Origin of the sequence: Bacillus sp. FSL W8-1127, from assembly GCF_038006725.1 — a bacterium.
GTDB classification, from domain to species: Bacteria; Bacillota; Bacilli; order Bacillales; family DSM-4216; genus Bacillus_O; species Bacillus_O smithii.
Genome location: NZ_JBBOVU010000001.1, coordinates 1,903,161 through 2,018,503, shown reverse-complemented (window position 1 = coordinate 2,018,503; position 115,343 = coordinate 1,903,161). Strand labels below are relative to the sequence as shown.

General features: G+C 39.6%; 93 protein-coding genes, 4 pseudogenes, 3 CRISPR repeat arrays and 2 riboswitches (2 of these 102 cut by a window edge). Of the genes and pseudogenes, 78 read left to right on the top strand and 19 right to left on the bottom strand.

Annotated elements, in window-relative coordinates:
* A protein-coding gene (locus NST12_RS09495; protein WP_048623513.1) for an NAD(P)/FAD-dependent oxidoreductase crosses the window boundary here: on the top strand, window positions 1-1,009 show its 3' portion. The gene continues 464 nt to the left of window position 1, outside the view; only the last 1,009 of its 1,473 coding nucleotides appear in the window; the start codon falls outside the window, past its left edge; it ends in the stop codon at window positions 1,007-1,009.
* Window positions 1,010-1,295: 286 nt separating this feature from the next.
* Entirely contained in the window at window positions 1,296-2,657 is a 1,362-nt protein-coding gene (locus tag NST12_RS09490; RefSeq protein WP_087960047.1) for an IS4 family transposase, read from the top strand.
* A 4-nt stretch (window positions 2,658-2,661) separates the two neighbouring features.
* Here the strand turns inward: NST12_RS09490 and NST12_RS09485 are convergent, their stop codons facing one another.
* Window positions 2,662-2,892 (bottom strand): YozE family protein, encoded by a 231-nt coding sequence (locus tag NST12_RS09485; protein WP_048623512.1) that lies wholly within the window; start codon window positions 2,890-2,892, stop codon window positions 2,662-2,664.
* A gap of 476 nt (window positions 2,893-3,368) precedes the next feature.
* Here NST12_RS09485 and NST12_RS09480 point away from each other — a divergent pair, with 476 nt between their 5' ends.
* The 4 genes from NST12_RS09480 (at window position 3,369) to NST12_RS09465 (ending at window position 5,799) form a co-directional block, all read left to right on the top strand.
* A complete protein-coding gene (locus NST12_RS09480) occupies window positions 3,369-4,016 on the top strand; it encodes a hypothetical protein (RefSeq protein ID WP_003354951.1) in 648 nt (215 codons plus the stop codon).
* Window positions 4,017-4,143: 127 nt separating this feature from the next.
* Window positions 4,144-4,326 carry a YozD family protein gene (locus NST12_RS09475; protein WP_003354952.1) on the top strand — a complete coding sequence of 61 codons (183 nt, stop codon included), beginning with the start codon at window positions 4,144-4,146 and terminating at the stop codon, window positions 4,324-4,326.
* A 197-nt stretch (window positions 4,327-4,523) separates the two neighbouring features.
* Complete coding sequence (locus NST12_RS09470) at window positions 4,524-5,312, top strand: sporulation protein (RefSeq protein WP_048623511.1); 789 nt, start codon at window positions 4,524-4,526, stop codon at window positions 5,310-5,312.
* Window positions 5,313-5,490: 178 nt separating this feature from the next.
* Window positions 5,491-5,799, top strand: coding sequence for a YodL domain-containing protein (locus NST12_RS09465; RefSeq protein WP_234395490.1), 309 nt, complete (start codon window positions 5,491-5,493; stop codon window positions 5,797-5,799).
* 30 nt (window positions 5,800-5,829) lie between these two features.
* On the opposite strand, the gene NST12_RS09460 is transcribed toward NST12_RS09465, so the two are convergent.
* On the bottom strand, window positions 5,830-5,952 hold the full coding sequence (locus tag NST12_RS09460) for a hypothetical protein (RefSeq protein WP_003354956.1): 123 nt from the start codon (window positions 5,950-5,952) through the stop codon (window positions 5,830-5,832).
* A gap of 167 nt (window positions 5,953-6,119) precedes the next feature.
* Here NST12_RS09460 and deoD point away from each other — a divergent pair, with 167 nt between their 5' ends.
* From deoD to NST12_RS09425, 7 genes are all read left to right on the top strand, one after another.
* On the top strand, window positions 6,120-6,824 hold the full coding sequence (gene deoD, locus NST12_RS09455; RefSeq protein ID WP_048623510.1) for a purine-nucleoside phosphorylase: 705 nt from the start codon (window positions 6,120-6,122) through the stop codon (window positions 6,822-6,824).
* Window positions 6,825-6,955: 131 nt separating this feature from the next.
* Window positions 6,956-7,726, top strand: a complete 771-nt coding sequence (locus tag NST12_RS09450; protein WP_048623509.1) for a M15 family metallopeptidase — start codon at window positions 6,956-6,958, stop codon at window positions 7,724-7,726.
* 456 nt (window positions 7,727-8,182) lie between these two features.
* On the top strand, window positions 8,183-9,664 hold the full coding sequence (locus tag NST12_RS09445; RefSeq protein ID WP_048623508.1) for a lmo1851 family serine protease: 1,482 nt from the start codon (window positions 8,183-8,185) through the stop codon (window positions 9,662-9,664).
* A gap of 225 nt (window positions 9,665-9,889) precedes the next feature.
* Window positions 9,890-10,336, top strand: a complete 447-nt coding sequence (locus NST12_RS09440; RefSeq protein ID WP_341101059.1) for a MarR family winged helix-turn-helix transcriptional regulator — start codon at window positions 9,890-9,892, stop codon at window positions 10,334-10,336.
* 107 nt (window positions 10,337-10,443) lie between these two features.
* Window positions 10,444-10,707 (top strand): hypothetical protein, encoded by a 264-nt coding sequence (locus NST12_RS09435; RefSeq protein ID WP_003354964.1) that lies wholly within the window; start codon window positions 10,444-10,446, stop codon window positions 10,705-10,707.
* 315 nt (window positions 10,708-11,022) lie between these two features.
* Window positions 11,023-11,739: a CAP domain-containing protein gene (locus NST12_RS09430; protein WP_048623507.1), complete on the top strand. Its 717-nt coding sequence runs from the start codon at window positions 11,023-11,025 to the stop codon at window positions 11,737-11,739.
* 202 nt (window positions 11,740-11,941) lie between these two features.
* Complete coding sequence (locus tag NST12_RS09425) at window positions 11,942-12,715, top strand: SDR family oxidoreductase (protein ID WP_048624469.1); 774 nt, start codon at window positions 11,942-11,944, stop codon at window positions 12,713-12,715.
* A 66-nt stretch (window positions 12,716-12,781) separates the two neighbouring features.
* Here the strand turns inward: NST12_RS09425 and NST12_RS09420 are convergent, their stop codons facing one another.
* The 3 genes from NST12_RS09420 to NST12_RS09410 all read right to left on the bottom strand — a co-directional run bounded on the left by NST12_RS09420 (window position 12,782) and on the right by NST12_RS09410 (window position 16,370).
* Window positions 12,782-14,158, bottom strand: a complete 1,377-nt coding sequence (locus NST12_RS09420; protein ID WP_048623506.1) for an MATE family efflux transporter — start codon at window positions 14,156-14,158, stop codon at window positions 12,782-12,784.
* Between the two features lie 291 nt (window positions 14,159-14,449).
* The gene (locus NST12_RS09415) at window positions 14,450-15,007 is read right to left on the bottom strand and encodes a GNAT family N-acetyltransferase (RefSeq protein WP_048623505.1); all 558 of its coding nucleotides are present in this window, start codon (window positions 15,005-15,007) and stop codon (window positions 14,450-14,452) included.
* A 766-nt stretch (window positions 15,008-15,773) separates the two neighbouring features.
* Window positions 15,774-16,370 carry a DedA family protein gene (locus tag NST12_RS09410; RefSeq protein ID WP_048623504.1) on the bottom strand — a complete coding sequence of 199 codons (597 nt, stop codon included), beginning with the start codon at window positions 16,368-16,370 and terminating at the stop codon, window positions 15,774-15,776.
* A 549-nt stretch (window positions 16,371-16,919) separates the two neighbouring features.
* Window positions 16,920-17,065: riboswitch (FMN riboswitch) on the top strand.
* 195 nt (window positions 17,066-17,260) lie between these two features.
* Between NST12_RS09410 and ribD the strand changes: the two genes are divergently transcribed.
* The 5 genes from ribD (at window position 17,261) to dapF (ending at window position 21,912) form a co-directional block, all read left to right on the top strand.
* Window positions 17,261-18,346 (top strand): bifunctional diaminohydroxyphosphoribosylaminopyrimidine deaminase/5-amino-6-(5-phosphoribosylamino)uracil reductase RibD, encoded by a 1,086-nt coding sequence (gene ribD / locus NST12_RS09405; RefSeq protein WP_048623503.1) that lies wholly within the window; start codon window positions 17,261-17,263, stop codon window positions 18,344-18,346.
* Between the two features lie 47 nt (window positions 18,347-18,393).
* A complete protein-coding gene (locus NST12_RS09400) occupies window positions 18,394-19,044 on the top strand; it encodes a riboflavin synthase (protein ID WP_048623502.1) in 651 nt (216 codons plus the stop codon).
* Between the two features lie 17 nt (window positions 19,045-19,061).
* Window positions 19,062-20,255: a bifunctional 3,4-dihydroxy-2-butanone-4-phosphate synthase/GTP cyclohydrolase II gene (locus tag NST12_RS09395; protein WP_048623501.1), complete on the top strand. Its 1,194-nt coding sequence runs from the start codon at window positions 19,062-19,064 to the stop codon at window positions 20,253-20,255.
* A 37-nt stretch (window positions 20,256-20,292) separates the two neighbouring features.
* Window positions 20,293-20,763: a 6,7-dimethyl-8-ribityllumazine synthase gene (ribH, locus tag NST12_RS09390; RefSeq protein WP_003354975.1), complete on the top strand. Its 471-nt coding sequence runs from the start codon at window positions 20,293-20,295 to the stop codon at window positions 20,761-20,763.
* Window positions 20,764-20,916: 153 nt separating this feature from the next.
* Window positions 20,917-21,912 (top strand): diaminopimelate epimerase, encoded by a 996-nt coding sequence (gene dapF, locus NST12_RS09385; protein ID WP_048623500.1) that lies wholly within the window; start codon window positions 20,917-20,919, stop codon window positions 21,910-21,912.
* Window positions 21,913-22,328: 416 nt separating this feature from the next.
* Here dapF and NST12_RS09380 read toward each other — a convergent pair whose 3' ends face one another.
* Entirely contained in the window at window positions 22,329-24,152 is a 1,824-nt protein-coding gene (locus tag NST12_RS09380) for a DNA ligase D (protein ID WP_048623499.1), read from the bottom strand.
* Window positions 24,153-24,278: 126 nt separating this feature from the next.
* Between NST12_RS09380 and ku the strand changes: the two genes are divergently transcribed.
* The 5 genes from ku (at window position 24,279) to thiE (ending at window position 28,401) form a co-directional block, all read left to right on the top strand.
* Complete coding sequence (gene ku, locus NST12_RS09375) at window positions 24,279-25,103, top strand: non-homologous end joining protein Ku (RefSeq protein ID WP_341101055.1); 825 nt, start codon at window positions 24,279-24,281, stop codon at window positions 25,101-25,103.
* A 30-nt stretch (window positions 25,104-25,133) separates the two neighbouring features.
* Window positions 25,134-25,820 carry a phosphatase PAP2 family protein gene (locus tag NST12_RS09370; RefSeq protein WP_341101054.1) on the top strand — a complete coding sequence of 229 codons (687 nt, stop codon included), beginning with the start codon at window positions 25,134-25,136 and terminating at the stop codon, window positions 25,818-25,820.
* A gap of 90 nt (window positions 25,821-25,910) precedes the next feature.
* Window positions 25,911-26,025: riboswitch (TPP riboswitch) on the top strand.
* Window positions 26,026-26,141: 116 nt separating this feature from the next.
* Entirely contained in the window at window positions 26,142-26,942 is an 801-nt protein-coding gene (gene thiD / locus NST12_RS09365; RefSeq protein ID WP_048623496.1) for a bifunctional hydroxymethylpyrimidine kinase/phosphomethylpyrimidine kinase, read from the top strand.
* Between the two features lie 27 nt (window positions 26,943-26,969).
* Entirely contained in the window at window positions 26,970-27,779 is an 810-nt protein-coding gene (thiM, locus tag NST12_RS09360) for a hydroxyethylthiazole kinase (RefSeq protein WP_048623495.1), read from the top strand.
* Window positions 27,766-28,401, top strand: coding sequence for a thiamine phosphate synthase (gene thiE / locus NST12_RS09355; RefSeq protein WP_341029801.1), 636 nt, complete (start codon window positions 27,766-27,768; stop codon window positions 28,399-28,401). The genes thiM and thiE overlap by 14 nt, the downstream gene beginning before the upstream one ends.
* 401 nt (window positions 28,402-28,802) lie before the next feature.
* On the opposite strand, the gene NST12_RS09350 is transcribed toward thiE, so the two are convergent.
* Complete coding sequence (locus tag NST12_RS09350; protein ID WP_341101053.1) at window positions 28,803-29,144, bottom strand: antibiotic biosynthesis monooxygenase family protein; 342 nt, start codon at window positions 29,142-29,144, stop codon at window positions 28,803-28,805.
* A gap of 653 nt (window positions 29,145-29,797) precedes the next feature.
* Here NST12_RS09350 and coxB point away from each other — a divergent pair.
* From coxB to NST12_RS09285, 13 genes are all read left to right on the top strand, one after another.
* The gene (gene coxB, locus NST12_RS09345) at window positions 29,798-30,760 is read left to right on the top strand and encodes a cytochrome c oxidase subunit II (RefSeq protein ID WP_048623493.1); all 963 of its coding nucleotides are present in this window, start codon (window positions 29,798-29,800) and stop codon (window positions 30,758-30,760) included.
* 58 nt (window positions 30,761-30,818) lie between these two features.
* On the top strand, window positions 30,819-32,789 hold the full coding sequence (locus NST12_RS09340; protein WP_341029796.1) for a cbb3-type cytochrome c oxidase subunit I: 1,971 nt from the start codon (window positions 30,819-30,821) through the stop codon (window positions 32,787-32,789).
* A complete protein-coding gene (gene cyoC, locus NST12_RS09335; RefSeq protein ID WP_048623491.1) occupies window positions 32,789-33,385 on the top strand; it encodes a cytochrome o ubiquinol oxidase subunit III in 597 nt (198 codons plus the stop codon). Before NST12_RS09340 ends, cyoC begins: the two co-directional genes overlap by 1 nt.
* Window position 33,386: 1 nt before the next feature.
* The gene (gene cyoD, locus NST12_RS09330; RefSeq protein WP_341101051.1) at window positions 33,387-33,683 is read left to right on the top strand and encodes a cytochrome o ubiquinol oxidase subunit IV; all 297 of its coding nucleotides are present in this window, start codon (window positions 33,387-33,389) and stop codon (window positions 33,681-33,683) included.
* Between the two features lie 246 nt (window positions 33,684-33,929).
* Entirely contained in the window at window positions 33,930-34,685 is a 756-nt protein-coding gene (locus NST12_RS09325) for a threonine/serine exporter family protein (RefSeq protein ID WP_048623490.1), read from the top strand.
* A 73-nt stretch (window positions 34,686-34,758) separates the two neighbouring features.
* Window positions 34,759-35,241, top strand: coding sequence for a threonine/serine exporter family protein (locus NST12_RS09320; RefSeq protein ID WP_004439974.1), 483 nt, complete (start codon window positions 34,759-34,761; stop codon window positions 35,239-35,241).
* Window positions 35,242-35,916: 675 nt separating this feature from the next.
* The gene (locus tag NST12_RS09315) at window positions 35,917-37,422 is read left to right on the top strand and encodes an aldehyde dehydrogenase family protein (RefSeq protein ID WP_341029789.1); all 1,506 of its coding nucleotides are present in this window, start codon (window positions 35,917-35,919) and stop codon (window positions 37,420-37,422) included.
* 296 nt (window positions 37,423-37,718) lie between these two features.
* Window positions 37,719-38,498, top strand: coding sequence for a transporter substrate-binding domain-containing protein (locus NST12_RS09310; protein WP_004439968.1), 780 nt, complete (start codon window positions 37,719-37,721; stop codon window positions 38,496-38,498).
* 113 nt (window positions 38,499-38,611) lie between these two features.
* A complete protein-coding gene (locus NST12_RS09305; protein ID WP_004439960.1) occupies window positions 38,612-39,268 on the top strand; it encodes an amino acid ABC transporter permease in 657 nt (218 codons plus the stop codon).
* A gap of 455 nt (window positions 39,269-39,723) precedes the next feature.
* Window positions 39,724-39,993 (top strand): ACT domain-containing protein, encoded by a 270-nt coding sequence (locus NST12_RS09300; RefSeq protein ID WP_040342136.1) that lies wholly within the window; start codon window positions 39,724-39,726, stop codon window positions 39,991-39,993.
* A gap of 14 nt (window positions 39,994-40,007) precedes the next feature.
* The gene (locus NST12_RS09295) at window positions 40,008-41,363 is read left to right on the top strand and encodes a PFL family protein (RefSeq protein WP_048623486.1); all 1,356 of its coding nucleotides are present in this window, start codon (window positions 40,008-40,010) and stop codon (window positions 41,361-41,363) included.
* A gap of 559 nt (window positions 41,364-41,922) precedes the next feature.
* Window positions 41,923-42,717 (top strand): TIGR00266 family protein, encoded by a 795-nt coding sequence (locus NST12_RS09290; protein WP_048623485.1) that lies wholly within the window; start codon window positions 41,923-41,925, stop codon window positions 42,715-42,717.
* A gap of 242 nt (window positions 42,718-42,959) precedes the next feature.
* Window positions 42,960-44,162, top strand: coding sequence for a transposase (locus tag NST12_RS09285; RefSeq protein WP_048623400.1), 1,203 nt, complete (start codon window positions 42,960-42,962; stop codon window positions 44,160-44,162).
* A 141-nt stretch (window positions 44,163-44,303) separates the two neighbouring features.
* Here the strand turns inward: NST12_RS09285 and hpaB are convergent, their stop codons facing one another.
* Window positions 44,304-45,740, bottom strand: coding sequence for a 4-hydroxyphenylacetate 3-monooxygenase, oxygenase component (gene hpaB / locus NST12_RS09280; protein WP_048623484.1), 1,437 nt, complete (start codon window positions 45,738-45,740; stop codon window positions 44,304-44,306).
* Window positions 45,741-46,914: 1,174 nt separating this feature from the next.
* Here hpaB and NST12_RS09275 point away from each other — a divergent pair.
* The 3 genes from NST12_RS09275 to NST12_RS09265 all read left to right on the top strand — a co-directional run bounded on the left by NST12_RS09275 (window position 46,915) and on the right by NST12_RS09265 (window position 53,193).
* The gene (locus tag NST12_RS09275; RefSeq protein ID WP_341029783.1) at window positions 46,915-47,814 is read left to right on the top strand and encodes an aldo/keto reductase; all 900 of its coding nucleotides are present in this window, start codon (window positions 46,915-46,917) and stop codon (window positions 47,812-47,814) included.
* A 334-nt stretch (window positions 47,815-48,148) separates the two neighbouring features.
* Window positions 48,149-48,439: a CRISPR direct-repeat array (repeat unit 29 nt; unit sequence GTTTTTATCTTAACTTGAGGAATTGAAAC).
* A gap of 702 nt (window positions 48,440-49,141) precedes the next feature.
* Window positions 49,142-49,891: a CRISPR-associated endoribonuclease Cas6 gene (gene cas6, locus NST12_RS09270; protein WP_341029781.1), complete on the top strand. Its 750-nt coding sequence runs from the start codon at window positions 49,142-49,144 to the stop codon at window positions 49,889-49,891.
* A 2,210-nt stretch (window positions 49,892-52,101) separates the two neighbouring features.
* Window positions 52,102-53,193 carry a hypothetical protein gene (locus NST12_RS09265; protein WP_341101044.1) on the top strand — a complete coding sequence of 364 codons (1,092 nt, stop codon included), beginning with the start codon at window positions 52,102-52,104 and terminating at the stop codon, window positions 53,191-53,193.
* A gap of 414 nt (window positions 53,194-53,607) precedes the next feature.
* On the opposite strand, the gene NST12_RS09260 is transcribed toward NST12_RS09265, so the two are convergent.
* Genes NST12_RS09260 through NST12_RS09250 form a run of 3 tightly spaced genes read right to left on the bottom strand, consistent with a single transcriptional unit; the run spans window position 53,608 to window position 57,055 of the window.
* Window positions 53,608-54,912 carry a (Fe-S)-binding protein gene (locus tag NST12_RS09260; protein ID WP_341101039.1) on the bottom strand — a complete coding sequence of 435 codons (1,305 nt, stop codon included), beginning with the start codon at window positions 54,910-54,912 and terminating at the stop codon, window positions 53,608-53,610.
* A 1-nt stretch (window position 54,913) separates the two neighbouring features.
* Entirely contained in the window at window positions 54,914-56,323 is a 1,410-nt protein-coding gene (locus NST12_RS09255; protein WP_341029775.1) for an FAD-binding oxidoreductase, read from the bottom strand.
* A 24-nt stretch (window positions 56,324-56,347) separates the two neighbouring features.
* Entirely contained in the window at window positions 56,348-57,055 is a 708-nt protein-coding gene (locus tag NST12_RS09250) for a FadR/GntR family transcriptional regulator (protein WP_048623477.1), read from the bottom strand.
* Window positions 57,056-57,492: 437 nt separating this feature from the next.
* Between NST12_RS09250 and lhgO the strand changes: the two genes are divergently transcribed.
* The 8 genes from lhgO (at window position 57,493) to NST12_RS09210 (ending at window position 66,604) form a co-directional block, all read left to right on the top strand.
* Window positions 57,493-58,695: an L-2-hydroxyglutarate oxidase gene (lhgO, locus tag NST12_RS09245; RefSeq protein ID WP_341029771.1), complete on the top strand. Its 1,203-nt coding sequence runs from the start codon at window positions 57,493-57,495 to the stop codon at window positions 58,693-58,695.
* A gap of 499 nt (window positions 58,696-59,194) precedes the next feature.
* Window positions 59,195-60,064 (top strand): sugar phosphate isomerase/epimerase family protein, encoded by an 870-nt coding sequence (locus NST12_RS09240; RefSeq protein WP_341029770.1) that lies wholly within the window; start codon window positions 59,195-59,197, stop codon window positions 60,062-60,064.
* A gap of 58 nt (window positions 60,065-60,122) precedes the next feature.
* Entirely contained in the window at window positions 60,123-61,196 is a 1,074-nt protein-coding gene (locus tag NST12_RS09235; protein WP_341029768.1) for an LLM class flavin-dependent oxidoreductase, read from the top strand.
* Window positions 61,197-61,906: 710 nt separating this feature from the next.
* Entirely contained in the window at window positions 61,907-62,695 is a 789-nt protein-coding gene (gene ssuC / locus NST12_RS09230) for an aliphatic sulfonate ABC transporter permease SsuC (RefSeq protein WP_341029766.1), read from the top strand.
* A gap of 37 nt (window positions 62,696-62,732) precedes the next feature.
* The gene (locus NST12_RS09225) at window positions 62,733-63,509 is read left to right on the top strand and encodes an ATP-binding cassette domain-containing protein (protein ID WP_341029765.1); all 777 of its coding nucleotides are present in this window, start codon (window positions 62,733-62,735) and stop codon (window positions 63,507-63,509) included.
* Window positions 63,510-63,571: 62 nt separating this feature from the next.
* Complete coding sequence (locus NST12_RS09220) at window positions 63,572-65,203, top strand: FAD-binding protein (protein ID WP_341029761.1); 1,632 nt, start codon at window positions 63,572-63,574, stop codon at window positions 65,201-65,203.
* Window positions 65,200-65,544 carry a ferredoxin family protein gene (locus NST12_RS09215; protein WP_341029758.1) on the top strand — a complete coding sequence of 115 codons (345 nt, stop codon included), beginning with the start codon at window positions 65,200-65,202 and terminating at the stop codon, window positions 65,542-65,544. Before NST12_RS09220 ends, NST12_RS09215 begins: the two co-directional genes overlap by 4 nt.
* A gap of 31 nt (window positions 65,545-65,575) precedes the next feature.
* Window positions 65,576-66,604: an ABC transporter substrate-binding protein gene (locus NST12_RS09210; protein ID WP_341101032.1), complete on the top strand. Its 1,029-nt coding sequence runs from the start codon at window positions 65,576-65,578 to the stop codon at window positions 66,602-66,604.
* 250 nt (window positions 66,605-66,854) lie between these two features.
* Here NST12_RS09210 and NST12_RS09205 read toward each other — a convergent pair whose 3' ends face one another.
* On the bottom strand, window positions 66,855-67,628 hold the full coding sequence (locus tag NST12_RS09205; protein WP_341101029.1) for a TSUP family transporter: 774 nt from the start codon (window positions 67,626-67,628) through the stop codon (window positions 66,855-66,857).
* Window positions 67,629-68,056: 428 nt separating this feature from the next.
* On the opposite strand from NST12_RS09205, the gene NST12_RS09200 reads away from it, so the two are divergent.
* Window positions 68,057-68,845 (top strand): TrmB family transcriptional regulator, encoded by a 789-nt coding sequence (locus NST12_RS09200; RefSeq protein ID WP_328203922.1) that lies wholly within the window; start codon window positions 68,057-68,059, stop codon window positions 68,843-68,845.
* A 318-nt stretch (window positions 68,846-69,163) separates the two neighbouring features.
* On the opposite strand, the gene NST12_RS09195 is transcribed toward NST12_RS09200, so the two are convergent.
* On the bottom strand, window positions 69,164-69,901 hold the full coding sequence (locus tag NST12_RS09195) for a class I SAM-dependent methyltransferase (RefSeq protein WP_341101026.1): 738 nt from the start codon (window positions 69,899-69,901) through the stop codon (window positions 69,164-69,166).
* A gap of 490 nt (window positions 69,902-70,391) precedes the next feature.
* Here NST12_RS09195 and NST12_RS09190 point away from each other — a divergent pair, with 490 nt between their 5' ends.
* The gene (locus tag NST12_RS09190; protein ID WP_341030485.1) at window positions 70,392-71,069 is read left to right on the top strand and encodes a DNA alkylation repair protein; all 678 of its coding nucleotides are present in this window, start codon (window positions 70,392-70,394) and stop codon (window positions 71,067-71,069) included.
* A 350-nt stretch (window positions 71,070-71,419) separates the two neighbouring features.
* Here NST12_RS09190 and NST12_RS09185 read toward each other — a convergent pair whose 3' ends face one another.
* Both NST12_RS09185 and NST12_RS09180 read right to left on the bottom strand, forming a co-directional pair.
* Entirely contained in the window at window positions 71,420-72,421 is a 1,002-nt protein-coding gene (locus NST12_RS09185; RefSeq protein ID WP_341101024.1) for an aldose 1-epimerase, read from the bottom strand.
* Window positions 72,422-72,439: 18 nt separating this feature from the next.
* A complete protein-coding gene (locus NST12_RS09180) occupies window positions 72,440-73,615 on the bottom strand; it encodes an ROK family protein (RefSeq protein ID WP_048623463.1) in 1,176 nt (391 codons plus the stop codon).
* Between the two features lie 245 nt (window positions 73,616-73,860).
* Here NST12_RS09180 and xylA point away from each other — a divergent pair, with 245 nt between their 5' ends.
* From xylA to NST12_RS09160, 4 genes are all read left to right on the top strand, one after another.
* Complete coding sequence (gene xylA, locus NST12_RS09175; protein ID WP_048623462.1) at window positions 73,861-75,195, top strand: xylose isomerase; 1,335 nt, start codon at window positions 73,861-73,863, stop codon at window positions 75,193-75,195.
* A gap of 148 nt (window positions 75,196-75,343) precedes the next feature.
* On the top strand, window positions 75,344-76,846 hold the full coding sequence (gene xylB / locus NST12_RS09170; protein WP_328203934.1) for a xylulokinase: 1,503 nt from the start codon (window positions 75,344-75,346) through the stop codon (window positions 76,844-76,846).
* 80 nt (window positions 76,847-76,926) lie between these two features.
* The gene (locus NST12_RS09165; RefSeq protein WP_327805106.1) at window positions 76,927-78,309 is read left to right on the top strand and encodes a sugar porter family MFS transporter; all 1,383 of its coding nucleotides are present in this window, start codon (window positions 76,927-76,929) and stop codon (window positions 78,307-78,309) included.
* A 727-nt stretch (window positions 78,310-79,036) separates the two neighbouring features.
* The gene (locus NST12_RS09160; RefSeq protein WP_341101014.1) at window positions 79,037-80,062 is read left to right on the top strand and encodes a DUF3231 family protein; all 1,026 of its coding nucleotides are present in this window, start codon (window positions 79,037-79,039) and stop codon (window positions 80,060-80,062) included.
* A 57-nt stretch (window positions 80,063-80,119) separates the two neighbouring features.
* Here the strand turns inward: NST12_RS09160 and NST12_RS09155 are convergent, their stop codons facing one another.
* Window positions 80,120-80,656: a GNAT family N-acetyltransferase gene (locus NST12_RS09155; RefSeq protein WP_341101011.1), complete on the bottom strand. Its 537-nt coding sequence runs from the start codon at window positions 80,654-80,656 to the stop codon at window positions 80,120-80,122.
* 802 nt (window positions 80,657-81,458) lie between these two features.
* Here NST12_RS09155 and NST12_RS09150 point away from each other — a divergent pair.
* From NST12_RS09150 to NST12_RS09130, 5 genes are all read left to right on the top strand, one after another.
* Complete coding sequence (locus tag NST12_RS09150) at window positions 81,459-82,553, top strand: CotS family spore coat protein (RefSeq protein WP_341101009.1); 1,095 nt, start codon at window positions 81,459-81,461, stop codon at window positions 82,551-82,553.
* Between the two features lies 1 nt (window position 82,554).
* Window positions 82,555-84,039: a glycosyltransferase family 4 protein gene (locus NST12_RS09145; RefSeq protein ID WP_341101005.1), complete on the top strand. Its 1,485-nt coding sequence runs from the start codon at window positions 82,555-82,557 to the stop codon at window positions 84,037-84,039.
* Window positions 84,040-84,249: 210 nt separating this feature from the next.
* A complete protein-coding gene (galU, locus tag NST12_RS09140) occupies window positions 84,250-85,137 on the top strand; it encodes a UTP--glucose-1-phosphate uridylyltransferase GalU (protein WP_327824171.1) in 888 nt (295 codons plus the stop codon).
* A gap of 384 nt (window positions 85,138-85,521) precedes the next feature.
* Window positions 85,522-86,835 carry a UDP-glucose dehydrogenase family protein gene (locus NST12_RS09135; RefSeq protein ID WP_341101000.1) on the top strand — a complete coding sequence of 438 codons (1,314 nt, stop codon included), beginning with the start codon at window positions 85,522-85,524 and terminating at the stop codon, window positions 86,833-86,835.
* Between the two features lie 100 nt (window positions 86,836-86,935).
* On the top strand, window positions 86,936-87,922 hold the full coding sequence (locus tag NST12_RS09130) for an NAD-dependent epimerase (protein ID WP_341100997.1): 987 nt from the start codon (window positions 86,936-86,938) through the stop codon (window positions 87,920-87,922).
* A gap of 125 nt (window positions 87,923-88,047) precedes the next feature.
* Here NST12_RS09130 and NST12_RS09125 read toward each other — a convergent pair whose 3' ends face one another.
* Window positions 88,048-89,427, bottom strand: a complete 1,380-nt coding sequence (locus tag NST12_RS09125; RefSeq protein WP_341100994.1) for a globin-coupled sensor protein — start codon at window positions 89,425-89,427, stop codon at window positions 88,048-88,050.
* Between the two features lie 176 nt (window positions 89,428-89,603).
* On the opposite strand from NST12_RS09125, the pseudogene NST12_RS17125 reads away from it, so the two are divergent.
* The 4 genes and pseudogenes from NST12_RS17125 to NST12_RS09105 all read left to right on the top strand — a co-directional run.
* A pseudogene (locus NST12_RS17125) lies at window positions 89,604-90,016 on the top strand (protoglobin domain-containing protein); the annotation flags it as partial.
* 27 nt (window positions 90,017-90,043) lie between these two features.
* Window positions 90,044-91,504, top strand: a complete 1,461-nt coding sequence (locus tag NST12_RS09115) for an HD-GYP domain-containing protein (protein ID WP_445662345.1) — start codon at window positions 90,044-90,046, stop codon at window positions 91,502-91,504.
* A gap of 183 nt (window positions 91,505-91,687) precedes the next feature.
* Window positions 91,688-92,094, top strand: a pseudogene (tnpA, locus tag NST12_RS09110) (IS200/IS605 family transposase).
* A gap of 11 nt (window positions 92,095-92,105) precedes the next feature.
* Window positions 92,106-93,227 carry a transposase gene (locus NST12_RS09105; RefSeq protein ID WP_341100989.1) on the top strand — a complete coding sequence of 374 codons (1,122 nt, stop codon included), beginning with the start codon at window positions 92,106-92,108 and terminating at the stop codon, window positions 93,225-93,227.
* A gap of 478 nt (window positions 93,228-93,705) precedes the next feature.
* Here the strand turns inward: NST12_RS09105 and NST12_RS09100 are convergent, their stop codons facing one another.
* Entirely contained in the window at window positions 93,706-94,050 is a 345-nt protein-coding gene (locus NST12_RS09100; RefSeq protein ID WP_270584060.1) for a hypothetical protein, read from the bottom strand.
* Between the two features lie 11 nt (window positions 94,051-94,061).
* Window positions 94,062-94,589, bottom strand: a complete 528-nt coding sequence (locus NST12_RS09095; protein ID WP_341029718.1) for a hypothetical protein — start codon at window positions 94,587-94,589, stop codon at window positions 94,062-94,064.
* Between the two features lie 219 nt (window positions 94,590-94,808).
* On the opposite strand from NST12_RS09095, the gene NST12_RS09090 reads away from it, so the two are divergent.
* The 16 genes and pseudogenes from NST12_RS09090 to NST12_RS09020 form a co-directional block, all read left to right on the top strand.
* Window positions 94,809-96,182 carry an IS1380 family transposase gene (locus tag NST12_RS09090; RefSeq protein ID WP_341102183.1) on the top strand — a complete coding sequence of 458 codons (1,374 nt, stop codon included), beginning with the start codon at window positions 94,809-94,811 and terminating at the stop codon, window positions 96,180-96,182.
* Between the two features lie 1,246 nt (window positions 96,183-97,428).
* Entirely contained in the window at window positions 97,429-97,665 is a 237-nt protein-coding gene (locus tag NST12_RS09085) for a hypothetical protein (protein ID WP_340397635.1), read from the top strand.
* A gap of 393 nt (window positions 97,666-98,058) precedes the next feature.
* Window positions 98,059-98,589: pseudogene (locus NST12_RS17120) on the top strand (protoglobin domain-containing protein); the annotation flags it as partial.
* Between the two features lie 219 nt (window positions 98,590-98,808).
* The gene (locus tag NST12_RS17115) at window positions 98,809-99,351 is read left to right on the top strand and encodes a methyl-accepting chemotaxis protein (RefSeq protein ID WP_412677269.1); all 543 of its coding nucleotides are present in this window, start codon (window positions 98,809-98,811) and stop codon (window positions 99,349-99,351) included.
* 571 nt (window positions 99,352-99,922) lie between these two features.
* Window positions 99,923-100,549: direct repeats of the CRISPR family, unit length 30 nt; unit sequence GTTTTTATCTTAACTATGAGGAATTGAAAC.
* A 17-nt stretch (window positions 100,550-100,566) separates the two neighbouring features.
* Complete coding sequence (gene cas6 / locus NST12_RS09075; protein ID WP_327824166.1) at window positions 100,567-101,316, top strand: CRISPR-associated endoribonuclease Cas6; 750 nt, start codon at window positions 100,567-100,569, stop codon at window positions 101,314-101,316.
* 860 nt (window positions 101,317-102,176) lie between these two features.
* Window positions 102,177-103,490, top strand: coding sequence for a TIGR02221 family CRISPR-associated protein (gene csx2 / locus NST12_RS09070; RefSeq protein ID WP_327824165.1), 1,314 nt, complete (start codon window positions 102,177-102,179; stop codon window positions 103,488-103,490).
* A gap of 25 nt (window positions 103,491-103,515) precedes the next feature.
* Complete coding sequence (cmr1, locus tag NST12_RS09065) at window positions 103,516-104,421, top strand: type III-B CRISPR module RAMP protein Cmr1 (RefSeq protein WP_327824164.1); 906 nt, start codon at window positions 103,516-103,518, stop codon at window positions 104,419-104,421.
* Window positions 104,418-106,064 (top strand): type III-B CRISPR-associated protein Cas10/Cmr2, encoded by a 1,647-nt coding sequence (cas10, locus tag NST12_RS09060; protein ID WP_327824163.1) that lies wholly within the window; start codon window positions 104,418-104,420, stop codon window positions 106,062-106,064. Before cmr1 ends, cas10 begins: the two co-directional genes overlap by 4 nt.
* The gene (gene cmr3, locus NST12_RS09055) at window positions 106,061-107,188 is read left to right on the top strand and encodes a type III-B CRISPR module-associated protein Cmr3 (RefSeq protein ID WP_341029708.1); all 1,128 of its coding nucleotides are present in this window, start codon (window positions 106,061-106,063) and stop codon (window positions 107,186-107,188) included. The genes cas10 and cmr3 overlap by 4 nt, the downstream gene beginning before the upstream one ends.
* Window positions 107,188-108,069 (top strand): type III-B CRISPR module RAMP protein Cmr4, encoded by an 882-nt coding sequence (gene cmr4, locus NST12_RS09050; protein WP_327824161.1) that lies wholly within the window; start codon window positions 107,188-107,190, stop codon window positions 108,067-108,069. Before cmr3 ends, cmr4 begins: the two co-directional genes overlap by 1 nt.
* 14 nt (window positions 108,070-108,083) lie before the next feature.
* Window positions 108,084-108,494 carry a type III-B CRISPR module-associated protein Cmr5 gene (gene cmr5 / locus NST12_RS09045; RefSeq protein ID WP_327824160.1) on the top strand — a complete coding sequence of 137 codons (411 nt, stop codon included), beginning with the start codon at window positions 108,084-108,086 and terminating at the stop codon, window positions 108,492-108,494.
* Window positions 108,495-108,508: 14 nt separating this feature from the next.
* The gene (gene cmr6 / locus NST12_RS09040) at window positions 108,509-109,660 is read left to right on the top strand and encodes a type III-B CRISPR module RAMP protein Cmr6 (protein WP_327824159.1); all 1,152 of its coding nucleotides are present in this window, start codon (window positions 108,509-108,511) and stop codon (window positions 109,658-109,660) included.
* A gap of 172 nt (window positions 109,661-109,832) precedes the next feature.
* A CRISPR array of direct repeats spans window positions 109,833-110,126; the repeat unit is 30 nt; unit sequence GTTTTTATCTTAACTATGAGGAATTGAAAC.
* Window positions 110,127-110,239: 113 nt separating this feature from the next.
* Entirely contained in the window at window positions 110,240-110,494 is a 255-nt protein-coding gene (locus NST12_RS09035) for a hypothetical protein (protein WP_040342076.1), read from the top strand.
* Between the two features lie 350 nt (window positions 110,495-110,844).
* On the top strand, window positions 110,845-112,881 hold the full coding sequence (locus NST12_RS09030; protein WP_341100981.1) for a thioredoxin domain-containing protein: 2,037 nt from the start codon (window positions 110,845-110,847) through the stop codon (window positions 112,879-112,881).
* Between the two features lie 477 nt (window positions 112,882-113,358).
* Window positions 113,359-114,310, top strand: a pseudogene (locus tag NST12_RS09025) (acyl-CoA dehydrogenase family protein); the annotation flags it as partial.
* Between the two features lie 308 nt (window positions 114,311-114,618).
* Window positions 114,619-115,343 carry the 5' portion of a homoserine dehydrogenase gene (locus tag NST12_RS09020; RefSeq protein WP_327797260.1) on the top strand. It continues 577 nt past the right edge of the window, so 725 of the gene's 1,302 nt are visible here — the first part of the coding sequence; its start codon is at window positions 114,619-114,621; its stop codon lies off the right edge, out of view.

The following is a 115,343-nucleotide window of genomic DNA, read 5'->3' as shown; positions in this document are numbered from 1 at the left end:
TCGCCATTTAGGCACCGAAGAAAACTTAGCCATTTTAAAAAGCATATATGAATACTTGCGAGACAAAATTGAGATGGTTTTCAAAAAAGAAGTAGAAGATCTGGCTACGGAAAAACAAGGAGATCGTCATGTAGTAAAAGGGATCGTTTTAAAAGACGGAACGACGATTGCGGCTGAAAAAGTGGTGGTGGCGCCAGGAAGAGATGGATCGACTTGGCTTGCGAAATTATTGAAAAAGCGTCGTCTGAAAATGATCAATAACCAAGTGGATATTGGCGTACGAGTGGAAACTTCGAACATTGTCATGGAAGAAATCAATACCCATCTGTATGAAGGAAAATTTGTATTTAATACTTCTGTTGGCACAAAGGTTCGAACGTTTTGCAGTAATCCGTCCGGACATGTAGTAGTGGAAAATCATACGGGAACGATGTTGGCTAATGGTCATGCCTACAAAGATCCTAAACTGGGAAGCAACAACACCAATTTTGCTTTGCTGGTGTCTCATACATTCTCAGATCCGTTCGATCAGCCGAATGAATACGCCCACGAAGTATCCAGCCTCGCCAACAAGTTGTCAAACGGCGGAATTATTGTACAAAAATACGGCGATTTACGAAAAGGTCGACGTTCCACACTGAAAAGAATCAAAGAAGGTTTTATTACTCCGACTTTAAAAGAAGCTGTCCCGGGTGATTTAGGTTTAGTGCTTCCATACAACACGATGAAAAGCTTGATCGAAATGATCGAGGCGCTCGACCATGTTACACCGGGCATCGCGTCAGAACATACTCTTTTTTATGGAGTAGAAGCGAAATTTTATTCGGCTCGTCCTAAACTGAATGATCGTTTTGAGACGGAAATTTCTGGATTATATGCGGCTGGCGACGGGGCAGGTATTACGCGTGGTTTAGCTCAAGCCAGTGCTTGTGGAGTATGGATCGCGAGAGATATTGTGGAGAAACTTGGTTCAACCAAGCAAAATGAGAAAGTTCCTCAAAATGTATAACTTTGCATCATGTACAATATATCTTTTCTGCTGTCATTCAGAACCATCCATTATCCAAAAGCCGTTGAAAAAAACGGCTTTTGGATAGGTACTCGGTTTCCTTAGACAATTAACTAATTATTAACTCAGCTTTCGCAGTCCAAAATCTTGTTTAAATGCTTGATGTAAATGGTTTTGGGAAGTACAAAATTATCATTTGACATTTTTTAAAACATAAAGAAAGACACCTATTCTTTTGGTAAAATATTGGTGACGAAACCAAATCCAAAAGAAAGGTGTCACCACTATGATAACGAATAAAGACTACTTTGCGCAATTACCAAAAGAAATTAAACAAGGATTTTCCGAATTAAATATTGGATATCATTTAAGAAAAGCGAATATTACGAAACTTTCCGGGTATTCTTGTCTTACTGTTTTCAAACTGATTTTTCTTTTAGTCTTCCAATATAAGAACTGGTTTCGTGCTTTTATGAGTAAACGATCTCAGGATCTGCCCGGAAAGGATACAGTCTATCGCTTTTTAAATACACCAACCTATCATTGGAGAAAGTTTCTGCTTTCATTAAGCAGTGAAATGATCCGTCTGCTTCAACCATTAACTTCAAAAGATCGTGTCACAGCTTTTGTGATTGATGATTCTGTCTTTTCAAGAAACCGTAGTAAGTCGGTTGAACTGTTGGCTAAGGTTTTTGATCACTCTACCCATCAGTACTTGAAAGGGTTTCAAATGCTTACCCTTGGCTGGACCGATAGTTTTACTTTTATTCCCGTTGATTTTGCTCTTCTAAGTTCACCGAAAAAGGAAAATCGCCTGCAAGAAATCAATACCAATATTGATAAACGAACATCTGGCTATAAGCGTCGCCAGGAAGCTCTGAAATCAAAACCGGACGTGGCTTCAGCTTTACTTGATCATGCGCTTGAAAAAGGGATTATAGCTGACTATGTTCTCATGGATTCCTGGTTTACACAAGCGCCTTTAATTGAGAAGATTACGAACAAAGGGTTATTTGTCATTGGCTTGGTGAAGCAATTAAAGCAGCGATACGTTTACAATGGTGAACGTTTCACACTGAATCAACTTTACAAATTGGCAAAACCTCACATGGGTAAAAAAGACATTCGCGGATCCGTTTATGCTACTTTAGACAATGGAATTCCAGTAAAAATTCTATTTGTACGAAACCGTAATAAACGGAGCGAATGGCTTGCCATTCTCAGCACAGATACAACATTAGAAAATGAAGAGATCATTCGTATTTACGGCATGCGTTGGGACATTGAAGTCTTCTTCAAATGCAATAAATCCCTTTTAAATTTAGAGAAAGAATTCCAGGGACGTTCCTACGACATGTTAATTAGCCATACAACCATTGTTTTTACACGATATATTCTCATTGCTTGGCAAATGCGAAAAGAGGAGGATCCTAAGACGATTGGCAACCTTTTTTACATCCTTTGCGAAGATGTAAAAGACATAGATTTTATTACTGCCCTTCAATCACTTATTGACCTTTTCCAAACTTTGGCGGAAGCCGAGGTTTCTTTGAACATGGACATCTTTAAAAATCAAATGAATAAATGGTTGGCCACTATACCTAATTATATCAAGCAATGCTTAAATATTTCTGTGTGCGAAAGTTGAGTTATTAACTAATTATTCTTTCATCCTGTTTATAAAGCTCCCAGGCTTCATCAAATATGGACATGCTTTTCAAATAATCGCCATTCATCTCTAAGTAATTGGAAATCTCATGATAATCTTCCGATTTTTTCGGAAAGCTATGGTCTAAGAAAAGATGATTGGCAAAACGGGAAATATCGTCCCTCGGCGGTTCTTCCCTATATTTCATCATGTAGTGATAGAATGATTTTCCCATCAAATCCCCCCTTTTTTGAAACCGTATAAGCACGGGATTGATTTTACGCATGGATCAAAAACTTCTTATCGAAACTCGACTTCCTAATATTTACTTCGTCCTGTAAATAGCCAACCTTTTCTGAAAAAGTAAGACTCTATTAGTACTGTTATTTGTTTGAACGAAGACAAGTTCGATTTTTTGATTCATTTTACTCCTCAATAGGATAAGTGGTCAATATGAAAACAAAAATGTGTGATGGCCCGTCGTAAAATATGAAAAGAAATTTTCATTTGGAGAAAAATTCCATAAGAATGACCTTTGAAAATGGGAAGATGATATGCTCTATGAACGATTTTTAGCGTGGGAAAAACTTAGGGAAAGGTTAAGCGTGAATGGACGAAAAGAACGGATGAAAAGTGAGAGGAAAGAAGTGAGCATGCCAAGTTCTTTCAGCATATAGTGTAAAAAAGGTATCTATAAGGAGATGGGAGGCCGTGAAAAAAAGAAAACGACCTAAATTTCAAATCGGTGATACGGTAGTGATTACCATATATGGAACGGTCGGCGTCGTAACCAATATGAAGCAATTGGATGGGGAAATTGTGTACGAAATTAATAAAAGCGAAGGACTGTTTAAAGAAAACACCCTTGCTTTTTTAACGGAGTATAAAGGAGGAGAAAATCATTTAGAACGGCTCTTCATCGAGTATAAATACTCTTTTGGAGATCTTGTCAGAGTAAAGGGATGCGAAAACGATTTGTTTAAAATTATAGGATGTCGAACGGAAATATGGCGATATAAAGAAGATGCATGGGAAGATATCATATATGAATTGACTCGTATACCTGACGGAGAATGGCTGGAAGCGCAAGAAGAGGAATTAAAGCTGGTAGCGGATCATGAGGAAGCAGAAAGAATTTTGAAAAAAACGGAATTATTGCTGATTTCATCGCAAGCGAAACGAAAAGGATTGCCTGCTCCTGAGTCCCCGGAAATATTAATTGATCGCCTGCTTGATGAATTGAATGATTATCAGCAGCTGTATCACTATTTTCAAGATGAATTTTATCGGGTGAAAGTCAAGGAAATAAAAGAAAAATTAAAACATGCCCAGTTACTTAGAAGCCAAAAATCCGAATGAGCAGAAAATGAGGAATCATAGATTGGATGAGCGTGAATAATATGTAATAAAAGGGGGCAAGCAGGAAATTTCTAGTATAAGAGAGAAACATAACAGAAGAAAAAACAACGGGCAGGGGGGCAAATGGATGAGAGAAACAGAAGTGTATATTGATACGGAAGAGATTGCTGAATTTTTTTACGGTGAACTAGTAAAAAGAGGGTTTATTCCTAACAAGTCCGAGGTAGATGAATTAGCAGATATTACATTTGAATATCTGTTAGCGAAAAGCATCATAGAAGAAGATGAAGACGAAGATGAAAGTGAATAGCCAGAATGTAAACAGATTATGTTGAAAAAAGCGAGTTGGAATTTTGCCTTCCACTTGCTTTTTTATTTTTTAAAAAAGGAGCGTTCCAAACAGGATTCGAAAAAGTACATCCTAAGAAAGAAAATGGAAAATAAAAAAATGAAACGAATCGACTCTTGAACCGTAAGATTAATGAAAAAGGAATAGGGGGAAAAGGAATGGCCATTTTCACAAAAGTGTTGACAAGCATTGGAATAGGAAGCGCAAGAGTGGATACGAAATTAGAATATACAAGTTACAAAGCTGGAGATCCGATACGTGGTGTTGTAGAAGTATATGGAGGGGTTACTGAGCAAACAATAGATTCTATTTATCTTACCGTCAATGCAATGTATACTTTCCAAAAGGATGGTCATCCGTATACAGACACGGCGACTATTGAACAACATCAAATTACCGATCCGTTTTTAATGAAGGCCAATGAAACGAAAGTATTTCCTTTTTCCTTTACTCTGCCAATAGATGCTCCTTTAACATATGGTAGTACGCGTGTTTGGGTTCAAACCGGATTGGATATTAAGAATGCAGTGAATCCTCAAGACGAAGATTACATTGCCGTGCGTCCTAACCAAATGACATCCGCGGTGCTTGAGGAAATGGAGAAACTAGGTTTTCGGCTTCGAAAAGTAGAGTGTGAACAAACATTTTTCCGTACCAGCTGCAACTATCCGTTTATTCAGGTATTCGAATTTATTCCAGGGAGCGGAATGTTTTTAGGGAAATTGGATGAATTGGAAATCGTGTTTCTGGCACAAACGGAAGATCGGATTGAGATATTCATGGAGGTGGACCGTCGGGCTCGAGGATTGGCTGGATATTTAAGCGAGGTAATAGCGATAGATGAAAATCAAATCCGGTTTTCTGTCACAAATCAAGAATTGTCCGTTTTGAGGAAACTGTTGGAACAAAAGATCATGTGTGGTTTATCCCTTAAAAGGGGTAAGTAAGACAGCAAGGATTGAATATACGCTGGTGAATCATTTTTCATGGAAAGCCCGTATCAATAGCATCCATCCATACTTTTTGACAAAATTAGTGGAATTTTGATGAAGGTATCGACAAGGTGAATGTCAAAACCTTGTGTAAATGGATGGATAAATATTAATAAGATAGGGGCGAGGAAAATTGAGTAAATGGAAAATGTTGTTGCCAAGTGTCAAAGAGTACCAAGTGACCTTATTTCAGACCCCCCATTACGGAGATACACAAGGATACGAAGCTGTTTATCATCTCCCGATAAGAGCCAAAAACCATCGGGCGGCCTTGGAAACGGTTTTTCGTATTTTTAATGTATTTGATTTATTGCCGCCCGATTTTTCTGCCCGCTTTGTAGCTACAGGTGATATCGTACAAATTTCCAAAGGTTCAAATAAGAGTTTTTATCGACTGGAATCGGGCGGCTGGCGAAAGATTGAACGGAGTTTGGTTCACTAATAGGATGGAGTGCCTTTTTGGCATTCTCTCCTATTTTCGATCTTTGCCGGAATATTCTTTTCCATGCGCATCCTGTTCGGCTAAAACAGCTTCCGGTGGAACATGATTATTTTTTTTGGTCGCTTTTATTCTGCTGCGATGTTTTTTTGCCATGGTCCATATCCCTCCTGCGGCCTTTATTTGAATTCTTCCTTTTAAATGAAAGCAGCTTTGTCAATAGGATGCCCGTTCATAGGAATTTTTCTCATGGAATCATTTGCAGACACATCCAAAAAAGCTTAAAATAGGGATGATTGAAAGCGATAAAAGGAGGAATTCATATGAGTATACATATCGGAGCAAAAGAAAATGAAATTGCGGACACAGTATTGCTTCCAGGCGATCCTCTCCGTGCTAAATATATTGCGGAAAACTTTTTAGAAAATGCGGTTTGCTACAATGAAGTTCGGAACATGTTCGGTTATACAGGTACATACAAAGGCAAAAGGATTTCTGTTCAAGGCACCGGAATGGGAGTTCCTTCGATTTCCATTTATGTGACAGAATTAATTGAAAGCTACAATGTGCAAAACTTAATTCGCGTTGGAACGTGCGGTGCCATTCAAAAAGACGTAAAACTTCGTGACGTCATATTGGCGATGTCTGCTTCCACTGATTCTCAAATAAACCGTTTAACATTTAATGGAATTGATTATGCCCCTACCGCGAATTGGGAGCTGTTGAAAAAAGCCTATGATGTTGGAGTCGAAAAAGGTTTAGATCTAAAAGTCGGCAGTGTGTTTACAGAAGATTTATTTTATAATGACCACGCTGAACATGAAAAGTGGGCTCAATATGGAGTATTAGCTCTTGAAATGGAAACAGCGGCTCTTTATACCATTGCGGCAAAGTATGGAAGAAAGGCGCTTACTATTCTGACAGTCAGCGACCATGTGTTAACCGGTGAAGCAACGACAGCGGAGGAAAGACAAACAACATTTAATGAGATGATTGAAGTGGCATTGGAATCCGTGGTAAAAGAATAAACAAAAAGAATCGGTTATTTGGAAAAGAGAAGCCATAAAAGCTTTTCTTTTCGTTTTCCTATTCAACAATAAGAATGAAACATGATAGATAATCAGCGAATGGCAGAAAAACAGAAAAATCAGGTGGAACTATGAAAAAATGGATATTGACGATGGCCGCTGCCGTGTTGCTGGTCAGTGGATGCCAAGCGGGCGGCGAGGAAGCAAAAGGCACCAATCATCAAGAAAAAAATCACCAAGCGAGAGAATCTACAACTCCGAAAGCTGAGAAATTTACTTTCAACCAAATAAAAGAAGTCAGCGGGAAAAAGGTGATTACCAATCCGGAAAATGTGCTCGTTTTGGTCAATAAAGAGTACAATTTGCCTGAAGGTTACGCGCCGAAAGATCTCGTTAGACCGGCTGTAAAGTTTTCATTTGGAGACGAAAAAATTGAAAAAAGCTTGATGCGTAAAGAAGCAGCCGAAGCGTTGGAAAAGATGTTTGCAGCTGCAGCCAAAGACGGCGTTTATTTATATGCCGTTTCTGGCTACCGTTCTTACAACCGGCAAGTAGCGGTATTCAACAATGAAATGGCCAATTCTGGGAAAGCGAAAGCGAATCAGGCTGTCGCAACACCCGGACAAAGCGAGCATCAGACCGGATTGGCAATCGATATTTCCGGGAAAAGCGTCGGTTTTCTCTTGACGGATTCATTTGAAAACACAAAAGAGGGTCAATGGCTAGCGAAACATGCACACGAATACGGTTTTATTCTCCGTTATCCAAAGGGAAAAGAAGCGATTACCGGCTATCAATTTGAGCCATGGCATTATCGTTACGTGGGAGTAGAAGCAGCGAAGAAGATATATGAAAACGGCTGGACATTGGAAGAATTTTATCGGAATTACGGAAAAATGTAAAAAGGGGGGCCATCCCCCTTTTTTGGACGTCGAAATACGCCCAGGAGGACAGTACGCAAAAAATCATTTTCATGTAAAAGAATATACCGGCAGGCGGATGATCCTTTCATACAGGAGAATTTTTCTTTATTTAATGAAAGAAAAGTATTTCCCCAACGCCCTAAAACCTCTCCAAGTGGATGGAGGGGTTTTTTGAAGGCATTTCCGCCAATCAATCAGTCGTGTATCCCGCGGCTTCGCTTCCGATTTAAGCAGCTATGCACAAAGATAGGGATCATTCCCATCGCAGCTTTGAATTGGAGAGAGGATGCTGAAATTCCGATTCATTCGATCAATCATTCGAAAATGGTTCCCTACTAAGGTCAGCTTCTAAATAGGTTTTATCTTTCCCTAAATTTAAAAAGCTGTTAAAATAAAGTAGTTACAGAAAAATCATAAATCCGAAGAATGAGAGCAATGAAAGTGGTGACAAATGTGGAAGATGAAAAGCAAGAAAAGGAGCAGCAAAAGCAATCTTCGTCAAATTATGTGAAAATGAAGAGATTTCATTTTGTTATGCTCCTCTTTTTCATTGTTTTTATAACAGCGGGAATTACAACATTTGCTTTGGCATTTGGGGATGAAAAAGCGGTCGATGTCGGTGGTGCAAACCGTCCGGAATTTAATAAGCTTTACGATGTGTATGATAAATTAAAAAGTAATTATTACGAAAAAGTTGATGATGAAAAACTGATTAACGGGGCCATTAATGGTATGGTTCAATCTTTGGGTGATCCGTATTCTGACTATATGTCTAAAAGCGAAGCAAAACAGTTTCACGAAAGCATCGAGTCCTCTTTTGAAGGAATCGGAGCAGAAATCCAAGAAAAAGATGGAAACATCGTAATTGTTTCGCCTATTAAAGGATCCCCTGCCGAGAAAGCTGGATTGCGTCCGAACGACCGCATACTTTCCGTCAATGGTAAAAGTTTGCAGGGGATGAGTTCGACAAAAGCTGTCATGATGATACGCGGCAAGAAAGGCACCAAGGTTAAGCTGAAGATTCAGCGTCCGGGTGAGCAAGATCCGATCGAAGTGAGCATTGTAAGAGATACGATCCCTATTAAAACTGTTTATCCAGAAATGCTCGATCATGGTGTTGCCAAAATTCAAATCACAAGTTTTTCAGAAAATACGTATAAAGAGTTGAAACAAGCGATCGCCGAAATGAAGAAAAAAGGCATGACATCGCTGGTGCTTGATTTGCGGCAAAACCCGGGAGGACTTCTTGACCAAGCTATAAAAATGTCGAATATGTTCGTGCCAAAGGGGAAAATCCTGCTGCAAGTGGAAGACCGCAATGGACAGCGCGAGAAATTTATTGCTGACGGAAAGGACAAAGTAAATGTCCCAGTGGCTGTATTAATTGATGGAGGAAGCGCAAGTGCTTCGGAAATTTTTGCGTCAGCGTTGAAAGAGTCTGCCGGCGTTCCGCTGATCGGGGAAAAATCATTTGGCAAAGGAACGGTACAAACGACGGAAGATTTTAAAGACGGTTCTAATCTAAAATTCACTACCGCGAAATGGCTGACGCCAAAAGGAGAGTGGATTCATAAAAAGGGTATTAAACCGGATTATGAAGTCAAACTCCCAAGTTATGCTAATTTACCAATTGTAGATCCGGATAAAGAACTGAAAGAATCCGACCTTTCCAAGGAAGTGAAAGCAGTGGAGCAAATGCTCAGCGCTCTTGGGTATAACCCGGGAAAAGTAGACGGCTATTTTGACGGTGAAACAAAAGACGCTGTTGTGCGGTTCCAAAGAGATCAGAAGCTGCAAGTGACAGGAAAGGTGTCGGGAGAAACGACTATTAAATTGATGGATCAAATCAGAAAAGAAATTCAAGATCATGATACCCAGGTGAAAAAAGCAGTGGAAATTGTCACTAAAAATAAGTAATTTTCAATGGAAGAGCGGGAATTTCCCGCTCTTTTTCGTTCGAGTTGATCGTCTCATTATGTGAATGTATGAAATCCGATTGCTCCTGCCCATGTCCATCAATTTAACGGTGCCATGCAATAGGAATCATTCATGATGAGAATATTGACAGATGAAACGTATTTCATTTATCATTAAATAGTTCATAATATAAATTATTGGATGATAAATGGAAGGTCGATCATATTGAGACAAGAAATGCTAGTAGAATTGGAACAATTACTGCGTAAGAACTATCGAATGATAAAAAACGAATTAAGAAATTACACCGGAAAATATTTGAACAGCACAGAATTTATCGTCTTAAAAGTCATTCACGAGAATGGTCCTTTGAAAGCGTCGGATATTTCCAAGACCATTGAAGTGTCGGCAAGCCATATTACAGCTATTACAGATTCTTTAGTTGAAAAAGGCTTTATAACTAGAAAGCGTTCAGAAGTCGATCGGAGAAGAGTTGAACTGGAGATTACGGAAAAAGGAAAAGAAATGCTGAAATTTGCTGCTGAATTAAAATCTGAATATTTCCAAAAGAAATTCAGCCATTTTACGAATGAAGAACTGCATACATTTATCCAGTTATTAAAAAAATTAAACACTCCATACGATCACTCCGATGATTCTGAAAATAAATGATACATCATTCATGTGTTTAAATATTCGTACAAACATTTTTGCAAAGAAAAAAGGACGATATTTGTTGCGACTACCATTCGATAAACAAGCATAAAGGAGGAAAGAACGTGGAGGATTCATACTTATTGGATATATTTTTATCCTTGTGGAACAAGCGAGAAGTGAAAGATGGCTCGAATTCTCCAACCGCCACTGTGAAAGAAATGATGAAGAGTGAACTATTAGACGAATTCAGTCACCCTCGCGTTAGGAAAACAAAAGAAGAAAAATATTTTTTAGCTGTGAAAAGGGTGATCGATTCGGATTTAAAAACTGAAGATCAAATTCGGCTGATCCGGCTTTACACGGATGTAATGGAGTCGTTCAAATAATCTTTACAATCGCAATACGTTTGCAAAAGAAGTTAATAAAGGGCTTAAATAGAAAGGTTGTCAACCCTTTATTTATGGAAATAAATAAAACGGATCCTAATTAAAAGAAAGAATGGCCAATTTCAGAATGAAAGGGATTATTTAACAAACTTTAATCTTCAAGGTTTACAGCCCCTTTTTGGATGAAAATAAATGGCTTTTTTTCTTTGGCCTGTCTATCTATGAATCTGTCATTTTCTTCCTCAAATATTACAAAAATCGCATGTTATGATGTAACCAGATCAGAGATTGAAAGAATCAAAGGAGGAAGATTAGATGAACAAAAAATCATTGATGGCAGTAGCAGTATCCTTTGGGTTATTGACTGCACCGCTTGCATCAAAGGCAAATGCGGCATCATTTCCGATAAATAGTGATAAAAATAATAACGTAGAATGTCAATTTGAAGTGAAACAATTTCCGATTTCAAAAAGCTGGTTAGATAATTGGATGAATCAGCAATATCAATATGCACTGTCGATTGCGAAACAAGCTGCCAAAGCTCAGCCGAATACAACGGTAACGGAAAAAACATCTCCATCCACTCCATCGGCGAAAACAACTACCGAAAAGAACAATACAACGGCTCCTGCTACTTCCAAAACAGGATCTTCATTAAAAGCGTACGAACAACAAGTAGTGGATTTAACGAATAAAGAAAGAGCAAAATATGGTTTACCACCATTAAAAGTAGATCCGACTTTAAGCAAAATGGCTCGCGACAAAGCCAATGACATGGCTGTTAACCACTACTTCTCTCATACGAGTCCAACATATGGATCTCCATTTGATATGATGAAACAATATGGAATCCAGTTTACAGCCGCAGGTGAAAACATTGCAGAAGGTCAACGCACTCCGGAAGAAGTGGTCAATGGTTGGATGAACAGTGAAGGTCATCGTGCGAATATCTTAAATAAAGACTACACTCATATCGGAGTTGGGTATGTAGAAAACGGAAATATTTGGACGCAAGAATTTATTAAAAAATAAATTCTTGAAGAGAGGTTTGGAAGAATCGTCAAAAAGTGAAAGAGAGGGTCCGGAAATCATTCATTTAAATGATTTCCGGACCTTCCTTTTTTGTTCTTATCAACACCGGTTTTAAGAAATAGGATTAAATTTGCATAATTTTTTTTCTCCGCTTACTATAATGATGAGAGAAGAAAATGATATATTGGGGCGAGGGGAAGGAATGAACAAAAAAACTGCATTGATTACGGGAGCGGCTAAAGGAATTGGAAAACGTACGGCCTACGCTTTAGCGCAGGCAGGCTTTAATATGACCATCAATTATTGTTCCAGCCGGCATGAAGCTGAACAATTGGCTAATGAATTACAGGAGAAGTTTGGCGTATCAACGATTGTTGTCAGCGGTGATATTACAAAGCCGGAAGATTGCCGTCAGATTGTGGCACGAACGGAAGAGCAGTTTGGCAGTGTGGATGTTTTGATCCATAACGCCGGTCCTTTTATCAAAAAGCGAAAAAAGATGGAAGAATATGATGATAGTGAATGGCAATACATAGTGAATGGAAATTTGAACAGCGCGTTTTACTTATCTAAGCTGACTCTTCCTGGAATGAGAAAGAAACATTGGGGGAGGATCATCACATTTGGCTTCGATAGGGTCGAGACCGCGCCCGGTTGGATTTATCGCTCGGCGTTTGCCGCTTCGAAAACAGGGCTTGCTTCTCTGACACGAACGATTGCTCTGGAAGAAGCGGAAAACGGCATAACGGCCAATATGATTTGTCCGGGAGATATTACGGGCGATTGGAAAGAAAAAGAGATTCATGAGGCAATGGGCGTAAAGGATGATACAGTTCCTGTTGGTCGTCCAGGCACGGGGGAGGATATAGCGAGGATGGTCGCTTTTTTATGTTCAGAGCAGTCTGATTTTATAACAGGTGCGATCATTCCTGTAACGGGAGGAAAAGACGTATTGGGAAAAGTATTTTATGAGTAGAAAACCAAGAAAGGAACGTACAACGGGAATATCGTTTCAAAGAAAATGGCAAAGACGCAGACCGAGTCAGGATCTGCTTCTTTGCCATTTTGCTTGTGGAGAATAGATTTTCTTTTGCACATAAACAAGACGTGTGAACAAGGTGACAGCGCCAAATGCAAGCCCTGTAATTAACCCGATCCAGTAGCCAAAAGCTTGAAGGTCCGTTGTCTTTGCCAGCAGGAACCCTAATGGGAGGCCAATAATCCAGTAAGAAACGAGTGCCATAATAAAACTAAGATTGACATCTTTATATCCGCGCAATGCGCCTTGCACCGGAGCTTGAATGGCGTCTGAAAGCTGAAAGAATGCTGCAAAAGCTAGAAACTGAGTAGTTTGTTGAATGACCGCTGGCTCATGTGAATACAGCAATGCAATTTTATCCCGAAAGATAAACAACGTCACACCGGATATAATCGATAGAGTTACAGCAGTAAAAATTCCAAGACGGCTGTACTGCTCCGCATCATGGAAGCGATTGGCTCCAACTTCAAATCCTACTACGATTGTAAGCGTCATAGAGATGCTCAGTGGGATCATATACAACAACGATGCAAAATTATTGGCAGCCTGGTGAGCTGCAATGGTGACAGAACTGTATTCACTCATCATCAGCGTGACGGCAGAAAAAATACTGGTTTCGAAAAAAATGGATAACCCAATAGGCAACCCAATTTTACAAAACTCTTTCCATTTTGGAAATGAAATGCTTGGGAGTCGACGAAAAACATTGTACGTGGAAAAAGGCGGCCGTTTATGGATGATGACCGCGGCAATGATCGTGATCAACCAATAAGTAACGGCCGTTGCGTACCCGGAGCCCACTCCCCCCAAGGCGGGAAAGCCTCCTTTTCCGTAGATAAAGAGATAGTTAAAAAACACATTAATGGGCAGCGCAAGCAGCGTAATCACCATGGAAACCTTTGTTTTCCCTAGAGAATCGATAAAACTGCGGAGTACATTGTAAACAAAGAGCGGAATGATTCCGAAAGAAAGGGCGATCAAATATTTTTCTGCTACCATCCGTACCCGGCTCTCTAAATTCATTCCATTTAGTATAGGATCAAGGGCAAAACTGCCGACGATGATGATGGATATGCCTAAGGCGATGGCTATGTAAACTCCTTGAATGATGGTAAAAGTAACTTCTTTCGCGTTTTTGGCCCCCAAAAATTGGGCGGTAATCGGGGTAATAGATAATAAAATTCCACCTAGTCCAGTGTATATTGGAACCCATATCGAGGACCCTATTGCGACTCCTGCAAGATCGCTGGAAGAATAGCGGCCCGACATCATCGTATCAAAAAAGTTCATCGAATAAATGCCGATTTGCGTCACAAAAATAGGGATTAAGATCATCAAAAATTGTTTATATTTTTCTTTGAGGCTGTTCGTCTCTTTCATTGCTGCATTCCTCCAACTCCAACGATTTTCCCGATTTTGATGCAAGGACCGTACAATACGATTATATGAAATAAAGCGCTGATGACAACTTAGAAAATGCACTAGTCCGAACATTTTTAAAGAGAAAATCTATGAATCATTCATTCTATAGGTACTCTAACCGTCTATTTTTTCTCAAAATAGACTGTTTTTTGACGTGTTGGCGTCCATGATAGTCATATTAAATATGATGAAAAAACTCATCTTTTTTGAGACAAAGAATGCGGCCGGGAATATCCCCGCCCGCATTCTTTAGGCGTTCATCGCTTCCTCATTATCATCATGGGATTGTTGCCGCAACAAATGCAAAGTGTAAAGGTCTTTTGTAATTTCAAATAAATCATAGACGGGTGCTTCTTTATTAATGGATTGATACAGATGAGGACGAGTTTCATTTGCTTTCAGCGCATACGGCAATTTTTCGGCGGCTTTCAGGGAACGGATATTTTGCTTGCGAATTCTCATATAAATGGTTTCAATTCCTAGCTGATAAAACAATTCTTGAAAGAAAGCATCTTTTGCTAAACGATTATATCCTTTTCCGTGATATGGCTTTCCGAGCCATGTGCCTAAAAACCCGGAGTGGTTTTCAATATCATATAAATTGATCGTACCAATGGGGTTTCCCCATTCGTCAAGAATTGTTCTGGATATGAGTTCGCCGCGCTCCTCTGCTTCCATCATTTGTTTGGTTAAAAATAAAAACTCTTCTTGTGAATAAGCTTTATGGCGAACAAACGGGAAGACATCTGGATGCTTCATCAATTCAAAAAGTAATGGGGCTTCCTGCAGGTCTCTTTTCTTTAACAAGTAAAATCCCTCCTCAAGAGGGCAGAAGTCAGGAAAATCGATTCTTCCACCCTCGAAATTTTTCATAAACTTCATAAAAAATTTCGGGGTGGGAATCGAACCCACTAGAACCAGTCAAGACTGGTGGCGCACCATTTGCCTTCCCTAAAACTTGCTTTTTGAAATGAGAAATCATCTCTCATGATATGGCCTATTCGTTGAAACTGGCTTTATCTTCCGTTCACAAAAGCATAAACGGCATGTGTCCGGAATGACATCAGCAAGCTGATTGTATATTACAAAAATAAATTGTATTTGAAAATAGTCATTTTGTTAAGTTTTTATGTCCATTTTATAAATTTTTATTGTTTTCAGTCTTTCGTTCGTTCTTTTTATGGTTTTGATCATACAAGAACATAGGGGTGCAAGGCAAGAAATGAACACTTGGAAATCATGAATTTTTATCTAAAGAGCAAGCTATAATGGGGGCAGCGAAAGAATATCGACATGACGGTTTTAAATAGTGTTTCTCTACTCCTGTATTAGCCTGTCACCTAAAACTGGCCGGTCGTTCCATAACCGGAACGAATTCGTATTGATACGGGTGAATAAATTTTATTAAAAAACCTTCCATAAAAAGCGCCCCCGGGTATTTCAGCGGAGAACAACGAATGATTCCGGGGGCACAGCAACGCGAAGCTAATTGATTTTCGTACTTGCAAAAGTATGAAAAGATGAATCTCACTTTCGCTTTTTTTCGTTGCGACTGCCGTATGAAAAAAGGCTTCTATGAACGTTTTTTCTGTTTGAAAGTTTTCCATCCTAAATAGAGGACCAAACTGATTACGGCCAAAATCGCAATCGGGGTCACATATTTTCCGGCAACGGATTTCACTGCTTCCCAGTGGGTGCCAAGCTGCATTCCTAAAAGCATGAACAATATAGTCCACGGTATCATGGCAGCTAATGTGTAAAGCAAAAATAATCGCAATGACATTTTGGAAAATCCGGCCGGCAAAGAGATGGCATGACGCACTACAGGTATAAATCGAGCTGTGAAAATCACGAAAGGCCCGTATTTGTTAAACCATCGTTCCGAAGCATCTATATGAGATTCTTTGATGAATAAATATTTTCCGTATTTTTGAAAAAATGGTCTTCCTGCATATTTACCTAACCAGTATAGAAAAATTTGGGCAATCGTCCCGCCGATTACACCTGCTATGAAGGCACCAACAAACGACAATTTTCCTTGGGAGACTAAAAATCCTCCATAGCTTAAAACGATTTCGCTTGGAATAATTTCGATCATCAATGCTAGAGCGATTCCAAAGTAGCCAAGATTACCTAAAAAAGTAATGACCTGATGAGTAAACTGTTCCATTCTTTCTCTCCTCTGTAAAACTTTCATATACTGCCACAATAAATTATAATACTTACCATTCAATCATAATAGTAAAAAATAAAAAAGGCGAAAAAAGACGGAAACAGTTTGATTATGATTACAATATTCCAACCGCTAACCGTTGGAATGGTTTTAATCAATAGTAGTTTTTCCTCATTTTTCTGCACTCTTAAAAAAGCTTGTTAACGAACAAAGCCCCATTCGAACGGGGCAACTTGCATACATAAAGGAAACGATGGAGGGAACGCTAAAAAAGATTCCAGTTCGTCATTTGTCCATCCGAACGATGAGCAATGGAGCTATCAATCGGAATGAAGCAATCGAGGCAGACGGACGGATAAAGAAAAAACGGACTTGATCGTTGGATAAAGCTGTGATAGCCATCAACGTTCATTCAAGTTGCTTGCAATTATACTTGGAGAATGATAAAATTTTTATCAAAATCAAAAGTACATGGAATGTTTATACATTATCATGGCCGAAACGCCTTTTGATTAAGTAGGATATGAGCAAGGAGAAAAATTTCATATGTTCCTTCGGGGCAGGGTGAAATTCCCGACCGGCGGTGATGAACATGATGTTCAAAGCCCGTGACCCGTGCGCCTTTTCGGTGTACGGTGGATTTGGTGAAATTCCAAAGCCGACAGTGAAAGTCTGGATGGGAGAAGGAGGAAGCGTTAAAAAAGGAGTATTTTAACGCTTATTTCGCAATGAATTTAAAAGGCCCCGCAATTTTTGCGGGGTTTTTCAATTGGAAATTCCTTACTTCACAAAATTCATGTTGGACAAGGTAGGATCATTATTCTGCTCGCTTCTTTTTGACAAGCAAATAGACGGCTATTCTGAAATATGAGGAGGGTTGCTCCCCAATGCTGAAAGAAGACTATATGAAATTCGCGTTGAAATTGGCGGAGAGTGTAAACGGCCAGACATCCCCCAATCCTCCTGTAGGCAGCGTGGTTGTGAAAGAAGGTCGAATCATCGGGATGGGCGCTCATTTAAAAGCCGGCGAACGCCATGCTGAACGGATCGCCTTGGATATGGCAGGATCCGAAGCGGAAGGCGCCGATGTGTACGTAACTTTGGAGCCTTGCTCCCACTACGGCAAAACGCCCCCATGCGCAGATTATTTAATTGAAAAGCGTGTAAAAAGGGTTTTTGTCGCTACTCTGGATCCAAACCCGCTCGTTGCAGGAAAAGGGATTCAAAAGCTAAAAGATGCCGGAATTGAAGTAGAAACAGGCATTTGCGGTCAAGAAGCCAAACAGTTATATAGACCATTTTTCCATTTCATTCAAACCAAAACCCCGTTTGTCACTATTAAAACAGCCGTCACGGCAGATGGGAAGATTGCAACTGCTGCTCACGACAGCAAATGGATCACAAGCGAGCAATCCCGCCAGGATGTTCATCTTCTTAGAAAAAATCATGATGCTATCCTTGTCGGCATCCATACCGTTCTTCATGACAATCCCCTCCTTACCGTTCGATTGCCCCAAGGTGAAAAGAATCCTATACGCGTCATTTTAGACACCCACTTGCGTATTCCAAATTATGCAAATGTTATAACCAATAAAGACAGCGAAACGATAGTGGTTTGTGGCTGTAATGCTTCCGAGAAAAAAGAACTTGATCTAATCCGTTTAGGTGTTACGGTCATAAGGCAAAAAAGCCAAGATGTTTCTATTGCCGAATTGCTTCAGGAGCTGGGCAGACGCGGAATCATGACGCTTCTGGTTGAAGGCGGTTCAGAGGTCAATGGATCTTTTCTTCAAGAAAAGGCTTTTCAGCGATTGATTTTATACATGGCCCCAAAATTGATTGGCGGTAGAGAAGCTCTTACATCGTTTTCTGGAAAAGGAGTAGAAAAGATAGCGGATTCCCTTCCGTTAACTTTTGAGAAAGTAGAAATGGTAGGCCCGGATGTGAAAATAACCGCATCGGTCAAAGAATAGAAAAGGTTTGAACGAAATTCCATTGTGGTTCAAAAGGAGGGACGTAAGTGTTTACAGGGATCGTAGAGGAAATAGGCGTTGTTGAACAAGTGTTAAAAGGCAGTCAGTCTTTGGAGCTATTGATTCGAGCAGAGAAGATTGTAGAGGACGTACATCTTGGCGACAGCATTTCGGTGAATGGAGTTTGTTTAACCGTAACATCATTCAGCGATACAACGTTTTCGGCTGATGTGATGCCGGAGACATTCCGCGATACTTCGCTTCGACAGCTTGTTCCCGGCAGCAAGGTGAATCTGGAGAGAGCCATGCCGGCAAACGGCAGATTTGGCGGACATTTTGTCAGCGGACATGTGGACGGTGTGGGAACGATTGTTTCAATACAGCCGGTCGATAATGCCCTGTATATGACCATTTCAGCGCCGCCGGAGCTTTCGCGCTATTTTATGAAGAAAGGATCGGTTGCGATAGACGGCACCTCACTCACCATTTTTCGCACAGGGAATGGATTATTGACCATCTCTCTCATTCCCCATACACAAGAAGAGACGATTTTAGCGTCCAAAAAAGTAGGGGATCTCGTGAATATAGAATGCGATATGTTAGCCAAGTATGTGGATCATTTGATGAGCATGGGATCGCGTTCATCAGAATCTAGAATTTCTCTGGATTTTTTGAAAGAAAACGGCTTCGCCGATTAAAGAAAGGGTGATTGAGTATGTTCGCTTCCATTGAAGAAGCTGTGGAGGATTTAAAGGCAGGAAAGGTAATCATTGTCGTGGACGATGAAGATCGAGAAAACGAAGGCGATTTTATTGGATTAGGGGAAAAAGCAACGCCGGAAATGATTAATTTTATGGCAAAAGAAGGCCGGGGCCTGATTTGCGTTCCGATTTCGGAAGAAAAAGCTCGCCAGCTTGAGCTGAAAATGATGACCAATCAAAACACGGATTCGCTCGGAACGGCGTTTACCGTCAGCATCGATCATATCAGCACCCGAACAGGAATCAGCGCATTTGAACGTGCCAAAACCGTTCAGGAGATTGTGAACGATGACACGACACAATATGATTTTAAAAAACCCGGCCACATCTTTCCGTTGATTGCAAAAGAAGGCGGTGTCTTAAAACGGGCTGGCCATACGGAAGCCGCTGTAGATTTGGCAAAATTGGCAGGAGCGAAACCCGTTGGAGTCATCTGCGAGATAATGAATGAAGATGGCACGATGGCAAGAGTGCCGCAGTTAAAAGAAATCGCTGAACGATTTTCTTTAAAGATGATTACGATACAAGATTTGATTGAATATCGGCGCAAACAAGAAAAACTGATTAAAAGAGAAGTGGAAATCGAGCTCCCAACGCATTTTGGCCATTTCCGAGCCGTCGGCTATTCGGAAGTGCTCACAGGGAAAGAACATGTGGCGCTCGTAAAAGGAGATATCGACAACGGAGAGCCCGTACTTGTGAGAGTTCATTCTGAATGTTTAACGGGCGATGTATTCGGTTCTTATCGCTGCGATTGCGGTCCCCAGCTTGCCGCTGCCCTTGAACAAATTGAAAAAGAAGGTCGAGGCGTCCTTTTGTATATGAGACAGGAAGGAAGAGGAATTGGCCTTCTCAATAAATTGAAAGCCTACAAGCTTCAAGAACAAGGTTTTGACACAGTAGAGGCAAACCATAAATTGGGATTTCCGGCTGATTTGCGCGATTACGGGATCGGAGCGCAAATTTTACGAGATTTAGGTGTGACGAAAATGCGTCTAATGACGAATAATCCGAAGAAAATTGCGGGATTAAAAGGCTATGGATTGGAAATAGTCGAGCGGGTGCCGATTGAAATGCCGCCGAAGAAAGAAAACGAAGCGTATTTGCGGACAAAAATGGAAAAAATGGGCCACCTGCTTCATATATAATCGTTGTGATACAGATAAATAAAGAGGAGGAACTGTTATGGCAAAAGTATTAGAAGGAAATTTAGTAGGAACTGGATTAAAAATCGGAATCGTCGTATCTCGTTTTAATGAATTTATAACAAGTAAGTTAGTAAGCGGAGCTGAAGATGCTCTTGTACGCCATGGTGTAAATCGAGATGATATTGAGGTTGCGTGGGTGCCTGGAGCATTTGAAATCCCATTAATCGCCAAAAAAATGGCGGAATCCGGTCGTTATGACGCCGTTATTGCTTTAGGTACCGTCATTCGCGGGGCTACTGCTCACTTTGATTATGTAAGCAGTGAAGCGACGAAAGGAGTAGCACAGGCAAGTTTGCAAACAGAAGTTCCGGTTATTTTTGGCATCTTAACCACTGAAACCATCGAACAAGCCATTGAAAGAGCAGGAACGAAAGCAGGAAACAAAGGTGCAGAAGCAGCTGTGAGCGCCATTGAAATGGCTAATCTGTTGAAACAATTAAATCAATAACTGATCAAGCGTATGCAAGCGGCGAAGAAGCCATTTCTTTTTCACATGAAAAAGCCAGCTCCAAACAAGTTTCTTCGCCGAAATTCTCAATTGCCCTTCTTGATTGTTTGTAATATGATAACTTTATTAACCTAGAAGACGGAGGGGTTCGGAGTGAAGTTGAAATTTACGAAATGCCATGGATCCGGCAATGATTTTCTGTTGATAGACGAAGAGGAGCTGGACTATTCCTTTACAGATAAAGATCGTCAAAATTTGGCTATCGCTTTATGCGACCGTTCAAGCGGCATCGGTGCGGACGGCATCTTATTTGTCCTCCCAAGCGAGAAAGCAGATGCAAAAATGCGCATTTTTAATGCCGATGGTTCGGAAGCTTCTATGTGCGGAAACGGTTTGCGTTGTGTAGGGCGTTATGTATGTGAACGGCTAGGAAAAGATCACATTGTCGTTGAGACGATGAAAGCGGATCTTCATGTTCAAAAGAGCAAACCGATTTTTGGCGACATTCCCACTTATACAGTGGAAATTTCACCCGTCTTGTTTCAATTGGACGCATTGCCAATGAACATCGATAAGGAACAATTGATGAATGAAAAAATCCCTCAATTGTCCGATCAATTGATGTTTTCCGCCGTGGCAGTGCCGAATCCGCACTTAATCAGCGTGGTGGATACGGAACACCTTTTCACAAATGAACAAAAGCAAATTGCTGAATATGTGAACGGACCAAATGATCTCTTCCCGGATGGGGTGAATGTCAGTTTCGTAAAACCGTTGGAAAAAGGTACGATCTATGTTCGTACATATGAACGGGGTGTCGGCTTTACGAATGCTTGCGGCACGGCCATGTCAGCTTCCACTTTGATCACATGTCTGCTTGGCTACAATGAGAAGGAATCGGAAATTCAGGTCTATAACCCCGGTGGAAAAGTCCGTTGTGCCGTTCATCAAAAAAGCAACGGCGATTACTATATGGATTTAATCGGAAATGCCACTTATTTATATCATGCCGAGATCGACTTGGATGTCAAGAAACCGGAAACTTTTACATGGATCCATAAAACCGAATTTGAGGAACAACAGCAGTACGAAGAGCTGGAACAGCACGCCAAAGACTATCTCTCTCAGTTTTTGAAAGTGGAAATATAAAAAAGAGTAAAGGGGCCGCCCCATTAGTCAGTAAAATGACTCGGGGGGCACCCTTTTTTCATGTAAGCTTTCTATCGAACGTTGTGGGATATATGCGAAATTCACTCGCTTTCCGCAGGCAATCCATGAGCCTTCTCGCTTACCCCCGCAAAAAGGTCTCACCTGACTCAGCTTTTACTAGCAGGAGGCTCGCTTAATTCCCAATTATCACAGTGTAAAAGCATCGTCTTTTCCATAATGATGTAAGCGCACCTTAATACTGTGTTTGTTTCCGAAAGAAGGAATCCGACGAGAAAATAATTTTTTTATTTGGTCGGTTTTTCTTGATTAAAAGGTCTTTTTTTGTATGAAAATCAATCGTTTCCTAATCAGCAATTGGAATTTCTGGCTTGTCCTTTTTGTATAAGCCAGTCTTTTTAATCCAGTTGAGGCAATGCGTTGATAATTTCGGCAAAGGGTTGATCGACTTTGGCTTCGAAAAAGGAGGCAAATGGACATAAAGTTGTTTCCATTCGTTTCAATACCCAATCGATCGTGCATTGGCTTGGTGTGAATTGATCGAGTTCTTCCCAGTATAAAGGACAAGCGACAAGACCTTTCTCGTTTCCTCTGGCTGAATAAGGTGCAATGATTGTTTTTCCTTGTCGATATTGAACGTAATCGATGTACAAGCGTCTGCCTCTTTTTTTCTTTAAACGTTCGATTGTGAACATTTCCGGTTTTTTCGATACGAGGTAGCGGGCAATTAGTTCCGTAAACGATCCCGTTTCGGCAAATGTAAATGTCTCCGGAAGCGGTATATATACTTGCAGACCTTTATTTCCTGAAAATTTGACAAACGTTTTCAAGTTTAGTTGATCAAAAATTTCTTTCATATCTTTTGCAGCCTGAACGGCCAATGAAAACTCTTTTGGACTAGGAGGGTCCAGATCAAAAACAATTTCGCTGACATAGGAGGAATGGATGGAATGAAAGGGGACATGAAATTCAATGGCCAATTGATTGCCGAGCCAAATCAGTGTTTCCAGGGAATTGCAAACAATATAATTGATTCCGTCCATTTTCTTCGTTTCGACAAAATCCGGTGCATAGTCCGGGCAGTTTTTTTGAAAAAAAGCTTCGTCCTCTACTCCATGTGGATATCGGATCACCGTTAATGCTCTATCCTTTAAGAAAGGGAGCATTCTTGGAGCCGTTTTCCGCAAGTAGGAAAGGTAATCGAGTTTTGTATAACCGCAAGCAGGCCATATGGGTTTTAATGGGTGGGTGATCTCCACTTGCTCAGGAATATGGAGGCTATCAAGGCGAAATTGTTCCCATGTACATTCCTCAGGTGTGGTGGAAAATAAAAATTGATGAAAATAAGGTTCTCTCAAGCCCTCTTTTTGCCACTCTAAATAAAATAACTCTACACAAATCCCTGGCTTTATATAATATACGTCTTCTTTTTTTTCAAAAGCATTTTGACGAATAATTTGATTTAAGGCTTCTTTTTCTTTTTTCGGAATTCCCGCTTGAAAAAGGCCGATAGGAAAAATGTTTTTATCCTTGTAAACAGCTATATTATAGTAGCCGTTCGCTTCATGAAAAGCCGTCACGAAGCAACGGGCTTTCTTCCAGTTTTTGATTTTGATCCAGTTTCCGGACCTTTTTCCTTCCCATATAGAATCCTGTTTTTTTGCTACAATTCCTTCTCCAAAATGGAGAGATACAAAATCTTTTAAGGTCGACAATTCACGGAATGATGGTATCATTTGAATTCTCGATTCGGCAGAAGGTTTCGGAGACAAGCTCCAACCGAAAGATTCGAATACTCGATAAAGTTGTTCTTTCCGTTTTTCAAAAGGTTGGCTTTTTATGGATTGTCCTTTTATTTCCAATAGATCAAAAACGAGATATGTACAAGGGAAAAAGGATGCTTTTTCCGCTATTTTAGAAGGGGACCGCATTCGACCTCTTATTTGCACGACAGAAAAATTGGATTTACCCTCCGATTGTAATGCGGCCAATTCCCCATCGAACACGAGTGGCAAAAATGAAGAAGCCTTTTTTTGAAACGGCTTCAAAAAATTTTTGATTTCAGGAAATAAGGGCAAAATATTTTGGCCGTTACGACTGAGAAGCTGAACGGTTTCTTTCGTCCATATTAATTGGGCGCGAAAGCCATCATATTTTGTTTCAAAAAGCCAGTTGCCTTTTTCGGGAAAAGTCATTTTTAGTTCAGGCATCATGAATTGCATGTGGTTTGCCCCTTTCTTGTCTATTTGTATCTTTTGAACGGCCGTTGTTTTTATACATAGCAAAAGTTAAAATGAATAACGTTTAAACGGCGGCGAAAAATAATAAAAAACGAAAAGAGGGTTTGTATGCATACAATTTGGAAAGGGAGCATCAGCTTCGGACTCGTGAATATCCCGATTAAATTGCACGCCGCGACTGAAGATAAAGATATTTCGTTAAGATCTTTGCATAAGGTGTGTCATACTCCAATCAAATATGAAAAAGTTTGTCCAGTCTGTGAAACGGAATTGAAACCAGAGGATATTGTCAAAGGATATGAATTGGCAAAAGGAAAATTTGTCGTGTTAGAAGATCATGAACTGGAAGAATTAAAAAAGCAAACGGAGGAAAAAGCCGTTGAAATTATTGATTTCATCCAACTAAGTGACATAGATCCCATTTATTTTAATAAAAGTTATTATATGTCTCCCAATGAAGGGGGAGCAAAAGCGTATACGCTGCTTCGAAAAGCCCTTTTGGAATCGGAAAAAGCGGGGCTGGCTAAAATTGTGATGCGTTCTAAAGAACAATTGGCCGTCATTAGAGTTTATAATCATACATTGCTCATGGAGACGATCCACTATCCAGATGAAGTTCGAAATGCGGAGGAAGTTCCGAACGTTCCGGTCAAAGACAACATTACAAAAAAAGAGCTTGATACCGCTCTTTTACTGATTGATCAGTTGACAACTCCATTTGAGCCGGAAAAGTATGAAGACGAGTATCGCAACCGTTTGATGGAATTGATCGAATCGAAGCGGACAGGAGAAGACTTGGTTACACCAACTACAAAAGAACCAAGAGGGAATGTCACCGACTTGATGGCCGCGCTTCAAGCGTCGATCGACCGAACGAAACCGAAGACAGCTACGCCAAAACGGAAAAGAGCGGCGGCGAAAAAGAAAGCGTAGCTAGTCGTATAAATATGGGGGAACGTAAAGATGAATCAAAGAGAGAGAAACCGATCAGCGGCTTATTTTATTACCATAACCGTTTTGTTTCTCTTTTCCGTTTGGACATTTATTGAAATTGTGGACGAACTGAAAAGACATAAAATCGAACATTTTGATACGGCTATTATCACCTTTGTGCAATCGTGGATTTCTCCAGATTTAACGGCTTTTATGAAAGGTATCACTTTTTTTGGATCGGCCAAATGGATTACAACATGCGTTATCGTGGTCAGCTTGTTGTTATGGCTGAAAAAAGAAAGGCTTTACGCTTTGTTTTTCGCTCTAACCGTTTCATTAGGGACTGCATTTAACCATTTATTAAAACAAATATTTGAAAGAAAACGACCAGATATTCAGCCGTTGATTCATGAAAGTGGATTTAGCTTCCCAAGCGGCCATTCCATGGCTTCTTTTGTGATGTACGGGGCGCTTGCTTTTTTGCTGTTTGAACTTTTGGAGCATAGACCTGCGAAATGGTTTGGAGCGGTTATGGCCTTCTTGTTTATTCTGCTGGTCGGACTAAGCAGAATTTATTTAGGCGTCCATTATCCTAGCGATGTAATTGGAGGATATGCAGCCGCTGCCATTTGGCTGATCTTTTCTTTGTTTATTTTTCATTTAGTAGAATTTATCGTAAAGAAAAAATTTCATAAAAGGCCTTCGGATCGTGAGTAATGGAAAGGTGGAGCATGATTGGAAAGTGAAAGCTAATTTTACATTTTGCTAGATAATATGATATAGTGATGATAGAATTGAATATATTTTCATTTACACTGGGGGAGCCAAAAATTGGTTTGGCTGAGAGTAAGGCCCGTAAAGCCTTTAACCCTTTAAACCTGATCTGGGTGATGCCAGCGTAGGGAAGTGCTTCTTTTGACGAAAACTTATTGATGTTGTTTTCGTTATTTGAAAAATAAAACCCGGACCCCAGTGTTTTGCGCTGGGGTTTTTTGCTGGCTTGTAAAAACGATTGTGAATGTACTGGAGGCGTTCAAATTGAAAACTGCATTAACCATTGCCGGCTCTGATTCAGGTGGAGGAGCAGGAATTCAAGCCGATCTTAAAACGTTTTCCGCACTTGGAGTATACGGCATGTCGGTCATTACGGCTGTGACGGCACAAAATACGAAGGAAGTTCGATCGGTTCAAAATATAGATGTAGAAGTGATTCAAGATCAAATAGAAGCGGTTTTGGATGATTTGCCGGTAGATGGGATCAAAATTGGGATGTTGTCTACAGAGGAGATTATCAAAACCGTCTCTAAATGCCTGAAAGAGGTTCGCAATATACCGATTGTATTAGATCCGGTGATGATATCCAAAAGCGGACATCCTTTATTAAGAGACGATGCTGTCTCCGCGTTAATTCAATATTTGCTCCCGCTCAGCTATATCATCACACCCAATCTTCCAGAAGCAGAAGTATTGGCGAATATGAAAATTACGGATCAAGACGACATGGTGAAAGCGGCCGAAATCATTCTGGAGAAAGGTCCAAAGTATGTTTTGGTGAAAGGCGGGCACTTGGAAGGAGAAGCAGCTGACCTTTTCTATGATGGTGAACAATATCGATGGATAAAAGGAGAACGGATTCAAACGAAAAACACCCATGGGACAGGCTGTACATTGTCATCTGCGATATGCGCTTTCTTGGCTCGAGGTGAACAGCCTTTTACGGCAGTTGAAAAGGCCAAAGATTATATTACGACCGCCATTCGCCACAGCCTGGAAATAGGCGGGGGGCACGGACCAACCCACCATTTTTATGATTTATATCAAAAAGCTGGATTATTATAGAACTCTGCAGAGGAGAAGTGATGGACGATGAAAGAAGAAATCGCAGCATTAATGGAGCAAGTTCGATCGAAAAATCCGCTTGTTCACCATATTACGAATACCGTCACGATCAATGATTGTGCGAATGTGACGCTGGCCATTGGCGGATCACCTGTTATGGCCGATTCCCCAGAGGAAGCGGCTTCTATGGTTAAGCTTGCTCAGGCGTTGGTGATCAATATGGGAACGTTGACAGAATCTACTTTTACCGCCATGGTGCGTGCATCACAAGAAGCCAATCGTCGGCAAATTCCCGTTGTATTAGATCCGGTTGGAGTCGGAGCGACGTCGTTTCGCAATGAAAAAGCAAAAGAATTTTTGCAAACAGTCGATCCGCAAATTGTCCGCGGGAATGCGAGCGAAATTTCCTCATTGATAGGCGAAGAAGCGCAGACAAGGGGAGTCGATGCCGGGAACGTTAACGAAGATCTTGCTCTCTTAGCTTCGCGGGCGGCAAAGCTGTTAAAGGCAGTAGTTGTCGTCAGCGGTCCAGTGGATTACATCTCAGACGGAAATCGGACAATTGGGATTCAAAATGGTCATCCGATTTTAACAAAGGTGACGGGAACGGGCTGTATGGCTACTTCTTTAATCGGAAATTTTGCCGGAGCAACGAACGACTACTTTTACGCGGCGATTGCCGGGATTTCAGTGATGGGAATCGCAGGAGAGTTGGCATACCGCTCTTTTGGCGAATCACCGGTGGGTACTGGAAGCTTTCATATTCGCTTAATCGATGAAGTTTCTTTTATGAACAGTCGTACTTGGCAGAAAGAAGTGAACTTTGTTGAAGTTTAATGTCAAACAGGCGCTTTCTTTATATCTGGTGACCAGTGAATCAATGGAATTGGAGGAATTATTGAATAAAGTTGAAGCGGCCATTCAAGGCGGTGTGACGATGGTGCAGCTGCGAGAAAAACAATCGTCAGGCAAGCTTTTTTTGAAAAAGGCGCTTGCCTTGAAGTCGCTGACAGAAAAATATGAGATTTCGCTTGTTATCAATGACAGGGTCGATATTGCGCTGGCTGCGGGAGCGGATGGTGTTCATGTCGGACAAAGCGATCTGCCGGCAGCCTATGTGAAAAAAATCGTTCCGCCTTCCATGTTCGTAGGGGTTTCTTGCAGCACCGTAGAGGAAGCAAAAGAAGCCGAAAAACAAGGAGCCGATTATTTAGGAGTAGGTGCTGTTTTTCCGACGAATAGCAAAAAAGACGCGGAACGGTTGGAAAAGGGAATGCTGGAATCCATAGTGGAGAGTGTGAACATCCCCGTTGTTGCCATTGGCGGAATAAACCTGGAGAATGTTCAGCAGTTAAGCCATACAGGTATCGACGGTATCGCTGTTGTTTCAGCTATTCTATCCAGCAACAATCCAAAATTGGCAGCAGAAATGCTAAAAAGTGCACGCCTAAAAGGATAAACTGGCAGTTGAATAGGTGAAAAACCCGTGCAGAAAACGAATGGCACGGGTTTTTCTATGTGCATTTGGCCTAATGCAGTCCGTTAACAAGAATAGAGAAACGACTCTTGAATTCTTTTAAATTTTTGTTAACAAAATTGATTGTATCCGCCCCTTTGATTTCATTAGTCAATGGACCGATTTTTAAGGGGTGGATTTTTTCATGACTTAACATAGGTCATTATCTGAAGTTTTTAACAATAGATAGGAAGGTTATGCAAAATTTCGTTCACTCAATGCTTGCCAACTGCTGTCACTATATATAAATGTTACATGTATAGGTTGAAACTCCTATTTTTTTATAGAGTAGTAATATAAATTTAAGTCTTGTTTGAAACAGTAGATGGACAGTATGCTTTCAATTATTTATATTTTGCATCGGGATCAAAAATCGTTTCTCTTTCCACTTTGCATATTCTAGTAGTGAAACGTTTATACCATTCTGTTTTCCCTTTTTCTTGAGCTATTTGATGGCGAACGTTTTCTTTCCAGTTTTGGATAGAATCCAACGAATCCCAATAGGAAACAGTAATGCCTAATCCGTCCTCGCCTCTTACACTCTCTGCTCCTAAAAACCCTTTTTGTTTCGAAACTAATTCCAACATTTCATCAGCCATTTCGTCATATCCTCTGTCGACCTCAGTTCTTTCCGAAGTGAAAATGACAGCGTAGTAGGGGGTTTTTGATGTTTTAAAAAGATTCATTTTGTTTCCTCCTAGTATTCTGCTATTCTTTTTATCATTTTATCTGAAATGACGGAACATTGTGAGATAAAAATAAAAAACAATGAACACTCATCAAAAAACATGGAAAAGGGTGACATTGCAATTTTCCTAAGAATGATTATCATTATAAAAAGGTGGAGTCAGGCATAATCTCTTTTCGATGAAAAGATTGATGGGAAAAAGTCATGTCTTTGCAGTTTCCCAATCTATTTAATAGAAAGTGGTGTGGTGTTGAAGAGAATTTTATTAAAGAGAGCATTCTTTCATTTGAAAAGAATTTTCAATTTGTAAATTAATGGGTGTTCAGACGGGTTTGTTCAGATTTTAATATGGGACTTTTGAATCGTTCGTTATTCTGAGCTGTTTAAATTTTTTTCAAGAACACGGAAAGATGATGAAAGCGTTTAATATATCTATTTTACGCCTTAAATCGAGTTTTTAAATGAGAAAAATTTTCTTTTTTTGAAGCTTGTCAAGAAGTGTTACAAAATAGTGAACTTGAAAAATAAATGAACAATTTTGGCGTACTTTATATTATATTGATATTGTAAATAATATTTATTGTCGTCTCTTGGGATGTTCTTCAGACGTAAAATTGACAATTTCATAATTTGGGAGGAGTTGAGACACACATGATTCAAAAATGGCTGAAATGGCTGAAAGTCCTTCCAGCGGCGATTTTTGCTGTGATGACGCTGGCCGGTTGTGAAAACTATGTAGTTCTCCAGCCGAAAGGACCTGTAGCCAAAACAGAGTATGACTTGATTGTATTTACTTCTTTAGTCTGCTTAGGAATTATCCTTGTTGTCTTTGCGTTGCTTTTCTACATTATATGGCGTTACCGCGACAAACCGGATAACAAAGCACCTTATCAACCGGAATGGGACGACAACAAAACGCTAGAAATAGTTTGGTGGTCTATTCCAATTGTGATCTGTTTGATTTTAGGTTACAGCACCTACAAAACAACATTTGCACTGGCAAAGGGTACTGATTTACACGATTCTAATAAGCAGCCAGTGACGATTCAAGCTACGTCATTGGATTGGAAATGGCTGTTTACTTATCCAGACGACAAAGTGGCCTCTGTCAATGAAGTCGTGATTCCTGCCGGAGTCCCTGTCAAATTTGAACTGACAAGCGATGCACCGATGAATTCTTTCTGGGTCCCGTCGCTTGGAGGACAGATCTACACGATGCCGGGAATGTCAATGGGACTATATTTAAAGGCAGACAAACCGGGCGTTTATTATGGTTCCGGAGCGAACTTTTCCGGTGAAGGATTTGCTCATATGAAGTTTAAAGTAATTGCAAAACCGGAAAATGAATATAAACAATGGGTAGCTCAAGTGAAAAAATCATCCCCGGCTTTAACGGAAAAAGGTTATGAAACACTTTCAAAACCGGGATTGACGGATAAAGCTTTTTATTCTTCTTACCCGAACGGTTTATTCGAAAAAATTGTGAAGAAAAATGGCGGAGATTTCTACAAAATGCACCATATGGATACTTATAAAACACACCCGGATTTTGGAAAAGATTCCGAGAAGGATGAAAATGGTGGCTCCGACATGAATATGGATATGTCTCATTAACCATTGATGACTTTTCGATGATTCTGATCGCCTTTTAGAAGGAAAAGGAGGAAACGATATGTGGGAGAAAATCAAAGATTTCTCTTCCGGGTTCTTCGTAACGGGAGAACCGATGATATACGGGGCAGACGTTGCGATCGTATTAGTGTCATTGGCCATCGTTTATGTGCTGACCCGTTATAAAAAATGGGGTTGGCTTTGGCGTGAATGGCTGACAACTGTAGATCATAAAAAAATTGGGATCATGTATATTATCGCTTCCCTCTTAATGCTTTTCCGAGGAGGAGTCGATGCTTTATTAATGCGTACGCAGTTGGCGATGCCAGGTCTGCATTTTCTTGATTCAAACCACTATAATGAAATTTTCACGACGCACGGAACGATTATGATTTTATTTATGGCGATGCCGTTGATGTTCGGATTGTTTAACATCGCCGTTCCGTTACAAATCGGTGCTCGTGATGTTGCGTATCCGTTTTTAAATGCAGTAAGCTTTTGGATGTTTTTCTTTGGAGCACTGCTGTTCAACTTATCGTTTGTTATCGGAGGTTCGCCGAACGCCGGTTGGCTAAGTTATCCTCCACTTTCTGAAATTCCTTACAGCAGCGGTCCAGGTCAAAACTTCTATGTTTGGGGTATCAATATTTCAGGTATCGGAAGTACAGCAACTGGAATTAACTTCTTAGTCACTATTTTGAAAATGAGAGCAAAAGGCATGAAGCTTATGAAAATGCCGCTCTTTACTTGGTCGGTGCTTGCTTCTTGTATTTTAATTATTTTCTCGTTCCCGGTATTTACGGCTACGCTGGCCATGTTGTATATTGACCGCTTCCTTGGCGGACATTTCTTTACGATGACCGGTGCTGGAAACCCGATGATGTATATCAACCTCATTTGGATGTGGGGACACCCTGAAGTTTATATCGTTGTGTTGCCGGCATTTGGTATTTTCTCAGAAGTGGTTGCAACTTTCACCAAAAAGAAAATTTTTGGATATAAATCAATGGTCTTTTCATTAATTCTGATCAGCGTCATTTCTTATTTCACATGGGCTCACCACTTCTTTACAATGGGTGCAGGGGCCGATGTAAATACGTTCTTTGCTATTGCGACGATGGCGATTGCCATACCGACAGGGGTTAAAATATTTAACTGGCTGTTTACGATGTATAAAGGTCGCATCGAGTTTAGCCAACCAATGTTGTGGACAATCGGCTTTATCGTGTGCTTCGTTATTGGTGGAGCCACTGGGGTTATGCTATCCATTGCTCCAGCTGATTACCAATACCATAACAGCTACTTCTTAATTGCCCACTTCCACAACACGTTGATCGGTGGAGTTGTGTTCGGTTATTTAGCTGGACTGATTTATTGGTGGCCGAAGATGTTCGGTTTTAAATTGAATGACCGCTTAGGCAAATGGGCCTTCTGGTTCTGGAATATCGGATTCTATGTATGTTTCTTGCCGCAATATGCACTTGGATTTATGGGAATGACCCGTCGTCTTTACACATACGGCTGGGACCGCGGCTGGGCATCTTTAAACTTCGTTTCGACCATCGGTGCATTCTTGATGGGTATCGGATTTATTTTCCAAGCCGTGCAAATTATTTACAGCATCAAACATGGCGAAAAAGATACAACTGGAGATCCATGGAACGGACGTACGTTGGAATGGTCAATTCCTTCACCGGCTCCGCATTATAATTTCGCAGTCGTTCCATATGCACCTGAACAAGATGCATGGTGGGAAATGAAGAAAAAAATGCAGGATCCGGATTACAAAAAAGAAAAAGTAGAATTAGAACCGATTCACATGCCAAAAAATACTGGAATTCCGTTTATAATGTCTTTCTTCTGGTTTATAGCCGGCTTTGGATTTACCTTTGAATGGGTTTGGATGATCGTTGTCGGCTTAATTGGAGTAGCCGCTACGATGTTCGCACGTTCCTTCCAATACGATGATGATTACTATATACCGGTCGAAGAAATTAAAGAAACGGAATCCGCCATGGGGAGGGTGGTATGATGTCCGCGATTACATCCCAACATGATCATCATGTGGAAGAGCTGGAATCCATGAAAGTAATGGGATTCTGGATCTTCCTCGTGACGGACTGTTTAATTTTCGGTACGTTGTTTGCAACGTATGCCGTATTAGTTAACCATATAGCCAATGGTCCAAGCGGAAAAGAAATATTTGAACTTTCCGGAGTAACATGGGAAACGTTCATTCTATTAACAAGCAGTTTTACAAGCGGTTTGGCCATGCTTGCCATGCATAAAGGAAATAAGAAACAAATCATTAACTGGCTGATTGTCACTATTTTGTTAGGAATGTCTTTCGTCGGATTGGAAGTGCGGGAATTTGCTCATATGGTAGATGAAGGGGCAAGCATTTCTACGAGTGCATTTTTAACTGCCTTTTTCACATTAGTCGGTACACATGGATTGCACGTATCCTTAGGGATCTTGTGGATGATAGGATTGATCATTCAACTTTTCCAACGCGGTTTGAATGTGAAAACGAAACGGAAACTGACGGTGATCGGTCTTTATTGGCACTTTCTTGATGTCGTTTGGATCTTCATTTTCACGATTGTGTATTTAATGGGGGTGATGTAACATGGAAAATCACGGCTCACTCAAATCTTATGTGACAGGGTTTATTTTATCGATTATCTTAACCATCATCCCGTTGTTATTAGTGACGAATCATGCATTCAGCAAAGGGGCGCTTGTCGCCGCTATCATTACGATGGCTGTTCTGCAATTTGTCATCCAGTTAGTTTTCTTTATGCATATCCGCGATTCTGAGAAACCGCGATATAATGTTTTTGCACTTGCGCTGGGCATTGTTTTTGTCATTACCATTGTAATAGGTTCTATATGGATTATGACATTTAACAGTGTCGTACAATAAAAATAGAACGTAAAAAAAGGGTCTAGTCCTCCAACAACCTGCCATTATTTCAAGTGGATAATGATGGTTTGGAGGGCTGGACCCTATTTTGTTGGCGATGGACAGCTTATCTACTAGTCATGAATAGCTGTAACACTTTTCTTTAAAGATTCTCATCATCTGTTTTATTTTCAATTTTTTTGTGATAAACTTCAACTGGATTGTTACTTTAGCAGGATCGAATTTGATGGATATGAGGAGAGAGATATGAAAGAGAATGGCCATTCCACATTGGAAATTATTGAAGTATGTTTACTGGCGGGAAAAATTATGCTAAGAAGCGGAGCTGAAACGTATCGTGTAGAAGATACGATGTCTCGCATCGCTGCTTCATGTGGAATTCAAAACGCCCATTGTTTTGTTGCGCCAACAGCCATTATTTTTTCCATGGATGGAATGGAACCGACCAAACTTGTCCGTATTTCGGAGCGTTCAACGGATCTCCATAAAATAGCTTTAGTGAACAATGTATCAAGAAACATAAGTGCCGGGAAATTAACGATTCGAGAAGCTTATGCACTATTAAAAGAAATGGATCAAAACGACTTTACATTTCCTCTATGGGAACAAATTCTGGCGGCTGCGATTTCAAGTGGCTGCTTTTTAATCATGTTTCAAGGAAAATGGAACGATTTTCTAGCTGCTTGCATTGCCGGTGCCGTCGGGTTTTTGTTTCTTGTGTACGTTCATCGATTTATTCAAATCAAGTTTTTTGCCGAATTTTTAGCGTCTCTCATGATTGGTCTCAGTTCTGCTTTTTTTGTCAAAATAGGAATTGGACACCAATTGGATAAGATCATTATTGGTTCGGTGATGCCGCTTGTTCCCGGATTAGCCATTACCAATGCATTGAGAGATTTAATGGCAGGACACCTTGTTTCAGGATTATCAAGGGGAGCGGAAGCCTTTTTAACAGCGTTTGCGATCGGAACCGGAATAGCGGTTGTGTTTACGTTTTTATAAAAATACATACCAAAGACAAAGGCTCGAAGATTTTAACGAGAAGAAGTGGCTTCATAAATAAGGGGGAAAAGAGATGCTGGAGCAAATGGTTACGAGTTTTATTGCCTCCGCCGGTTTTGGAATTATATTCAATGCGCCTAAAAGCTCCTTGTTTCAGTGCGGCTTGGTAGGGATGATCGGCTGGATTATTTACTTTTGGTTAGTAGAAATGCAGTATGATAGCGTGTTTGCTTCTTGTGTCGCATCCATATTTGTCGGGGTGATCAGCTACATTTGTGCCAAAATGTATAAAACACCGGTCATTATTTTCACTGTCGGAGGAATCATCCCTTTAGTACCGGGAGGGCTGGCCTATGATGCGATGAGGCATTTCGTGCAGAATGACTATAATATCGCTCTCCAATTGGCGGCAAAAGTCTTTTTGATTTCAGGTGCCATCGCCATGGGTCTCGTATTTGCGGAAGTTGTCAACCTGATTATTCGGAAATTCCTTAGTGTTAAGCAAAAAGCAAGATGGCGTGTTTTATACAATAAGGACACGAATATCGAAAGCTGAAAGCTATAGAATGAAAAATTTCCGTAAAAAGAAAACCGTGAATGTAAGATTTTGCTATTTTATTGTTCCATCTGGAGCGTTGGACAAATGTCCCTCCTTTTTTTACTTGATCTAATGAATGGCGGATTTATAATGAAAATTCTTTTTTTACTTTTTTCAATGAGGTCCATCATTTCCGGATCATCATATATCGACCCATAAAGTCTTGATTTCATTTATTCACGTCTTTTACGAGACGTGATTTTTTTATATCCTTTAAGTCAATTTGAATATTCGAACCATTTTCCTCTTTAAAAGACTTACAAAGTAATCCTCCATCGGTCAATCCATACAAATGCTTTCAATGTCTTATACAATTTGTTGCTGACAAATTGAATTTTCCGTCCAAATCTAACTAAAATGGCAAAGCGTATGACTGATAAAACCAAAATTTTTGCATGAGTTGATAAAGCGAAGATTCCATTCATATAAATGAATGACAGGCATAAACCATGCAAAATAGAAAAGAGCCCTTAAGATCAGCGGAGATGGATGAGTAGGTCTTTAAAAAACAGCAATAGCCGTTTTACTTTCATTATCTTTGATGAATTTCAAGCAAATACGTCCGTTTGTATACTACGTGCCATTCCGTGAAGAAGGGCATATGCAGAGTTTCAATAAGAAAGGGGCGGGAAGATGGCAAACATACAGCTTTCAGGCGAAAAAGTCATCAACTATATTAACGGAGAATGGACTTCTTCAAAGAAAGCGAAATTTGTAACTATCGTCAATCCGGCTGACGGTCAACCGATCGGTGAAGTATTGCAGTCTTCAAAAGAAGATGTGGATTTGGCTGTCCAAGCGGCGAAACAAGCCCAAAAAAAATGGTCACGTGTACCGGCTCCGCAACGAGCGCAATATTTGTATCGGGTTGGCGAGTTGTTGAAAGAACGAAAAGAAAAGCTGGCTAGCATCCTCACCCAAGAAATGGGAAAAGTCATTGAGGAAGCTCGCGGTGAGGTCCAAGAAGGAATCGATATGGCCTTTTATATGGCAGGAGAAGGAAGAAGATTGTTTGGGCAAACCACGCCATCCGAATTAAATGATAAGTTTGCCATGAGCATCCGTGTTCCGATTGGTGTCGTTGGAATTATCACTCCTTGGAATTTCCCCATTGCCATTGCTACGTGGAAATCGTTCCCTGCCATTGTTGCCGGAAATACGGTCATTTGGAAGCCGGCTACGGAAACGCCGATAATGGCAAGAGAATTGGTGAAAATCTTGGATGAAGCAGGTTTGCCAAAAGGAGTGATGAATCTTGTTTGCGGTTCTGGTTCCGAAGTCGGAACTGCCCTCGTGGAACATCCTGATATCGATGTCATTTCATTTACAGGTTCCAATGAAGTAGGACGGACGATAGCGGAAAAAGGCGGAAAACTTTTAAAACGAGTTTCGCTTGAAATGGGCGGAAAAAATGCGGTGATTGTCATGGAAGATGCCGATTTATCGCTGGCAGTGGAAGGAATCATATGGAGCGCCTTCGGTACGAGCGGACAAAGGTGTACAGCGTGCAGCCGGGTGATCGTACATGAAAACGTAAAAGCCGAACTGGAAAAACGTCTGCTTCAAGAAATGAAAAAACTGACGATCGGAAATGGATTAAACGAAGACGTCAAAATAGGGCCTGTTATTAACAAAAGTGCATTAAAGAAAATACATGAGTTTGTAGAAATGGGTCAAAAGGAAGGGGCCGACTTGCTTGCGGGAGGTTATATCGTTAAAGAAAAAAATCTCGACGGCGGAAATTATTATGCCCCTACTTTATTTACGAATGTTCGGCCTGATATGAGAATTGCTCAAGAGGAAATTTTTGGACCGGTGCTTTCCATCATTCCTGTTCGAAGTTTTGAAGAAGCGGTGGAAGTGAATAATAGCGTTGCTTATGGATTATCCAGTTCCATTTATACACGAAATGTCAACCGAGTGTTTGCCGCTCAGCGAGACTTAGATACGGGCATTGTGTACATTAATGCCGGAACGACCGGTGCGGAAATTCATCTGCCATTCGGCGGCACAAAAGGCACCGGCAATGGTCATCGCGATTCCGGTGTGGCAGCATTGGATGTGTTTACGGAATGGAAAAGTGTGTATGTCGATTTTAGCGGAAAATTACAGCGAGCTCAAATCGATGTGGAATCATGATATCGCTTGAAGTGAATTAGGGTGGGAAAAGAACGTTTGTCGTTTCCATTTTTATAAACTGTTCTACCAGTTTTTGAATTATACAAAATGTGAAAAACCTCATTGCAAACCTTTTGGGCCAAGAACTCTACAATTTACGTACCGTAAAACTTTGTAGCAGCTGCAGAGGCAAATTCCATGCTGACAGTTTTTGCACACTTTAAGATAAATACCATTCGCAAGTAATCGGGTGAAATCCGGGTCGAATTTTCAAAAGATCGAAAATGGCAATAAGCATAAAAGAGAGGCGGGAAATGATGAAAAAAGTTGGATCGATTATATTCGTTTTCCTTCTGGCGATTGGATTAACGGCATGTGGCCAAACCTCGGAAAAGTCGGGAAATGGCGGAACCAAAGAAAGGACGGTTATGTTTGCGACAGAACCTGCTATTGCTCCATTCTCATTTAAAGAAAATGGCCAGTTAAAAGGTTTTGATATTGAGATTGTTCAAGAAATTGCGAAAGAGAAGCATTACAAAGTGAAATGGAGAGAAATGAAATTTGACGGTTTGATCACGTCACTGCAGTCCAAGCAAGTGGATGGCGGAGTGGCAGCCATTACAATACGCGACGACCGAAAGAAAGTAATCGATTTTACCGAACCATATTACCAATCTGGACTGGTCTTAGTGACGAAAAAAGAAAGCGCCATCAAATCATTGAAAGATTTAAAAGGAAAAATGATCGTTGCGAAACAAGGTTCTTCCGGTTTGGAAAAAGCCAATGAGCTGAAAGCGAAGTATGGAGCCAATGTCAAAATATTAGAAGATGAACCAACTCTTTATATGGATGTAGAAAAAGGTCGTGCAGATGCGTTAGTGAACGATTTGCCGTTTGTTATGTCTAAAATTCATTCAGGAACGGCTTCCCAACTCAAGATCGTAGGCAAAAAACTAACGACAGAGGATTACGGCATTGCGATTGCTAAAGATGAACCACAACTTTTAAAAGACTTTAACGACGGGTTGGCGGAATTGAAGAAAAACGGAAAATACGATCAATTATATGAAAAATACTTTGGAACCAAGCCGAAATAAAGCAAGGGTGCACTCGCAGCACCCTTTTTCAAATCAATGATGAAAATCTGTATCTTTTAATTTAGAGTTCAAAGATGGAGAAGAGCGTGGCGATAGCTGAAGGAGGGAATAAGATGAATGGATTTTTACTTGTCATGGATCAGATGCCGCTTTTATTGAAAGGAGCATGGAAAACCATTGAACTAGCGATATTTTCGCTTTTCTTTGCGGCCATTATCGGTCTCGTGTTCGGATTGTTCCGAGTCTCTCGGTCAAAACTATTGCGGGCCATTACCAAATTTTATGTCAGCTTAATCAGGGGAACTCCCCTTTACGTCCAGCTCATTTTCTTTTATTTTGGCGTTTTTCCATTGATTATAAAAGGATCGATTGAACCTACAACGGCCGGTATTTTTGTTTTGAGCATAAATGCGGGGGCGTATTTGGTGGAAATTTTCCGCGGCGGGATAGAATCTATTGACCGTGGACAAATGGAAGCAGGGAGAGCTTCGGGATTGAGTTATTGGCAGACGATGAGGCATGTAATTCTTCCGCAAGCAGTGAAACGGATGATCCCCGCCTTCTTGAATCAATTTATCATCAGCTTAAAAGATACTTCTTTGTTTGCGACTATAGGAGTGGCGGAATTAACGTATACAGCTCAAACGATTTATTCGATTAATTTTAAAGCGTTCCAGTTTTTGACGGCGATCGCAGTTATGTATTGGATCATCATCACCCTTTTAACGTGGATGGCCACTTTTTTGGAAAAAAGATGGGTGTCAGAATAATCTTAGAACTTTTTTATCATAAAACTTAGTGTGCTGTTAGGATTGTTTTTCCATTCAATTTGAATGAATGTGTAAATTTTTTTCACTCAATGCCTTACAGAAACAGGCTCCTGGCAATCTCACAAGTTGAAAAATCTGAATTTAGATTTGATACGGTTTTTTGAAAATACGGCCATTGTTCCCTAAAAGAAAGGAAAACAATGGCGCTCTTTATATTTTCCACGAAAGTCCGCCGTTATACTTTATTCCTTATCTATTAAAAGTTTTTCCTTCCCCAGGCGGCCCCCCATTTGTTCCATAACCCAATTACAAGCATTGAAATTTCCTGATGAATAAATGATGCAAAATCTTTCAATCTGCGTTATTCTTGGAGTGGGACATTAAGATAATCAGATAGTAGAGATAATAGTTTGTCGTGGCAGAGAAGAATAGTGAAAGAGAAGGAGAGAAAAATGGTGAAAGCGATATTAACCGTAATCGGAAAAGATAACATTGGTATTATTGCGGGGGTTAGCCAGCAATTAGCCGATTTGAAAATTAATATATTAGATGTCAGTCAAACGATTATGAACGGTTATTTTACAATGATGATGATGCTTGATCTATCCAAAGCATCGGAAAGTTTTGAAACGATCAAGAAAGCGCTGGCTGAAAAAGGCGTAGAATTGAATGTACAAATCAAAATCCAGCATGAAGATATTTTTAACTCAATGCATAGTTTATAAGTTGGGGGTTTACGATGGAAACAAATAAAATATTAGAAACCATCCGCATGATTGAAGAAGAAAAGCTTGATATTCGCACCATTACAATGGGAATTTCTTTACTGGATTGTATTGATGCGGATGGGAAGAAAGCACGTGAAAAAATTTATGATAAAATTACGCGGAAAGCGGAACATTTAGTCAAGGTAGGTCAGGAAATCGAGACCGAATACGGGATTCCGATCATCCATAAACGAATAGCGGTGACACCGATTTCTTTAATTGCCGGAGCAACAGATGAAAAAGATTATGTGGCTTTTGCGAAAACACTCGATGAAGCGTCAAAGGCTGTAGGTGTTAATTTTGTTGGTGGTTTTTCGGCGCTGGTTCAAAAAGGTTACCATAAAGGGGATCACATTTTGATTCAATCCATCCCCGAGGCTTTAGCCACCACGGAAAGAGTATGTTCTTCTGTAAACGTTGGTTCAACACGGACAGGCATTAATATGGACGCTGTTAAAGAAATGGGAGAAGTCATAAAGAAAACGGCGGAATTAACAGCCGATGAACATGGCTTAGGCTGTGCGAAATTGGTTGTGTTTGCGAATGCTGTAGAAGATAATCCGTTTATGGCAGGAGCGTTCCACGGTGTCGGCGAAGCGGACTGTGTCATCAATGTCGGCGTCAGCGGACCCGGAGTGGTAAAACGGGCATTGGAAAAGGTAAAAGGAGAAAGCTTTGATGTTGTCGCGGAAACTGTGAAAAAGACGGCGTTTAAAATCACACGCATGGGCCAGCTCGTCGGCCAAGAAGCGTCCAAACGTTTAGGCGTGCCGTTCGGAATTGTTGATCTGTCTTTGGCTCCTACTCCGGCGATAGGAGATTCGGTTGCCCACATCTTGGAAGAAATGGGTCTGGAATCAGTGGGAACGCATGGTACGACTGCGGCACTTGCCCTTTTAAATGATGCCGTCAAAAAAGGTGGGGTCATGGCTTGCGGTCATGTAGGGGGACTAAGCGGAGCGTTTATTCCGGTGTCAGAAGATGCTGGTATGATCGACGCCGTGAACAGAGGTTCTTTGAACTTGGAAAAATTAGAAGCAATGACCGCTATTTGCTCGGTTGGTCTTGATATGATTGCCGTCCCTGGAGATACTCCTGCTGAAACGATCTCTGCCATGATCGCCGATGAAGCAGCGATTGGGGTAATTAACAACAAAACGACGGCGGTAAGGGTGATACCGGCACCAGGTAAAGCGGTTGGCGAAATGGTCGAGTTCGGAGGTCTGCTCGGGCGCGCACCGGTTATGGCCGTCAATTCTTATTCCTCCGCTGATTTCATCGCCCGCGGCGGTCACATTCCGGCACCGATCCATTCATTTAAAAATTAAATGAATCAATACAAACTATATTCTTTTTGAAGAAATCGTTTGTTTCTTTCTGGTCTCATGATTGGATAACTAGTGAGTAAAACATTCCGGTCAATGGGACCGTTTTTCCGCTTCCATGATCTACTATAAATGATGGAAGCGGATTTTTTTAACTAAATTAGGGGATCTTAACATGGATGAAAGTCAACCCGCTGTCTTGATACAATGTACACAAAAAATAAACGAATTTCTGATCTTGAAATTCAAAGGTGCAAGCCATTAATAAAAAACCCCGTATCCACTAGAGTGACTTACAGCTAATCGTGTATAGATGAATTTTAAAACAGCCAAGCAGCTTAGATGTTTCATTAAATCGGGCTTAAGTTCAACATAAAAACATTATGTTAACTCGGAATAAGGGATCTACAACCGATTCGATATTGAACTACCGCTTAACTCTTTTCTTTTTCTTACTGTCGAAAAAAGCTCTCCTAATGGAGGACGAACGATTTGGATCATGATATAATTAGGCTACAATCTGGCATTTGCACTGCCTTACAATGATGAATGAGGTGAAAAGATGAATTCTCACGAGATTGATTATGAATTGCATGGCGATGATATGCAATGTGTTGAAATTGAGCTGGATCCGCAAGAAAGTGTGGTCGCGGAAGCAGGCGGTATGATGATGATGGAAGACGGCATCGAGATGGAAACGGTATTTGGAGACGGCACCGAACAAAAAAGCGGATTATTCGGCAAATTAGTGGGTGCCGGCAGACGTTTGCTTACGGGTGAGAGCCTGTTTATGACCGTTTTTACCAACCAATCATCCGATAAAAGGAGAGTTTCTTTCGCTGCTCCCTATCCTGGAAAAATTATTCCTCTTGATTTAACTCAATTCAACGGCAAAGTCATTTGTCAAAAGGATGCTTTTTTATGCGCGGCTAAAGGTGTATCCATTGGCATTGAATTTCAAAGAAAACTTGGTACCGGCTTTTTCGGTGGAGAAGGATTTATCATGCAGAAACTGGAAGGCGATGGGCTTGCCTTTCTCCATGCCGGAGGAACGATTATCAAAAAAGATCTTTCTCCCGGAGAATTGTTGCGCGTGGATACAGGCTGTTTAGTCGCTTTAACTCAAGATGTCGACTATAATATCGAATATGTCGGAAAAGTGAAAACCGCTTTCTTTGGCGGTGAAGGTCTCTTCTTTGCCACCCTTCGTGGACCGGGAACGGTTTGGGTGCAAACATTGCCATTTAGCCGATTGGCAGACCGAGTTCTAGCCAATGCTCCTAGCCATGGCGGAGATTCGACCGGTGAGGGAAGCATACTTGGCGGACTTGGACGACTGCTGGATGGAGACGATTAATCACCTCTTTTTGAAAGAATTCTAATCACTCGTTTACCCACCCGTAATGGGTGGGCTTTTATTTTATGAGGATCAACTTGTTTTCGTTTATAAAAAAATCTTTTTTGTTTAAATTGAGCATTTTGCATATTTTTTGACCCAAGAGCCATAAGGATTTCAAAGACACAAAAAAGGACTTCACCCCTAAAATGTAGAATTTTTGAAGTGACGAAACCACAAAAATTCAAAAGGAGGAAGTCACTTTGTATATTCTACAAGAAAGCCTATTTTCCTTTGAAGAACTGCAAAAATTAGAGTCAAAAGAGAAATTACCTATCTTTTTTAGCTCGCTTGATTTACGCCCTTATGCTAAACAGTTGAGAAGTTCTTCACCCCGAGGGGCTGACGGTCATTCCAGAGAAGGGATTCTAAGGGCTCTCATCGCTGCCCCACTCGAAGGCATCGACACCTTTACCGCCCTTCATCATCGATTGGATAAAGACCTTCGTTTCCGTTATCAATGCGGTTTATCGATTGATCGCCCCGCACCGTCTATCTCCACTCTCAGCCGGGTTTTTGCGGCACTTATCAAAAAAAAGCTGGCTGAAAAGATCTTCCTTGACTTGGTACAGTTAGCTCAGGAGGAAGGAATAATTGACGGCAGCCACCAGGCCATCGACAGTGCCGCCATTGATGCCTATGAAAAGAAACAGCCCAAAAAGCGTAGTGAACAAACGGGTAATGCCAATTGGGGCGCAAAATATGATTCCTTCGGCAATAAAATTACCTGGTTTGGCTATAAGATGCATCTTTCAGTCGATACCGCAAGCGAACTGCCAATGGCCATAAAAGTAACCCCTGCCCATGTGAACGATGGAGAAGTCGCACCAGAATTAATAGAGCAAGTGGCAGAGCGTACCAAATCCAAAATTGAATTTCTGATCATGGATGGCGGATATGACCAACTAAAAAACTATGAATCAGCCAAAAACATTGGAGCGCAAGCCATTATCCCGCTCAATTTGCGCAACGAAAAAGAGCCTCCTGAAGGGATTTCTTCCAATGGAACTCCGCGTTGTTCCATGGGTTATGAAATGACTTATTGGGGAGCTGATAAGGACCAGCTCAAGTTCAGATGTCCTCACGCAACCGGCAAAGTGGATTGCCCATTAGGAATGGCAGCCTGTTCATCTTCCAACTATGGAATGGTGGTAAAAGTCGACATCAAAAAGGATGTGCGCCGATATTCCAATCCGCACCGTGATACAAAACGTTGGAAAGAGCTTTACAACGAGAGGACAAGTGTAGAACGCTGTAATTCAAGAATGAAAAGCTACCTTACGGCGAACTCCCTACATGTATGGGGAATTGAAAAAGTAAAGACCCATATTTACCTGAACGCTATTGTATTACTTGTTTCAGCGCTAGCGATGGCAAAGGAAAATAAAGGGAAGAAAGCCGCTTAAAAAAATTCAATGTGAAAAATTCTGTAGGTATGCCCGAAAACAAGATTATTGTAATATTTTGTAAAATAACATGCTGGTAGCTATTTGTCGAGTGCTTTATTTTTTATACTTTTATCCAAAAAATCTAATTTTGCAAAATACTCAAATTAAAAAACTTTCTGCGAATTTGATATATGGTTCTTTCGGATAAGAATTATATAATCCGATGGAGAGGCGTACGGGATCTCCGAAAAAGAATCGTTCAAACTGAGTTTGCCGTGAGCCGAATGCACTCATGCATAAATCCCAAGCTAATCGGAATACCTTCACTCGATCTTCCGCTGAGGAATTGGCTCCTTGGAGATATTGGTCTAAAAATTTCCGGATAGACGACTCGAAATCTTTTTCGGTCGGAAGTGCGATCAATCCACTGCCGCTCAATAATTGAAGAATTTCCACCAGTCTAGGATAAACGCGTGGATAATAATGAATAGCGGCTTGCAGCGGCTTTACATCCGGTACCAATGTTCCCCATTGATTCAACTTCGCATTTTCCCGTGAGGATATTTGGAGTCCTTTCATAATTTCAAGAGCCGTGATGATTTCGCTCACTTTCTCTTTCACATGCTGAAACTCCCCTATTTGAATGGATTCGATAATCAGTTCGGCAAGACCAAGAATAAATTCCGTTTTAACAATCATTCGAGTGACTGCTTGATAAAGAAGGAGAGTGTGAAAATTCGTATCTTCAAGCATTTGAAAAGCGATTTGCAAATCTTTATATAAAAATACCCTTTCCCAAGGAACCAAGACATCATCGAACACCACAAGAGAGTCCATTTCTTCAAATCGGGAACTTAATGGACAATCGAACCGAGAATCGCCGCCTGTGAATGATTGGCGGCAAATAAATCTTAATCCAGGTGTATTGGAGGGAATGGAAAAGGCATAAATAAAAGATTCATCGACGAAATTGCCCCCTGATGGAAGAACAAGAATTTCGTCCGTTATACCGCCTTGAGTAGCCAGTAATCGCGCTCCCTTGATGATCAGACCATCGCTTGTTTCTTTTACCACTTTCGCCGCAATGATGTTCTCATCTGAGTCTTCAAAGTAAGCAACAGAACGATTGACTTGTGGATTGATGAATGTATGCGTAAAAGACAAATCATTCTTGCATGCGGTTTGATAAAGATTTTTTATGTTCTTCCCAAACATAGACTCGTTTTTGCCGAATAAGTCGCTGGCCGATGCCAAAGCCATAATGCCGGTATTGACGTAATCGGGCATTCTCCCCATAAGGCCGGCATTCGTTTTTGACCAAATTCTTGTAGCCGCCTCTCTTTTTTTTAAATCTTCAATGGTCTTTGGCTGATGAAAGGAAAACCCGATTTTATCCGTGGAGTCTTGCGGCTGGACCGTCAATAAATTGGTCAAGTCAGGATCATGTTGAAGATCGTAAAGAGCTGCTTTACTTTGCAGCACTCCTTTAAAAGCGGGATGCTCGGTGATTTTCCCTTTTACCCGTTCCCCATGAATCCATACTTCATTATTTAATGCATCAATTCGTTTGAGATATTCATCACCTGTAATCACCATTTTCCTACACACCTTTGTCGTAAACTATATTCATATCTTATGCAGACAGCTTTATGACTTGTGAAAAACGAAGGGAGGATTATTTCTGAAGGATCGAGGAATAGGACAAGCGGAGTCTATCATCGACATTTGACGACGGGGCTTATAACGTCGTCTAATTCCATTCAAAAGGAAAAGAACGAGGAATAAAAAAGCAAAAGTGGAGTTTATTTTATGAAGGAAAGTCGTATCCCCATTTCTTTTACAGAACCTTTTCATTTGTCGTCGACCTTATAAAGCGCAGAAACCCCGGGGATCGACGACATTTTTCAAATGTAAGAAAAAGAGAGCAAATGAACGAAACAGAAAGTAAATCAGAGAAATTTTGATCTCTTTTCCAATGGAAAAAAGTTGTTTCCCAAAAAGCCAGTTTGTTAAAATTTCTTTAAATTTAATCATTTTTGGGGTTTAGATCTTACCTATAAGGAATTGAAACAAGAAGAGATTAGCAAAAATGAAACAGCCAAGACAGAGTTTAGATCTTACCTATAAGGAATTGAAACCAAGGCGAGATATTTCCTTGGCGCAAATGATGCTGGTTTAGATCTTACCTATAAGGAATTGAAACCTAAAAACAACAAAAATGTTCCCATTTTTGCTTTCTGTGTTTAGATCTTACCTGTAAGGAATTGAAACCGGATTTCTCCCTTGTTACGCAATATGCCATGATCGGTTTAGATCTTACCTATTAGGAATAGAAACTTTCCATAAGCATCTTCGCCTGTAATTAAGATTGGCAGTTTAGAAATTACCTATGAGGAATCGAAATCGCTTCCACCATCTCTTCTCCCAGTCATAAATATTTGTTTAGATCTTACCTATAAGGATTGAGATAGACGCAAAGAATTCGATAGGATGGTTTATCTATGGTATTGAATTTTTCAGACGTTTTCTGTGAACGTTTTTATTAAATTGGATAGGGAGGATGTTGTCGATATGGAGCGAGTAATGTTGAACGGTTCACAATCGAAACATTCTATTAATCATTTATAAACGTTCGCCGCAAATTGAAAATTTTTATTTCTAATCCTTGATTTTGGGAATTTCGCTGCTATATGGGTATAATGTGGACAGTAGAATTTTTACGGTACATTCTGCGGTGCCATTATATCCAAACAGAAAGGGCAGATTGTCGATGAGTTTACTGGATGAGAAAAAATTCACAGAAATTAGAAGCCGATTGGAAAAAAAGGTAGTGACATTGCCGGACGGTACAACGATTCCTTGCTTAGGGCAAGGAACATGGTATATGGGGGAAAAGCCGAAGAGAAAAGCTGAAGAAATAAAGGCTTTGCAGCTCGGAATTGAATTAGGCATGAAACTGATTGACACAGCTGAAATGTACGGAAATGGCGATTCTGAACGTTTAGTCGGTGAAGCCATTAAAGGACGCAGAGACGATGTTTTTTTAGTTTCGAAAGTATATCCTCACAATTCGGGGATGGACAAAATTAAAATAGCTTGCGAAAACAGTTTAAAGCGTCTGGGGACAGATCATTTAGACTTATATCTTTTACACTGGCGCGGACGTGTTCCTTTAGAAGAAACGATTGAAGGAATGGAAAGATTGCGGAAAGAGGGGAAAATTTTAAGGTGGGGAGTTTCCAATTTTGATACGGATGATATGGAAGAGTTATGGAATACCCCTAATGGATCGAATTGTTCGACCAACCAAGTGTTATACCATTTAGGTTCCAGAGGAATCGATTTTGATCTCTTGCCGTGGCAGCGAGTACATCACATGCCGATCATGGCATACAGCCCCCTGGCTCAAGGAGGTTCTTTAAGAAAACAATTGTTAACGGATCCTACTATTCGTGAAATTGCAAATAAATATAAAGTGAAACCGCTGCAAATTGCACTGGCTTGGACGATTCGTACAAATGACGTGATTGCCATTCCGAAGGCTGTGCAGGAACAGCATGTGATCGAAAATGCAGAAGCGGCAACGATTGAATTAACCAAGGAAGACCTAGATAAATTGGATAAGGTGTTTCCGAAACCAACTAAAAAAATGCCTTTGGATATTATTTAAAAGAACTCATTGTGGAGTTCTTTTTTGTGGAAAAATTCGCTTTCGCATCTTATGTTGCATGATGAAAATCCGCGAATTCTGAAAAAGAAAATATTAGTCGTATATCGGCCCATCGAATGTTGAAAGAAAATAAAATTTAAAAAGTTCTCGATCTCATTGTATTTTTTGTCGTCGACCTCCAATAGCGTTTACTTCCCGGGAGATCGACGACAATTTGATTCGAGAAGAAAATCGAAGAAAAGAAAAAGATTGATAAACTTTTACTGTAACTTTAAAATGGAATTAACAAAAAATTCACGATTATGAAAATGTTGCTGCATCAACGTTTTTTGGGGTTTTTATCTTAACTTGAGGAATTGAAACGACGCGCACACAACCACGAAAGACCTTTTGCACCGGTTTTTATCTTAACTTGAGGAATTGAAACTCGATCGGACTGGAATTAAATGTTGATCCGACAGAAAGTTTTTATCTTAACTTGAGGAATTGAAACAATTGAACAGAGTATTCGCTAATTGTATCTAATAACTTGTTTTTATCTTAACTTGAGGAATTGAAACTGACAAATTGGAAGATGCCATAAAAGCAAGAAAACAGTTTTTATCTTAACTTGAGGAATTGAAACTATGAAATACTTGTCAGCGCGCGCAGATAACCCATCATGTTTTTATCTTAACTATGAGGAATTGAAACCTCAGATACTTTATGAAATATACAAACGACACAGACGTTTTTATCTTAACTATGAGGAATTGATTTAAGAGAGACGAGTTTCTTAAACACTTTGATAGATAAGTTTGTGACATGTTTGCTTTGTTCAATGGAGCTATATAGTTTTTGTGTGTTCTCTGATTCATTATTCATATTCAGTAAAAAAGTGCAAATACATAAATTGTATAAAGCTAATAACAATTCAGATGTTACTATTTGAATCAGAAATTCCTTTTAAAGGAGTTTTTTAGAATACACGAATGCAAAAGATTCAAATAAATGTGACAGTTTTGCGTTGTTACACTATCCTTGACACCTCGTGCGGTGTTGTCAATAGCCGTTTTTGTAACTAATTACAGATGGCTTGATCGAACGTTTGCTTCAGTTATTATCGATTAATTGACCGGCTTTTTCAAAGCCTAATAATTTTATTCCATTGACGACCAGGTATGGCCTTTTCGGGGATGGCATCTTACCTGTCAGGAATAAGGAAAGGATCGTTCGTCATACAAGCAATAGGGATGGTAGTAAAAAAGGGATTATTTTGAAATAAAAGTTATATCTGTTTTGGTTTATAAAGGCAGAGACGAATTTATTTTTCGAAAGAAGGGTTACTATGCGATTAACGGTGGCGATGAAACCAAAGTATCATGATATCCTGTTGCCATTACATTATCAGTATTTGCTTCAAGGGCTGCTGTATCAATCTTTAAAAGATAAAACGTTCGCAACGTTTTTACACGAAATCGGATTTCAAAAAGGAAAACGATCATATAAATTATTTACTTTTAGCCGACTTTTTGGCCAGCATAAAATTCAATTGAATTCAAAAACGATATTGTTCGATGATGAAATATCGTGGCATATTTCGACTATATTGCCTGAATTGACGCAACAGTTGGGAGAATACTTTTTATTGCAGAATGAAGTACATTTAGGCGATCAATGTCTGGAGATACAAAGTATACAATTAACGGATGATGAAGTAGCAAGTTCGGAAGTAGAAATAGAGATGCTTTCCCCTTTAACAGTCTACAGCACCTATGAAACGGTGGATGGCAAGCGGAAAACTCAGTTCTTTGATCCATATGACGAAGTGTTTTCTCATTTAGTTGAGGTGAATTTTCGCAACAAGTATGAAGCTTATTACGGAGAACCGCCAAGAGAGCGGTTGTTGATCGAACCATTGCATGTCACTCAAAAACATAAAGTCGTTACGACTTTTAAAAACTACTATATTACTGCCTGGCTGGGGAAATTTCGCTTACAGTCATCTCCAAAAAATTTAACCTTCTTATTACAAACGGGGATAGGCGGAAAAAATTCTCAAGGGTTTGGGATGTTTCGAGTCGTGCAAGAATTGTAAAGATGAATTTGTCGTCGACCCACAATCGTGCAAAAACCCCTAGGGATCGACGACAAAATGTGTTTATAGTACAACTATGTAAAAATGCAGAAAATATCAGTGGTAAGAGAAAATGGATAAAATTATTCTTTTACGATAAAATGAAAAACAACAAACTCTATATTTATGTTATCCCTTGATTTATCAACTATTTTTGGGGTTTGTATCTTAACTATGAGGAATTGAAACTATCGCCGGAACTTTGCGTCGATTTGCTTTTGCGAAGTTTGTATCTTAACTATGAGGAATTGAAACTCGTATGTCCTTGCGACACCGACAACGGAAGAGGTGTTTGTATCTTAACTTTGAGGAATTGAAACAAGTACAGCTCTCCAATTTCACCAGGAGCAACCGGCGTTTGTATCTTAACTATAAGGAATTGAAACTACAGACATCGGTCCGATGGAATTATGAGAACATTGGGAATGTGGTAGCCATTAACAACAAAACTTTAATTGTGCACGGGGCTGTTTTCTCAACGATTGATGTTTTTATCTGGATTTATAAAATGATGATATATTTGCGGACGATAATATGAATAGCATTAATATCAGGAATGTGGTCTTTCAACTTATTTGTTTTGGATTATTGGTGTTATTCGTTCTGTTCATCGTGTGGCTTTTCCGTTCAGATAAAAAACGCATCCGACAACTCAATCGAATTGAAAAGAAAATCGAAGAGATGGATGTACAAATTAAGAAAGGTTATAACGGACGGCAACAGTGACCGTTTTACTAAATATTGCTTTTGAACTTGAAAACGATGTACGAGAAATTAGTAACAAATCGGATGCAGAAAATGCCTTTGTATTTTCAATATTAAATACAACTCGCTTGGTAAGATTGAATTTATATGGGGGCGTTTGTGAGTAGCTAATTGTAGTATTTAACATCAGAAACTTTGCATTAGAAGTTTTGTAAACACAGCGCTTTATATTGAATTTGGGCCCAGTTTTGTGGCTTTTTTAAAAGATGTAACAAACCAAATGCTGAAAACAACAAAGAAATGACTAGATAAAGCGAAAGTAAAATTTCATACCTTTTTTGAACTTTTCATTTCTCACTTCTCCTTTTCCCCTTGTAATAAAGCTTTGAAAATGATAACAAAAACTAGAAAAACACCAAATAAAACAGTTAAAGTAGTATTTTCTAAATCATAAATATAATTCAAAAATAATACAATTGCTAAATATATCATACAAAAAATGTAAAATATCTTTTTAGTCATAGAAGATGGCCTCCATTTTTAGTTATTTTATTAACCTTTCTGTTGGTTCTCAGCTGGTTATAGAAGGTATTCATAGATTTATCCATGTTTGCAAGTATGTATTTTATTACTTCATTTTTTATTGCCCTAGAGAATCAATAAGCTGAATGATTACACTTAAAGTATGTAATCATAAAGCCGTTTTCTAGGTGTTTTTTATGACAGCATCTTCTCCTGCATCAAGGTCTTGAATCTGTCTTTTACCACTATAAATGACGTCATTTCCTACTCTTTGTTTTGACATATCCCCACTCATTTTCAAATCTGTTATAATTATAACAAATATTTAAAAAATCAGAACTTTTGTTATAAAAATTAGCTTATATTGTAATCGCTTTACCTTTTATCAACTATAAGATACCTCAATCATCTCGAAGAAAAAGGGAAAATGTATGTTTTTCTTATGTGCCATATTAAAAAACTTATAAAAACATTAACCATTTCCTGAGTCTATCGATATTACAGTCAGTCCATGTAAAACTCTTTACTCCAAAAATTGTGTATTTGGCAATTAAAAAAGGCATCAAATGGCAAATAAGGTTATTCACTTCTCTGTATAAAATTCCAATATTATGTCGCTTGACATGGAGCCTCTGCGGGTATAATTTTCGCAAAGGGGGTAAGCCATAGGACTTTGCAAGGCACACAAGCCTATCCTTCCCGCCACTCCATGTAAAGCGGTGAATATGCAATAAATAATGCATACTCTTAATTGCCAAACACTACATTTCTTAATTGCCATCAACAAAAAATTTGCTTGTTTTAACCACTTAGGAAAGCTGTATGTGGCGTCTATCAGCGGTAAGATGACTGAACGGAAAGGTAGTGAATTAAGGGAGAATTAAGTAATAGAGGTGTCAAACAAAAGAAAATTTATTATTAAAATCGATAAAGGAGCGCATGGCATGAATTTAAAAAGGCTCATTCAATTCCTATTATTATTGGTCATCCCTTCAACTTCTTACATTTATGTTCAAAGTGTTGGCAGTTTAACGGACGAAGCTAATTTAGTGATTACTCTTTCCTTGACGATATTATTTCCTGTTTTGTTTTGGCTTTTTTCTAAAAGGAAAATCCTTTCTATTTTTTCAGGATTTTTTATTGGTTTCCTATTGGCCTTCCTTATTATCCCATCTACTGAAAGACAATATTTTCATTACATATTAAAAGTAGCAGCGCTGGTAGAAATTTTATTTTTGCTATTTGTCGTGAATAGTATTCGATTGACCATCAAAAAAATGAAATCTTTAAAAAATGACACGCACTTAGATTTTTGGGAGAGACTAGATGATTCTATTAGTGGTTGGATCGGAAATTCATTCGTTCGCGGTGCGGTCATCATGGAATTTAAAACATTCTATTATTCTTTGATTGTATGGTTTAAAAAGCCAAAACCCCCAAATGGTCATTTATTCAAATATCATGAAAAAACGATGTTTAAGACGTTTATTATCGTGATCTTACTTATACTCCCTTTAGATGCGGTTGTATTTCATCTGTTATTTATGCAATGGAATAAATTGGCTGCATGGATTTCCACCATCATCAATATTTACGCTTTCTTTTATGCAATCGCTCTCTATAATTCAGCCAAGTACCTGCCAATCGTTGTCACGTCTAATAAACTCATCATTCATAGCGGGTATACGGGAAAAATGATGATCGACATCGACAATATTCAATCTTTAGAAACTTTTAGCATGAAAGATGATGTTATGTTTACTAAAACCAAAAAAGGCGTATTTAAAGCAACAGTAGGGATTGATGAGCCGGAATTGGAATTAAAATTAATAAATCCTGTTAAGTATTTTGGACCTTTTGGCATACAAAAACACGCACATACAGTTTTGTTTAGAGTAGACGAACCACAACAGTTTAATAAAATCATTCAAGAATCAATGGATAAACATGAATGTATTGAAGAATATAGAAAATATTGGGACGAAAACCATGATAAAGACAATAGAAAACTAAAATCGAACGAAAGAATATTCTGAAATTATAAGTGGGTTGGAAAAATACTTAAAAAGTTTTTCTGGCGTGAGAAAGGCAAACATAGAAGACTTATTCGAAAACATTAAGTTTGATATTTCAATCTTGGAAATTGCCATAAGTATGAAAAAGAAAATCCTTTCCGAATTTCTTCATCCATGATCTGCTCTCATAAAACGATCATCACACAAAAAAGGTCGGCGATTTCCAATGGGGTCAAAACATTGGCAGCCGACGGCAATTCTTTAACACTATATTTTGTAAGATGTCCGATAAGATCCATCATAGCGTTGAAATAGAGGGGTAGGCTCTAAGGATATATACAGCCGATACAGGATATTTAGGCAGAAGTCCGCCAGCAGCAGAATCATGGTTGGTCATCTTGTTATTTTGATTCAAAGGCTTATCATTGCAGTAAGTTAGGAAATTCCCGCTGCTTCAGCCAAATACTCGACTAGATGCAGCACACGGACAGACGAAGATAATTTCTCACGTTCAATTCCAAGCTTCATTTGCAGCAAACATCCAGGGTTGGTTGTTATAATCACTGATGCATCGGATGCTTTCATATTCTTCATCTTTTCATCAAGAATACTCATGGATGCATCAAAATGTATGATATTGTAAATTCCCGCAGAACCGCAGCACATGTCAGCTTGGTTCATTTCAATAAAATGAACTCCTGACACGCTTTTTAAAAGATCCATTGGTTCTTGAATCACTTTTTGAACATTTGTCATATGGCAAGAGGGTTGATACGTTACACGTTCTTCTTTACGTGCTTTTAGGTTTGGAAGTCCTCCGCAAGCGATCAATACCTGGCTGATATCTCTTATTTTAGCAGAGAACGTAGAGGCTTTATCAGCCCATTCTTTTTCATCCGCAAGCAAATGGTCATATTCATAAAGCATAGCTCCGCATCCTCCCGCATTGTGGACGATGAAATCCACCTCTTCTTGTTCAAATGCAGCGATATTTTGTTTGGCAAGGCGTTTAGCTTCTTCTAATTCTCCGGAATGTGCATGAAGGGCGCCGCAGCAAGTCTGATTCGGTACGACGATCACATCGCAGCCTGCTTCGGCAAGCAGTTGTACAGATAAGCGGTTAATGCGGTGAAACATGGAGTCCATGATGCAGCCTGTAAAAAAAGCCACTGTTGCTTTTTTTTCACCTTTGGATTTTATTTTGACGAAATCTTGATTGCGTTCTGAAGGTGAAACGGTTTGCGGGATGATTTTTTCGAATTCATCCAGATGATAGGGCAATTTTTTTAAAACGCCTGACTTGCGCACGACTTTTCGCATTCCGCTTTTTTCATAAAACCAAAATGCATTTCCTGACCATTTCATCATGTGACGATTTGGAATGGCTTTTTTCAGCAATGCTTTCCGCAGCAAACGGGCCGGAACGGAAAGTTTCTTGCGTTTGGCCATTGCTGCTCGAGCGGCTTCTAGAATTGATCCATATTCCACCCCGGTTGGACAAGCCGTTTCGCACGCACGACAACCAAGGCATAAATCGAGAGGTTGTTCCAGCGCAGATAAATCAGTCATTTTTCCTTCTCCGACCATTTTGATGAGATGGATTCGCCCGCGTGGCGAATGTGTTTCTTTTCTCATGGTTACATATGTTGGACAGACTGGCAGACAATAGCCGCATTGTACACACCTGTTTGTTTTTTCATATAGAAATTCTTCTTTCAATTGTTCCAAAGATGATTTCATTTTAAGTCAACTCCCATTTCTGACCCTCTTCAGGGAAAATTTTTCCTGGATTCAAAATGTTGTTTGGATCCCATGCCTTTTTGATACGCTTCATCATGTCCAGACCGATGGGACCTAACTCCATTTCCATGAAAGAAGATTTCATTGTCCCGATGCCGTGTTCACCGGAAAGCGTCCCGCCAAGTTCGACGGCTGCGGTAAAAATCTCGGCGACGGCCTGTTCTACACGGCGCATTTCTTCTTGATCATTTTTATCGCAAATGATGTTGGGATGCAGGTTTCCATCCCCTGCATGACCAAACACGACAAGGTGAACCTTATATTTATCGCGAATTTCTTGCAATTTTGCGCACATTTGAGGAATTTTGCTTCGTGGTACAGTGGCATCTTCTGAAATTTTTGTCGGTTTAATCCGTGCGATTGCCGGTGAAACTAGCTTTCTGGCTTTCCAGATTTCCATTTTCTCCGCTTCATTTTGGGGAATGTGGACCGACCGTGCTCCCACCGCATGGCATAGTTCAGCGACTTTTTTGATTTCATCTTTTAATGCTAAAGGATGGCCGTCCAGCTCAATCAGAATGATGGCTTCAGCATCTGTTGGTAATCCTAATGGTTCATATTGTTCGACGGCTATGATGGAGGCTTGATCCATCAGCTCCATTTTGGCAGGCAAAATTCCGGATGATAAAGTTTTGGAAATGGCGCTGCCGGCATCAACAAGGCTATCGAATACTGCCATAATCGTTTCAGAAGCAGGTGGTTTGGGAAGAAGACGCAACACGGCTTTCGTAATAATCCCAAGAGTGCCTTCTGAACCAACAATAAGTTTCGTCAAATCGTAGCCCGTTACGTTTTTTACTGTGCGTCCTCCGGTTTTTATGATGTTTCCCTCGGGGGTAATGACTTCCAAACCAATCACATAATCTTTTGTCACTCCATACTTTAAGCCTCTTGGTCCGCCTGAATTCTCGGCTAGATTGCCGCCGATTGTCGATACGTGCGCACTGCTCGGATCCGGAGGAAAAATGAATCCTTTTTGTTCAGCTGCCTTATGAATCTGGGCGGTTAATACTCCCGGAGAAACGACAGCGACCAAATCTTCTTCATGAATTTCAAGCAAATCGTCTAATACCGATAAATCGAATACCATGCCTCCTTTAACCGGCAGGGGACCGCCGCTTAAAGATGTGGCTTGACCGCGAGGATAGACGGGGATTTTTTCGCGGTTGGCAAGTTTCACAAGTTCAGCCAATTCTGCCACGCTCTTTGTTTGAATCACCACATCGGGTAAAAAGGTTCCGAAAGAAGCATCGAATGAGTAGCTAAAACGATCGCTTTCGTCTGTCCATACTTTTCCGGTTTTTACGATTTTTTTGATTTCTTCAATATGACGCGAAGTGACTACCTTCATTTGAATCTCTCACTTTCTGTACGGTTATATGTTGTAATCCTTTAAGAGCAGACTTAGTTTTCTTTCTGCATTTTTTAAATGGATAAGGCATTGGATTTTAGCAAGTTCTGGTTCTTCCGCTTCGATGGCTAATAAAATATTGCGATGTTCTTCGTGGACAGCTTTGCGTTTTTGTTTTAATTCTACGTTCGGGCGAAGTGTGATCTTTAAAGTTTTTTCATAAAGGGAGGATAAATTTTCCAGAGTTTGAATCAATACGGGATTGTGAGTAGCCAAAATAATGGAACGATGAAATTGAAGATCCGCTTCGGTTGAACTCGTTCCCTGTTCGTTCGATTCGTTTTCCATTCTTTCTAAAATTTGCTTCATTTGCTCAAGTTGCTCAGGTGTTCGTCTAAGTGAGGCTAAATAGGCTGCTTCAGGCTCTAAAATTTTTCTCATTTCAAAAAGATATTTAATACTTTCTACATCATCGCTTTCGATTCGAATTCTCTTTAATAAGGATGAAGTGGTCGATTCTTCTACATAACTTCCTCCTCCTTGACGTGAAGAGATGACACCGGCAGCACGAAGCATGCTTAAAGCCTCGCGAATCGGTACTCTGCTTACACCATATTGAGCGGCTAATTCCATTTCAGTCGGCAGCTTTGAACCAGGAGGAAACCTTCCTATTTCAATTTGGTTGAGTAATTCACGCGATATGATTTGCGAAACTTTTTCTTTTTTGGACATCATCTTGCTCCTTTCCATCATTGAAATCATAATTTGTCTAACAAGTTAAAAATTTGTATAACAATTTTCATAATATAAATATTTTAATTTTTAGAAAATAAACAATTTACAATTAATTTATTGAAGATTATAATAAACAAAAAAGACGAAAAAAACAATATAACAACATCAATTTGTTATATAAATTTGTATTACAAAAACAGAATAGCAAAACCTGTCATTTAGATTGTTTTTTCACATCTAGAGTTTCAGAACCAATAGAACATGATGCCGTTCCTGCATTGCTCAAGCGCTGTTTGAAGGCTTGATAATGTGCGATGGGACGACGATAGGCTGTCAGGAAAAGACGAATATTTAGAAGTTAAGGCTATTTTCACGGATGAAAAAAAGTGAATTACCCTTTTTGCTAAGGAATTTACTATAAAAGAGGGATATACATGTATGATTTTTCGATCATTGGCGGTGGAATTATTGGATTATCTACAGGTATGGCACTCGCAAAACGTTTTCCAAACTCAAAAATGGTGGTAATAGAAAAAGAAAACGAATTGGCTCATCATCAAACAGGTCATAATAGCGGCGTTATCCATTCGGGCATTTATTACAAACCGGGCAGCCTCAAGGCACAATTCGCCCGTAAAGGCAACAAAGCGATGGTTCATTTTTGTGAAGAACACGGTATTCCATACGAAATATGCGGCAAGGTGATCGTGGCCGCAGAAGAGAAAGAACTTCCAATTATGGAGGAGCTTTATGAACGTGGTTTGCAGAATGGGTTGGATGTGAAAAAGATCGGTTCTGAAGAATTGAAAGAGATCGAGCCGCATGTAAAAGGTATAGGTGCAATTCGGGTACCGAGCTGTGGAATTGTAGACTATCAAAGTGTATCTGCTGCATTTGCACGCCTCATTCAGGAAAGAGGAGGGGATATTCGTCTTGGTGTGAGAGTGGAAAACATCGTAGAAAATATGGATCATGTGACGATTGAAACAAACCGGGGGACCATACAAACACGTTTTCTCATTAATTGTGCCGGTTTGCACAGCGATCGTATGGCTAAAATGGCTGGCATGAAAACGGGGATGAAAATTGTGCCGTTTCGAGGCGAGTATTATGAGCTAGTGCCGGAAAAACGGTATCTTGTCAATCATTTGATTTACCCGGTACCAAATCCCGATTTCCCGTTTCTTGGGGTTCACTTTACCCGGATGATGAACGGAGAGGTTCATGCAGGGCCAAATGCGGTTTTGGCCTTTAAACGTGAAGGATATACGAAAAAAGATATAAACCTTAAAGATCTTTTGGAGATTTTAGCATATTCGGGTTTTTGGAAGATGGCGATGCCGAATATGAGAGAAGGCATGAAAGAAATGGTTCGTTCCTTTAGCAAACAAGCGTTTTTGCGGAGCTTGCAGCGACTCATACCGGAGTTGACGGAGAAAGATATCGTTCCTGCCCAGGCGGGGGTGCGAGCGCAGGCTATTATGCAGGATGGAAGCATGGTAGACGATTTTGCTATTTTCTCAGGGAAAAGGTCGTTGCATGTATGCAATGCGCCATCTCCTGCAGCCACGGCCTCCATTCCAATAGGCGAAGCCATCGCCCAACAGATTGTTGAACGGTTTCAACATATTGTATAAGAAGAGTCTGTACAAATTTAGTTAAGTTATTTTTATAAATGTAGAACGCCATATTTGATGATAAAATCTTATTGAACCTTTTCCAAGCTTAAGAATGGATGAATTGTTCATTTCTTAGAATGTTGTTAACAGGTCTTTCGAGTAGTTCTTTAAATCATATAAAGAGTCTGGCTATTTATTGATCAGCCAAATTTCAATTCCAACTTGACATATATGTTTTGTTTGGTTTATAATTTTGAAAAATCACATATTAATTTAAAGATGGAGGTCTGAAACCGGTTAATCTGAAATTTATTAGATTTGAAATGAAGGACAAAAAATTCTTGGGGTTTATCAATGTAAAAAGAAATGAAAAGTTTCTTGTCTATTTATAATCAAGCTGACAAGAAGCTGAAAAGTTGTCGACTGGTCTACCAGAGCAACAATTCCTAATGGAGGAATTTGTTGCTCTTTCTTTTTGCAGCAAAATATCGAAAAGACATTCTATTAAGGAAAGGCGATGACGATGAGACTGGGCGGACCTATTTTTAGTGGAATTCACGAACCAGAACAGTGGGTTAAGGAGCTGAAGCGATTGGGTTATTCCACGGCACACTGGCCGGCTGAAGCGGTTGTTCCGGAAGGTGTCATCAAAGATTTTAAAAAGGCCGTACAAGACGCAGATCTGACTATTGGAGAGGTCCATATTTTTAATAATACAATCGTTCCCGATGATAAGAGACGTAAGCTGGCTATTGAAGTTGCAAAAGAAAAATTGGATCTGGCTGAACAATTTGGAGCGAACTGTGCAGTAAATCTTGCTGGTTCTAGAGCCAAAAGCAAAGTCAACGATCATACACCGGGAAGCTTTGATATTCATCCCAATAATCTGAATAATGAAACGTTCGACTTGATTGTGGATACTGTCAAGGAAATCATTGATGCGGTAAAACCAAAACGGACGTTTTATACCCTTGAACTGTTTCCGTGGCTGCTTCCAAATTCACCAGACAGTTATTTGCGATTAATGAAAGCGATTGAAAGAAAACAATTTGCTGTTCATCTTGACTTAGTCAATATTATTGACTCGCCGGAAAAATACTTTAAAAATTCTTTATTTATTCAAGAGGTATTTTCTAAGCTGGCTCCTTTCATCAAGAGCGGCCATATTAAAGATATCGTGTTGCAAAATAAGCTTGCCGTTCACCTGGATGTTGTTCAACCAGGATTTGGAGCTTTAGATTTGAAGACTTTTTTATATGAATATAACAAATTGGATAAGGATACGCCTTTATATATTAATAATTTTCTTGGTGAAGAAGATGATTATGTTCGGGGAGTCCAACATATTCGTAATGTTGCACAAGAAATGAACATTCACATTCCATAAAAAGTTCATTTGTGATACGAACTAATTCAATATCAATCCGTTGTTAGGAGGAAAAAATATGGTTAAACAAGAAGGACCACGTTTTGGAGTTTGGGCATTGAACCCGGGAACTTGGGCTTCCATCCATCACCCCGATGATCCTTTCAATGCATCTTGGGAACGAGTAAAAAATCAAATCATTACTGCTGAAAAACTAGGATATGACGCTACATTAGTTGCCCAGCATACGTTAAACCCCAGCGGAGACAACTTTCCGTACCTTGAAGCATGGACATCGGCTGCAGCGCTTGCGGCGTTAACTTCTAAGATTGAAATTATTACCGCGATTAAGCCTTATTTATATCATCCGGTTGTTCTTGCCAAACAGGCGCTTGGTATCGAAGAAATCAGTAGAGGAAGATTTTCCATCAATGTGGTCAATGCTTGGTACAGACCGGAACTTGAGCGGACCGGCATTGGGTTTGCCGATCATGATGAGCGATATGCGTATGGGACGGAGTGGTTAACCGTTGTCCGGTCCCTGATATCAGGACAAAAAACAAACTTCAAAGGAAAATATTTTAATATACAAGACGTCGTTTTGAATCCCGCCTCTCCAGTAAGAGAGCGTCCAACCATTTATGTTGGAGGAGAATCAGAGCCAGCAAAGGATTTAGCTTCAAGCCATGCTGATGTTTGGTTTATTAACGGCCAGCCGCTTAACGTTGTAGCGAGATTAATTGTTTCCGTACAAAAGCGGCCACGTAATGGCGCACCAATAAAATTCGGACTCTCAGCCTTTGTCATTGCACGCCCAACTGAAGAAGAAGCGAAGGCTGAGCTTGCAAAAGCGTGGGAGTATGCCGAAGGGGACAAAGAAGCACTTGCTCATCTTAGTGGAAACGCTGATCCTAAAGCGGTTATGTTCCAGACTTTCGCCAAATACCCCCATATTGGCACAAACGGAGGAACAGCAGCGGGTCTAGTCGGTTCCTACGAACAAGTGGCTGAACGAATTGTGGACTTTTATCAAATTGGTATCGATCTTTTTATGCTGCAGTTCCAACCTTTCGAAATTGAAATGGCCCGTTTTGCAAAGGAAATTATTCCACGGGTAAGAAGTCTAAAGCTAAAAGCAGAGAAGGTGATATAAATGGCTTCTAGGATCAATCAAGTTTGGGATACGAACACATCACTGTGTTTCCCCGTTCATCTAAACATCCTTGTTTAGCGGCATACGAATTCTTATTTTTTGTTCATTTTCAAATGAGCTAAAGAAAACCGTCAAGTCACCAAATTTGTGAATTGGTCGAACTTTTTTTACAAGAGAAATAATATCGTCAGTTTGCTTTTTCTCTCACGAAAAACTGCGGCATTTAGCATACTGGGAAGGAAGCTATAGGGTTAAACAGAAGAAAGTATTATTGTATGGGTAACCTTGTTGCGACATGGTTCCTTGTCTCGTACTTGATGGATGGGCAGAGCTGCCGTTGCATACAAAGGAGTTGAAACTATGAAATGAAGAACGTGATAAAGAATCCGTGCTCATTGCCTTAGAGAACTTTTTTGCTGGAAAACGTACATTATTGGGTGTATAAGATCACGAATAAAAACGCGTAATATGACCCTTTTTGAAAGAATAAATACACCTTATTTGAAATATTAACTACTCAGAATGGGCGATTAAATTGGCTCTTTAATGGCGAATTTTCCTCATCCTGCAATTTAGTTATTAAAATAAGCTATTGTTAGAAATCACAAATATTTCATATATTAGTCGACCATGCAAATGGAGATTTCTCACTTTTAATGGGATTTAGATGAGATGTCTCCATTTTTATTTTTATTAGGGGGGATGACGGATTGAAATTTATACGCAACTTAATCTCTCATCAGTGGTCAGCATGGATAGTTCCGATTATCGTAATATTTTTATGGCAATTATTAGGGCAAAACGGTTTGATCTCCCAAAATATTTTGCCTACACCGCTTGAGGTCGTACAAGCATTTATAAGATTAAGCGAGGATGGAACGTTATTGGATAATGTTGGAATAAGTGCGAAAAGAGCCTTTATTGGTTTTGTAATTGGCGGTAGTATTGGATTTTCACTCGGAATGATCAATGGACTTTCCAAAACTTTAGAAAGACTGTTCGATAGTTCAATCCAAATGGTAAGAACCATTCCTCATCTAGCCTTGATTCCACTCGTTATTTTGTGGTTCGGGATTGGAGAATCGTCCAAGCTTTTTCTTGTGGCGCTGGGTGTTTCTTTTCCAATATATTTGAATACCTTTCATGGCATCCGCTCCGTTGATAAAGGACTTATCGAAATGGGAAAAATATACGGTCTTCATTCATTTCATCTATTTACAACGGTCATTCTTCCCGGTGCGTTACCTTCCATTTTGGTAGGTCTCAGATATGCGCTTGGCATTATGTGGTTGTCTCTTATTGTAGCAGAAACCATATCGGCGGATTCAGGTATTGGTTATATGGCTATGAATGCAAGAGAATTTATGCATATGGACATAGTTGTCCTTAGCATCTTACTTTATGCATTACTTGGAAAGCTATCCGATTTAGTGGCTAAATTTTTTGAAAAGAAATGGTTGCAATGGCACCCCAATTATAACCCTTCGCATAATGGTTGATATGTTCTTTACTTTATTCAGAAAGCGAGTGAATTTCGTGAATAGTAGACCAAGAGGAATAAATCTGGAATTAGAACGAGTTGAAAAATCTTTTAGAGAAAATAAGGTGTTGAAAGGGATTAATCTTTCCATCAAGTCAGGTGAGTTTATCGCCATAGTGGGACGAAGTGGTTGCGGAAAAAGTACGCTGCTAAGGCTTATCGCCGGACTTGAACCGGCAAGCAATGGGCGAGTCATTGCGGATGGAGAGGCTGTGGAAAGTATTCATGCAGATGCTCGATTTATGTTTCAGGATTCCAGACTGCTCCCGTGGAAGAAGGTACTTACGAATGTCCAGATCGGAACAAAAACGCATTCTAAAATCGAAGCTCAAGCCGCTTTATCCCTGGTGGGACTCAAAGATCGCGGCGATGAATGGCCAATTGTGCTCTCAGGCGGACAGCGTCAACGGGTTGCTTTAGCCCGTGCACTTGCAGGAGAACCTCGTCTGTTACTTCTCGATGAACCGCTGGGAGCGCTGGATGCACTTACTAGAATTGAAATGCAGCAATTGATTGAAAAATTATGGCTTCAACAAGGATTTACAGCGATTCTTGTCACCCACGACGTTAGTGAAGCTGTTGCATTGGCAGATCGTGTTGTTTTGATTGAAGACGGTAATGTCGCCTTGGATATTGCAATTACATTAGATCGTCCGCGAAGAAAGGACCCGCGTTTCTCGTACTTCGAAGAGTTGATTTTAGATCGTGTTATGGGAGTGCAAGAAACTAATTTGATAGAATTTTCAAAATCTAAAATTTCACGTTCCATGTAAAGCTTATTTTGTGGTTGCGTGATAAGGAATTGATCAATCTAACAATCAAGGAGGTTTTATTGATGGGAAAAACGTTTTTAAGAGGAACTTTTCAAAATAGCGAGAGTAGAGAAATGGATACCGATGTATTGGTTATCGGTGGAGGCCCTGCAGGCGCTTGGGCTGCCCTTAATGCAGCTTCAAAAGGAGCAAGGGTTATTCTTGTAGATAAGGGATATTGCGGAACAAGCGGTGCTACTGCGCCATCCGGAACAGGAGTTTGGTATGTAAATCCTGATCCGGAAGACCGGGAGGCAGCAATGAAAAGTAGGGAAGCTTTAGGTGGGTACTTGGCTGACCGAAAATGGATGACATCTGTGCTAAACAAAACGTATGAAAATATTCATCAGTTAGAAGCATGGCAGTATCCTTTTCCGTTAGATGAGGAAGGAAAGCCTCATCGCAATAGTTTACAAGGCCCCGAATATATGCGTTTGATGCGAAAACAGGTAAAAAAAGCTGGAGTGAAAATTTGGGATCATAGTCCAGCTTTGGAACTTCTAGCAGATGAATATGGAGTAGGGGGTGCATCTGGCGTTTTTACTACGACAGGTGAGCGCTGGACAGTAAAAGCGGGGGCTGTTGTTATGGCGACAGGTGGATGTTCTTTTCTTAGCAAAGCGTTGGGATGCAACGTTTTAACTGGCGATGGCTATTTGCTTGCTGCAGAAGCAGGGGCGAACTTTTCTGGAATGGAATTTTCAAATGCCTATGCTATTGCCCCGGCATTTGCTTCTGTTACGAAAACAGCGTTTTATACGTGGGCTACCTTTTACTATGAGGATGGCTCGATCATTGAAGGAGCAGGATCTCAAAAGGGACGGTCTGTGATTGCGAAAACATTACAAACACAGCCGGTTTATGCAAGGCTCGATAAAGCGGATGATGAGATGCAAAAATGGATGCGCAAAGCACAACCTAATTTCTTCCTTCCGTTTGATCGTGCAGGCATTAATCCATTTACACAGCGTTTTCCCGTTACATTGAGATTAGAAGGGACTGTCCGTGGAACGGGAGGCATTCATCTTGTGAATGAGAATTGTGCTACTAACGTGCCGGGTCTATATGCAGCAGGAGATGCCGCAACACGTGAGTTTATCTGCGGTGGATTTACCGGCGGAGGCAGTCACAATGCTGCTTGGGCGATGTCATCAGGTTCTTGGGCCGGCGAAGCAGCAGCTGTATATGCCTTAAAGCTGGGTGTGAATTCAAGTAAACGGAATGTAGTAGGAGTTTCTACCACACCGATTGTTTCTGCTTTCAACAGAGGTGCGCAAAAAAGAACCGTTTCTCATGAAATTACAAAGGCTGTTCAAGCGGAAGTGAACCCATACGATATTAACCTATTTAGAACTGAAAATAAGCTGCTTCCTTCTTTACGGCGGCTTGACCAGATTTGGAAAGAAATAAGAGGTGGTATTTTAATAGATGAAGCTGATGTAGTAAAAGCCAGGGAATCTGCTGCTATGACAGCTACTGCTCGTTGGATGTATTCCTCGGCTTTGGAACGTAAAGAGACAAGAGGGATGCATAAACGACTTGACTATCAAAAACAAGATCCGAATCAACATTATCGAATTCTTACAGGGGGACTGGACAAAATCTGGGTAAAACCAGAGTCATTGCCCCAAAATAGGGAGGTTATTCAAGGATGATTGAATTAATTAGTGAATCAAGGTGCACCAGTTGTGGGTTATGCGTTATGGTGTGCCCAACCGGCGTGTTTGATCAGGAAAAAGGAAATATTCCAGTCATTGCCCGTAAAAATGACTGTCAAACTTGCTATATGTGTGAAGCATATTGTCCAGTGGATGCAATGTATGTATCCCCTTTTGCTGAAGAAGATGTCAAGGTAAAAGAAGAGGAACTGATTCAGAGTGGAATATTGGGAAGCTATCGAAAAGAGATTGGATGGGGTAAAGGCCGGACTTCTGGCGCAGCCTTTGACACTTCCTATAAAATGTTTCGATTGATGAGCAAAATGCCGGGACATTAAGTGATTTCGAGAATTTTAGGAGGAACAATTTATGACATTAACAGACCATAACAAAAAGAAAAGATTCTTAAAGGGTCTAACGCAAATATTCATTCTGTCATTTTTAGTTGTAGGAATAGTAGGATGTTCGAATGATGCGCAATCGACTATTGCGAGTAAATATTCGATAAAAAGCAGTTTGGATCCATCGGTTTTGCGTATAGGATTCGTGGGCTCAAGCAAAGATAATATCCCTACTGGGGTAGAGGGGTGGGCGATACATAAGAAATTACTGCAACAAGAGTTAAAAAAGAAAGGAATTGAGAAGTTGGAATTTCATGCTTTTCCTAATGGTCCGCCTCTAAATGAAGCAATGGCTGCAGGAGATTTGAATATCGGTATATTAGGCGACACACCCGCTATTGTTGGTAAATCGAACGGACTGAAAACAAAATTGATTGGTCAGACCTCAATAAACAGCAATGTATGGCTGATTACTCCCAAAAATGGAGTTAAATCTGTCGAAGAATTGAAAGGAAAGACAGTAGCTACACAGCTAGGCTCGTATATGTATCGTTACCTAACGGGGCTGCTTAAAGCAAAGAGGTTGGACAAGGAAGTTAAAATTGTAAATATGGCCGCCAGCGACGCAGAAGCGGCTTTAGAACGAAAGGACATTGCTGCCTATGCTTTCCCGACAAACTCTGGTCCTTTGATGAAGTCAAAAGGTTTTCCGGTTATCGATGAAGCGAAAGATCACCCAGAGCTTCTTGGCAGCAGCGTTGCTGTCATTACTGAAAATTATCTATCTAAGCATCCTGAACTCCCTAAAATATGGAACAATGTTCGTAAGCGTGCTTTAGAGGATGTATTAAAAAATCCAGAGGATTTTTATCAATTTCAATCCGAACAAGTGGGTTATCCAGTAAAAGTCATGAAAGATTCATTGCCTCTCAATAATTTAAAATCAGAGAGCGTCTCCAAGGAAGGTGAAAAACTTCTAGCAAATACAAAAAAATTTTTGGTGGAAGAAAAATTCGCAAAAAAAGATTTTAATTTGAAGGATTGGATAGTCAAATAAACTTTTATAATATTTGTAGCTTTAGTCATTTTCAGCATTCTTATCTCATGCGGCACATGGAGTTTAAAAATCAAAAAATGAAGTACTTCTCCAAGTCTTGTTTAGCGATAAACCTTCACTATCATTATCTTAAAAATACTGTAGGGAGTCTCAAAAGTAACTTAGGACTCCCTACATTCTTGATGAGAAGGAAAGATCATTTCGAACGGACGAATGACGCATATTGTACGGCAAAAAGGGACTTCACATACTAACTAAAAAGGTGCAAATAATCTAGAATATTTTTTCCAATAAGAAAAACAGTAACAATGATAAATAAAATTCTTACATACGATGCCCCTTTTTTAATGGCAAAGTTTGAGCCTACTAAAGCTCCGAGGATCATAGCAATCCCCATGGGAATGCCATATGCAAAATGGACAGCATCCAAGTACAGAAACATGGTGAGCGCAGCGATGTTGCTGCCAAAGTTAAGGACTTTGGCGTTTCCGGCCGATTGGATAAAATCAAATCCGATGATTAGAAAAGAAAATAACAAAAAAGAACCTGTACCGGCACCTACAAATCCATTATAAAAGCCAATCAAGAAAACGACTAATGCAAAAAGGATGCTTTTTTTCAAATTCATCCCTTGATATCGAGAGTCTTTGCCCCAATCTTTTTTTAAGATCGTGTAGATGGCAACGGCAATAAGCAACACTAGAACCAACGGTTTTAATATTTCTGATGATATATGTTTTACAACAAATGCACCTAAAAAAGAACCTATAAGAGTTAAAGGGAAAAGCTTAGATACAAGCGAAAAATTTACTTTTCCTGATTTAACAAACGAGATTGTGCTCGTTAAAGCCCCCATTGTACTGGCTAATTTATTGGTCGCAATGGCTGCGGAAGGGGGCAATCCTGTAAACATTAAAGCCGGGATTGAAATTAATCCCCCTCCTCCAACTACTGAATCTACGAAAGAAGCTATAAAACCGGCGAGTACTAAGAAGCCCAATATGTAAAAGTTGATATCGTCCATATGCATTCCTCCTAGAATAATGAAAAGCTATTGATCTATCTATTGAAAGATCAATAGCTGATTTATTTTCAATAGATGTTATCGGCGTTCTTTATCTAAGAAAATCGTTCGTAACGAAAAAAACAGATACTTCTCCAATTGAGGTTAGCCACATATCATTATGGAGACTGTTCCAAATCCCTTAACCGGATCCGTATAATATCCATGAACATTAGTAATTACTATAGTGGTAACTAAAATGATCATAACAAATGAATGTACTTTTGTGAATAAAAAATACAGACAAATATCAGGAAATAATTACACTAATAATTAGAAAAGAACTTTTATAAAGGATTGGCCGTCATACAGGGGAATCATTTACTAAATCGTCCGTTAACGATACTATAAAAGTAAATTTTGAATGGTTTGAAGAGGATGGTTTCAATATGGATAAAATTTCACAAGAACTCCAGCTGCTTGGTTTTAATCAATACCAGGCGAAAGCCTATGTATCTTTGGTTCATTTAGGGACGTCCAGCGCTTACCAGATTAGCAAACATTCAGGTATACCTCGATCGCGCATTTATGAAGTATTAGAAGGATTAGAGAAAAAAGGGATAGTGGTGAAAGAGGATGTAAACGGAGCTGCACAATTTTCCCCATTACCGGTTGATGTGTTTTTAGAATCGATTAAAAAGCAGTGGGATGTCACCTTTTCATCGATAAAAAATGAATTAAAACGGTTTGAGAAACAAGAGATCAAAGCTGATAAACGTGTGATAACGATAAAAGGAGAAGAAAACATCCTGTCATTTTGTCGTATTCTGATTCGGCGGGCCAAGCACCGAATTATATTGTCCATTTGGGATTTTATGTATGAACAACTAGTAGACGACTTGCGGGAGAAACAGCAAACTTGCAGTCTTAAGGGCATTGTCTTTCAAGTTGAAAATCCTTTAAAAGACTTGGTGGTACATCGGAAGACAGATTATGTAGAACAGATTGGAAATAAGAAATGGTTTATCATTTCTGTCGACGGAAAAGAAATGATTTATGGCCATCCGGTAGAACAAAACGGCAATGCCTTCTATACGGATGATGATGTGCATGTATCGTTATTGGAGAATTACATCTGGCATGATGTACTGGTCAATCGATTGGTTCAGGAGAGCAAAGAAAATTTACAACCTTGGATATCTGCAGAAAGAGAGAATTTTTTTAAGATGCCAAGATAATTTTTTATTTCTAAAATAAGAACAGCTAGTTGTTCTCGAATGAAATCAGAAAACGAATATACAAAAACACCGTTCGAATAATCGAACGATGTGAAATAGTGGTTTCATTTTAGGATTTAAAGAGCATCAAAACGCTGTGCAATAACCGTCGAAAATTTGACAATCGCACTGATTCATATGATGAGGTCAACCAGATATTTTTGGTTGACCGGATATGCGCTAGAATGATCTTTATTTCAAAGCATAATGAAGGATGGAGTTGTTAGTCATTGCCCGACATTGGTTTTGGTCGCTGCCCACTTTCAATCGTTTTTAAAATCATTTTGATTTTTTAGCCACTATAATATTCGTTGGCATCCAAGGACCTGTCCACCAGCCTTTCCAACCGGCAAGCGTATGACTGACATTGGCGGCAGAAAGGTCCTTTAATACATTTAGATATTCCTTCGTTCTAACAATATCCACTATTACCAATGTTCCTCCTGGTTTCAAAACTCGAAAAGCCTCCCGTACGGCTTTCTCTCTGCCTTGCTTATTCTTAATATTATGAATCGCCAGGCTGCTAAACACATAATCGTATATGTTGTCTTGAAAGGGAAGGGCCATCATGTCGGCTGTATGAAGGACAATTTTGTCAGCAACGTTTTCAATTTCGGCATTTTTTTCTGTCGCCTTTCTGTCATTGCCTGATTGATCCACTTTGCGCCATAGGTCAATACCTACCGCTTGTCCTTCTTTCCCAAGCTGTTTGGCCGCCATAATTAATACCGTTCCATGTCCACATCCCATATCGAGTATTTTGGAGTTTTCCGGAATATTGAGATTGGAGAAAATATTTTCCCATATTTCGAATTTTCCTTTCATCGATGTGTGCAAAAAGAAGAAAGCGCAGGTCAGCAAAAAGAGACTATAAACCAAAAGCCAGAAAGCCCAAATATGGGATCGGTAAATCAATACAATACTGGAAATCAACAAAACAAGACCAATCAAAGCATAAGAAAGTGGGATAAAGGGTGCATCAATGCCATAATTTCCTTTCCTCTTTAAAGAATTCATTCTGATTGCTCTCCTTATGAAACTTATTGGATAGGTGAATTCCTCGGTATTTTATGCTAATCCAGAAGAGACTGTGTAAGATTGAAATACAAAATTCATCAAACGCGGTATCTGTTTTTTTATAAAGATGATCCCGCAGACAATCACACAGTCAAACGAAAAAGGGGGCATCGAAATAAAACTTTCCCTCGTTTAGATCTGTTGTAACCTATCTAAGGTTTAGTAAAAGGTAATCGCTTCCCCGGTTAATGTTCCATCCTCTGTCAAAATACTTGAGTGATTTCAAAACCATCATGGCACGACTTAGCTGTTCGTATGATCAAATATTCGACTAGCGGAAAAAAGTTCCTTCTGGCGATCAGAAAAAGGTTCAAAAATCAATTTGCGGTTTTTGGTAGGAATCGAAAATATTGAATTGCTGCTTACTGATAAGTATTGTATTGTTGAAAGATAAATAGTCATGTGGGGGAAAAGAAGGATGAATGAACAATTGAATTCCTATATACAAAATCTTGTTTCATTATATACCAGCCATGCAAACGCTGAATTCGCTGAGTGGTCAAAAAAATACATGAAAAACCAATTTCCGTTTTTGGGCATTCGAACTCCTATTCGAAGGAAAGTGACGAAACAATTTGTGAAAGAACATGGTGTACCGTCAAATGAGAATCTTGAGAAAGTGATTCAGATACTTTGGGACATGCCCGAGCGCGAATACCAAAGAGCCGCTCTTGACTTGATAGAAATGAAAAAGAAAAGCTTACGCCCATCGGATATGACGTGGTTGGAAAAATTACTCGTCACTAAGTCATGGTGGGATACAATCGATGTACTTTCCCCACATATCATGGGATATTTATTTCAAACATATCCTGAACTGATTTCACGATATCCTGACCGTTGGATTGAAAGTGAAAATATTTGGCTCCAGAGGTCTGCGATATTATATCAACTTTTTTACCGAGGGAAAATGGATGATGAGCGTCTCTTTCGTTATATCTTAAGAAGAGCGGGCAGCAACGAATTTTTTGTTCAAAAGGCGATAGGATGGGTGCTGCGTGAGTATGCCAAAACCCGATCTGATAGCGTAAAAAATTTTGTGGCTCGTCGTCATGAACTCAAACCGTTGAGCAGAAGGGAAGCATTGAAACATTTTAAAAAAGAATAAGGCGATGAACATATGCTGAACTTTTATAAAAGGAGTTGCGTTTGTATCTAGCGATAGAAAAAAGGAATCGATCCAAACAGACCAGTATGAAACGAAAAAAGCAAAAAAAGAAGAACCTTGACAGAAAAGTTGCAAATTCTATAGTGATGGATTCAAGGTATAGAACTTCATTGTCCTATACCTTGTTTTGTTGCTGAATGGTTCCATACATTGGAAGTACTTAAACTAACCATTCGAAATCCAATGGGATGAATTATTGTAAACAACTTCGAACAGACCAACAATCTGAATTTTACCCAGTAGATGGCATGTATAGATACATTTTGTCTATACGAGCGTGATATGAGATATTAAAACGGTTCCGTATAAAGGCGAGATTGAGCGGACCACTCCGAACCTCCTGATAATTCAATCATTCCGGTTTGTTCAAAGGGGAGTGGGATATTAGGCGCATTTACCATATTCGTTTGTGGTTCCGGGCAAAAAAATCCACTTTTTGCATCTTGATTAAACAGCATCCAAAAGCGAAATTCTGAACTTGTCTCATATATAAGAGAGATTTTTTCGCGTTGATCCGTTAACACCATTCGATTTTTTCCATCTTGGGCCACATAATGATGATCGAGTGGTTGATAGTACGGAGAAAAACCTTCTGTTGCGATTTTTTTCTCTTCTTCATTCAAAGGCAATAGATTTCCGGTTGGTAATGACCGTTCATTCAATTCTACTCGATCTTGTATGGTCAATTGCAACGTATAATCTTCTGCCGTGCTGTTTTTTGAAAAAGGCGCCTTAATGGATGTGTGGAAACCAATCATTAAAGGCATGGATTCTGAACCTTTATTAATGATTTTTACTTGTTGATTTAGTCCTTCTTTCGACAGAGTATATCGCAGATGCACTTTAAAGCGATGCGGGAAATAACGAAAAACTTCGGATTGCTCGTCTATACTTTGTACTAATTCTATAAAACATTCTCGATCTGTAGATCCATATTTAAATACTTCCCAGACAGCACTGTGAAAAAAACCGTGTAAATGATTATTCTTTGACTTTTCATTAATAGGAAAATGATACACTTTACCCGAAAAGGTAAAAGTACCGTCTTCTAAACGATTAGGTGGAAACAATACTGGAATGCCATATAAAAAAGGCTTTTGTTGAAAATCTTCCATTTCATGAATGGACGGTTCGCGAATAAAGTCATAATCCTTTTCTACATTTCGAAACGCAATCAGGTTTGCTCCAAACTTCGGAAGAATAACCGCTTGATATGGATAACAATTTAATTCATAAGCGTACATTCCATTAAAACTGGTTTGTTTGACATCGTTTTTAGATACACTGTTCATATCCCGATTCTCCCCTATTCATTCATTGGTATGAAAAGTCTCTGAATCCATAAGAAATTGATGAATCATAAAAGAGGCTGCTCCCAAAGCGGTAGCATTTCGATTTAACTGGGAAATATAAATCTGATGACTTTGATGAACATATCTAGAAATTCTGGAGGAAATCGTACTTTGTATAGAATTTAACACAATAGGATTCGCTTCGATTAAATTGCTTCTTAAAACAACCGCTTCCGGATTAAAGGCATTGATAATATTGGTTAAACCGATTCCTAGATAATGTCCGAATGTTTCCAGCGCTTTTAACGCTTCCCCGTCATTTTCTTGAATCATTTTGCTCGCCTGTTCTAAAGTTACTTTTTCCATATTCTTTAATTGGGAAAGATTGTCGTAAAACGCTTTTTCTGATGCATACAGTTCCCAACATCCATAGTTTCCGCAGCCGCATTTTTTTCCATTGAAATCAATCGTCATATGCCCCATTTCACCGGAAAATCCGTCCGTTCCCCGATAAAGTTCATTGTTGACAATGATGCCGAGGCCAATTCCGGTTCCGATACTCACATAGATGCTGTTTGTGCAATGCTTGATGGAACCAAACAATTTCTCGCCGTAAGCCCCGGCGTTTGCTTCGTTATCAATCAGGACTGGACAATGAAAATGGTTTTCCAATACAGTTTTCAAATCAACATCTTTCCACTTAGAGTTCGGAGTAAATAACACCAATTGATCTTTATTCACGAATCCATGAACGCCAACCCCAATCCCGATTATGCCATACGGCGATTTTGGGGCTTTGCTGGCCACCAATTGGATTCTTTCTAATAGAATGGGTTTGACTGCTTCGATCGAATTGTCAGAGATCTCATAGTAATCGCAATAAATGACGTTTCCTTCCAAATCCGTTAATAAAGTTAAAATATAAGTGACTCCTAAATCGACTCCGATGGCATAACCTGCCTCTTTATTAAAAACAAGCAATACAGGTTTTCTCCCTCCGCTTGATGAGCCTGTACCTATCTCAGATACAAGATTTTTTTCAATTAACAATGCGGTTTGAGAAGAAATGGTCGCTTTGTTCAGATTGGTTATTTTGGATAATTTCGCTCTTGAAACTGGATAATGGTTGATGATGTTTTTTAATATAATTTTTTGATTGTGGACCTTTACAAAAGTTTGATCCGCTGTTTTCATGAACATCCTCTTTCTTAGTTTGTATAGTCAATAAACGAACTAAATTTTCATTTTTATCTTTTTCTAGACATTTTTATTGTATCGTATTTTTTATTCAAAAAAAATATTGAATTTTAAAAATGATGGTGCTAGTATGAAGGTGTACTTAGTTTATTGGTTAAACAAAGTACGCATCAATATATTTTTTTGATGTAATATGAATTCGCTTTCATTAACTAAAACATTCAATCGAGGAGGTAATTTAAATGACTTACTTTCCTAATGTCGGCAAAATCAGTTATTCCGGAAATTCATTAAAAAGTGATCTCTCATTTCGTTATTACAATCCCGACGAAGTCATTGCGGGGAAAACGATGAAAGATCATTTACGTTTCTCGGTTGCTTATTGGCACACTTTTACCCAAGATGGATCTGATCCATTTGGTTCGGGAACGATGATTCGTCCTTGGAATCATTTAAAAGGCATGGATTTAGCAAAAGCAAGAGTAGAAGCAGCTTTTGAATTTTTTGAAAAATTAGGCAACCCATATTTCTGCTTCCATGATCGCGACATCGCTCCTGAAGGGGATACGTTAAGAGAAACGAATAAAAATCTTGATGTGATCGTTTCCATGATAAAAGATTACATGAAAACTAGTAATGTAAAACTTCTATGGAACACTGCGAATATGTTTACAAATCCTAGATTTGTACATGGGGCTGCCTCTTCTTGTAACGCCGATGTTTTTGCTTATGCCGCTGCACAAGTGAAAAAAGCGCTTGAAATCGCCAAAGAATTAGGAGCGGAAAACTATGTGTTCTGGGGCGGTCGAGAAGGCTATGAATCATTGCTGAATACCGACATGAAATTTGAACAAGAGAATATGGCCAGATTCTTCCATATGGCGATTGATTATGCGAAAGAAATTGGTTTTGAAGGTCAATTTTTAATTGAACCTAAACCAAAAGAACCTACGAAACACCAATATGATTTTGATGCGGCCACTACGATCGCGTTCTTGAAAACGTATGATTTAGACAAAGACTTTAAATTGAATCTGGAAGCGAACCACGCCACATTAGCGGGACATACATTTGAACATGAAATTCGCGTAGCCAGAATCCACGGACTTCTTGGTTCATTGGATGCCAACCAAGGGGACCCGCTTCTTGGATGGGATACAGACGAATTTCCAACGGACTTGTATGCAACGACTCTTACGATGTATGAAGTTCTTAAAAATGGCGGTCTCGGAAAAGGCGGATTAAACTTCGATGCCAAGCCGCGTAGATCTTCCTTTATGCCTGATGATTTATTCTACTCTCATATCGCCGGAATGGACAGCTATGCTCTAGGTTTAAAAGTAGCGAATCGACTCATTGAAGATCGTGTTTTTGATGATTTCATCGAAGAACGCTACAGCAGTTATAAAGAAGGCATCGGCGCCGAAATTGTTTCCGGTAAAGCTGATTTTAAATCACTAGAAAACTATATTATTGATAAAAAAGAAATTGTCAATGAGTCTGGTAGAATAGAAAAATTAAAAACTACCTTGAATCAGTACATTGTTCAAGAAGCATATGCCGAAAATTTCGCTTAATGACTTTTGATGCTTCATCAATATGAATAAACAAAACAGGTATGAAGAGCGGCTGTCCCTTTTTCGAACAAGGTCATACCCTCTTGTGGACGCTTTTAAGAGACAGCCGTTCGTTTCACCTTTCTAATGAACAGCGAGGAGATTAAAGATGAAATATGTCATTGGTATTGATCTTGGAACAAGTTCTGTAAAAGTGCTGCTGGTCGACCAAAATGGGAAAGTGAAGCATTCGGTGTCAAAAGATTATCCGCTTATTCAACGACAACCTGGTTATAGTGAACAAGATCCTGAAGAATGGGTTCAAAAAACGATATTGGCGTTGAAACAACTGGTTGAGGAATCGAACGTGCATCCGGATGATATTGAAGGAATCAGTTATTCTGGACAAATGCACGGTCTCGTGCTGCTTGATGAACATGGCAATGTGATTCGAAATGCGATTTTATGGAACGATACAAGAACGACGTCGCAATGTAAGAAGATTGATCAGCAATTAGGCGGCAAATTGCTTGAAATCACCAAAAACCCTGCATTAGAAGGATTCACTTTGCCAAAATTGCTTTGGGTAAAAGAACAAGAACCTGAAAATTTAAGCAAAGCGAGCGTCTTTTTACTGCCAAAAGATTATCTGCGTTTTCGTATGACCGGACAATTAAACATGGATTATTCGGATGCTGCCGGCACTCTTATTTTGGATATTCTCAATAAGTCTTGGAGTACGGATATACTCCGCACGTTAGAAATTCCAATCAGCATTTGTCCGCCTTTAGTTGAAACAGAAGATTATGTAGGGAACCTGCTGTCTGAAGTGGCTGAAAAAACAGGCTTATCCCCCTCTACCAAAGTTTTTGCCGGTGGAGCTGACAACGCTTGTGGAGCCATCGGCGCTGGTATTTTGTCAGAGGGAAAAGCACTGTGCAGTATCGGAACATCCGGTGTTTTTCTATCCTATGAGAACGACAAAAATCGAAATTTTGGAGGAAAAGTACATTTTTTTAATCATGGGAAAAAAGATGCCTACTATACGATGGGCGTAACGCTTGCTGCAGGCTACAGTCTAAATTGGTTTAAGGAGACCTTTGCCGCAAATGAATCTTTTTCTCATTTATTGGAAGAAGCGTCTTTATCACCAATCGGTGCGAATGGTTTGATATTCACTCCTTATTTAGTGGGGGAACGGACCCCGTATGCAGATGCCAAAATAAGAGGAACATTTACAGGAATTGATGGTTCTCATCAAAAACGGGATTTTGTCCGAGCTGTTATAGAAGGGATCGTTTTCTCTATCAACGAAAGCGTTGAAGTATTCCGTAATTATGGCAAGACGATCGATACGGTTGTCTCGATTGGCGGCGGCGCTAAAAGCGATTTGTGGCTGCAAATCCAAGCCGATGTATTTAATGCAAAAGTGGTGAAATTGCAAAACGAGCAAGGACCAGGCATGGGGGCTGCCATGATTGCCGCAGTCGGATTAGGTTGGTTTTCATCGCTTGAGGAATGTGCAGAGGCGTTTATTTCAACAGCTGAAATATATGAACCCAATCCTGAAAATGTTAAACGATATAAAGCGTTTTATCAAGTTTATAAAGATGTGTATCCACAAACCGTTGCGATCAATCATCAATTATTTGATCTTAGAGCCATGAAATAGCGTCCATTTCCTTTGCTTTGACTATGTGAATGCACGAATGAATGAAAAAACAAACTGATCAATGATGGGAGGGTCAATCGATGAAATTGAAAGTGAGCAATGGACTTATTTATTTCTTTGGTGCATTGGGCGGTCTATTATTTGGTTATGATACCGGGGTTATTTCAGGAGCTATTTTGTTTATCAAAAAAGATTTGAATCTCACCTCTTGGACTGAAGGGATCGTCGTCAGCTCCATTTTATTGGGCTGTATGATAGGAGCGGCTATCAGTGGCGGCTTGTCCGATCGATTGGGACGTCGTAAAGTGGTGCTCATGGCTGCAACGATTTTTTGTATAGGAGCGTTAGGTACGGCTTTAGCGCCCAATACATCGGTATTGATCTTTTTCAGAATAGTGCTTGGTTTAGCTGTCGGAAGTGCTTCGACCCTTGTACCTATGTATCTTTCCGAAATGGCGCCTACCTCCATTCGCGGAGCCTTGTCTAGTTTGAACCAATTGATGATTATGACAGGTATTTTGCTCGCCTATATCGTAAACTATCTTTTCAGTTCCATAGAAGGATGGAGATGGATGCTCGGAGTCGCCTTCATCCCGGGGTTGCTGCTCTTAATCGGAATGTTCTTTTTACCGGAAAGTCCAAGATGGCTATTAAAACAAGGTCGTGAAAATGAAGCCCGCTCCATTTTAAATCACATGCGCAAAGGAAGAGGAGTCGAAGAAGAAATAGATGAAATTAAATTGGCCAACCAACTTGAACAGGAACAAGGCGGTTGGAAAGAAGTGAAAGAAAGATGGGTAAGACCTGCATTAATCGTCGGAATTGGTCTGGCTGTCTTCCAACAAATTATAGGATGTAATACGGTGCTATACTATGCTCCCACTACATTTACAAATGTTGGGCTTGGAGCGTCTGCCGCGATTCTAGGAACTGTCGGTATCGGGATTGTCAATGTCATCATTACGGCTATTGCTGTGATGATCATTGATAAAGTTGGGAGAAAACCTTTGCTCTTAATTGGAAATGCCGGTATGTCGATTTCATTGTTTGTGCTCGGTATTGTAAACGCTTTATCAGGGTCGACAGCTGCAGCAAGTTGGACCACTGTCATCTGTTTAGCAGTATATATCGCATTCTTCTCTCTTAGTTGGGGACCTGTTGTATGGGTCATGCTTTCAGAAATTTTTCCTTTGAGTATTCGAGGAATTGGTATGGGAATAGGAAGTGTTGCTAACTGGCTGTCCAACTTAATTGTTTCTTTAACGTTTCCTAAACTCATTGAACAATTTGGCATCAGCACCATGTTTATTGTCTATGGTATTATGGGTGTTCTTGCTTTCCTATTTGTGAGCACAAAAGTTTCAGAAACGAAAGGAAAAAGTCTTGAACAAATTGAGCTGGAACTTAGACAAAAAACTAATAAGGAAAAACATGCAGATTGGTCACAAACCGTAAATAAATAACAGACTTTGATAGAGTTCGCACTAGAATTCAATCAAAACACTATTAAATAAGAATTTATGATGAAGGAACTTTAGATGAAAGACGTGTTCATTTTTGCAAGACTGACAATTCATCGAAAAATCAAGATACAAAAAAGCTGGAATTTTGATCTTGTTTTTTGACTAGTGCATTGACAATTTCGGTTGTAAACGATTCACAGGGAAGGCCTCTTTTTGGGTGTGGCAGCTTCATTCTACAAGAAAAGGTCTTCCTTTTTTATGGATCTATTTACACAAAATATACTCGTTCATCCATGCAAGATTTTTTGTTTATGCTGTCATATCGTTGTTAAGCGTCCTTTTGCTGCCGATATCTTACATTGCTTCGGGATATTTAGCCAAATTTATAGGGATCTGAAAAGTGATTGTATTAGTCGGTTTAATTGAACTTTTGGATGGCGTCTACGCCTTGCTGTTCAGTGATTTAGCGAAAAGGAAAAATACTGCCGATCATAAAATGAATATGTCGATTGGATGATATTATTCATTTTTGCATTACATTCATTTAGAAAAAATTTTTAAACAGTGACTAGCTGGCTATTTAAGATAGGATGCATGGTGATCATTTAACGACAAATCAACTATGGCAAGAAAAAATAAACTATGGGGGAAATCCTATTTTTTTAAGTTACATTACATATAAAAGGCAACGATTGGAGAAAATGATGAATAAGTACGAAGGGAGGATATGATTTTGGAGCAGGGAAAACAGGGCAGGCTAACTTCCGGAGAAATATCGCATCTATGGAGTCAATATTTGAACGATAGTGCAAGTATTTGCATGCTAACTTATTTTTTAGAAAAGGTCGAGGACGCGGATATAAAACCAATTATCGAGCATGCGTTGCAATTATCCAAAGATCATATTCAAAAGATTGCTACTATTTTTATAAATGAAAAGAATGTGATTCCTCATGGCTTTAAACTAGAAGAGGATGTTGATTTAAATGCTCCTAGATTGTATTCAGATATCTTTATATTACAATTTATACATCAGATGGCTAAGATAGGACTTATTTCTTATTCCATCAGTTTGTCTGTAGCTGTAAGGCCTGACGTTACAAACTTCTATAGCGATTGCCTCACTGAGTCGCAAAATTTATATAAAACGGCAAAGGATTTACTGCTTTCAAAAGGGCTATACATAAAGGCTCCTTATCTGCCTGAATTGGATCATGTTGAATTTGTGAAAAAGCAAGGCTTTATTTTAGATTTCTTTGGTGAAAAAAGGCCATTAACTGCATTGGAAATAGCAAATCTATATGCAAACTTTCAAAGAAATGCATTGGGAAAAGCGACGCTTGATGGATTCAGTCAAGTGGCCAAGTCTAAAGTTGCCACACAATTTTTTCAAAGAGGTGTAGAAATTTCAAAAAAGCATATTCAATTATTTAGGGAAAAATTAGAAGAAAGCGATCTTTCCGTACCGATCACTTGGGATTCAGAAATTACAGAAAGTACAGCTCACACTTTTTCGGAAAAACTCATGATGTTTTATACAACTTCTTTGATTTCTTTGAGTGTCGTGTACTATGGTTTTAGTGTTGCTTTCAGTCCTAGAATCGACATTGGAATTCTTTATAACAGAGTCATATTGGAAATACAGAAATATGCTGAAGACGGGGCCAATATCATGATAAAAAATAGATGGATGGAACAGCCTCCTATGGCGCCTGACCGAAAAGAACTGGCCAAGAAAAATGCCCAATCATAGGGGAGCGGAAAGCTCCTCTTTTTTGATTTTATCAGAGGGTAAGACAGGAGCGGTTTTTTATTTGAATGACCTGCCAATGTACACCTTTATTGATGTTTCAGGAGGTCTTCGAATTTTTAAGACCATTCTGACTGTTTTTAGAATATGTCCATCAAAGTCATCGTCAAATTCAGAAACTATTTCAAATCCTTTTGTTTTATAGAAGTTTGTTCCGATTTGGTTGTCTTTTTCTACGTCAACGAAAACCGCTTTTGCTCCCGCTAAATTTTTGATTCCCTCTTTTAACAATGCAGTTCCAATTCCTTTGCCTTGATATTCCGGAAGTAGATAAATTGCTAGCAGTTCAGTCGTTCCATTTTCTTTTACCGGGGAAAAGTTTGCGAAACCTACAACTTTGCCGTTAGCTTCTGAAACGAATATAAAAGACTGCTCTAAACGTCTAAGCATCATTTCGTCATGATAGGCGGAACGTAAGAAACTTTCCTGAATTTTATGGGGGATGATGCCTTCATAGGTATCATTCCAGCTTCTTTTGACAACTTGTTGGACTTGTTGTATGTCTTCTTTTTCCATTTTGCGAATGATCCATTTCATTTCTATCACCTTTCATTTATTATTTCATTACATTATTTTTAGAAGAGATGGAACAACTAGATTGAAATCATTTTATGAAGCTTTCCGATCGTTCCTCTTATCATATCTCGATCAACCGCTGTTTCTGGTTGTAAACACCGTATTTCATCCGTGAATACGCAGAAAAAGCCACCCCTCAATCACCCTTTTCAAACTACTTTCCAATCGGTTTGCTTCTGTTCACCAAAAAACACCGTGAAGTGTGTATTTCTTTTTTCGGTCTACCAGAAAGATTGGATAGAATCCTTTCCGATCGTTCTTCCTTCTGTTTAGCCCTGTTAGAAAAACAACTTTTCGCTATTAAACCTATTAAATACTCCATTCGCTAACGTTTGTTTTTAAGATACCATATACCTGCACGAAGAGGAGCACTTTTCTTGAAATTTCTTACAAAGTGATAGGCAGGTTAAAAGCCGTCAAGGAGAGAACTTGACGGCTTTATTTTTCAAATACTGTTTAGTCATTTGAAGACGGCCATTTTACTTTATTCGGTTAATGTTTTTTGGGGAAAGTGTTGATCACAACAATGAGCTGAATGGATACAATTCCTTAACAATCTCTTAATAAACGGGTCAAGTGTATTAGACAAATCTTTTTATAAATCATAATTTATAGAAAGCGTAATGGCTGATGAATTCCCATGGATGACTTAAAACGCCCAACTTCAGAAAGACAAAATCGAAGATGTCTTGACAAACTTTACACAAGATGGACGATATAGCAATCCCATGAAGATTCATTTTGATTTTATAGGAGGGATATAGTGGAGAAGACTTTCATTGAACCATGGGAAGTGAATGAAACCACTCATGAGTTTTTTGTACCTGACTATATTAACAAGTTGGCAGATAAAGTTTTAAAGCATTATGATTTTTCGGTAAAAAGCATGCAGGTCGTGACAACGAAACCTGATAAAGGGGGATGTATTTGGAAGATTGAAACGAGCAAGGGACCGAAAAGCTTAAAGCTGTTGCACAGAAGACCAACCAGGAGTTTATTTAGCCTGGGAGCTCAAGAATATTTAGTTGATGTTCGGCATGCCAGAGTACCGCCCATTGTCAAGACGAAAGATGGAGCCAATTATGTCGAGGCGGGAGGGAAGCTATGGTTCGTCGCAGAGTGGATTGAGTCGTTAACACCTGTTACAAAAGATTTAGAGGGAGCCAAATTGCTTTGTTCCGCACTAGGTGAATTTCATCGATTAAGCAAAGGCTATGTCCCCCCGCACCAAGCAGAAACAGCTTCAAGATTGCACAAATGGCGAAGCAATTATGAAAACGTCATTATGAAAATGGATTGGTTTCGAAACATTGCTAAAGCTTATAAAGAGCTTCCCGCAAGTTCGTATTTATTAGACGTGGTAGATGAATTTGAAAAGCAAGCTCGAAGAAGTCTGGAAAGACTGGATCAATCTAAGTATTATGAATTAATCAAACATGGCAATTCCCATTGGGGCTTAGTTCATCAGGATTATGGCTGGTCTAATGGCCAAATGGGCAAGAACGGGATGTGGATTATCGACCTTGATGGTGTTGCCTATGATCTCCCGATTCGTGATTTAAGAAAGCTGATTTCGGGAACCATGGCGGACTTATATAAATGGGATGCAAAGTGGATAAGAGAGATGATTAAAGCTTATCATGAATCAAATCCCATCTCTCCTGAATTATATGAGATTCTTATGATTGATTTATCACTTCCGAATGAATTCTATAAAAATATAAAAGAAGTTGTGTATGAACCTGAATTGTTTCTAAATGAACAAACTGTACAATTAATGAAAACCATTATCGAAACGGATAAGACTAAATGGCCGGTCTTGGAGGAAATTCAAAATGATTGGAAGAGAGTGAAATGACATGAAAATTTTGATGATCTGTACGGAAAAGCTCCCTGTGCCTCCCGTACGAGGAGGAGCGATTCAAACTTATATTTCCGGTGTTCTTCCACATTTAAGCAAGCATCATGATATTACCGTTTTAGGGACTGATGATCCTTCTCTTCCTGATCAAGAAACTGTAGACGGCATTCATTATGTACGTGTACCGGGAAAAATCTTCGAAATATATCGAGAAGGTGTGATTCGATATATTGAATCAAACTCATTCGACCTTATTCACATTTTTAACCGTCCACGCCTTGTCATTCCTGTCCGTAAGGCCGCTCCTCATTCTAAGATAACCTTAAGCATGCACAATGATATGTTCAATGCGGAAAAAATCGATTCAGAAGAAGCAACCGCAGCTTTGGAAGAAGTTTCTGGTATTGTAACGGTCAGTGATTATGTTGGGAATGTCATACGTCAACTTTATCCACAAGCATCGTCAAAGATTCGCACGATTTATTCCGGAGTAGATATCGAGAGATTTTTACCCGGAAGTCATCCAAAGATGCAAAAAAAACGCAAGGAAATTCGAAAAGCGAATGGTTTAGAGGGCAAAACGGTGCTTTTATTCGCCGGAAGGCTTTCGCGCAATAAAGGGGTCGATAAATTAGTTAGAGCCTTGCCTGAACTTTCAAGAAAATTCAAAGATTTAGCTCTCGTTATTGTAGGCAGCAATTGGTTTAGCCAAAATAACATAACCGATTATGTGGCTTACGTACGAGCATTAGCCAAAAAGCTGCCAGTGCCAGTTATAACAACAGGCTTTGTGGCACCGGATGAAATACAGAATTGGTTTGCTGCAGCTGATTTATTTGTATGTACTTCGCAATGGCAAGAACCGCTAGCTCGGGTGCATTATGAAGCAATGGCAGCAGGACTTCCGATCGTCACAACCGCACGGGGCGGCAACCCGGAAGTCATTCATTCAGGAGAAAATGGTCTTGTTGTAGAGAACCCTGAAGATCCCAAAGATTTCGTAGCAAAAATCTCCCAAATTTTATCTGACAAATCTTTAATGAAAAAGATGGGAGAAAGGGGAAGAGAACTGGCTGTTTCCCAGTATCAATGGGATCGGGTAGCATCCGAGATACTGGAAGTTTGGAGTCAAGCCATTCAGGTGATCCCAACTTCAGACACTGAACAAGAAAATACAGAAAAAACGAGTGCAAATAAAGTGGAACATAAAAAGAATAAAGAATCGGAATATGAAGCGAAACATAAAAAGGATAAAAAATCGGAACCTGAAGATAAGATTAAATACACCATATTGGATGTGGATGGAGAAACCGTTAGAAAAAGCATATGGTATTCCAAGCACTATAAACGCAGCCATGATAATAGGCATACACGCAGACGCCATAAAAGAAGCTCCCACAGTTATAGTAATAGGCGTACACACAGGCGCAAAAAAAGACGCGGACGAGGAGACAGTACGAGCCGAAGACGCAGAGACAGTTAAAATGGCATATGGTTTCCCAAAACTTATGATGGCTGGAAAGAAGCATTATTAGTTTCTATAACTGGATAGTTGACTTACCAAAAGGCAATAAGCAGCTATAAATAATTGAGACACTGAGCAAATCTTTAAATACGTTTTGATATTTAAAATATATAAATCAATAAGTTAGGACTATCAAAAATAAAGATTTGTTTTAGAGAAGAGGTCAGGTTGATGATTCGGAAAGCGATAATACCAGCAGCAGGGCTGGGGACAAGGTTTCTTCCTGCAACAAAGGCATTGCCAAAAGAAATGCTTCCGATTGTGGATAAACCAACCATTCAATATATTGTCGAAGAAGCAATAGCTTCTGGAATAGAGGATATTATTGTCATAAGCGGACGCAGCAAACGTTCGATTGAAGATCACTTTGATAAATCATATGAGCTAGAAGAAACTCTTTTTAAGAAAAACAAACAAATGTTGCTGGAAGAAGTACAAAAGATTTCAAACATGGCTAATATTCATTATATTCGCCAAAAGGAACCAAAAGGACTTGGCCATGCCATTTACTGTGCGAAAAGTTTTGTTGGAAATGAGCCTTTTGCTGTATTGCTAGGCGATGACATCGTCGACTCTTCGAAGCCTTGTTTAAAACAATTGATGGAAGTTTATGATCGTTATCATTCCTCCATCGTAGGCGTTCAGCCAGTAGACGAAGAGGATGTTTCAAAATACGGAATTATAAAACCGAAAGGAAATGAGATCGAAGAAAATATCTTCAATATTGAAACGCTAGTAGAAAAACCAAAAAAAGATGAAGCTCCTTCCCGATTTGCCATTATGGGTCGGTATATTTTAAGACCGGAGATTTTTGATATTTTGAAAGAGTTGCCGCCGGATTCCAATGGTGAAATTCAATTAACAGATGCCATTAAAATCATGAATCAATCGCAGACAGTATTAGCCTATCAATTTCAAGGTAAGCGCTATGATATCGGGAGCAAGGTCGGGTTTATCCGCGCGACGATTGATTTTGCTTTACAGCGACCAGACTTGCAGGAAGACATATTAAAGTATCTGAAAGAAGTGATTGCCCCCAAAAATTTAAACAGTTAGAACAAAGGTCGGTATGAAGGACATGGGGCGATCTTAAAAAGTTTGAACACTTCGATTGACAAGCAGCTAATGAGTAGAGTGGAACAGTTTTCACTTAGTCAGAGTGGACACTTTGATCATTGATTTGGAATGAGTATCATCTCTATCATTAGACATAAAACTGTCGAGTGCAAGATCTTTCGCTAAAAATGGGAGTCAGCCGTATAAAATAAATGATCGAGTTCGTTGCTTTGTGTAAGAGTACGCTTATCTTTTGTCATAACGATTCACTTACATTCCATTCTGTCCAGTTTGATTTCGTGGGTACATGAATATATACCCATTAGCTATATAAACACAGAGTGCCTTGTTTAGAAGAAAAATAAAAGAATCGAGGTGAATCTTTTGAATATAGCCGTTATTGGGGCAGGATATGTCGGAACTACAACCAGTGTAGCGTTTGCCAATTATGGACACAAGGTATATGTCGTAGAGAATGACCAAGAAAAATTAAAAAAGTTGAAAAAGTCCATTCTCCCTTTTTATGAAGAGGGAATGGAGGAACTGTTAAAAAAACTTATTGCCGGCGGAAATCTTTTGTTTTTCCAAAATATAGAGGAAGTTATCGATCAAGTTGAAATTTTATTTATTACCGTCGGCACACCTTCCTTACCGAACGGAGAAGCGGATTTATCTTATGTAGAGGAAGCGGCACGACAGATTGGAAAGTTGATGAATGAATATAAATCCATCGTCATTAAGAGTACCGTTCCAATCGGGACCAGTGATAAAGTTCATAAAATCATAAAAGCTGAACTGAAAAAAAGAAACAAAGAAATTTCTTTCGATCTCATTTCGAACCCGGAATTTTTACGAGAAGGAAAAGCATTGCAAGATGCTCTGTATCCTGAGCGAATTGTGATTGGCTGTGAAACGGAGAAAGCCAAAAAGGTCATGAAAGATTTGTATAAAGAGATCAACTCACCCGTTGTGTTTACAACGATCAAAGATGCTGAAATGATCAAGTATGCCTCAAACGCGTTTTTAGCGACTAAAATTTCGTTCATCAATGAGTTGGCGCGACTTTGCGATAAAATTGGGACCAATGTGATTCAAGTGGCAAAAGGAATGGGGTTAGACAGCAGGATTGGTCCTCATTTTCTCCAGGCAGGAATCGGGTATGGCGGATCTTGTTTTCCGAAAGACATAAAAGCATTGCTAGCATTGGCTTCTGCAAAGAAAACTCCTTTACAAATACTTCAGGCCGTATCAGATGTGAACCAAACCCAAGCACTATGGTTTATGGAAAAAGTAGAAAAAGCGCTGGGCTCGCTGTCAGGAAAGCGCATTGCGGTTTTAGGCCTTACGTTTAAACCTCAAACGGACGATATAAGAGAAGCATCCTCACTAAAAATTATACAATACCTCATCGAAAATCATTCCTACATTTCGGCATTTGATCCACAAGGAACAGAACATGTAAAAAAGATATATCCTAACGTTCATTATACTCAAACCCCATTTGAAGCTTTAAAAGGAGCAGACGCGGTATTAATTGTAACGGAGTGGAAAGAAATCGTAGAAATAGACTGGAAAAAAGCAAAAAACGTTTTATCCCAACCATACGTATTCGACGGAAGAAATTGCCTGAACTCATCTGCATTGAAGAAATTAGGCTACCATTATGAAGGAGTAGGTACGCCTAGTTTTGATGTTTGAAAATGGCTCCGTTGAAAGATGAAAAATCTGGGCTTTATGGCGAAAAGCGCTTAGCTATATACCTTTCATCATATCCGCATCGGGGAAGGAGGTCCAAGAGGTGCAGAAGAATTCGAAATCTATTCTGGTTACTGGCTGTGCGGGCTTCATCGGGTTCCACTTGACGAAACGTTTGTTAGATGAAGGTTTTTATGTAATCGGGATAGACAATATGAATGATTATTACGATACAAGCTTAAAATATGACAGATTAAAAATGATCATGAAGCATCCTCGTTTTCAATTCGTCAAAGGCTCAATTGAGAACACGGAATTACTGGAAAATCTTTTCTATCAGCACGATTTTGATACTGTGGTCAATTTAGCCGCACAACCTGGTGTACGATACAGCTTGAAAAATCCACATAAGTATATCCAATCGAATATTGTTGGCTTTGCCAATATATTAGAATGCTGCAAAAAACATAAAATCCCTTATCTCATATATGCATCATCGAGTTCCGTCTATGGAAATAACAAGAAGATACCGTTCTCTGTAACCGATCGTGTCGACAACCCGATTAGTTTATATGCAGCAACTAAAAAAGCGAATGAGTTAATGGCTTATACGTATAGCCATTTGTATCATCTCCCTACAACAGGGTTGCGCTTTTTTACTGTCTACGGCCCTTGGGGGAGACCCGATATGGCTTTATTTAAATTTGCAAATGCCATTGTAAAACAGCAGCCAATCGAAATTTATAACTACGGAAATATGAAAAGAGACTTTACCTATATTGAAGATATTACGGAATCCATTTTACGTTTAATCAATAAAGGGCCTTCTCCGGAATCTCCTTATAAAATTTATAACATAGGAAATAACCAACCCGTACAACTAAATGATTTTATTCAAGTACTGGAAAAACATTTAGGAAAGAAGGCAATCAAAAAGCTTTTGCCTATACAGCCCGGCGATGTCCCAGAAACATTTGCGGATATTGATGAATTAGTAAAGGATATCGACTATAAACCCCAAGTATCTATTGAGGAAGGAATCGAAAAGTTTGTCGAGTGGTTTAAAGATTATTATAAAATTAGCGAGTAGGTTAATAAAAGTAGAATTTAAGAGCTAAAAACTGCAGAAAAGAATCATTCTGCAGTTTTTCTTTGACCATCTTATTTTCAATTATCCAGAAAGGTTGAATAGCAAACAGCGAAAAAAACGGTTTACTATTTTTTAAACTTTTCGGTTAATTCGTTATTTAAATAACTCAGATCCTCCGCCATTTGAGCGATCTGATGGGACGCTTTTGCAATCTCCCCGAAAGTTTGTTGAAAGTCTTCGATAAATGAAGCTAATCGATCGATTTTTTCCCCGCTGGATTTTACACTTGCAGCTTCGTCTTCAAACACTTGGATGATGCTTTCGTTCGCTTGACGGAATGCACTCGTTTCCTCGACGATACGCTGAAAAGCCGCTTCAAATTTTTGAATCGTTTGTTGAACGATATCGATATGATTCTGAATATAATCGAGAGACTGTTCCGTTTGCATGGCTAGCTTGCGCACTTCATTGGCGACGACTGAAAACCCTTTTCCATGTTCGCCGGCGCGTGCGGCTTCAATATTTGCGTTTAGGGATAAAATATTCGTCTGGTTGGAGATGTCTCTAATCGTGGTAACAATTCCATCGATTTTTTTTGAGCTGTCGGCTAGTTCAGCGGTGAGAGCTTTTGTTCCTTCAATTAATTGTGCAATGTTATCAAGTTTCGTTAATGTTTGGGCTACGTCTAATTTTCCGCTTTCTATTTTTGCGATCATTTCGCTTGACTGCGTTTGAATGGCGTTTATTTCATCGAACATTTCTTTGACGTATTTTTCCCGATCCGCGATAGAAGCAGTGGTTTCTTCAGCGTTGGAGGCAAGCATTGTAGACGACTCCGTTAGGCGATATTGGACTTTTTCGATTTCACTAAACTTCATCATGGAAGAGGTGTACGCTTCAATATATGTCATTATGGCTATTTGTATATCGAACCAACACAGTTTCATGAAAGAGAGGTATACGTCTGTTGCTTTATGCGGCGGCAGTTCTTGCATCAGCATTCGCAGCACTTCGTTTTGAATGAAGGCATAAGCCCCGAGATACCATTCAGGGAATAGGTTGATACGATTATGAACCTGCCCGATTACTTTCCGTCGCAATACGTATTGTTCGCCAACTTCCCCCGACACCATGTCCAATAAATAGGCACGAAACGTTTGCTTTAAACGGTCAATCGTCGAATAGCTTTGGATAATTTGTACTAAGTTAGGCATGCTGCCGATGCGGTCGTAAAAAGCATCGACAATTTTGGATATGTGTTTCTCTAAAAGAGGACGGATATTAACTAAACGTTGCAAATCTTCAACGGTGAGTCCGACGAAAGACACTAGATTTTTATAATTTCCTTCAATAAGTTGTCGATAGTGCTCTTCGACGGCAGGGGATGACGGTGAAATGGACGAAGAAACGGATGAAACGCTCGGGGTATGTTTCTCTTTTTTCCAAAATAGCTGAAAAGTCCCTGTTTCATTTTGTATAAGCCGACATAAGAGATATTTTGACATATAGTTTCCTCCAAAATTATCATTTTCCAAACAAATTATACATTGCCGGATGCGTGTACAGAATAAATGGATAGATGATTCACAAAAATTTAGAAATTTTAAGAAAGCATAGTAAAAAAGTATTATATAATGAGGATGATTAAGGAGGATTTTGTATAAAATGGAGGATTTTTGGAATGGAAAGAATACAAGTAACAAGCAAGGAACGATTGCAACAATTGCGCTATACAGGGGTGACGGAAGAAAGGTTGCAATACGTCTATGTATATAGAAATATATTACTCACGCTTGTTGATCCGATCGTCGACGAATTATATGAAGAAATATCAAGGATCGATTCCTTGCGAGAGTTATTCAACGCCATTCAACGTTAGAAAGACTAAAAACTACACAAAAACGGTATTTGCAGCAATGTTTCGAAGCGACCATTGACGATCGTTATATTCAATCGCGATATAACATAGGCCGGGCTCACTCTGAAATTGGACTTCATTTGGAGTGGTATTTAGCCACGTACACAAAATATATAGATATTATTTATAAATATGTTTCACAAGTGCTTCCGGAGCAAACCATCCATATTTTGCTCGTCATTCAGTCGATTTTTTCATTTGATATGCAGTTGACGCTGGAAGCATATAAAGCTGCGGAAATCGAAAAAGCGGTGCACCCGTTGCGGTATGAGTTGGACAAATTGCTGCAAATGAACGGCATTACAAATCAAGACTTGGAAAACCTCGATCAATTTAGCGGATATATTTCATTTCGTATTGATAGTATTATGGAAAATTTTCATCATTCGCTTATTAGCCGATTAGGGGAGGAAAGTCACTACAGCATTCGCTTATTACAAAAAGAAAAGTATTTGGATTATGTGAGAAATTTTTTATTACAATTTTTTCAACAAAAAGTATACGATGATTTAGAAGCCTATTTTCTCATTATTCGCGATTGGAGCCGGTTGGTTATTGAGCAGCGATGTCATGAGAACTTTTTTCATATAGTAGCCGAGTCGATTTGTGAGGCGCTTAAGAAAGTGTTTTTAACAAAAGAGTATTTACATGATTTTCATTTCGTTCAATATATTGATTCATTTGAACGATTTTCAAAGTTTACGTTGGCGATCATGAACGAAATCCTCCGTCCATACTTATTTTTACGTGATTTTGATTTTCTTGATATTTATGCATACGAAATTAGTACGATTGATTTTGGGCGGATAACGTGGATTGATGATAAAATGAAACGTCTTTTAAAAAAGCTTGGTATGAACGATAAGCGTCCTATTGGGCGGCGTTGTTATGAATTGTTGCATAACCGTCCTGTTCCTTGTTCAGAGTGTCCAATCCTAAAAGAAAGTGAACCGATGCTCACGACGCTTGGGAATGACAGAGGATTGAATTATTATAAAATTCGTCTGCTTCCGCAAACGAAAATTTTTGAACTTTCGCGTGCACTGATGGTGATTCAAGATGTGACGAAAGAGTCAAAGGTTATGTTCGACGTGTTGGAACGATTGTTGCAGTTAGCGGACTATCGCGATGATGATACGAAAAATCATGTCCATCGCATTGGAATGCTTTCCGGAATGTTGGCCCGCTTGGCAGGGTGTAACGAACAATTTGTTTCCAATATTGAAATCGCTGCCAAATATCATGATATCGGAAAAGTCGGCATTCCTGATTACATATTGAAAAAACCCGGAAAACTGACAAAAGAAGAATGGGAGTCGATGAAAACATATGTGGTCATCGGCCATCAAATTCTCGTCAATTTAGATTTACCTGTTATTCAAATGGCGGCGAATATCGCTCGTACACATCATGAATGGTGGAACGGCGGAGGCTATCCGAACGGTTTAAAGGGCGAAGAAATTCCGTTGGAAGGGCGGATTGTCGCGATCGTCGATGTGTTTGATGCTTTATTATCGAAAAGAATTTATAAAGACGCCTTTCCGCTCGAAAAAGTAAAAGAAATTTTATCGGATGGCCGTGGGAAACAATTTGATCCGAAGTTAACAGATTTATTTTTAGCCATGTGGGATGATTTTTTAGCAGCACGAGAAAGTTTAAAATAAGGCGAACAGTGCTTTTTGTTACTCCCTTTTTTAACTTCCCTCCGAAAGAAGTCTTCTACTTCAAAACGTGAAGGTGCGGAAGCACCAGTGAAAGTGGGAGATGAATTTCGGTTAGGCGTAGCCTAAAGTTGTCTCTTTTTTGTACTACGATATAATCAGTATTTATATAAATGAAAGACTGTTATATCAACGGAATTAGATAATAATAATCATTCGGGGTATTCCTTTTGTATTATCATCTTGTTCTGGTCGTAAAATATCGCAGACAAGTGATTGATGACCCCATATCTGACTATGCAAAAGATATGTTTATTCGACTTGGTGAACATTACAATATTTCCTTGGTCGAATGGAATCACGATCTTGACCATGTGCATATTTTGTTCAAGGCACATCCGAATAGTGAACTATCAAAGTTCATCAATGCCTATAAAAGTGCAAGTTCTCGACTTATCAAAAAGCATTATCCACAAGTGAAAAGAAAACTTTGGAAAGAGTATTTTTGGTCAAGAAGCTTTTGCTTACTTACAACAGGTGGTGCGCCCATTGAAGTGATAAAGCAGTATATAGAAAATCAAGGGAGGAAGTGAGGTGATTTGATATGGCAAACAAAGCATATAAATTTCGTCTGTACCCAACACAAGAACAAGAGCAACTTCTTACAAAAACCTTCGGCTGCGTTCGTTTCGTCTACAACAAAATGTTGGCTGAACAAATGGAAACATATGAACCATTCAAGGACGACAAAGAAGCCTTGAAAAAGCAAAAAAAATTCCCGACTCCTGCAAAGTACAAAAAGGAATTTCCATGGCTCAAAGAAGTAGACAGCCTTGCGTTGGCAAACGCTCAACTGAATTTGCAGAAGGCATACCAAAACTTCTTCTCTGGTCGTGCTGAATTTCCGAAGTTCAAAAGCCGAAAGGCGAGACAGTCCTACACAACCAACGTGGTCAACGGAAACATTATGCTTTTGGATGGTTATATCAAATTACCGAAACTGAAACTTGTAAAAATCAAACAACATCAAGAAATTCCGTCACATCATATCATCAAGTCTTGTACGGTTTCTCGAACAAAAACAGGAAAATACTATGTTTCTATTCTCACTGAATACGAACATCAACCTGTACAAAAAGAAGTACAAGCTATTGTTGGCTTAGATTTTTCCATGAACGGTTTATTTGTCGATAGTGAAGAAGGTAAGACAGCCAATTACCCTCGTTTCTATCGCCAAGCCTTGGGAAAATTAGCGAAAGAACAGCACGTTCTATCACGCAGAAAGAAAGATTCTAATCGTTGGCACAAGCAACGACTAAAAGTGGCGAAGCTACATGAAAGAATTGCGAACCAACGAAAAGACTTTCTACATAAGGAATCGCACAAATTAGCGAAACTATATGATTGCGTGGTTATCGAAGACCTCAACATGAAGGAAATGTCCCAAGCACTCAATTTCGGCAAAAGCGTTGCTGATAATGCATGGGGCATGTTCACGAAATTTCTCCAATACAAGTTAGAAGAGCAGGGGAAAAAGCTTATCAAAATAGATAAGTGGTTTCCATCATCCAAAACTTGTTCATGTTGCGGTCAAGTAAAGGAGTCTCTATCTCTTTCTGAGCGCATATTCCATTGTGATTGTGGTTTTGTAGCAGATAGAGATTGGAATGCTTCTATCAATATCAAGCGTGAAGGATTGCGACTGTTGGCATTAGCATCATCATAAATAGAGCATGGAACAGGCTCGATAGCTAAGTAAATTTCGTACCGTTAGGTGCGATTACCTTAGAAGCCCCCACCTCTAAGCGAAGAGTAGGTGGCGGGTAGTTCACAATATGCAACCAGGTTGTTAACGCAGCACTGGCTTCGGATGACATGATCCAACAAATAGAGCAAATGAAAAGGCCTTTCTTCCTGGAATTAAATTGGATGAATCATTATTAAGAGTTGCCCTATGCTTCACCCCAGAATTGTCATAGAAAAATGATAAATCTGCCTATACTTAATGCTATAATGACACAAATGCAGATTTACAACGTTAAGCAAATTCGATATGAAAAGCCTAATTCTCTCATTGTTATGATGAGAAATTAGGCTTTTCCTTAATTAGACAGTATGAATTATAATGGACTAAATATTATCTACGAAATAGCACTTCAAATAGTCATTATATAGTTACTACGAAATAACCAAAATAACTAAAATTACATATTTTTATTCTCATTGCATTCCTTAAGTAACTTCTCGCATAAATTCTGGCAAATTCCTTGAGAATGGTATCTATTCAATAATTCACTTAGGTTTATGAATATTTTATTTTCATTTAATATATTTTTAAAATCTTGATAAGTGAAATTTCTATTAATTTTAACTTTTCTTTCCGGGAAAAGGCTAGTTATTTTATTATTGACTTTATTAGTGAATTCTTCACTCTCAGTCACTGGGTTTTGTAATGTTGAAGCAAAAGTCAAAATTGTTTCGATAAAATGAATATCATCTTCATTTAAACCAATTTTTTTCATCCATTCACTTACAGTTAAATTTCCCACAAATATCACTCCTAAAAGAATAACACATCTGCCATACGAATAGCCCAGCTTACAGCTATTGCGATGTTTTCAGCGGTACCTTTACTCATTCTAGTATTCTCTTTTAAATAAACTGGAAGTTGTTTTCTAACCATAGTAGCTGCATCTGAACCAGCGTATTCAAATCGTGTCAACCAATTTCCGATTTTTTTACTATTATTTTTAAACGTTTTGGCAGTAGATGAATCTATTATGTTAAACCGTCTTGCCGCATCAATGACTTCATCTCCACCTGCTCTAAGCAACTGAGCGACTTTTACAACGGCTTTGGATTTAGCGCCCATTGTAGTTATATTTTCATTTTGACCATCTAGTTCTAGATTTAATGATAGTTGATTGGCTATTTTTGATCGTTCAGTGATGTAATCAAACTTATTAAATTCGGACGACGCTTGTACTTTTGGAGAAACCATTAACAATCCACTTATCAAAACCGTTACTGATATACAACTTAAAATGGCTTTTCTGAAATTATTGATAAATATTTTAATATTTAACATGGTTTTTTCTATCCCATCCTTAACCTATTATTCAAATGATCAGTTTGTAAATATGTGCTTTTGAAATTCATTATAACACAAAATTTGGTAAAATAAACTATTTTTTCTATTTTAAAATTAATACCTGAATCCGTGACAAAACATCTTTACAATGGTCGCAAACCGTTGATACGATAAGGGAAAACGACGTTGACGATTCTTCATCAAGTAGGTGATGTGATGAAAGATTTCCCGATTCGGTTTGTATTGACAGATGAAGCGATTACCCCAAGTGCTGGGCTTGCTCTCGTTGGCTACTTACTCCATCGAACGAAACTGGATAAACGGGTAAACGCACTTCGGCTTCCAACGGTTCGTCGAGAAGTGCACATTTCCCATAGCGATGTCATTCGCTCGATGATTGGCTTGCTTGCCACAGGAAAAACGGATTTCGATCATATCGAAGCGTATCGTCAGGACGATATCTTTTCGGCATCGATGGGGATTCAGCACGTGCCTTCCTCTCCAACCTTGCGACAACGACTCGATCAGCTCGCTTGTCTTCCGATGACCGAAACGATTCTTTGGGAGGAGTCCATACGTCTGTTGATTCAACGACATGCCACTTTGTCCCCTTGTTGGACCAAAGGAAAGACGACATGGCTTCCCCTTGATATAGATGGTTCCCCATTTGACAACTCCGATACGAAAAAAGAAGGAGTCAGTCGAACGTATAAAGGATTTGACGGTTTTACACCGTTGTTTGCGTATGCAGGGAAGGAAGGGGATCTCGTTCATGCCGAGTTGCGTCCAGGGAAACAACATGTGCAAGACAACATGCCCTCGTTTTTAGTCACCGCTATCCGTCGAGCTCGTCAACTGACTTCATCTCGTCTGCTTGTTCGCATGGATGCAGGAAACGATGCAGAAGCGAATGGGCACGTATGCCTAAAGGAAGACGTGGACTTTGTCATCAAGCGAAACTTACGCCGAGAATCGAAAGCGCTTTGGTTCCAGATCGCTTCGCAAAAGGGCAAACGTGTCGATGATGGACAAAGCGAAGGAGTACAAACCTATGAGCTATGCCTTCCACAGAAGGCAGCGATCGATGGAAACACGTATACGTACGTTCAAGTCACCCAAGTGACGGAACGGACGATGGAACGCAATGGACAGCTGATGCTCGTTCCTGATTATGAAGTGGAAAGCTATTGGGTGCGGCTCAAAGGATACGAGCATGTTCGAATGAGCAATGTGCTCGCGTTGTATCATGACCATGCGACATGCGAACAGTTTCATAGCGAACTGAAGAGCGACTTAGATTTAGAGCGGCTTCCATCTGGGAAGATGAAAACGAATGCGCTCGTGTTGGTCATGGGAGCCTTCGTTTACAATCTTCTTCGTCTGATTGGACAAGATCTATTAAGCGATCCGAGACATCCGTTGCACCACAAAGTGAAACGCCGCCGCATCAAGACGATTATTCAGACGGTGATCACGATGGCAGGGCGACTCGTCCGTCGATCACGACAGATCTGGATGAAACTGACGCGAAGGAGTGGCTATAGCGAGCCCCTACTGAACGTCTATCAGAAATGGAGAGAGGCAAGATAACGAACGAATGTTCGGGCACTGATGTCCAACGTCACTCCCTGTGCTTTTTTGTCTATTTTTTTGGTTCGTATACCTAAAAAAAAGATTGGTTCCATTTTCGGAAATAGAGATGACATAGGTCATAAGCATAAAAAGGGTTTTATGGATTATCAATCCATCAAAATTACAACAAAATCAAAGTCGATTTCAATTCATCACGGATTCAGGATTAATACATTTACATGATGTCATCTTTCTGTAAGATTCTAATATTTATTTAGTTGTTTGCGATCCTTTTTTGTACCTGTTATTTTTTAAATATCCATTCCGATTTCATTCAGTTGTTGAAATTACCCTTGGAATATTCTGTATATTTAAACTGGCACCGATTTTCCGAAAATGTCACGGGAACAGAAAAAAGAATTGTTGCTCGACAAGGTCATTCACGTTTATTGGTTTATCTAGGGGAATGAACAGGGACAAATCTTAGATCTGGATTTTAATATTCTATATCTTGCCATGAATGTTCACTCCATCCTAAAGTTTTGATATTGGAAAAATTAAACAGATAATCAAAAGTCGGATAATTTTTTAAAAAATGTACGCTTAGTAGAAACGAAATTAAACTTGCTAACCAAAAAGAGAACTTATCGGATTGTTCTTCTACTATTTATTGTAAGAGAACTAAAGCGGCAAAGAAAGCATGTCCTTGTCCGGAAAAAAGGGATTCTGCCTTAAAGTGAGTAGCTTTCTGTATAACTTGTTCCCTGATATAGGTACCAGTTCATGCGAATATGTTGAACCGCTTGGGCTTCGATATCTATCCATAGGATAGTATCAAAAAATAATTTTGCAGCGGTAAGTCGAAGGCGTGGAATGTAAACGCTTCTCTAATGTTTTGATTTAAGCGCATTTACTTTTCCGCACTAGTCAGTCGCTGCTGTCTCGTAATGAAGGTACTTAGTCTTTTATTCATTCAGTGTTTGGCTTCACAACATGATAGGGGTGAGCAAGCCATAACTTTTGAACAATCTATCTGTTCGACTTGAAATTTTATAGATTGTGGAAGTTCCCGCTGAGCATTGTTAGAACCTCATGAAAATCTTGCGGAGAATGGCCCGGAACCAATGAAGCTCAGAACAGATTGATAAACAAGCAACTCGTAACGCCGGTTTCCAATAAGTAACAAGAAGCCATCCTCTTTCATTCTACCAAAATTCACGTAAGGAAACAGTATTCCTGAGCGTCAAAGAAAGGAGTGAGTCAAATGGCGGTTCGTAAACAACGCATCACTCCATTAGGGTGGAAAATCAAGCAGCGATTGGCAGAACTAGAAATGACCCATAAGGAGTTTTGCGCTCAGCATAAAATTCCGTTAAGCCGTCTTTCTGAAATTATTTCAGGAACACGCCAAAACCGAAAATATCGAGACCAAATTTTAAGAGTGCTGGAAATCGAAGAGGAAGGTCAATCGCATGCCGAACAAGTGCACCATGTCGGTTGAAATTGAATACAAGTGTTGACAAAACAAAAATATAACAAATTAGATGGAGAATCATGGATTAGATAAAAAAGCTTTAGAACATTCAAGGCGAATCAGGGAAACCGCTTTTTCCGCTCTTGTCGATCCTTTTCGTATCATGGCTATCCATGTTGATGGCGAAGAGAGGGTGCGGTCGAGCTAAGTGATTTTGCATACAAGCTTGCTGTTATCGGGCTGGTTGGATGATAGGTTTCAACTGGCATTATGTGTATACGAATTTCAATCAGATATTAAATCATCCTTATATTTTTAAGTTGAATAGTAGCAAATTTTGTAATAAAATGTTAAATCGTTGTAATTTATAGGTATTTATTCCTGTTAAATGCTTACATAATGTAACGAGGTGAAACATAGGTGATATTCAAAAGAACACAACAAGAAAACTCTCATTTTCATTTTGAAAATGGGAAAGGGGATATAAGTATCGCAAAAGGCAGTGAAATTGAAAAGCAATTAATCATGATCGACCTGACAGAAAAAGATTTATATATTATTCATGCAATACAGCCATTCGTAATCGAAAAAATAGACTTTATTGTTGACAGATTTTACAAAAACTTGGAAAATGAACCTTCGCTATTGAAAATTATTAATGATTACAGTTCAATAGAGAGATTAAAAAAGACACTAAGACAACATATTATTGAAATGTTTAATGGAAGAATAGATGAGTCTTTTATCGACAAAAGGATTAAAATTGCGCATATGCATGTAAAAATAGGTCTTCAAACGAAATGGTATATGTGTGCATTTCAGGATCTATTGTTAGCCCTAATGGATATTATCCAACAAAACATTATGGATAAGGAAGAGTGTTTTCTAGCTATAAGAGCCGTCTCAAAAATTTTAAATCTAGAACAACAGTTAGTATTAGAGGCATACGATGCTGAATCTGAAAGATTAAAGGAAGAGGCTGAGGAACAAAAAAGGTCAGCGCGTCATAACGTTGCAAGTGCTTCGCAAAATCTGGCCGCCATCTCAGAGCAAACAAATGCTTCTTTCCAACAATTAATCTCGCAATCAAATGAAATCGTTTCACTTGCAAAAAACGGAACTCAGCTGTCTTTGATCGCAAAAGAACGCGCCGAAAAAGGAAAAGAACATATGCAAAAACAGGCATTCATCATGTCTAACATTTATAGTGAGGTTGATGATATATCCAATGATGTCCAAGTATTATTAGAAATATCGAAACAAATGCAAGAAATAGTTGGTATTGTGACTGGCATTGCTGACCAAACCAACTTATTATCGCTAAATGCGACGATAGAGGCCGCAAGAGCAGGAGAATCGGGTCGCGGTTTTGCTGTTGTGGCTGGCGAAGTTCGAAAATTGTCCGAGCAAACAAAGAACTCTGTTTCAAAAGTATCGTCTCTAATTCAAAATACTCAAAAACAAGTGGAGGAACTTAACAATTCGCTTGAAAAAATAAAAACAGAAGTGAATAATGGCAATCAAAACATGAATGAAACAGAGGAACGCTTTGAGCAAATTTTAGATACGATGGTTGAAACAATGCGACAAAACAATAATATAGAGACGGAATTGGTTTCCTTTGTAAACGTGATAGATGAATTAGGGAAAGCGTTTGAAGAAGTGTCTCTCTCCGCAGATAGATTAAATATGATTACACAAGAAATGAGTTAATATTTGAAAGAAAGAGATCAAAATTTTACGAAATAGTCTATGAAGATTTTTGAATTTAGGAGAAATTGTAATTATAACTGTATTTCTTTATAATCAAGTTTTTTCCTTTACAAAGAGATTGTACTTGTTGTAAATCGACATGGAATAGGGAGCGAAAAGCTGCCTATATGCAAGAATCGAGCGATGTGCCGTTGGTACGTTGTCTCGGTTCTTATTTGTTTGAAGGTAAGGCAGATGCACATCGTATAGTAAAAAAACTGTCAAAAAGGCTGATTATACAGTTAGTGAAGCGATTCAGAAGGTAGGAATCATTCACCTGTGTCTGTTCTGATGGATACTCAGTGATTTAAAAATCTCGAATCAACAATAGATGGTTGAATTCATTGAATAGCAACATATATTTTGTCGTCGACCCCTAATAGCGCACAAAACCCAGAGGATCGACGACAGTTTCTTTTACTCTTTCCTTCTTACAACCATCAGCTATTCTCTCTATTGACGGAATTTTCAAAATGGAGTATCCTGAACTTGCCCTGCTTTGAAAATTGTTAATGTATCAATGCATTTTGGGGTTTTTATCTTAACTATGAGGAATTGAAACCGTCCACGACTTCAATAGAACCGTCCAAGTGATGAACCGTTTTTATCTTAACTATGAGGAATTGAAACCACGATCAAAACCTTGAGGACGTGGAAAATTGGGTGGTTTTTATCTTAACTATGAGGAATTGAAACGGAGTAACGTGGGAAAGCATAGCAAATGCTCTTTCCGTTTTTATCTTAACTATGAGGAATTGAAACAATTGCACTTTCGATTGTCCAAAGTATTTCCGTTGAGTTTTTATCTTAACTATGAGGAATTGAAACAGGTTCGTTAGAACCTTCTACCTAGGAATCCACTACGTTTTTATCTTAACTATGAGGAATTGAAACAGTTCATGTCCTTCTTTTTCGTTGACGTAGTCTAAAGTTTTTATCTTAACTATGAGGAATTGAAACAAGCTCATAAAATCAATATTTTCCGAACGGATTTGCAGTTTTTATCTTAACTATGAGGAATTGAAACTAGCGTGCGAAGTGGTAGGCGTTGACGATCAGACCGGGTTTTTATCTTAACTATGAGGAATTGAAACCCTATCGTTTTTATCTTAAATTTATTTTTATATTCGTTTTTATCTTAACTACGAGGAATTGAAACGAAAGTAGGGAAATACAATGCGACTTACGATCATAATGAGGGGACGAGATAACTCGGTGACCCTCCCGCTTCATTATCAACAACAATTGCAAGGTCTGCTATATCATTCTTTGAAAAATCCGAGGTTTTCTCAGTTTTTGCATGAGAAAGGATTTCGCAAAGAAAAGCGATCGTTTAAGTTATTTACGTTTAGCCGTCTTTTCGGTCCTCATCAAGTAAACTTGGAACGAAAGACGATTACATTTTATGATGAATTTCATTGGCATGTCGGCACGCTATTGCCCGAGCTAACACAAGATCTCGGGCAATATTTGTTATTGTCTCCAGATGTGCAAATAGGTGGACAGCCTGTGGAAGTAAAGAAAATTGATGTAGAAAAGCGAGATATTAAAAGTGAAGAAATTGAAATAGAAATGCTTTCGCCCCTAACGGTTTACAGCACATACGAAATTGTCGACGGAAGCAAAAAAACGCAATTTTTTAGTCCATATGATGAAGTATTTTCCCATTTAATCGAATTAAATTTCCGCAATAAATATGAAGCGTATTACGGCATTCCACCGAAAGAACGGCTGTTTATCGAACCTATTCGTGTGACAGAAAAGCATAAAGTTGTGACGATCTTTAAGGGATTTTATATTACTGCTTGGCTCGGACATTATCGTCTTCGTTCGTCTCAAAACAACTTAACCTTTTTGTATCGTGTCGGTATTGGCGGAAGAAATTCCCAAGGTTTCGGCATGTATCGCCTTCTTTACGAACGCTGACTACTCCCTTGTTTGCCCTTGACTTTAATTGTGCAAAAAAGTGAGGGGGATCGACGACACTTCTTTTTTCTCTTTTGTTCCTACAGCCGTCTGCATCCCTTTTTACTGACGGAATTATATATGAGGTATTGGAAACGTATATAAGTTAATGTCCAGAATGTTTTGGACATTATTTTTTTATTTTATAAGAAATTGAAACTATCCTTAATTCCTAGTCAGTCCTTTTTGTTGCAGTGCAACTATATGGATTCATCCGTTACAAAATGTGGATTTATTAGGCATTACTGTTTTAATGGGAATTGAACAGATTGTGTCAAAACTATCTGATTATAGGATTTTTTTAGTTTTATTGTAAATTTTTGTTGATATATGCAGAGAAAATTAGTTAAAATTTGGGTAGTTAATTGGAATTAGTATAAAAGTAGTGCTATACAGAAAATCGTGTTTCCGCTGTTGATAGTTTTCTAAAGTTTCTTAATCAAAAGCGGTGATGATGTAATTGCTGAACGAAAATGTATCAATATATCGTCATTACATGCGGAATTTCCTTATTGACTGTAGCAAACATTTTCAATAAATCGTGATGAAACGATGGCGGAAATATCACCGTTTTTAAATGTATGGTGCTAAGCTTCGCAAAAAAGAAAAACTGAAAACTGGTCGAGCGGACGGCGATCGTTTTTCGTGACGCAAATAGTAGAAGGTCGGACCGTTCAGACCTTTAACAAGTCTATTGGAAAAGTATTTTCAAGCTAATATACAAGGAATATGAAGCTTCACAAGGACGCGGACTTTATGAATACTGGTCGGAATTTTTGGATATTACAAATAATTTAATGACGGTGGTGAAGTAAAACGAAATGGCTCGAAATGTTCTATTGTCTTTTCTAGGTCGAAATGATTACGAATATTGTTTTTATACTTATCGCGGTCAGCGCTCCAGTTATACGCGTTTTGTTCAAACTGCCATTTACGAATTGTTTCGAAGTGAAGAACCAATGGATGTGATCATCTTTGCAACGAAGGAGGCAAAAGAAAGCAACTGGAATGATAAAATTCGTGACGGGCAACAAGTGGAAGGGATCAAAACTGCTTTCCAAAGAATCGCCCCAGAAGCGACCGTCAAGCTTGTTGAAATAGAAAGCGGTCAAGACGAATCCGCCAACTGGAAGCTATTTGATTCCATTATCGCGGAAATTGGTGAAGGGGATACGATTTACTTCGATATCACCCACAGTTTCCGATCGATTCCATTTGTTGCGCTAATTGTGTTAAATTACGCACGTTTAGTAAAAAAAGCGACGATTGGAGCATTGGCATACGGATGGTTTGAAAAATTAGGGAGACCAAACGAAGTGAAACAGCTTTCTCCTGAACAGCGGCTTGTGCCGATTGTGGATTTGACGAATATGGCGGAATTGCTTGACTGGACAAACGGGGTCGACCAGTTTTTACGAACGGGAGATGCGTCTCTCATTAAAGAATTGACGGCGCGCGAAAATAGAAAAGTGTTTTGCGATGCCAATGCAAGCCCGCTATTGAAAAAGGAAGTGGCGGAGCTAAATAAATTAGCAAAACAGTTAGATCAAACTGGAAAATCTATTCGTACATGCCGAAGCTTGCAAGTGGAAGAAGAAGTGGAAAAATTCCGCTATCAGCTTGAACAAGTCCGTCACTCGCAAGCGGAGGCGATTAAACCGCTTGTTCCGATATTGGATGAAATGGAGAAGAAATATTCGAATTTTGGCGGCAATACGATTATCAATGGATGGGAAGTAGCGCGCTGGTGCGTAGATAACGGGCTAATTCAATCAGCGTTAACGATGTTATCGGAAAATGTTGTTACGGCAATCTGCCGTGCGTTTCAGCTGAAAGTCACTAATGTGGAGATCCGAAACGACCTTCATTCCACCATACGGATTATCATACGGAGAACGAAAAAAGAAGAATGGGAAGTACATAGCGATCCATTTGTCGAGGAAATGGTAGAAAAGCTGCTTCCGTATCGGGAATTGCTGAAACCGTTTGGAGAAGTAGCGGAACTTCGCAATGATATGAATCATGCGGGAGTAAGAGAACGTCCGTTAACAGCCGATCGATTTGCCCAGCGTGTGAAAACGTTATTAGATGCGATAAAGCCATTTTTTGAGGAAATGGCGGTACTTTCACAATGAAAATGAAATAAAGGGGAAAGAGTGAATGGTTGATAACGAACGGTTGAAAGCGTCAGCAATCGTAGAATCAATGTACAAGTTGAAATTGATAACACCAATGGCGATGCATGGCGCCAACGCAAAGGAAAAGGCGGAATTCCGTATTTTCTCATTGCGCGGAGTGTGGCGTTATTGGTGGCGAACGCTTCAGGAGGAAAAAAATCATGCATCGTTGCTAGAGCAGGAAGAAGAATGGTTTGGCGGAACACAGGTGAAAAAGCAAAAGTCTCCAGTTAGTTTGCTTTTACCTCGGCCATTAAGCGGTTCAAAAGGAGAAAGCGTCCTTCCGCATCGAACAAAGTCGTCGTTTGCGATTAAGACGATTTCAGCAGGACAAGAAACAGCCGTCATCATGCGGGCATTGCGAAGACATGAGCAGCTGTTGGAAACGTATGAATTATATTTTCAGTACATGCTTCATCTTGCTGGAATGGGGCAGCGAGCGCGGCGCGGATTTGGCGCGGTACAATGGGAAGAACATCGTTGGAAGACGGTCGCGGATTTCGCGGCTAGCTTACAAGATGTGCTTATTCGATTGGGGCAGAGTGAGAGGTTTCAGTTTGCCGACAGTGGATGCATCGTAAAGCTCAAAGGAGAAGTTCACACTTGCCATCCAGTGTTGTCAGCGGTTTGGGTCGGTGAAGGACAAAAAACGCCGCAAGAAGTGTTAAAGCGCTTTGGCGAAGCGTCGCACAGGGCGAACCGCTATGGACGGTTAGGCGCCGTTCGTCCGAAACGATTCGCTTCGCCGCTGTGGTGTACCGTGCGGAAAATCGGGGATTTGTATTACCCAATCATCACCGAAGTAGAGGCAGATAGCTCTGTATATAAACAACCACAGTATCAACGAGATCGAGATTTGTTTTTGGAAATAGCTGGGGTGAGGGTATGAGCAAACGGCAATTGGTGATTTTTACGGTCGGACCAGTGCAGTCATTTATTGCATCGGCGCGGAAAACGGAAGATTTTTGGAGTGGAAGTTACATCTTATCTTACCTTGTGCGCGAAGCGATGAAAACGCTGTATCAAGCCGACCCGCATTGCGAAATTGTATATCCTCTCGTTTCCAAAGAAGAATTGGAAAATCCATCATCGCGCCGTCTCCATATCGCTTCCATTCCGAACCGATTTACGTCAGTTGTCGAAGGGGAAACGGAAAAAGCAAAAGCGATATTGCAAGAAACGGAACAAAGCGTGCGAAATGTATTTTGCGATTTTTGTTTTCAAGCGATTGATAACGTGTTTCCGTTTCTTTTAGATCATGAAAAAGAAAAGCTGAAGACAACGACAGAAGCGCAAATCCGCTCGTTTTTGGAAATTTATTGGGTTGCCGAACCTTATGATGAAACGGCATCGTTTAAACAAATTCGTGAGCGCGCCGAGCGGCGGCTAGGGGCGTTGAAAAACGAAAAGCGTTATGAATCCGTTCCTCAACACGGTTTAGTTTGTACCGTTTGTAAAGAGCGGGAAGCGTTATGTTTGGAGGATATAGACGAGTTCAACCGATACGGTACGATGAAACAAAAATTGGAAAGAACATGGGAACGATGCGCGGGAATATACAAAGAACTGGAAGAAAATTCAGAACAAGAGCAATATGTTGGAAGAATAAAAAATAATGAGTTTTTGTGCGGTATTTGTCTTGGCAAACGCGTTGCGCGCGATTACTTCACCCCGATCTTCAAAGCAGCAGGAACAAAGTTCCGGACTTTTCCATCCGTAATGGAAATCGGTTCAGGGAAATATTATGCGATCGTGATGATGGACGGCGACAATATGGGAAAATGGTTTTCAGGAGAGAACAAGGAAGACTATAGCCGCATCAGCCAAAAGCTTGCGCATTTTTCCCAGGAAGTTGTACCGAACATCGTTGAGACGGACTATCATGGCCGGCTTGTATATGCGGGTGGGGACGATGTTCTCGCTTTCGTTCCGGTAGATGAAGCGTTAAAAATAGCTGAGGAATTACGTTTTGCCTTTAGCGATGAAAAAAAAGGATTAGGAAAAGGCGCTACTGCTTCGGTCGGGCTGATCGTTGCCCATAAAAAGGCTCCGCTGCAATTAGTGTTAAATGAGGTGCGAAGACTAGAACAAAAAGCAAAAAACTATTACTCGGAAACTACGAAACAACAAAAAGATGCGTTGGCGATCGCCGTTCACACTCATTCGGGAGAGATTTCGGAGGCGGTATTGCCATGGACCGTGGAACAGGAAAAAATCACCGATGAGTTACATCAATTTCTCTCACTGTTAAAGGAATCGCTATCACCAACGTTCATTCATCATTTTACACAAGCTTTTTATCCTCTTTTACACGAAAAATATCATCTGAAGTGGGAAAACAAGGAAATGGTTCGGACAGAATTGCGCCGATTGTTGAAACGATCGGTGAAAGAAGGCGCAAAAATAGATAATCTTGATTCGCATGTGGAAACACTTATGAAACTGCATGATATAGTACCAAGCGGATATGACTTTTTGTATCTGTTGAAAATCTTAACCTTTTTCAAGCGGAAGGAGGGAACGGAAGAATGACAAAATTAACGTTGACGCCGGTAGATACGTTTTTTTTCAAAAACCATCGTGTTACGGAAGCAGGAGAAGATACAGTGATGGAGTCGATGTTCCCTCCGCGACCAAACACGATTTACGGAGCTTTACGTGCCGCGTACATTCACACGCATACTACGTTTGATGAATTTGTTCGTGAAACTGATGAACATGTGAAAAGATGGATGGGAACACCAAATCAACGCGGGGAATTTCAATTACAATATTGCGCACTGACATATAAACAAGATATTCTTCTTCCGTTGCCATTAGATTATCAAGTAATTGAAGAAAAAAATTCTCTAAAAGCGTATCCGTTGCTGCTTTCAAAGGATGAAAAGCCGTCTTCGCTGCAAGGAAAGTGGCGGCTTGCTTCTACAAGACGAGAAAAAACGAAAAGCTCCCAACATCAGTATGTTTCTTTGCGTGAATGGAAGCATGCCATTTTACACGAAGCGCCAATATCATCTCTTATTTCATTGTCGAAGTTAGTCGTGCGAGAAGAGAAGGTAGGTATTCGATTGGATAGAGAGAGCCGAACTGCTCAGGAAGGACATTTATATCGAGTCACGCAGGGGCGTTTTCGTGATGACGGAGCTCTTGCGGTTTACATTGGAAACGGGCCAGATTTTTCGAAAGTGAAGTTTGCCCGCATTGGCGGCGAAAATCGCCCGTGGATTATTCAGCGGTCAGAAGAAACATTTACATTATGGGACGAAAAAGAGCAAAAACAACTAGCGGAAAAAATAGCACAAACGAAAGTAGCGAAAATTATTTTCTTATCACCAGCGATTTTTGAAAGAGGTTCGCGCCCGCACGATTTTGACGACGAAAAGATGACATTGCCGAATGGCGTGACAGTAAAGTGGCTCACCGCTGCCATTGGACGACCAGAGTTATATGGCGGCTGGGATATTGTCCGTCATCGTCCGAAACCGCGAAAATGGATGGTTCCTGCTGGTTCGGTCATTTACGTAAAAGTGGAAGAAGACGACATTTCAAAATTACTGTCGGTTGCCAACGGAATGCATTTTACCGATGAAGGGGCAGAGGAAGGGTTCGGATTTGCCGTCATTGCAAGTGCAAGTAAAAATGAGGAGGAGTTGTAATGTATTCAATCGTACGTCCATTTTTTCTGCATGCTGTGACATCCGTTCACGCTGGAAGCGGAAGTGAAATCGGATTAGTCGATTTGCCGATTCAGCGCGAAAAGCATACAGGGTTCCCAAAAATCGAAAGCTCATCGTTAAAAGGAGCGCTGCGTTACCATATCACGGAGTCGTTAAAAGAAAAGGGGAAAAGCAAAAAACTAGAATTGATATTTGGCTCAGAAAAAGGAGAAGAAAACGAAACACAGGCGAGTGCGATTGCGCTTAGCGACGCGCGTTTATTATTGTTTCCGGTTAAATCGCTCCGCGGCGTGTTTGCGTGGATTACATGCCCACAAGTGTTAGAGCGGTGGAATAATGAAATCGCACTTTATGAGTACAGTATCGATCCGCTGCCAGTGCCAAGCCCGAATACAGTGAGTTCTGATCGACTCTTTTCGGCGAATAAACATATTGTATTGGAAGAATATGCATTTGATGTAACCGTTTCTGATGAAGCCAAACAGTTGGCAGAACAGCTTGCGAAATTGCTTTCTGACCATGTGCAAATAAACATTCAAGATCGTCTTGTTGTATTATCTGATGATGATTTTACTGATTTTGTGAAATTGTCAACCGAAGTAAATGCTCGTATTAAAATAGACTATGAAAAGGGAACGGTAGATAGTGGCGCTCTTTGGTATGAAGAAAACGTTCCGCCGGAAACGATTTTTTATAGTTTACTTTACATCGGGAATGTACGTGGAAAAGGAATGGAAGGACTTCAAAAAGCGGAAGAAGTGGAAACCTTTTTAGTGAAAGAAAATACGTTCCCGAAAGTATTTCAGCTTGGCGGCAATAGTACGTTAGGTCGAGGAATTCTTCGGACGATTTGGGTATAAAAGGGGTGTGTGTCGTGGCAAAAAACGTTCAACGTGTCGGTATTGAAAATGGGCGCGCCGCTTTTGCGTTTGAAGCGGTGAAAAAAGTAAAGGAAGATAAACGTATCAGCAATTTTGAAAACTATCGGTCTTACGTCAAAAAAATGCCATCCCTTATTCAAGTAAACGGATTTGGGCAAGCAATGGCATTTTGTTATCAAAAAGGAAAAGAATATGGCGCGATTTATCAGGCTCTCCACGAATGGTTTCAAGAAAAATACCCTCATGCATTTCAAGATGACAAAAAGGAATTCGTCCAAGTGGTGATTAACCTTCTAAGCGAAGAATACCGTCTTTGGACGATGGAAGCGTTGGCACTGTTGAATTGGATGCGAAAGTTTGTCGATGGAATGGCAAAAGAGAACGGAACAGAGAAAGACGAATAAAGGAGGGAGGGGGGATGTTTCTCCATCCAAAAGATACGCAAGAGGTGATCCGCAGTGTTGACAAGCAGCAAATCGCCCATCTTGCTTATCATATGCACTACTGTTTGAAACATACATGGAATGAACAGAAAACAAGATACGAGATACTAAAAAAGATAGAAACAATTCCTGTGAATCGTGATTTGCAGGAAATCGCAAACGATGTCGCTCGACAGCGTGAGCATGCGTTTGTTCATTTGGCACAAACAGGGTATGTCAAAAAGCTAAAAGCACGCCCAATTGGGAAAATCGTTCATGGGCTAGGCGCAGGTCATGTGCGGGAAACATCATTGACAATTCATCCCGTATACGGTGTTCCGTACATTCCAGCTTCCAGCGTAAAAGGGGTTGTCCGTCACTGGTTTATCGAAGCGTATTGTGATGGAAAAGAAGAAAACTTGTCATCCCACGAAACAGGCGCGCTCGTGTTCGGAACGCAGGAGCGACGAGGAGTCATTCAATTTCACGACATCTTTTTGACAAACAGGCTGAAGCTCGTTCCCGATATGTTAACCGTACATATGAAAAAATATTATGAGAAAAAACAAGCGGCAACAGACGATCAATTCCCGACACCAGTTATGTTTTTTACTGTAGTGGTGTCGGATGTCGACATCTATATAACATGTGATCATGTTATTAGTCTAACGACAGAACAAGCAAAACAGCTGTTAGACAAAGCCGCTTCGTGGACGATCAGTGCATTGACCGAACTCGGGATCGGTTCCAAAACATCGTCAGGGTATGGGTATTTTACTAATATCCAAGATGTTACGGAATCCGATTTTCTTCCTCTTGTCGAAAAAGAAAAAGAGCGGGAAGCAAAAAGGCTTTTAGAAGAACGAGAAAAAGAAGAAGAACGCCAAAGACAAGAGGAAGAAGCTCGTTTAGCACAGCTTCCTCCAGAAGAACGACTAGTGCGGCAAATTGAAATGCTTACCAATAGCCAGCAAGATCAAGAAAAAAGTAAATCTGTGCTGTATCAAGAGGTTATCGTGCAACAAAACAAACTGGCCGCACAAGCACTTCAAGCCTATTGGCAACGCATCGGACAATGGAATGTAAAACCAAGCAAGCAAAAACAATATGAAAAAGTACAAGCGATTCGGTCGTTGTTAGAGAGCTAATTCGTGTCGTCGACCTCCAATCGTGCAAAAAGTGCGGGGGATCGACGACAGTTTCTTTTTCTCTTTCCTTCTCACAGCCATCAGCTATTCTCTCTATTGACGGAATTTTCAAAATGGAGTATCCTGAACTTGCCCTGCTTTGAAAATTGTTAATGTATCAATGCATTTTGGGGTTTTTATCTTAACTATGAGGAATTGAAACACCACAACACCAACCTCGGTACCATCAGGCGCAGTCGTTTTTATCTTAACTATGAGGAATTGAAACTTTGTTCCAAAATGCTTCCACTGTCGAAGCAAAAGGTTTTTATCTTAACTATGAGGAATTGAAACGAGCTTGTCTTTAACCAAGCCGATATTCCGTATTCGATGTTTTTATCTTAACTATGAGGAATTGAAACCTTTTAGTAACTAACCTACTCATCACAAAGAGTCCGTTTTTATCTTAACTATGAGGAATTGAAATCAAAGTATCATTAAGCCCCTAATGAACTCGGGCACTCTATAAAGTTGTTTTTTGTATTTTTATAATCGAAGTGACTAAACGAAGAATGGAACCTTTTAAGATAAAAATAGGCAGTGAATGTTATTAGAAGCTGTTGGTATAAGAGACCTGTAGGAGAGAAATGTACAAATAAAGGAGTAGAAGAAAGTAAGGTTGTTGAGAAGATACAAGAAATGGTTAGGGAGTACAGGGATGAGTTAGTTACAGCTATAAACAAAGGAGAGGGAGGAGATATTGCTAAGGAAAGAGGCAATATTAAAAGAGATTGCACCTACAGAAAGAGCTACAAAAGGAAAAAACAGATTATCGAGAGCTATGGATGCTTATGATAATGAAGATTATACAAGATGAATATTTGGAAAGGAAAGAGAAATATAAGAATCAGCAAAAAAATATTGAAAGTGAGATAGATCTTTTAAATAAGAACTGAAAAAGTTGGATGCTGTTAAGGATATGGATAAGCTTAGGTATCTTGACTATGTGTTGAATTACTTTGACAGGGTTACAAAAGAAGAGGATAGAAACAATATACTTAAAGGCAATAATAAGTCATGTAGACCTTACAAGAGAATCTGATAAAGATGAGGGAGAAATGACTGTAAATTTTCATTAAGCCTTGTTGGATTAGATTGAGACCTTAAAACACAGATATAGATATATAAAGGAGGTGATTGCCACCATGACTAAGGATAAAAAAGCCAATAGACTTATACAGGAAAAATCACCTTACCTATTGCAGCATGCCTACAATCCTGTAGATTGGTATCCATGGGGAAATGAAGCATTTGAAAAGGCTAAATCTGAAAATAAGCCAGTATTCGTTAGTATCGGCTATTCAACATGTCATTGGTGCCATGTAATGGAGAGGGAGTCGTTTGAGGATCCTGAAGTGGCGGAGTTGTTAAATCAATATTTTGTGGCAATTAAGGTGGATCGGGTGGAGCGGCCGGATATTGATTCGGTTTATATGACCGTGTGCCAGCTGATGACCGGTCAGGGCGGATGGCCGTTGACGGTGTTTTTGACTCCGGACAAAAAGCCGTTTTATGCCGGCACCTATTTTCCAAAAAACAGTCAGTATGGCCGGCCGGGACTGATGGACATTTTGCCGCAATTGCATCAAGCGTATCATCAAGATCCGGAGAGAATCGCTGATATAGGTAGCCGATTAGTGGAAGCATTGAAAGAAGAGGCGGGCCGAAAGAGCGAGGGAGAGGTCACGGAAGAAGCTGTTCATAAAGGGTTTCAGCAGCTTGCTGGAAAATTCGACAGCCTTTACGGTGGATTTGGAGAGGCACCGAAATTTCCAAGTCCCCATCAATTACTGTTTTTGTTCCGCTATTACCATATGACCGGCGAGGAATCCGCGCTCAAGATGGCGGAAAAAACGCTTGATTCGATGGCTGCGGGCGGTATTTACGACCATATCGGCGGTGGTTTTTCGCGTTATTCTACGGATGGAATGTGGCTGGTTCCCCACTTTGAAAAGATGCTGTATGACAACGCACTGTTGATGTACGCTTATACGGAAGCTTATCAAATCACGAAGAACGAACGGTATCGCCGGATCGTGTTAGAAATAGCCGATTTCGTCGCCAGAGAGATGACTCATCCGGAAGGCGGATTTTATTCAGCGATTGACGCTGATAGCGAAGGCGAAGAAGGAAAATTTTATGTGTGGAGCAAAGAAGAAATCATGGATGTGTTAGGCGAGGAAACGGGAACGATTTTTTCCGAGCTGTATCATGTCACCGATCAAGGCAACTTTGAAGGGAAAAATATTCTTCATTTACTTCAAACCGATCTTGAAACAATCGCGGCGAACCACGAGCTAAGTATAGAAGAATTAGAAAATCTTATGTCAAAGGCGAAACAGTTTCTTTTTCAGGCAAGGGAAAAGAGAGTGAAACCACATGTCGATGATAAGGTTTTAACCTCTTGGAACGGGCTGATGATCGCCGCCCTGGCAAAGGCAGGTTCTGTTTTCGATGATCCCGGCTTGTTATCTCAAGCCCGCAAAGCAATGGATTTTCTTGAAAAATATGTGTGGAAAGAAAAGAGATTAATGGCCCGTTTTAGAGAGGGTGAAGCGAAATACCGCGGTTATTTGGATGATTATGCTTTTTTGTTGTGGGGTACTTTGGAATTGTTTTTGGCAGAAGATGATCTTCATATGCTTTCATTTGCGATTGAGTTGAAAAATGCCCTGTTTGAACGGTTTTGGGATGAAAACGGCGGCTTTTTCTTTACAGACCGTGACGGTGAAGAACTGTTGGTACGAGAGAAGCCAGGTTATGATGGAGCTTATCCTTCCGGGAATAGCGTTGCTGCTTATCAGCTTTGGAGATTGGCGAAATTAACGGGGGATATAGAATTAATGAAGCGTGTAGAAATGTGTGTGCGCTCGTTTTCAAAAGAACTGAACGCTTTTCCTGTATCCATGCTGTATATGTTGGAGGCGGCGATGGCGTTGTTTGCCCAAGGCCGAGAAGTGATCGTAATCGGTTCTAACGGTTCAGAAAAGAGAGCTGTATTGTGGCGATGCCGGGAAGAATTTCTTCCGTTTGATGTATGGTCCGGGCATCGACCGGAATGGCTGGAAGGAGCTGCAAAGCAAAAAGAGACTGATTTACTTGTTTTTATTTGTGAAAACCAGGCTTGCAAAATGCCAATGGAAGACCTTTCTACCGCTTTAAAAGCAATATCAAGGTCTTAATGTTCTAGTAAACGGTTTTACAGGAAAAATCTAATGGAATCATCATGTACTTGGAAGAACAACGGCTTACGAACTGCGTTGTTCTTTTTTTGTACCCATCTCGGGTGCAGATTATCGTTTTGATCCTATTTCGGATTCTGCAGGCAATTTTTACAAGAGTACATTTCTCATATCTTTTTTTAAAAAATGAATTGGTTCTCGACATTTGTATATTTGAGGGCAAAGAATGGCGGGAAAAATCATGATTTCAAAGATAAAAGAAATGGAATAAATAGTGACAATGGAAATATGATTATAGTTAATAGGGCGTCTCCATCAATGGAAGACGAAGACCAATTTTAAAAAACGAAATTCGGAATAATCATAAAAAAGAATATAGCAGAAAAGAGGTTCAACAATTATGAAAATGCTTTCGTTTTAGGACGATGAGGTGGAGCTCATAATAGAGTCGATTCATACAATCGAACACGTTCATGTAATAAAATACCTAAAAGAATAATCGAAATGTCGAAAGAATTAGGGTTATTTGGATAGAGCATTCCGGAAGAATATGGAGGACTTGGTATAAACATGGTTGGCAAGCGTGTTCTTTATGAAAAAATAGGCGGCAACACATAACGGTTATACGACACTCATTGGAGCCCACACAGGAATTGGAACAGTCGGGATTGTAGAAATAGGAACGGAAGAACAAAAAAGAAAATATTTACCTGATATGGCTAGCGGTGAACGAATCGGAGCTTTTGCACTTACAGAGCCTGAAGCAGGGGTGAATGCAGCGAACTTAAAAACAACGGCGGTAAAAAAAGGCGATAAATATATTTTAAACGGGATAAAACATTATATTACGAATGCAACAGAGGCAGATATTTTTACAGTGATGGCCGTCACCGATCCATCAAAAGGAGCGAAAGGAATCACAAGTTTTATTGTCGAAAAAGACTTCCCAGGGTTTCACGTAGGGGCGGTTGAAAACAAAATGGGATTGCGCGGCTCTCATTCTGCGGAAATTATTTTAGAAGATTGTGAGGTACCTGTACAAAATGTTCTTGGAGAAGAAGGTCAAGGATATGTGAACGCCTTAAAGATTTTAGTGAATGGCGGGCAGGCTTAGCGGCCAGAAATTTTGGATCCTGTCAAAAACGGCTGGATATGTCTATATATCATGCGCCTGAACGAATTCAATTTGGCGTGCCGATTATAGAAAGCGATTGCTCATATGTTAGCAGAAATGGCGATGGAAATCGAAGTGTTAAGATCTTTTACGTATAGAGTCGCTTGGATGGTAGACAAAAAAATGAAAGTCATTAAAGAAGCGGCTATGTTGAAATTATATGGCTCTGAAGTTTATAACCGTGTTGCGGATAAAGCTGTACAGATTCACGGTGGACTAGGATATATGGCCGACTATCCGATCGAGCGATTTTATTAGTGAGCTGTTTTTTGAAGATATAGATAAGAAGCGAGGGAGGCAATTGTCTCCTTTTTTTATTTTAAGGCTATTGGCGATGCAGAAGCTTGTACAGAAAGAAAATCGGTTTTTGCCAAACTTACGTAAGAAGCCATTGGTATTCATTGGATTCTTTTTTGGTACGCGGTTCGCTGCGGCGATAATACAAAATTGAATGAAAATTATTTTTTTACAAAATTTTTATTGCAAAACGAAAATAAGGGACGTATAATGTCTATTATATAAAAACAAATGTACACCATAAAAATACACGGGGTGAAAAATAGATGAAAGAGAGTATCTCAATCGGTCTCCTAGGTCTGGGAACGGTTGGATCGGGCGTAGTGAAACTCGTTCAAAACCATCAAGAACAGCTCGTTCATCAACTTGGTTGTTCCTTGACCATCCATAAAGTGCTTGTGCGGGATATAGAAAAAGAAAGAGAAGTTGACATTCGTAGAGAAATTCTGACCACCGATTATAAAGAAGTCGTGCTCAATCCTGAGATTGACATCATTGTAGAAGTGATGGGCGGGATTGAAGACACGAAGAAATATATTATAGAAGCTTTTCAAGCGAAAAAACATGTAGTAACCGCCAATAAAGACTTAATCGCCCTTTATGGTTCCGAATTGCAAGATGCCGCGACGGCAAATGGTTGTGACTTATATTATGAGGCTAGTGTCGCCGGAGGGATTCCCATTATCCGCGGTTTGGCGGATGGTTTAGCTTCTGACAAAATCGAAAAATTGATGGGGATTGTGAATGGAACGACCAATTATATTTTGACCAAAATGGATAAAGAAGGTCTATCTTACGAAACGGCTTTGCAAAATGCACAGAAACTTGGATATGCCGAAGCAGATCCGACCGCTGACGTAGAAGGACTTGATGCGGCCAGAAAAATGGCCATTTTATCGAGATTGGCGTTTTCCATGAATATCGACCTTGAAGACGTAGAAGTGACCGGCATTTCGAAGGTGACAAAAGAAGACTTAAAATATGGCGATAT

Excerpts from the sequence above, each read along its gene's own strand:
- NST12_RS09420 (WP_048623506.1), bottom strand. The coding sequence starts at position 14,158 with ATGAAAGAGACGAACAGCCTCAAAGAAAAATATAAACAATTTTTGATG.
- cyoC (WP_048623491.1), top strand. The coding sequence starts at position 32,789 with ATGTCCGCGATTACATCCCAACATGATCATCATGTGGAAGAGCTGGAA.
- NST12_RS09445 (WP_048623508.1), top strand. The coding sequence starts at position 8,183 with ATGAAAGTGGTGACAAATGTGGAAGATGAAAAGCAAGAAAAGGAGCAG.
- cas6 (WP_327824166.1), top strand. The coding sequence starts at position 100,567 with ATGCGACTTACGATCATAATGAGGGGACGAGATAACTCGGTGACCCTC.
- NST12_RS09085 (WP_340397635.1), top strand. The coding sequence starts at position 97,429 with ATGGCGGTTCGTAAACAACGCATCACTCCATTAGGGTGGAAAATCAAG.
- NST12_RS09295 (WP_048623486.1), top strand. The coding sequence starts at position 40,008 with ATGGAAACAAATAAAATATTAGAAACCATCCGCATGATTGAAGAAGAA.
- csx2 (WP_327824165.1), top strand. The coding sequence starts at position 102,177 with ATGGCTCGAAATGTTCTATTGTCTTTTCTAGGTCGAAATGATTACGAA.
- NST12_RS09460 (WP_003354956.1), bottom strand. The coding sequence starts at position 5,952 with ATGGCAAAAAAACATCGCAGCAGAATAAAAGCGACCAAAAAAAATAAT.
- NST12_RS17115 (WP_412677269.1), top strand. The coding sequence starts at position 98,809 with ATGCAAAAACAGGCATTCATCATGTCTAACATTTATAGTGAGGTTGAT.
- hpaB (WP_048623484.1), bottom strand. The coding sequence starts at position 45,740 with ATGGTGATTACAGGTGATGAATATCTCAAACGAATTGATGCATTAAAT.
- cmr3 (WP_341029708.1), top strand. The coding sequence starts at position 106,061 with ATGACAAAATTAACGTTGACGCCGGTAGATACGTTTTTTTTCAAAAAC.
- NST12_RS09195 (WP_341101026.1), bottom strand. The coding sequence starts at position 69,901 with ATGAATTCTTTAAAGAGGAAAGGAAATTATGGCATTGATGCACCCTTT.
- NST12_RS09395 (WP_048623501.1), top strand. The coding sequence starts at position 19,062 with ATGTTCGCTTCCATTGAAGAAGCTGTGGAGGATTTAAAGGCAGGAAAG.
- NST12_RS09235 (WP_341029768.1), top strand. The coding sequence starts at position 60,123 with ATGGTTAAACAAGAAGGACCACGTTTTGGAGTTTGGGCATTGAACCCG.
- NST12_RS09220 (WP_341029761.1), top strand. The coding sequence starts at position 63,572 with ATGGGAAAAACGTTTTTAAGAGGAACTTTTCAAAATAGCGAGAGTAGA.
- NST12_RS09380 (WP_048623499.1), bottom strand. The coding sequence starts at position 24,152 with ATGCAATTCATGATGCCTGAACTAAAAATGACTTTTCCCGAAAAAGGC.
- NST12_RS09430 (WP_048623507.1), top strand. The coding sequence starts at position 11,023 with ATGAACAAAAAATCATTGATGGCAGTAGCAGTATCCTTTGGGTTATTG.
- cas10 (WP_327824163.1), top strand. The coding sequence starts at position 104,418 with ATGAGCAAACGGCAATTGGTGATTTTTACGGTCGGACCAGTGCAGTCA.
- NST12_RS09155 (WP_341101011.1), bottom strand. The coding sequence starts at position 80,656 with ATGAAATGGATCATTCGCAAAATGGAAAAAGAAGACATACAACAAGTC.
- NST12_RS09450 (WP_048623509.1), top strand. The coding sequence starts at position 6,956 with ATGAAAAAATGGATATTGACGATGGCCGCTGCCGTGTTGCTGGTCAGT.
- xylA (WP_048623462.1), top strand. The coding sequence starts at position 73,861 with ATGACTTACTTTCCTAATGTCGGCAAAATCAGTTATTCCGGAAATTCA.
- NST12_RS09255 (WP_341029775.1), bottom strand. The coding sequence starts at position 56,323 with ATGAAGGTAGTCACTTCGCGTCATATTGAAGAAATCAAAAAAATCGTA.
- NST12_RS09200 (WP_328203922.1), top strand. The coding sequence starts at position 68,057 with ATGGATAAAATTTCACAAGAACTCCAGCTGCTTGGTTTTAATCAATAC.
- lhgO (WP_341029771.1), top strand. The coding sequence starts at position 57,493 with ATGTATGATTTTTCGATCATTGGCGGTGGAATTATTGGATTATCTACA.
- NST12_RS09145 (WP_341101005.1), top strand. The coding sequence starts at position 82,555 with ATGAAAATTTTGATGATCTGTACGGAAAAGCTCCCTGTGCCTCCCGTA.
- NST12_RS09325 (WP_048623490.1), top strand. The coding sequence starts at position 33,930 with ATGAAAGAGAATGGCCATTCCACATTGGAAATTATTGAAGTATGTTTA.
- NST12_RS09265 (WP_341101044.1), top strand. The coding sequence starts at position 52,102 with ATGAATTTAAAAAGGCTCATTCAATTCCTATTATTATTGGTCATCCCT.
- NST12_RS09305 (WP_004439960.1), top strand. The coding sequence starts at position 38,612 with ATGAATGGATTTTTACTTGTCATGGATCAGATGCCGCTTTTATTGAAA.
- NST12_RS09165 (WP_327805106.1), top strand. The coding sequence starts at position 76,927 with ATGAAATTGAAAGTGAGCAATGGACTTATTTATTTCTTTGGTGCATTG.
- NST12_RS09290 (WP_048623485.1), top strand. The coding sequence starts at position 41,923 with ATGAATTCTCACGAGATTGATTATGAATTGCATGGCGATGATATGCAA.
- NST12_RS09310 (WP_004439968.1), top strand. The coding sequence starts at position 37,719 with ATGAAAAAAGTTGGATCGATTATATTCGTTTTCCTTCTGGCGATTGGA.
- ku (WP_341101055.1), top strand. The coding sequence starts at position 24,279 with ATGCATACAATTTGGAAAGGGAGCATCAGCTTCGGACTCGTGAATATC.
- cmr1 (WP_327824164.1), top strand. The coding sequence starts at position 103,516 with ATGGTTGATAACGAACGGTTGAAAGCGTCAGCAATCGTAGAATCAATG.
- coxB (WP_048623493.1), top strand. The coding sequence starts at position 29,798 with ATGATTCAAAAATGGCTGAAATGGCTGAAAGTCCTTCCAGCGGCGATT.
- cas6 (WP_341029781.1), top strand. The coding sequence starts at position 49,142 with ATGCGATTAACGGTGGCGATGAAACCAAAGTATCATGATATCCTGTTG.
- deoD (WP_048623510.1), top strand. The coding sequence starts at position 6,120 with ATGAGTATACATATCGGAGCAAAAGAAAATGAAATTGCGGACACAGTA.
- NST12_RS09160 (WP_341101014.1), top strand. The coding sequence starts at position 79,037 with ATGATTTTGGAGCAGGGAAAACAGGGCAGGCTAACTTCCGGAGAAATA.
- NST12_RS09030 (WP_341100981.1), top strand. The coding sequence starts at position 110,845 with ATGACTAAGGATAAAAAAGCCAATAGACTTATACAGGAAAAATCACCT.
- NST12_RS09180 (WP_048623463.1), bottom strand. The coding sequence starts at position 73,615 with ATGAAAACAGCGGATCAAACTTTTGTAAAGGTCCACAATCAAAAAATT.
- cmr4 (WP_327824161.1), top strand. The coding sequence starts at position 107,188 with ATGTATTCAATCGTACGTCCATTTTTTCTGCATGCTGTGACATCCGTT.
- NST12_RS09185 (WP_341101024.1), bottom strand. The coding sequence starts at position 72,421 with ATGAACAGTGTATCTAAAAACGATGTCAAACAAACCAGTTTTAATGGA.
- NST12_RS09350 (WP_341101053.1), bottom strand. The coding sequence starts at position 29,144 with ATGAATCTTTTTAAAACATCAAAAACCCCCTACTACGCTGTCATTTTC.
- NST12_RS09250 (WP_048623477.1), bottom strand. The coding sequence starts at position 57,055 with ATGTCCAAAAAAGAAAAAGTTTCGCAAATCATATCGCGTGAATTACTC.
- ribH (WP_003354975.1), top strand. The coding sequence starts at position 20,293 with ATGGCAAAAGTATTAGAAGGAAATTTAGTAGGAACTGGATTAAAAATC.
- NST12_RS09340 (WP_341029796.1), top strand. The coding sequence starts at position 30,819 with ATGTGGGAGAAAATCAAAGATTTCTCTTCCGGGTTCTTCGTAACGGGA.
- NST12_RS09115 (WP_445662345.1), top strand. The coding sequence starts at position 90,044 with ATGCAGTTGACGCTGGAAGCATATAAAGCTGCGGAAATCGAAAAAGCG.
- cmr6 (WP_327824159.1), top strand. The coding sequence starts at position 108,509 with ATGTTTCTCCATCCAAAAGATACGCAAGAGGTGATCCGCAGTGTTGAC.
- NST12_RS09260 (WP_341101039.1), bottom strand. The coding sequence starts at position 54,912 with ATGAAATCATCTTTGGAACAATTGAAAGAAGAATTTCTATATGAAAAA.
- NST12_RS09090 (WP_341102183.1), top strand. The coding sequence starts at position 94,809 with ATGAAAGATTTCCCGATTCGGTTTGTATTGACAGATGAAGCGATTACC.
- NST12_RS09125 (WP_341100994.1), bottom strand. The coding sequence starts at position 89,427 with ATGTCAAAATATCTCTTATGTCGGCTTATACAAAATGAAACAGGGACT.
- NST12_RS09215 (WP_341029758.1), top strand. The coding sequence starts at position 65,200 with ATGATTGAATTAATTAGTGAATCAAGGTGCACCAGTTGTGGGTTATGC.
- NST12_RS09095 (WP_341029718.1), bottom strand. The coding sequence starts at position 94,589 with ATGTTAAATATTAAAATATTTATCAATAATTTCAGAAAAGCCATTTTA.
- NST12_RS09315 (WP_341029789.1), top strand. The coding sequence starts at position 35,917 with ATGGCAAACATACAGCTTTCAGGCGAAAAAGTCATCAACTATATTAAC.
- thiM (WP_048623495.1), top strand. The coding sequence starts at position 26,970 with ATGAAAGAAGAAATCGCAGCATTAATGGAGCAAGTTCGATCGAAAAAT.
- NST12_RS09320 (WP_004439974.1), top strand. The coding sequence starts at position 34,759 with ATGCTGGAGCAAATGGTTACGAGTTTTATTGCCTCCGCCGGTTTTGGA.
- NST12_RS09470 (WP_048623511.1), top strand. The coding sequence starts at position 4,524 with ATGGCCATTTTCACAAAAGTGTTGACAAGCATTGGAATAGGAAGCGCA.
- NST12_RS09205 (WP_341101029.1), bottom strand. The coding sequence starts at position 67,628 with ATGGACGATATCAACTTTTACATATTGGGCTTCTTAGTACTCGCCGGT.
- NST12_RS09105 (WP_341100989.1), top strand. The coding sequence starts at position 92,106 with ATGGCAAACAAAGCATATAAATTTCGTCTGTACCCAACACAAGAACAA.
- cyoD (WP_341101051.1), top strand. The coding sequence starts at position 33,387 with ATGGAAAATCACGGCTCACTCAAATCTTATGTGACAGGGTTTATTTTA.
- NST12_RS09370 (WP_341101054.1), top strand. The coding sequence starts at position 25,134 with ATGAATCAAAGAGAGAGAAACCGATCAGCGGCTTATTTTATTACCATA.
- xylB (WP_328203934.1), top strand. The coding sequence starts at position 75,344 with ATGAAATATGTCATTGGTATTGATCTTGGAACAAGTTCTGTAAAAGTG.
- NST12_RS09410 (WP_048623504.1), bottom strand. The coding sequence starts at position 16,370 with ATGGAACAGTTTACTCATCAGGTCATTACTTTTTTAGGTAATCTTGGC.
- NST12_RS09425 (WP_048624469.1), top strand. The coding sequence starts at position 11,942 with ATGAACAAAAAAACTGCATTGATTACGGGAGCGGCTAAAGGAATTGGA.
- NST12_RS09475 (WP_003354952.1), top strand. The coding sequence starts at position 4,144 with ATGAGAGAAACAGAAGTGTATATTGATACGGAAGAGATTGCTGAATTT.
- NST12_RS09240 (WP_341029770.1), top strand. The coding sequence starts at position 59,195 with ATGACGATGAGACTGGGCGGACCTATTTTTAGTGGAATTCACGAACCA.
- NST12_RS09485 (WP_048623512.1), bottom strand. The coding sequence starts at position 2,892 with ATGGGAAAATCATTCTATCACTACATGATGAAATATAGGGAAGAACCG.
- NST12_RS09275 (WP_341029783.1), top strand. The coding sequence starts at position 46,915 with ATGAGTTTACTGGATGAGAAAAAATTCACAGAAATTAGAAGCCGATTG.
- NST12_RS09490 (WP_087960047.1), top strand. The coding sequence starts at position 1,296 with ATGATAACGAATAAAGACTACTTTGCGCAATTACCAAAAGAAATTAAA.
- ribD (WP_048623503.1), top strand. The coding sequence starts at position 17,261 with ATGCTGAAAGAAGACTATATGAAATTCGCGTTGAAATTGGCGGAGAGT.
- NST12_RS09210 (WP_341101032.1), top strand. The coding sequence starts at position 65,576 with ATGACATTAACAGACCATAACAAAAAGAAAAGATTCTTAAAGGGTCTA.